This window comes from candidate division KSB1 bacterium (genome assembly GCA_016214895.1).
Classification (GTDB): Bacteria; Electryoneota; RPQS01; order RPQS01; family RPQS01; genus JACRMR01.
This window is the reverse complement of record JACRMR010000025.1, coordinates 115,343-220,698: the sequence shown is the minus strand read 5'-3', so window position 1 is coordinate 220,698 and position 105,356 is coordinate 115,343. Positions and strand designations below refer to the sequence as shown.

Genomic DNA, 105,356 nt, shown 5'->3' with positions numbered 1-105,356 from the left:
CGCGGTGGAGACCACGGTCGAAGCCACGCCGAGCCTGAACGCCGCCGTGATCACGGAGTACGCGCTCGCGCAGAACTTCCCGAATCCGTTCAATCCGTCCACGAGCATTGTGTTCGACATGGTGGACGCCGGGTTCGTGAGCTTGAAGGTTTACAACACGCTGGGCCAGGAAGTGGCGGCGGTGGTGAATGGCAGCATGGAAGCTGGCCGTCACGTCGTGACGTTCGACGCGGCGAATCTGCCCAGCGGCATGTACCTGTACCGCCTCGAGACCAACGGCTTCAGCGCGCAGCACAAGATGTTGCTGATGAAGTAATTCCCTTGGTGAGTTGACGTCGGCGAACCCGTCGTCAACCGCTAAGTTCCGAGGGCACGGCCGAAATGGCCGTGCCCTTTTGTTATTGCTTGAGTAATTGCAGGTTAAGCCACCCCGGGGAGCGGAAGGTGACCGACAGGCTGCGATTCCGGGTGTGAAAACACGGCTTGACTTTGGCAGGGTTCCGGAGTATCTCCTAAACAGGGGCATAAGTCCAGAACCTCGTCGGTCTCGGCACAGGCCGTGGACGCCGAAACCACCTGACAGAGGGGCCTGAGGGCGACGAGACGATCTTCGAATACAGGAAGTTGTGCTGATGAAGTAGCGGGGTGGACGCTGGCGGCGCCAAACAACAAGCGGAGCGGGTCAGTGCCCGCTCCGCTTTCTGTTTTGACATGCCAATGGCCTGAATCGAGGGATACTACCTCACGCGGAGGAATCTCAACGCATCGGGGAAGCGCCGGGCCCAGGCGGACTCGTGATGCCGGCCCGGGAGGTCAATGACCAGATGGACATCAGCACCCTTGACGGACAGCAGCTTGGCCATGCGCTCGGTGGCCGCGACGAGCCGCCGGGAGCGCGCGCGCAATCCGGGAAACTCGTCACCGCCGCAATCGAGATAGATGCGCTGTCCCGCGAGCTCACGCAACTCCGCATGCTCGAAGATCTTTCCGCCGGCAAACAGCAAACTGGAGCTCATGGCTCCGACGAGGCCAAACACGTCGGGACGAGTCAACCCGGCATAGACCGAGATGAGTCCGCCCATCGACGATCCCAAGATTCCGGTGGCGGACGCGTCAGGGCGAGTGCGAAACGCGGTGTTGACGGCGGGAATCACGGTATCGACCATGAAGCTCAGGTAGCGGTCACCATCGCCGCCGGCGTTTGCGAAGGCATCGTGCCACGGACTGTACTCGAACAGGCGGCGTCGGCCGGAGTTGGGAATGCCGACGATGATGAACTCGATTTGCTCTTCGACGGCCAGTCGCTCGCAGGATTCGTCGATCTGCCATTCCCCGGCATACGCAGTGACGGCGTCGAACAGGTTCTGACCGTCGTGCATGTAAATGACCGGGTAGCGGCGCTGCGAATCATGGCGGTAACTCGGCGGAAGATACACGAGCAGATCGCGGTAGTTGTCGAGTTGCGGCGAGTAGATGTCCTTCAAAGTGCGGACATCGCCGGTGACAGTATGGCGCGGCAGAAACGCGGCCGCCGCCGGATTCAGGTCGTTCCATGATTCGATGGTAAGGACCACGGGCTCATCGACTTCGTCGGCCATCCACTGGTGATCCGGCGCCGGCGTCCCGTCGAGGTTGCATTCGGCGGTCTCCCACGAGCCACGCGTGATCTTGAACTTAGTCTCCGCCGTATCCAATGGAATCACGAGCCGAAACGCGGTGTTACCCGTCGGACTGAGGCGATAGCTCGGATTTGAAGGGTGCCACGCGTTGAAGTCGCCGCACGCGAACAGTTGGGCGTCGGCGGGCGTCCCGCGCGGGACTTCGACGTGCAGCACAAGTTGACGGCGTGCGGGATTGCAGGGCGGATCAATCATGAGTGAATGTAAGCTCACGGCACCCTCGCGGGTGCCGTTGGTGTAGTTGTGATTTCGAGGCGCCCTGTCCGGGTCAGGTTGCCGACTTCAAGCCGAGCCGATTGCCTTCAGTCTGGGCCCAATATTCGAGAATGCCGCGGTAGTGCGCGGTGAACTCGTCGTGTTCATGCGCGGGAAAGGAGCGCCGAATCCGCTCGACCAAGACCGCATCCCACTCGGGGCCGGTGAAATACTCCAGCGCGGCCTCATCAACGTGCGCAAGATGTTTGGCGCAGAATTCTTCGAACTTGTCTGTCTCGAAATAGTCACGTTCGAGCTGATTGTACTGTTTAACCTTTTCACTAAAGGCGATGTCCCGGTCGGCGATCTTGAAGTATTCACGCATGTTCATGTCGAGCCGCATCTTGCGGTTCGTGGCCGCGCAGAAGACCGTCCAACGAATGAGCGCTTTGATGGCCCACGGGAAGTAGTAGTGCAGGCTGATCAACGATGTGTCGGGCGTGGCATTCGCATAGTCGATGGGGTAGGCGACGCCCTTTTTGATCAAGGCTTCACACGAATTGTATTCCCAACCGAAGCAGGCGTTGATGAGACGCGTGAGATCGGTGACGTACCGGCCTTCGCTCTGGGTGAGGAATTTGTGATCGATGACGTATCGCTTATGCAGCGGCTGCGACGGGTCGTACTTCATGGCGATGACCTGCGGCCCGCAACCGAGACAACGTACGAACACATCGAAATCCTTGACTCCCGCCTGCACATGCATGGTCTCTTCGCCGGACGCGTCGTAAGCGCGGTGCAATTCCTCGCTGTTGTTGCAGCGGACGACGCCGCGCCAGCCGCCGCCGTTGTAGGGTTTCAGGAAGACGGGATAGCCGCCGACCGCCTGGGCAACATCGTCAAGCTTGAACATGCGGTGGTAGTTCTCGGCGGTGACTCGCGCGCGCTCGTCGCCGGGCGGGAGTTGCTTCTGCGGGACGAGCCAGGTCTCGGGGATTTTGTACCCCAGGCGGATCATCACGCAGTAGGCGGAATGTTTCTCCATCGCCTGAAATGTGAACGGGTTATTCACGAGATACGTGTCGTGCATCAGGCAGGCTTTCTTCTGCCATTCGCGCACGGTCATATGCCAATAGCCGAGGCGATCGATGATCAAGTCGTGCTTTACCGGCTGCCGCAGATTGAACGGCTCGATGGAAAGCCGCTCGGTCTCGAATTGAATGCGTTGTTTAGCGACCGGAAGCGAGAGCTTGAGTCGTTTCAGCACCGTTTCGTAGGCGAGCGGCCACGAATACTCGTTGCCGAGCAACAGGCCGATGCGTTTGGTGATAACGGCGGGGGCGGCGGCGGGCTTGGCACGTTTCGCCGCGGCTGGTGATTTCTGACTCTCCGCCGGCTTCGCGGCTTTCGCGGATTTCTTGGGTGGCATGGTCACTCCGAATGCTGATCGCCGGTGTTACAATACGGCACGAAATGCGAAGGCAAGAGCTCACTCCATCACGGAAACATAATGCCGAATCATCGCGCGCCAAGTGGGCCAGTCGTGCGGCCACTCGTGTCCCCAGAGGCTGAGGTGATGGGAAATGGCTTTGGCATCGAGCAGCCGGGACATCTCGATGGTGCCATCGATGCAGTTGCCTTCCCACGCGCCTTGTCCGACGACCAACGCGATCTTGATGCGGCGAATTTGCTCCAGCGTAGTGTGGTCATGGATGCCGGGCAAGTAGTCTTTCGGCGAATTGAAATAGACTTCGTCATCATAATAGCCGAACACCCGCTCGCGGACATCGTAGTTGCCGGACATGGCGATGACGTGACTGAACTCGTGGGGAAACTTCAGCGCGAAGTTCAGGGCATGGTAAGCGCCGAAGCTCACGCCCGTGCCGGCCATTTGCACAGCGGACGACTGGCAGTGCTGGCGGACGAACGGAACGACCTCGTTGATAATGTAGCTCTGATAGTCGTTGTGCCGCCGCGCGCGCCAGCTCGGATGCACATCGTAGTTGAACCAGCTCTCCCAATCGTTCCCGTCGGGGCAGAAGACCTTGATCTTCCCGGCGTCAATAAACGGAGCGAGCGTCTCGATCATGCTGAAGTCTTCGTACTCAAAATAGCGGCCGCGCGCGCTGGGGAAGACGAGCAATGGCCGGCCGTAATGGCCGTAGAGCAGCAGGTCCATTTCCCGGCCCAGCGATGGGCTATACCACTGGTGATGTTCGCGGTGCATAATGATGAATCGAACGACGAAAGGTGAAGACGGAGAATACCGCCGCCAATTCCGGGTGGGTATCGTGCGTCAACTGAGCGGGACTCGCAGGTCGCGTACGGCGGCGCGGGCTTGTTGCCGAAATCGGAATCCGCCGAGCGGGGACTGTGTCCCCGCTGGAATTGACGGCAGTCAAACTCCGTTGTGCTTCAATCGGCATCAAATGCCTCAGATTCCGGCCGCGCGCGGACGCCCGGCTCGGCGAGCGCCATTCAGCAACAAGCCCGCGCGGCGCTACTGCACGCTGCTCTGCCATTCGGCGACGAGGCTCTCGACGACTCCTTCGAGCGAGCCGGATTTCTCGAAAGCTTTACGCTGGCGGGAGTAACTCCCATCGCGATTCAGCATGAGCTCGATTCGCTCAAGCTCGCCGGTGGAATCTTGTGTTGCGGCGAATGGACGCAAGGTTGCGAGCAGTTCGCGGATGTCATCGCGGAACGGGCGCGTTTGGCCGTGATCGTCATAGATCACGTCGCCGTCGAGTCCGTAGCGCGCGGCGCGCCACTTGTTTTCCTTGATGCTCCAGTATTTGTGAATCGGCAGCTCATCGCCGAGGTCATACAGGTGATCGAGCCAGACGACGAGGGCCTGGATCATGGCGGTGATTGCGAGTACGTCCTCGAAATCAGGAGTTCCGTCGCAGACGCGGATTTCGATCGTGCCGAAGCCGGGATGCGGCCTGACATCCCACCAGATTTCGCGGATGGATTTGATCGCACCGGCTGTAATCAGAGTGCGCATGAAGCGTTGGAATTCGGCCCAGTTCAACATGCGGTGGGGCAGGCCGGCGGTCGGCATAACTTCGAAGATCTTCACGCGGCAGGAGGCGAGTCCCGTATCTTCACCGGCGAAATAGGGTGACGCGCAGGAGAGCGCGAGCAGATGGGGGAGAAAGGTGGTGATCGCATTCAGAAATGCAATGGCTTTCTCGCCGGACGCCACGCCGACGTGAACATGCAGGCCCATAATCATCGCACGGCGGACCGGCCACTGCATGCGGTGCACGAATTCCTGATAGCGCTCGTTTTTGGTGATGCGCTGTTCGCCCCAAGTGGCGGTGGGATGGGTGCCGACAAAGGTGGTGGTATAGCCGATTTTCTCCGCAACCCGCTGCACTTCTTTGATTTTGGGCAGCATGTCGGCGCGAACTTCCTGCACGGTCCGGCACGGCTTGGAGATGACCTCGATGATAGTCTCAAGCAGCTCCGGCTTGGCGTAATGGGAGTCGGGGAAGTGCTCCAGAATCGCGGGCGCGGCGTTGACCATTCGCCAGGACTTGGGATCGACGAGGGCCAATTCACACTCGACACCGATGGTCGGTTCAGGCGAGCCATGGAAGACGATGCTCATCAGTCGAACGGGGTTTAGCTGCCGTGAGGCGGGTGAATCCGGGCCCGGCCCGCGCCCGCGGGCCGTACGGGAAGCGGCGAGGACCTTGCAAGTGTCTCACCTTGAAAATAAAGACAATCCCTCAATAAAACAAGCCTCGCCGAGAAACTCGACGAGGCTCTTCCCTCAAACCAAGGAGATTGGACCACAACACACCAGGGCCACGCCCCGGCTACTCACGCATCATTTACTTGAGCAGCAACATCTTTTTCTGGTCAGTGAATCCACTGGCTTCGAGGCGATAGAAATACAGGCCCGACGGCAAGTTGGATCCGCTGAATTGCACGGAGTGATTACCGCGGGGCAGGGAACTGTTGAGGAGCGTGGCGACCAACCGGCCGCTGATGTCAAAGACGGTCAAGTGAACGGTCCCGGCTTCCGCGAGGTCGAAGCGAATGCGGGTCTCCGGGTTAAACGGGTTCGGGAAGTTCTGGGCCAGTGCGTAGCCCTCTGCCACCGCGCCCGCGTGGGGGGTCACGCTTTCACTGGCGATCTCGGCGCGCGCGCCGCCGGTCTCGACGGAGAACAGCCGATAGGTGTAGCTCACGCCGTTTAGGAGTTCGCCGTCGGTCCAACTGTACTGGTGCCCGCTGGCGGAGTTCCCCTGGCCGGCCACTGAGGCCATGACGACATTATCGCGCTCGATTTCAAAGCGGTCGTTGTTGCTTTCGGACCGTGTGCTCCAATTCAGCGTGACCTGGCCGTCACCTGCGACGGCATCGAAGGCGCCAAGTTCAACGGACAGGACGCGCTCGAAGCTGACGCAGATGCAGCCATCGCCGCGGATCTCCAGCCAGAACCAGCCATCGGTCCAATTCCAGTTACCGCCGAAGAACTCTTCAATGTAGGTGGCCGGGTAGCAGTTGACGAGACACGGATTCGTAGCGCCCAGACAGCCCAGCCGTTTCTGTACGACGGGGAACTGGCCTTCGGGAATGCCCCAGATGCGGATGCGGGAGCTGGATTCAGGGCAGAGCTGGATGCACTGCGCCGTGCCGAAATCTCCGGGGAAGTTGAACACAGCATCGCTGGGGTCGCAGAGCAGTTGTCCGCGAATCTCTCCGCCCGGAAAGGCTGAGGAGTGGATATTCACATAGAGGCTGTCGTGATAGAGTCGGCTCATGTCCTCGGCGGGAATCCCCCAGGCGCCGGCAATCAGGCCGGCCGGGGCACTGAATCCGTGGCGGACCGGACCGGCAACACCTGCGGGAGCGGTATGAATGTGAGAAACGGTGTAGCTTCCGATCAAGCCGCTGTACGAACCGGAATAGTAAAGCGTATCACAGTCAGCACTTACGGTGGCTTCGAAGATCCCACTCGCCGGGCTGGCATTCGGAGGTGCTTCCTGCAAGCCATCGAGGATCGCGAGCCATCCGTGATCGTAAGCATACGCGGCGGTGGCGACGATGGAAATGGCCAACACCATCATAATCTTTAGCTTAGTCGTCATGCGAAACTCCTTCGGGTTGCTGTTGCTGCTGGTCAGAGACTGGCGTGGGGTTGCCGAGGGGTGTATCCCGCTCTAATCGCTAATCGGACAAATATTATCCTATTCAGCTTATAGCAAATATATTGCGTGGAAGACGCATCCGCAATAGACCCAGCGAAAGTGTCGGTAATTTATTAAATCGTCCACATCAGATTTTACAACAGGTTGCAAAAAGAGACAGGACCACTAAGGGGTCCTGTCCTCGAAGAATGCCTCTGTCCCGCCGCTGAATCAGGGATCAGATGCCGAACGGATTCACGGGTTTGCCGGTGACGCCCATCAGCACGGATTTGGTTTCGAGGTAAGCGTCCATGGTCTCCAATGCCATCTCCCGGCCGTGTCCGGACTGCTTGTACCCACCGAAGGGGAGGCCGGGAAGGGCGGTGTTCGGAGTGTTGATCGTGACGATCCCGGACTTGATGGCGCGCACGAACTTGGTCGCGCGAACGAGGTTCTGCGTCCATAGGGTCGCGGCGAGTCCGAAGTCAACGCCGTTGGCCATCGTGATGGCTTCGTCGTCGGACTTGAATTTGGAAATCACGACGACCGGGCCGAAGATTTCTTCCTGAATGCAGCGCGCGGAATGCGGCAAATCGGTGATGACGGTGGGCGCGAAGAAATTGCCGCGTGCGAGCGGGCCGTCGGCAAGTCGTTGGCCGCCCGTTAGAATCGTGCCGCCTTGCGCGATCGCCGAGGCCACAAACGACTCCATCACCGCCAGGCGCTCGGGGTGCACGAGCGCGCCGACATGCGTATGCTTGTCGAGCGGATCGCCGACGCGCAATTTTTTCGCGGCTTCGACGAACTTCTCCACGAAGGCGTCATAGAGGGACTCATGGACGTAGATGCGGCTGCGGGCCTCGCAAGATTGTCCGGCGCCATAGAAGATTGAAAACAGCGAGCCGAGGACTGCATCGTCGAACACGCAATCTTCGAGTACGATGGCGGGGGACTTGCCGCCCAGTTCGAGCGTGAGCCGCTTCATGGAATTGGCGGCTTGTTTGGCGATGCTCTTGCCCGTGGCGGTGCCGCCCGTGAAGGAGATCTTGTCCACCAGTGGATGCGCGACGAGCGCGGCTCCCGCTTCGGGACCCGTGCCGTTAATCAGGTTAACGGTACCTTCGGGGATGCCGGCTTCGTGCAGAATCTCGACTAAGGCCTTGGCGGTGACGGGCGTCCACTCGGCGGGCTTCAGCACAACGGTGCAGCCGGCGGCCAGCGCGGGCGCGAGTTTCCATGCCGCCAGCATCAAGGGATAATTCCACGGGGTGATCGCGCCGACGACGCCGACCGGCTCTTTGAGCGTATAGCCGAAGTATGCCCCATGCAGCGGCGGGACACTGCCGCCGGCTTTGGTTGCCGCTCCGGCGAAGAATTCGAAGTCCTCGATGGCCTGACGAATTTCGCCGACGACGTGGGCGGCGACCTTGCCGTTGTTGCGGCTTTCGGCGAGGCTCAACTCCTCGACGCGGGACTCGAGCAACTGCGCGGCCTTGAAGAGTATTTTTGTGCGCTGTGAAGGAGCGGAGCGTCCCCACTTGCCGTCAAGCGCGGCACGTGCGGATTTGACCGCGAGCTCCACATCCGCGGAATCGGAGCGCGCGGACTCGCCGAGCGATTCGTTCAGCGCGGGATTGATGATCGGCAACGTCCGGCCGGATTGCGCGGGGACGTGTTTACCGTTGATGATGTTGGAGTAGAAGAGGTCGGACATGGGGGGGGAGCTATTGCCAGTGAAGCAGAATGGTCGTGCGTATCGTATGAGCAGTGTTCTCAACCACAGCAGAGGATTGATATCCATCTCCCTCTACAATACTGCTGATCGAAAATGTAACGCTCCCCATTGCGTCATTTTCTCCGATGGGATCATAATCCCAAAGATCAACTCTGTAGCCGAGAGTCCATCCTGTAATCGAGCGAGGTGGAGTTACTGTCCAGCCGACCGGAAGACTCGTCGGTGCCAGATTGTCGTAGTAGGTGCTGGTCCAAATACTAGAACCTGCCTGAGACAAATTCAAAAACAAGTCAGGCCCGTCGGTTAAGTCCCATCCAGCACCGCCACCGTCGCTGAATGGCATTGCCTGCACATTTATGCCGGTAAGCGAGACCGTCCCCGGTGTTATTTCAAGAGCTTGACGGGCAGTGTCAGTTCTGCTCGTTGAAGATTGCACAGCGACCAGTGTGACAACATAACTTCCAAAAGTGCTGAAGCTCAGTTGAGGACTCGATTGGATAGAGGATCGTCCGTCGCCGAAGTCCCATTGAAATTGATCGGCGTTCAAAGAAGCATTGTTGAATGTCAATGTTGCCGGCGTAACCAGAGCCCCTGACACGGAAAAGACGGCATCGGGGCCGGGCGTCCCCGGATCGTCCGAGCTATCGCTTCCACAGCCGATCAGACACAAAACCGAAATTGTGCTCAAGAACACTGTGCTCAACTTCATTGACGATTCTCCTTCTTATGTGATCTGCGGTCCCGGGAATGAAGCAGCGGGGCACGTGAAGAATGCGGACACGGACCGCCGCCAGCAAGACATTTAACTATTGACGACCGGCGCACCGCTTTCCCACTCGCTTCTTAGCAGGGAGAAGATCACGCGGTCGTGCCAGACGCCTTTAATCAGCAGGGTTTCGCGGAGGACGCCTTCGCGGGCAAAGCCGCTGCGGTGGAGGGTGCGCATCGCTCCGGTATTGAAGGCTCCGGTCATGGCCTCGAGGCGATGCGCGCCGCGTTCAATGAAGAGGAATTCCCGCAGCGCGTGCAGTGTTTCGGAGCCGTAGCCCTTTCCGCGCAACTCCGCGGGACCGATCAGCCCGCCGACTTGATAGACATCGGGACTGTCGGGACCGGTGCGCTGCACGAGCATCCAGGTGCCTTCGCCGATCGGGCGACCATCGGCCTTCAGTTCGAGGATGTAAACCCCGGCATATTCCAGCTCTGCATCGGTGTCGAGCCACAAGCCGAATTCCTCGGCGAATAGATCGGGGTGCGCGGTGTTAAACTGCAAGCCGTCGTAGAGGGCCGACGTCTCGGGATGCGAGTACCAGTTGTAGAGCAGCGGGATATCATCTGCTGTGGCCGGGCGGAGTCGCAGCCGCTCCGTTTCGAGGATCTTACCACTCATCGTCGCTGCCCTCAAATTGCACGTACACATCGCCGTCGCGAAGCTCGACCGGGAAGACTTTCAGGAAGGCGATGCCCGGCGTCGGCTTGGTGGCCTTGCCGGTGCGCAGGTCGAAGCAGTAGTGATGCGCGAGACAGGTCACGGTTTCGCCGTCGAGCGCGGCCTTGCTCATTTGCTCGAAGGCATGCGGGCAGCGACCCTCGGTGGCATGCACTGCGTCGCCACTGCGGAACAGTGCGATTTCGCTGTTGTCCAATTCGACGGTGACTGCTTCGCCGTCGGGGATTTCTGTCAGAGCGCACACGCGGCGGAAGGGGACGCTCATTCCCAGACGCGACGACCGGGCTTCTTCGGCGAGCCGTTGTACTTGAAGCCGGGCAGCTCGGGATCCGGCTCCGGCTCGGGCGCGTGCTCGGGTTGCGCGGTGTGAAAATCGAGATCTTTCTTCGCGTTCAGTTCGGCGAGCAATTTGTCGGTGTCGAAGATTGCGTGCCAATGTGCGGCCTTCTCGAGCGGGGCATTCATCGCGACGACGGTCGAGGGGACCAGATGCAGACACCATTCGTCGAAGACGGAGATCAGGCCGGGATTGTGCTTCAGGATTTCCGCGAGCGGAGTCTCCCGGGTGAATTGGATATTGGACATGGCGCTCATCCGGCGACGGCTGCATCCATCGGCAGCTTGGACCAATCGGACGGCTCACTCCACACCGGCTTGCGCAGTCCGGCCTCGGCCGTAACTCCGTAAACCTCATCGGCGAAAGTAAGGCGCACGACGTGGTTGTCGCGCATCTTCAAACCGTACTTGATGTATTGCTTGCAGCGCGGCGAATTCGGCCGGCCGAAGATGTTCATGACGCGCGGGAACCAGCGGTCGAGGGCCTCCTGCGTCGCGTCCTTGTGCTTGGGGCTGCGGCCGAGCCGCTTCAGCCAATAGTCGCCGTGGGCGATGTGCATCTCTTCTTCCTTCATGATGCCTTCCATCACGGCGCGCCACGGACCATAGGAGCTGTCCACGGCATCCTGCAATTGGTGCCCGGCGCCGCGATCCATCAGCACGTTGAACATGATGAAGTCATACCACGTGTTGATCGGATAGTAGAAGATATTCACACGCGCGTCGGTGGCCGCGCGCGTGGCGCCGAGTTCGATTTCGTCGCCCACGCGCAGCGTATAGTCGAATTGCTTGACGCGCTCCTCGACATCAACTCCGAGATCTTCGAGCAGTTGATACATCACGCGGGCATGGCGAACTTCGTCATGCGCGATCGCGGACACGGTCAGCATCTCCTTGGTCGAGACGGCCTTCATGATCCACGGGACGTAGCCGAAGGCCCCGGCCAGTTCCGAGTCGGCCTGCATGAGCATCAAGTTGACGAGGTTCTCTTTGTAGCTTTCGCTCATCTCCTCGGGCGAATTGATCGTTTCGCCGCGCGCGACTTTCTCGAGCACTTTGCGCTCTTTCTCTTCGCTACTCATGGGGTCGCATCTCCTGTGGTGTGGTCGTGGAAGTCAGTGGCAGATTCCGGCCGGGTTGCGGAAGCCTTAACCCGGCTCGGCGGCGCCATCAGCGGCCTTTGAAAACGGGCTTGCGTTTTTCATTGAAGGCGGCGACGCCTTCGCGGTAGTCTTCAGAGTTGCCGAGGATCTCCTGCAGATACGCCTCGTACTCCAGGGCTTCGTCGAGGGACATGTGCGAAGCCCGGTTGAGCGCGCGCTTGATGACGCCGACCGCTTTCGTGGGCGCGGCGGCGTACTTTTCCGCGACCGCGCGCGCGCGCGTCATGAGCTGATCAGCCGGCACGACCTCCTCGACGAGCTTGAGTGTGAGCGCCTCGGCAGCTTCGACCTTGCGGCCCGAAGTGCACAAGTCGAACGCGCGATGATAGCCGACCATGCGCGGGAGGAACCAGGTCGAGCCGGAATCGGGAACGAGGCCGATATTGATGAAGACTTCGATCAGCGACGCGGTATCGGCGGCGATGCGCACGTCGCAGGCGAGCACGAAGCTCATTCCCGCTCCTGCCGCGACGCCGTTCAGCGCGCAGATGATCGGCTTCTCCAGATTCCGCATCCGCTGAATGTTGGGATTGTAATTCTTGCGCAGCGAATCGGACAGCTTGCGATTCGGACTATCCTTGACATCCTTCAAGTCCTGACCGCTGCAGAAGGCTTTGCCCGCGCCGGTCAGAATCACGGCGCGCACGTCAACATCCTTGGCAGCCGCCTTGAACGCGTCGCCGAGCTCGCGGTGCATGACCTCATTGAACGCGTTGAAGCGGTCAGGCCGGTTCAGCGTGATCGTGAGGACGGAATTGGATGTTTCGTAGAGGAGGGTTTCGTACACGGTCATGTGCGGTCGGATGTGCCGGCCGGTGGCGTGGCGAGCGTGCGTGCGGTCACCAGCAGAAACGCGGCGAGCGGGCGTACCTTAAGCAGATGCAGAATCGAATCATAAAGCAGGAAGACCAGAAACAGCGGCAGGAAAAACGCAAAGTAGAAGGCCTGATACCAACTTGTTCGCACGTCGATGTGTTCAAATCCGCGTCGTATGAGGATTCGCGCCAGTGCGGAAGGGTAGCAGCGATCATAGACAGCCGGAAAGCCGCAAATCCCCCGGCTGTCTTCCCAGAAGAAATGCAGAGCGCCCTTGGCAAAGCGCATGGGCAACGCCTGATTTACGAGGGCGAACAGCGCGAACTTGTTGGGGAGGAAGTGGATGAACATGCCGCCGGGTTTGAGCACGCGCGCCGCCTCCGCGCAAAAGCGCTCGACGTCTTCCAAATGCTCGAGCACACTGCGCGATACAACGGCGTCCACCGAATGGTCCGTGAACGGCAGTCGCTTCGTCACATCGGCAACGATGCGCTCATGCAGCGCGGTGTTCTCCGCCATTTCCTCGTCAGAAATATCGACTCCGATAACGCGGACCCCCGCGCCCGGCACAACGGACTCGGCAAACGGGCAGGATCTCCCTGCGCCCACGTCCACGATGGTGATATCACGCTGCTGGGCAAGCCACTCGCCCACAACGCGCGGATACTCGAAGTAGAGATGCGAGCGGCGCAACACGGTGGCGTCGCCGATAGCGTTCGACCAGCGGCGGTTGAGCGCGAAGAATGAGCTAAGGCCGGACATTGTACTGCGCCCGCTCCCTATTTCCCCGTAAATTCGGCTGTGCGCTTGTCCATAAACGCAGCCATGCCCTCTTTCTGATCCTCAGTGTTGAAGAGCAGATAGAAATTCTTGCGCTCGAACTCCAGGCCGTCGAGCAGGAAGCTCTCGTAAACTTTCAGAACCGCCTCTTTCGCGAGGCGGACGGCGACGGGGGCCATCTGCGCGATTTCTGTGGCGAGCTTCTGCGCCTCGCTCAGATAGACCTCGACGGGGACGACGCGATTGACAAGTCCGGCGGCGTGCGCTTCGTCCGCTGAAATCGAACGGCCCGTGAGTACCATTTCCATGGCGCGCTGTTTACCGATCGCGCGTGTCAGCCGCTGCGTTCCGCCCGCGCCGGGCATCACACCAAGCTTGATTTCCGGCTGACCGAACTGCGCGGATTCTGAGGCGATAATCATATCACAGTGCATCGCGAGTTCGCAGCCGCCGCCGAGACAAAATCCGGAAACCGCGGCGATCAATGGCTTCTTGAACTTGCGGATGCGATCCCACTTGGCGAATTGGTCGCGCATGAGCATCGTGGTGGAATCCGCGCCCGCCATTTCGGTGATGTCCGCGCCGGCAGCGAACGCACGCTCGTTGCCGGTCAGCACGACGCAGCGAACGGATTCGTCGGACTCGAGTTCCGCGAGCAGCGCGACCAGCTCGTCCATCAGCGCGAGATTGAGCGCATTGAGCTGCTTCGGTCGATTGAGGGCGAGCGTGGCGACAAAGCCGTCGCGGGTTTGCAAGAGGTGTTGAAGCTTAGTCATCGGAAATCAGCTTCCGGTTAACCGCGGCGTAATCGGGCTTGCGCTTCTCGTTGAAGGCCTTGATCGCCTCCTGCGTCTCCGGCGAATTGGCATGGACGGCCAGCCAGTCGCGCGCATGGCCGACCGTGAGTCCCCATGAGAAGTCGCGCCAGAAATTGAGCTGCTGCTTCAGATAGCGCGTGACATCGGGCAGTTTGTTCTCAAGCTTTGTTGCCATGCGATCCACAGCGATGTCGAGTTGCGCGCGCGGGACGACTTCGTTCAAGAGGCCCCAGTCCAGCGCCTTGGCAGCCGGAATCTCCTCGCACAAATAGAGGATTTCGCGGGCGCGGCGGTCACCGACGATCAGCGGCAGCCACTGCGTCGCGCCGCCTGCGGCGACGCTGCCATGCGCGGCGCCGACCTGACGGATGTAGATATCATCGCAGGCAATAGCGAGATCGCAGCTCATGTTGAACTCGTTGCCGCCGCCGACGACGATGCCGTTCAGACGAGCAATGGTCGGCTTGCCGATGTTGCGAAGCCGCTCATGCGCTTCGATGAACGCGCCCATCCATTTCCAGTAATCCTGCGGTCGTGCAAAGAACTGCTGTTGCTCGCTCAAATCCGCGCCGGTGCAAAATGCCTTGTCGCCCGCACCGGTGAGAATCAGCACGCGCACGGCGTCATCATAGGCGGCGTCTTCGAAGGCCGCGCTCATTTCCTTGAGCATCGCGAAGTTGAAACAATTGAAGACCTGCGGTCGATTCAATGTGACCGTCGCGCGCGCCCCCTGCTTGGAATAGAGAATGTGTCGAAAGTCAAAACTGGAGGCGGGCTTGGCTTTGAAACTTGCGTTCATACCGACACCCCCCTCTGATCCCCAACTGAAAGGGGGGATGGGCGAGCGCAGAAATCGAGCTTGTCCATCAGACCGTCTCGGCGGTGTAGAATTCGATAATGTCGGCGGCGAAGCTCATCAGATTGGCTCCGGCGGCGGCATTCTCGGCGGATTTCATGGCGGCTTTGAAGCTCTCCTTGTCGGCGAACTTCAGAGTAGCCATCTGATAGAACTTGGTCGGACCATCCTTGCCGGGCCAGAACTTGACGACTTCCATTCCCGCGAGGTGCGGAATCTGCTTTGCAAGCGGCACGTGCGTGTCCCAGTAGGCACGCTCGAACGCTTCCGGATCGGCGGGTTGTCGATAGAGTACGACGAAATGAACCATGAGGAATCTGGGGGATTAGGCGTTATGCGCAGCGGGAGCGGCCTGCACCGGCGCGGCCTTCGCGGTCCGGTGAATCTCTTGGACTCTGGTTTTGGCCAGTATCACCTGGTGCACCTCGCCGTTTGCAATCAGACGGTCGCCATGCAGGATCTCGTAACTCGCCGCGAGGTGATGCGCGCGGCAACGCGTGGCGGTGACGATGATGTCGATTTCCTGACCGGCCAGCGCGGGCGAGTGATGATGAATCGTCAAGCCGGAGCCGATCCCCTCTTCGTCCGGTTCGAGGAACGGTTCGAGCATCAATCGCGCGGCAAGTTCGGCATGATGCGCGGCGGTATAGGTCGAGTAGAAAGGATGAATCCGTTTGCCGCCGAGGTCCACGGTCATTTTGGGATGAATGACGATGTGCAGTTTGGTCTGCAGACCGGGATGAAGTCCGGGTTTCACGCGGGGAGTCTCGTTAGTTCAGTGGTGAATTCTCGTTCGACGGCGGCGGAGAATTGCGCGAGGGAAGGCGCATAGCCGTGTTCGGCGAGTGAAGTGACGAATTCGGAATGCGGACGATTTCGGCGGTAATCGGGCGTGCGCGGCGGAAACAGCAGATAGCGTTCCATGAGTTCCGTGGATCCGCCGGCATTGATGATCGCATGGTAGAAGACGCGTTCTCGATTGCGATAGAGCGCGGTTCCGGCGAGCTTTCGATCGCGCAGCGCGATGTCGGAGATCCCGCGAAAGGCAAGCTCACGAACGCCAAGCGACTCGAGGGATCGAATCAACAGCCGCGCGAACCGAGCGAAGTATTCCGCGGAGGGGAGCTGGTCCGTCGTATACAGCCCGAACGAGGCGACGAACATCAACGGGGTGAGCAGTACCGCGCAGCCGCCCGTGGGCCGCTGATAGAGGGGGACAGCATCTGCGGCTGCGGCGTCGCCGCACACTTCGGCCTCCAGGTGGGAACCGCGGCCGATCACGACGCAAGTGTGCGGCGGTTGCCACACGAGGCATCTCGCAGCCTGAACCGACTCCAGCAGCAACTCAGCGTCCGGCAGGTCATACGCCAACACCGGCGCGGATGCGGTCGTCTGCGTCGTCGCTGATCCCATCTCAGATGTGAAGCGGTTTGCCCATGGCCTTGAAGCCCGCTTCCATGATCGACTCGCTGACGGTCGGATGCGGATGCACGACGGCGTACAGGTCATCGAGCGTAGCTTCGAGATTGACACCGAGAGCCACTTCGGAGATCAGGTCGGTAGCGCGCGCGGCGACGATGTGGACGCCGAGCACTTCGCCGTATTTCTCATCGGCGAGCATCTTCACGAATCCTTCGGTATTGCCCTCGACCAGAGCCTTGCTGTTGACCTGCATCGGAAACTCGCCCTTCATGTAGGGAATATTCCGCTCGGCCAACTGCTCCTCGGTCAGACCGACGGAGGCAATTTCCGGATCGGTGTAGATGTTGATCGGGATCTTCGCGTCATTGATTCGAACCGGTTTGCCGAGCAGGTGGCTGACGGCAACGCCGGCGTGCGCGGAGGCATGCTGAGCGTAATGCGTGCCGGTTACGTCGCCGATGGCATAAACGTGCGGCTGATTGGTCTGCCGGAACTCGTTAACGTTGACAAAACCCTCGTCGGTCAGCTCAATCACCATGCCGTTCAGCTTCGGCAAGACCGCGGCGCGCGTAGCACAGTTCAGCACGATGTCACATTCGATAAGCTCCTCGCCGATCTTCACTCCGTGCTGTGCCATGGTCGGCATGGGCGATTCGAGCAGGACGCGGATTCCGAGTTTCCGAAAGCGCTCGAGCAGGTAATTGGAGAGCGCGGGATCGATGCCGGGAATCAGTTTGGACTGCGAGGCAACCACGGTGACCTGTTTGCCGATCAGCCGGAGCAGACTGGCCATTTCGCAAGCCACGGTGCGGCCGCCGATCACGACGATGCGGTCAGGAATGTCGGCGCGGGCGTAGAAGTCGTCGATTTCCACGACGAAGTCGTCGGGCAAGTTCGCGGCGAAGCGCTTGCGATCGGGCCGTGAGCCGGTGGCGAGAATGAGTTTCTGGAAACCGTAGCTGTTACCGGCGACCGAAATTTGATTGGCACCGCTGACTTCCGCTTCGCCGCTGATCACCTCGACGCCGTTCTTCTTCATCAAGAATTCGACACCCTTGACGAGCTTGGTCACGATCTTGTCCTTCTCGGCGACGGCCTTCTTCCAGCTAAACTTCAGCGCGGCATTGTCGATGCCTTCAATGCCGAAGCCCGCGGCCTGCGCTTGGATGCGCGCGAAGAACTTGGCGGACTCCATCAGGCGGCGCGACGGGATGCAACCCCAATTGAGGCAACAGCCACCAATGCGGGCCTTCTCGACGAGCGCGGTCTTGAGTCCGGACTGTCCGGCGCGAATTGCGGCGACATAGCCGCCGGGGCCGCTGCCGATAATGATAACGTCGTAGGTTTTCATGACGAATTACTGCATTAACATACCGACCGGATCGGCCAGCGACGCCATGATGTCCTTGATGAAGCGCGCGGCATCACCGCCATCGACAATACGATGGTCGAAGGACAGCGAGAGCGGTTGGACGTGCCCGACGACAACCTCGTCTTGAGCATTGACCACCGGGGTCTTGAGGATTCGCCCAACACCGAGAATCGCCACTTCCGGGAAGTTGATGACGGGCACGCCGTGCGTGCCGGTAATCGCGCCGTAGTTGGTGATCGTAAACGTGCCCTCGCGGATTTCGTCGAGCGCGAGCTTGCGGGCGCGGGCACGATCGGCGAGGTCCTGGATCGTCTGCGCGAGGTTAACGATACTGCGCCGGTCGGCATCGCGAATCACGGGGACGATCAGGCCGTCCGGCGTGTCCACCGCGAGCCCGATATTCACATAGTGGTGATAGAGCACGCGGTTGTTTTCGAGATCGAGCCGGCAATTCAGTTTCTTATGTTGCGCGAGGGCCATCGCCACGGCCTTGACAATGAACGGCATGTAGGACAGCTTGACGCCCTGCGCGGCGAACTGATCTTTCTTTTCATTGCGGAGCGCGACCAGTCGCGAGACCTCAACTTCTTCGAAGGCGGTGGCGTGCGGCGCGGTGTACTTGCTCTGCGCCATGCGCGCGGCGACGGTCTTGCGCAGTTGTGAGAGCTCTTCGACCGAAGTGCGCTCGCCGGGTTTTACCGGCGTACTGAGGATCTTTGGTGCCGTGTAGGCGGGCGCGACCGGCGGTTTGCCGCGAAGCTCGTGGGCGCGCTGGATATCTTCCTTCATGATGCGGCCGCCCGGGCCGGTGCCGCGAATCTGGGTGATGTCGAGGCCGAGTTCGCGGGCGATGCGGCGAGCGACGGGAGTCGCGGCGATGCGGCCGCCGTTAGCGTGCGTGGCGGGCAGCGCAGTTTCCTCCATGCCCTCGCCGGTCGCCGGCAAGTAGTCGTCGGTGGTCGCAACTTCGATTTGCCCGACCACGCCGAACCCCGTTTCCTCGACGGGTTCGTCCTTGCCCTTGGCCACCGCGGCTTGCGGCGGCGCGGCGGCAGTGGGGTCAGTCAGCGGTTCCCCGGCGCCCGCGATCAGGGCGATGATCTGACCGACGTGAATAATCTGATTCACGGCGCCATAGGTTGCGGCAATCACGCCGGTCTTGGGGATCGGGATGTCGGTGACGACCTTGTCGGTCTCGACCTTCATCAGCGGATCGCCTTCCTTGACCTGATCGCCCGGCTTGACATACCACTCCAGCAGCTTGCCTTCGTGAATGCCTTCGCCGATATCGGGGAACTTGAATTCGAGTGCCATGGGAACTATGAAAGATGAACTATGAACTATGAAGCAGACGCTGAATTCGTCAGCCGTCGCTTCACTTTCTTCTGGATCGCGGTCAGGATCGCAATCAACTCGTCTGTCTCTTGTACGAGCAGTCTCAGTTTAGCGGCGCTGACGATTTTGCAATCAACAAGGAGTTCCAGCCAGTAAGACGTCTCGTCAAGTTCTTGCAACGCCCCTTGCAGCTTGTTGACATAGTCGGCAGTCGACTTTGCACGCACTGCCTCGCGGTTATGCGCACCAACCGAAGTTCCCGACCGCAACACCTGCGAGCCAATTACCTGCGCGGGCTTTGCCGGAGGAAGTGCTGAAAACAGCTTGACGATCCGAACACTAAAGCTCTTGGTACGAACACGAAGGTCAGCACCACCGTCTGCTTCAGACTTCATAGTTCATACGTCATACTTCTATACCGGGTAACTCATTACTTTCTTCACCGCGAACACTACCCGTTCCGGCGGGAAGAAATAGAGATCCTCGTTTCTGGGGAGCGGCGGAACGGTGTCGTTGCCGCAGAGACGGGCGGGCGGAGCTTCCAGATACTCGAAGGCCTGCTCGTTCACCCGCGCGATAATCTCGGCCCCCGCACCAAAAGACTTCGCGGCTTCGTGCACAACGAGCAACCGGCCGGTCTTCTTGACGGATTCGACGATCGTCGCGGTGTCCAGCGGGTAGATCGTTCGCAAGTCAACAAGTTCGACCGAATAGCCTTCCTTACTGAGCGGTTCAATTGCCTGCTGGCAAGTGCGGATCATCGCACCGTAAGCGACGACGGTGATGTGTTTACCTTCCTGCACAATCTTCGCCTTGCCGATGGCGATACGATAGAGACCGTCGGGCACATCCTGCTTGATCGCGCGGTAAATGCGTTTGGGCTCGAGGAACATCACGGGGTCGTCGTCTTCAATCGCGGCGATCAGCAGGCCTTTGGCGTCGTAGGGAGTGGAGGGCATGACGACCTTGAGTCCCGCGATATGGCCGTAGATCGATTCATTGGAATCGGAGTGGAGTTCCAGCGCTCGCACGCCGCCGCCATTGGGCCAGCGCACGACAATGGGCAGCGGACGCTGACCGCGAGTGCGATAGCGGAACCGCGCGATGTGCGAGGTGATCTGGTTCATGGCCGGGTGTACAAAGCCGTCGAACTGCATTTCGATGACTGGCCGCAGGCCGTTGATGGCCATGCCGACGGCGGTTCCCGCGATGGACGACTCCGCGAGCGGGGCGTCGAAGACGCGATGCGCGCCGAATTTCTTTTGGAGGCCCTCCGTCGCGCGAAACACGCCGCCCTCGACACCGACGTCTTCACCGTACACGATCACATGGGGATCGTCGGCCAGCTTAAGCGCGATGGCGTTGTTGATCGCCTGAATCATGGTCATGACCGCCATGCTTACTTCCCCTCCTTCCAGGCGAGGAACTGTTTAAGGTCGGCGAGCTGTTCACGCAGCTCGGGACAGAGGTCTTTGTAAACGTGTGTCATGATCTCTTCGGGCGAACTGGCCTGATGGTGCTCGACGACCCTCACGGCCGCCTCGATTTGCTGCTCGCACTCAGTCCTCCACGCCGCTTCCTGCTTGTCGTTCCAGAGCTTCTTCGATTGGAGGTACTGCTTGACGCGGGCAATCGGATCGCGCGGCTTCCAGACTTCCTCTTCGGTCTTATCACGATATTTGGTCGGGTCGTCGGAGGTGGTATGCGCACCCATCCGATAGGTTTCCGCTTCGATCAGGACCGGTCCGTTTCCGGCGCGCGCCCAGGCGACGGCATCACTCGTGGCGCGATAGACGGCGAACAAGTCATTGCCATCAACCTGAATCCCGGGCATGCCATACGCGATAGCTTTCTGCGCGATCGTCTTCGATTTGGTCTGACTCGTGCGCGGGTAGGAAATCGCGTATTGATTATTGTTGCAGAAGAAGATGACGGGGCAGCTGAAGACCGCGGCCCAATTCATGGCTTCGTGGAAGTCGCCTTCGCTGGTCGCGCCGTCGCCGAAATAGACGATCGCGACTTCGGAGCCGCCTTTGTACTTGATGGCATGCGCGATGCCCGCGGCATGCAGACATTGCGATGCGATCGGCACGCTCTGCGGCAGTACGCGCATGCCGTCGGGAAAGACGTTTCCGGCTTCACTCCCCGCGCAGAGCAGGTACCAGCGATCGAGCGGCACCCCGTGCATGAGTTGCGCGCCGAGCTCGCGATAGGCCTGGACGAGCCAATCGGTGCGTTCAATGGCCATCGCGCTCCCGACGGCGCACGCCTCTTGCCCGATATTCGGCGGCAAGGTGTAGAGCCGACCTTGTCGCTGCAAGCTCACGGCGCGGAGATCGGACGTGCGGGCCAGCAGCATGATCTTGTAGGCATGGATCAGCCGTTCGTCATCGACCTGCGGAAACCACTTCGGATTGATAATCTCGCCGTGTGGGCCAACAATTTCGAGCTTCTTGCCGGCGAGCGGGTCAAAGCTCTCCCACAGGGTGGCCGTGGAGTTGCCACCCTTTGGATTGCGCTCGCCGGTAAGTTGAGCAGAGTTCTGGGACGCTGGTACACTCATGAAAAGACCCTGTGAATGCTGGGCGGGGCCATCGGTAATCTTACTGAATCTATCAATATAGCAATTTCCGTGGGGCGAGAAAAGCACCGCTGGCGTGGTTAGGCATGTCACAGTATGTGCTAAACGCATTATTATTATATCGTTAGACGTTGATACAGTATCGCCAGAGCCATCGTCGTGCCTCTCAGAGCCCCCGTCTTGTCCACAGCGCCATTGAAGGATCCTTCACCGATGTCACAGCGTCATATCCACCACTGGCGATTTTGAAAATTTCCGGAGCGGAGATTGACTCGAGTGGCGAATCGATCTATCTTCAGAGCAGGGAAAGAATTCAATCTGAACGAACGCGCACACATGAGGTTGTTGAGCATGAAGATACATGGTCGCACTTTGTTAAACGCGCACACGGTACTGATGCTGAGCGCAACCTTGCTGTCCGTGGACAGTGCCTCTGCCCTGCGAACAAACCGCGTGGCGAGCGGATTGCAGCGCCCGCTGTTCGTTTGCGCGCCTCCCGGCGACTCGACGCGCCTCTTCATCGTCGAGCAATGGACGGCCAGCATAAAGATTCTGAATTTGCAAACCAATGCGATTAACCCTACGCCTTTCATTGACTTAAATTCTGTGACCGTGGGCAGTGGTAACGAACGCGGTTTGCTTGGCATGGCCTGGGATCCGGACTGGCCAGACTCGAACTACTTTTATGTTCACTACAACAACAACGCGGGCAATTCCGTGATTGCTCGGTACACTGTCTCGGCCAACCCGGACCTCGCCGATTCATCCAGCGGAGTCCTCATCCTCACCGTGATTCAGCCGTCTGGCGGGAGTTTTCAGAATCACAAGGGAGGCATGATCGCGTTTTCGCCGCTGGATGGGTTCCTCTACATCGGCATGGGAGACGGCGGCAGCGGCGGCGATCCGGGCAATCGCGCGCAGTCCGACACGACGCGCTTGGGCAAGTTTCTGCGGCTCGATGTTCGCCCACTGCCTTATACAATACCGGTATCGAATCCGTGGGCAACGGACACGAATTTCGTGAAGCGCGAATTCTGGTGCAAGGGCGTGCGCAATCCGTGGCGCTGGAGTTTCGATCGCGTGACCGGAGATATGTATGTCGGCGACGTAGGGCAAGGCGCGCGCGAAGAGGTCGATATCGAAACGGCAGTTGCACCGGGCGGTCGGAACTACGGGTGGCGTTGCATGGAAGGCTTCCTTTGTACGGGCTCCTCGGGATGCACGTGCAACGATCCCGCGTTGACACTGCCGGTGCTCGACTACCCGCATACGCCGCACTGCTCGATTACGGGAGGGTATGTGTATCGCGGTTGCCGGATTCCTGAACTCTATGGCCGGTATGTCTATGCTGACTACTGCTCGGATTCCATCTGGACATTTCTCTACACGGGTGGCACCGTCACGGAGCGCATGAATCGCACGGTCGATCTGGCTCCGGATAGCGCCAGGGTTATCGGCGACATCAGTTCATTCGGCGAGGACGGCAGCGGAGAGCTCTACCTTTGCGATCTCGCCGGCGGCGAGGTGTTCAAGATCATGCCGGACACTCTGGCGGACTGCAACGGCAACGGCTGCGCGGACGCCTTGGACATCCTGCTGGGGCGCAGTGCTGACGTCAACGGCAACGAGATCCCCGATGAGTGCGATTGTATCGCGATTCCGGCGGACGATGTCGTGATCAACGCGGTGGCCGATTCCGGGCAGGTGCGCATCAGCTGGCTGGCCGCGCCGGGCACGAACGAGCGCTATCGTGTGTATCGCAGCGTCGAACTGGACGCATCGTTTCCCGCGGCGTGGACGCTGATCGCGGACAACGTAGTACCGACGATACCGCCTGCTTCAACCACTGCGACGGACACGATTGGAGCCTCCGCCGAAGTTCGATTCTATGTGGTCACGTCGCTCTGCCCGTGATCGTGTAGTGGCTCTCGCCGGGGCAAAGCGGGAGCGCATTTGCCGGCTGCCCGGCGGAGCGCGATGTTGTTAGAGGACCTTCTGTTCCGTGAGTCGTGCGCCACGGAGTACTCCGGAAGCTGGATAATCATACAAGAGATAACACGAGAGGCGACCGCGCGGTCGCCTCTGGTATGATCAGCCTGCAAAATCGTGTTATCGCGCGGCGGGACCGCCCCAGATTCCCAACGCTGCCGGTGTGCCATCCGCATTTGTGAACAGCGTATCGCCGGCCGTGAGCGCGGGCGAATCGGGTAGCAGCCGGAAGTCAACGGTGTCCGCGAACATCGGATCAGCGACGAGAAATGCGGAGGCATCGTGCCCGAGCACGTTTCCCGCCGCGTTACTCCACAGCAAGTTGTTCCGCACGACCCACGCTCCGCTCGTGTCACTTTCCTGGTTCATGAACCCGACGCAAGGGCAGACCCATTGCTTGCGCCAGCCGTTCCCTGCCGAGATATTGTTGACGATGCGTCCGCGCGCGCCGTGGTTCCAGATGGCGATTCCACAGTTGCCGTTTTGCACGACAGTATTCTGTTCGGCAATCATCGTGCTTTCGCCGGACGCGATCAGCCCCCAGCCGAGGTTGTCGCGGATCAGGTTGTTGCGCGCGATCACCGTGGAAGTTCCGAACGAGCCGAGGCCTTTCCAGTAGTGCGAGATGCGATTGCGCAGACATGTTGCCGTGGCGTCCCACGTCACGCCGATCCCTGCGCCGCGCCCGGAGTCGATGACGCAATCGCTAATCATCGCCGTGGCGCCGCGATAGAGCGCAATGCCGTCCCAACTGTTGTCGATGATCCGGCACTGCGTAATCCAGGCTTCGCTGCCTTCGCGGATCATGATTCCCCCGATACCGACAATGGTGGAATCGAAGTAGTGCGTGTTTCCGCGCAGCGTGCAGCGGTGGATCTTCGCCGTGCTGTGTTTGATGACGATGGCGGCGTCCGTGGCGCTGCCGTCGCGGTCACGCGCACCGCCCGTAACCGTCAAATTCTCGATCACGATTCCGCGTGCGTTGAGTAAGAACAGGCCGTAACCGGCATTCGCAACCAGCACGGTCGAGCCGTCGGGCGCTCCCTGTACGCGGAGCGGTTTGTCCGCGATGCGGAATCCGACGGTAGCCTGAACGCGCGTGCGGTGCTCCCGGCAATTGCCGCAGGTTTCCTCGGAATAGGGCTGCGGACTCGCCTCGTAGCGACCCGGGGCAATCACGAGCGTGTCCCCCGCTCCCGCGGAATCAAAGGCGGATTGCAGGTCCTGATCGACGTGTAGCACGGCGGCTGCCGCCATAGCCGACACGCAGAGTAGAGTTACGAGCGTCTTCATGCCGGAGAATCTACGGCGGTTTTGGCGAAAACGCAAGTCGAATCGAGCCACAACCGGCCGGCGGTTTCAGCGATCCGGTGGGACGCCGGCGCACCGGTTCGGCAGTTTGGCCGACTGCCTCGGTCGGTCAGCCGACCATCGCTTCGACCTCGCTATCCGTCGGTTGATCTTGCAATCCTTCCCAACGGGCGAAGATGCGCTGCAGCTGGCGCCGCGAAAGTCCCAGGATTTCGGCGGTCTTGGACTTGTTCCCTCCGCACGAATCGAGGATCGTATTCACCAGTTCATATTCGAATGCGCGCATCGCATGCCGGTGGTGCACCGGATACTTGTTCCGCGAAATCTGAACCAACTCCAGAAGCTCATGCATATTGTCCCCGTTAGTATGCCATTGCTAAGGCAAATCAAGTTCGGATGTGAGGCCGTTGCGCGGTTGGCGATTCAGCGGACGATGCGCAGCCCGGCGTTAGTCAAAGCGGTCTCGAGCGCGGAGCGGTGCCCGAGGTTCGTCCAACGAATGGCTTGCCATCGCGCGCCGAGTTCGACGTCGGCGAGACCAAAGAGGCGCTGCCAAAACGAGGAATAGACGCGAACGTATTCGATGCGGTCCACATCCCAGGTTCGAATTTGCTTGCCCCAACGCATCAAATGGGAACGGACCTCAGTCAATCGTCGATTGGTAATCCGGTACGCTGTGGGAGCGACGAAGAATCGCAACGGCGACGCCCACGGGCTCACGCGGCCCTCCCATAGTAACACCTCAGGCTCGCTCCAGATCGTAGTTGGCTCAGGCATGCCGCGTCACCTCCTTGCAGAGCCAATCTACAAAACCCGTCGCGAGTCGGGCCATCCATTCATTTCCATATATTATATAAGGTTACAGGTCTGACATCGGGACCGCCGGGAGCTTTTCCGGTGAATGGAGGCACACTCAATGTCGCTTGTACTTGTTCAGATAGTAGCGGAGTTTGTCCCGGTTGAGTCCGGACACTTGTTCCATCCGGGTCCAGTCGCCCGCGCCGATTCTGAGCAGGTCGGAGTAGTACAGCTCTTCGATCTGTGTCATATAACTGGCGAACGGCGGGAGCCCAAGTCCGAGCGCCAGCCGTCCGGGCGCTCGCAATGCCGCTTCGATGTCTTCCGCGTACACCTTCGTGCGACCGAGGCCGTAGAGGCGGCCGAGCAGTTCGCGGAGTTCATCGAGATTCCCGGGCCAGGCGTAGGACTCCAGGGCCAGCCGGGCGCCTGTATCTAATTCTATTGGCCGCAATCCCGTTTCATACCCCAGCGTCTCAATCAGATAGTCGCAGAGATCCCGGAAGTCCTCGGCGGAGGCCAGGATTCGTTCGTGCACGGACGGAATCCGGATTTCGCTGTCGGCCACATACTCGGCAAGGTCTTTACGCAGAATGTCGCGCCGGAGCGCAACCTTGATCCCGCATTCCGTGGACGCGATCAGTCGTACCGCATCGGCGGATCGGACTTGTTCAAGTAGTTCGCCCTGGATGTCCACCGGAACCGCATCGATATGGTCAAGAAACAGCGTGCCTTCGACGGCGGACTCGATCTTGCCGACGAGCCGGCTGCGGGGAGCCGAAGTGTGGTCTCGTGAACCGAACAGTTCACTCGACAGTGAATCGGCTGAAGCGCCGCGACAAGTGACGACGACAAAGTCGCCCCGCAGCGACGGACGCATGAGTTGACAGATGGTCTCGGCGAGCTGCTTCTTTTCGGTGCCGGCGGGTCCGGTGAGGGTAACGGGACGGCGGTGTCGCGCGGCGGCGCGGATCTCCTGCCAGAGGGCGATCATCAGCGGACTGTTTCCGAAGATGCCGCGTTTACGCAGGAGATCGCGTTCGCGCCGCCGGCGCTTCTCGTAACGTGACACGGTGCGTTCGAGCACGGCCAGCAGAATCTCGGGCACGTCCTTCTTGTCCAGGAAATCATCGGCACCGCCCTTGACGGCGGCGACCACGACTTGATAATTGGACTTGTCGGAAATGAAGATGACGGGCAACTCCGGCAGCGTCGCCTGCAACCAGCGCAAGATCGCGAGCCCGTTGAGGGATGATGCGCGCAGCTCGTTATCCAACAACACCGCGTCAAAGTCGTGGGCCCGCACGGCCTCTTCCAGACCCTCGGATCCGGTCAGCGTCGTGACCTGGAACCCGGATCGGTCGAGAATGCGCAGCCGCACTTGGGCCTTGTCAAGTTCATCTTCGATGTACAGAATGTGTGGCATGGCGTTGGTGGTGGTGGTCAAATGCGCGGAAATCGCAGGTGAAATATCGTGCCGTGTCCCCTCTCGCTCTCGATCCAGATTTCGCCGTCGTGGTCGAGGACCGTCTTGTGAACAAACGCCAAGCCGAAGCCGGTGCCTCCAACTTCCGCGCGGGTGGTAAACCCGAGCTTGAAGACGTGCTCCAGATTTTCCGGGGCGATTCCCTCACCGTTATCGCTGAAATCAAGGTGAACCCAAGTCTTCGTGCCGGACGAGCGGGACGTCTCGGTCATGGAATAGACTCTGACCGTGATCTGAGGCTTGCGATCCCTTAGGCCGGCCAAAGCCTTCATCCCGTTATCCAACAGCATTTCCAGCAGGACCTGCAGCTGTCCGGCGTCCGCATCCACCAGCTGGATACCGGGTTCGATATCTAATTCGATCCATGAGGCTCGCGAGGTACCATTGCGCGAGCCTAATTCCGTGCGAACGAAAGCGGCGAGGTCAACGGCGTGCCGCGTCAGCAGCTCGGCGTTCACGTACTTGCGAATCGAGCGGATAGTATCGGTGAGTCGGCGCTTGAGCTGCTCAAAATCGGCCCGGGTTGAAATGATTTCTCCGAGCAAGTCAACCGTGACACTCTTCGACTGATACTCGAGTTCAGACAGTCTGTCTCCGAATTCTTGAAGCGGGGCACCTTGTTGGTGTCCGATGTGCCGCACCACGGCCATGAGTTCGGCGAGTCGGCGCGCTTTCGCATCGGCTTCGCGCTTCTGTTCCTGAATCCGGCGGTACTGAAATCCGACGAGTGTGATGATCAGCGCGGTGACGAGGCCGATCGCGATCCAGGCCAGGCCCCACACGATTCGCCGCATCCACCACCGGGCGTAGTCGGGATTGTGTTCGTAGTGCGTCAGGCTGACTCCCCGATCGTCCGCCAGCCAGAGCACGGCGCGGTCGGCGCTGACGAACTGCTCGTGATACTGGCTGACATGGACCGGCGATTGCGCGACCACTCGGAACGACGAATCGAGCACGAAAGTTGTGCTTTGATGCGAGCGCGCGATCAACTCGCAACCGCCGTCGAGATTGAGGTCGGTCTGCGCCACAATCGCGAGATAGGGTCCGACGGCAGACACGAAGGCGCCGCTTTCGGAATGAACGGCCATCTCCGATTCATTGTGGTAAACCAGGAAACCCGAAACGCTGTCCCGCCGCACAAATCTCGGTGTGAGGGCATACCCGCCGCCGATGCCGGAGAAGACCGTTGAATCCAGCGTCGCGCCGCTGCGCGGATCGAGTCGATAGAGCGTATTGGGCGGACCGCTGGTCACCCCCGAAGTCCGCAGCGCGAGCAGTCCGCATTCTCCCCCGGCTGTGCGCGTGAATTTCGCGGTGATGCCGGGGAAAGGCGGAGGCCAGCTGCGGCGCCACAACTGCCTTCCGGCTCCATCGAGTAGTGCCAGAAAGCAGCTATCATCGGAGCAGCCCTGATACCGAGCGCCATTAGTTGGAGCATAGCTTCCGATCAGGATTTCGGGAGCGCCGTCGCGATCGACATCGCAGGTATCCGGATCCCCGGGTGGCGCCGCGGTCCAATACGACCACAACTCGCCTCCGGTTCGTGCATCGAGCGCAATCAGGCCGCGTGGCTGCAATCCGTATGCGGATCGCACGCAACAGATCAGTCGCGTGGGCAGACCATTCGACGCGGGTAAGATTTGACAGGACGTGACTCCGGCGTCCCAGACGTGCTGGCCGCGGAGTTCCGGCGGTTGGAGGAGATCGTGCCTCCACAACTCGACCAGACCCGGCCATTTCCAGCACACAAGCCCGGACGAGTCGCGAGCGCCGTACGCGACGAGGATGTCGTCGATACCGTCCCCGTCGGCGTCAGCCTGAGTAAGCCGCTCGATCGGTAACCTGGCGTTGCGGACGAGCACGACCGCCCCGCTGGTATCGTGCCATTCGAGATAGGTAAGCCAGCGGCCTTCTGCAATTTGGTATTCGCTGGTCCACGTGACGCCGTATTTCGCGCTATCGGGGTGAGGTTGAAACAGGCCGATCTGCACCTTCACAGTGGTCGAATTCTCCCATCGGCGGACTCCCTCAAACCGATACGGCAGCGGCCGGGGCTCCCAGCGCAACGCAACGAGGCTGATCGTCGTGATCAGCCAGAGGGCCAAGAAGGCTCGGAACGGAAACGGCAGGTCGGGAGGCATCAGGCCGGAATTGCTTCACAATCATCAGACGACACCTGTAATTTAGCACGCGGAGAGCAGAGATTCCAGTGCAGCGCAAAGAAATCCAAATTCGAGGCCGACACGAGTGCGACCAAAGTGTCGCAGTCGGCAAGCGGACGCGGCCTGCCCTGGCGGGCAGGGTGACACCAAAATGGCCGGTAACTGTATAATCCCATACACAGGATACACACCATTGCTCGTGATTATCATCTAATGCACCAAAGTCGCGAGCCGGGGCGAATCTGGCGAATCCCGCAAAACAAACTGCCGCCCCCTTTCGGGAGCGGCGGCAAGCTGGATGGCCTCGCGGCAAGTCAAGGTCGTTGGCGCTCAGGCGAGGCGCCGACGGAACCTCAGAATCGCGGTGGAGAACGTGATAACTCCAAGTGCGGCGAGGGGCAACAGGTTTGGCAGGACGTCTGAGAACTGTGCGCCCTTGAGAAAGATGGCGCGCAGGATGGCCATGAAATAGCGCATCGGATTAGCATAAGTCAGGTACTGAATCCACTTGGGCATGTTCTCGATCGGGTAGAAGAACCCGCTGGTGAGGATGCCGAAGACCAGGAAGAACCAGACGGTGAACATAGCCTGCTGCTGCGTGTGGGAAACCGTCGAGGCGAGCAGACCCCCGCCCAATGTTACGAGCAGGTAACAAAGCGAGCAGAAGGCGAGCAACGAAACCGAGCCGACAAAGGGCAGGTCGAACCACCACACGGCAACCGTCGCGGCGATAGCCAGTTCGAGGTAAGCCAGAATCGTGAACGGGATCAGCTTTCCCGCGATCATCTGTCCGGGCCGCAGCGGGCTGACGAGCAGTTGCTCCAGCGTTCCGATCTCCTGTTCGCGAACAATCGCCATACCGGTCAACATCGCGGAGATGACGGTCAGCAGGAGGGCCACGATCCCGGGGATCATGTAATATCGGCTCACCAACTCCGGATTGTAGAAGAAGCGGGTCAGGGGTTCAATCCGCCGGAGGCCATTGGCGAGTCGCGGACTGGAGTCACGGATTTCCACGAGTTTCCGCAGGGACTCCTGGCGTAATATTCCTTCGGCGTAGCCGACCGCGCGTCCCGCGCTGGAGGAATTCTGGCCATCGACGACGATGCCGATTGTCGCATGCCGAGCCGTCAGCAGATCCCGGGCGTAATTGACCGGGATATTGATCCCGATATCGGCGGCGCCGCTACTGAGGAGCACCTCCAGCTCGTCACTGCTCTTGACCACGGCCCGTTGCTCGAACAGATCACTGGTCAGGAACGCTGACGCAAGCTCGCGGCTTTCCTGCGTGCAGTCCTGATCGAGCACGGCCAGCCGGACGTTTCGCAGGTCGGTGGTCAAGGCGTACGCCAGCACGAGCAACTGAATGGTCGGCATGACAAACACGATACGCTTCATCTGTGGGTCGCGCCGGAACTGGATGAACTCCTTGCGCACGAAGAAGAGAATGGGTCTGAGGCTCTTCATCACTCGATTCGGGCGTTGAACTTGCGCGCGGCGAGTGTCAGCAGCAAGACACACATCACCAGCAGCACGCCGGCCTGAACCGGAAACCAGGCATCTCCTTTGAGCATGATCCCGCGAATGATTTCAAGATAGTAGGTCGCCGGCATGACGTGGCAGATGTATTGCAGCGGCAGCGGCATGCTGCGAATCGGAAAGATAAAGCCGGAGAGCATGATCGAAGGGAGCATCGTGGCCAGCAGCGCGACCATCATGGCGACCTGCTGCGAATTCGTAATGGCGGATATGACGAGTCCGATGCCGAGCGCAACGCCGAGGTAAATGATACTATAAGCCGCCAGCACGAGCCAGGATCCCTGCATCGGCACGCCGAAGACAGTGCGGCCGATCATGATCACGAGGGCGGCATCCACGGACGCGATGAGCAGGTAGGGCAGGACCTTGCCGATGATGACCTGCGGCGCGCGGATCGGTGTGGTCAAGATCTGTTCGAGCGTGCCGTTTTCCTTTTCGCGAGTGATCGCGATGCTGGTCAGCAACGCGCAAATCATGATCAGGACCACCGCGACGAGACCGGGGACGACGAAGTGCGCGCTGACGAGTTCCGGATTGAAGAAGATTCGCGGGCGCGGCTCGATCGGCATCGCCCCCACGCCCAGCCGCTCGATCGCCAACTCACGATTGGCCCGGGCAATCAGCGCGTTGAGGTAGTTGTCAACGGTGGCGGCAGTCGTGCCGTCGGCGCCGTCAATCATGACTTGAATTCGGGTGACCGCGTCGGTCGCGATCGACGCGGCATAGCCGTTCGGCAGCACGACGACGGCGTGATAGAGGCCGCGGCGAAAGGCGGGTTCGATCTCGTCGCGCGAGCGGAGTTCTCCGACCACCACGATGAATTCGCCCGCGGTCATCTGCCGCACGAAGTCCCGACTCTGAGCCGTGTGGTCGAGGTCGATCACCGCCACTCGCAGTCGCTTCATCTCCATGTCGATCGCATAACCATACAAGACGACCATCATGAGCGGCATCAGGATGGCGACGGCAAGACTCCGCGGATCGCGCAGGATGTGCAGAAACTCCTTGCGGGCGATGGCCCAAACGCGTTTCACGAGTCACTCCGCGCGGACGGCTCGACCAGCGCCAGAAATACCTGCTGCATGGAATCCGCACCGAGTTGTCGTTTCAATTCACGCGGCGCGTCCAGCGCAATGATTTTGCCGCGGTCCATGATGGAGACACGGCCGCAGTACTCGGCCTCATCCATGTAATGAGTGGTGACGAAGATCGTGGAACCGGCGTCGGCCAGCTCATAGATCAGGTTCCAGAATTCGCGGCGGGCGACGGGGTCAACGCCTCCGGTGGGTTCGTCGAGAAAGACGATTCGCGGCCGGTGCAGCGTCGCGCAGCCCAGCGCCAGTCGTTGTTTGTAGCCGAGCGGCAGCGATCCCGTCAACATGTTGCGCTGGGATTCGAGCCCCAGCCGCGCATAGAGTGCCGCGCTGCGCTCGCGAATCTCGGGCATCGTCAGCCCGTAGATGCCCCCATAGAACGTCAGGTTCTCCGCCACGGTCAAATCGGCGTAGAGCGAAAACTTCTGGCTCATGTAGCCGATCCGGCGCTTGATTTGATTGGTCTGTGACGAGATCGCGAGACCGTCAACCCACCCCTCACCCGCGGAGGGCAGGAGCAGTCCGCAGAGCATGCGGATTGCCGTCGTCTTGCCCGCGCCGTTGGCGCCGAGGAATCCGAAGATTTCGCCTTGGCGAACATCCAGATTGATCGCATCGACGGCCACGAATTTGCCGAAGCTGCGGGTCAAATGACGCGCGCGTACGGCGATTCCCTCCAGGCTGCCGTGACGCTCGTCAGGGACAAGAGTAGCCGGTGCGTGCGTCATGCCGCGTCGCTCGCGCCACTCATCAAGGAGACGAAAGTATCTTCAATGGTCGGTTCCACGGTTTCCAGCTCGATGTCCAGATCCGCCAGTAGGTCGCGGACGATCTGCTCCTGCTCGGCGGATTGATGGACGACGTGCAGGCGGTCGCCGAAGCGATTGACGGAGACGGCGGATGCCAACGACGTCAACTTGCGCCGCGCGCGATCGAGGTCCTCACCTCGCACCTCGATCAGCCGCTGTCGAAACAGGCGCGGGACGTCAGCCGGAGCGCCGAGGCCCAGCACTCTGCCGCGATGCATGAGCGCTACGCGGTCACAGAGTCCGGCTTCATCCATATATGGCGTACTGACCAGCAGCGCTTTGCCCTCGGTCGCGAGGTCGCGCAGAATTGTCCAGAATTCCTGCCGGCTGACCGGATCAACTCCGGTCGTCGGTTCGTCAAGAATCAGCACTTCCGGAGTGTGAATCAGCGTACACGACAGCGCGAGCTTCTGCTTCATGCCGCCGGACAGTTTGCCCGCGCGCCGATGGCGAAACGGGCCCAGCCGGCTGAATTGCATGAGTCGTTCCTCGCGTTGAATTCGCTCGCGGGCCGGGACATCGTAAAGATCCGCGAAGAAACGCAGATTCTCGGCGACGGTGAGATCCGCGTACAAGCTGAATCGCTGCGGCATGTAGCCGAGATGATGCTTGATCTTGCGCGCTTCACTCACGCAATCGTAACCGAACACGCGAACCTCGCCCGCGTCGGGCAGCAGTAACGCGCAGGCGATTCGCATGGCGGTGGTCTTGCCCGCGCCGTCGGGCCCGATCAGACCGAAGATCTCGCCCGGTTGCACCGCGAACTCAAGACCGTCAACGGCGACCGTTTCGCCGTAGGACTTGCGGAGTTGCCGGAAGCGGATGTAGCCGAGATGGCGGGCGTCCGCGGCGGACCCTTCCTCCTGGGGGTTCACAGTTTCACTTCGGCCGGCATGCCGATATGCAGTTTGCCGTCGGGATTGGCGATCCGCAGCTTAATCGCATACACGAGCTGCGTTCGCGCGGAGCGGGTCTGCGCGTTCTTGGGCGTGAACTCCGCTTCGGAACTGATCCACGCGATTTCACCGCGCAGCGATGCGCCGTCGAGCGCATCGACCAACACGTCGAGTTGTTGGCCGATCTTGACCCGTGCGAGATCCAGTTCCCCGAGAAAGACGCGCAGTTCGAGCTGCGACAGGTCCGCGATTCGCATCAGGGTAACTCCGGGCGCGGCCATTTCGCCCGGTTCGATTGTCCGCATCAGAACCGTACCGGAAGCCGGGGCGAGCACGACTCCGTCCTTCATCTGCCGGTCGAGCACCGCAAGTGTCGATTGCAGCTTAAGTGCTTCGGCTTCGATTGCGGCGATTTGGTGAGCGGCCCCCGAAACTTGGGACATCGCCACGGCTCGTTTCGTTTCCGCTTCGTCAACCTGTTGTCGCGTAACCGATCCCTGTTCGAGCAATGCGCGCAGGCGATTATAGGTGAGTTCCGCCAGGTCCAAGCCATGTTGAGCCTGCGACCGCGCATCGCGAGCCACGAGCTTTTGTGCGGCCAGCGTCCGGCCATTGGACTCCGTCTGCGCGCGTTGCAACGACAGCAACTCCGTGTCGATGACGACCAGCGTATCGCCTGCCCGCACCGGATCACCGAGTTTCGCCCGCACTTGCAGGACGCGCCCCGCCAGCAGCGAAGCGACGTCGATCTCCGTCGCTTCCAGTGTGCCCGACGGATTCAGGACTGCTTCGCGTTTCCCGCAACCGGCCAGGCCGATCAGCGCCGCGAGTGCGACGAGTGAGATCCATCGCGAGGTAGTAGAGGAGAAGTTCTTCATGTCGATTTTGGTTCCACAAGGAGTGCGTGCTGAAGCAGCTTCGCGAACACCTCATGGCGTTCTTGCCAGGCGATTTCGGGGTCGCCGCTGTTTTCGCGGGGGATCAATTGAAAGAGCGGCCCCATAAACACGGAACTGTAGGCCAGTGAAATCACAAATTCACGCACGGCGTCCACGGGCAGGCTCCGCACTTCGCCGGATGCGACAGCCTCGTGGTACAGTGCCGCGAAGACTTGCGCGAACCCCTGCGGACCCAACTCCCCCAGCGAACGGACAACCTCTCGGACCTGCGGCGCGCCGTTGGCGATTTCGCGGCGCATGATCGCGGCCGTGGTGGGTGAGTCGCGCATCGCTTTCATGATCAACAGGGGGAATTGCATGAGTCGCTGCGCCGGAGGCAGCTCGGCTTGAATGCTGTCGGCGACCTGCTGAAACAGCTCGAGGATCATCCCGGCGATAGTCCGACGATAGAGCTGTTCTTTGCTGCCGAAGTAATAGTGGATCATGGCCAGATTCACTTCAGCGGCATCGGCGATTTCGCGGGTGGAAGTGGCTTCGAGGCCTTGCTCGGCGAACAGGCGGCGCGCCGCGCTCAGGATCCGGCCCCGTGGCGACCCCGGCTCCGGCGGTCGGAGGTGTTCCGGGATTCGGTTTAGAATTCGGTCAAAGCCGTCATCCGCACCGTTCCTGATCGCCGGATTTCTGTCTGCTTGATCGGCCAAACTCATTCAGATTATCGCTTTACGTAATAGATGCAGTCAGTCAACTGATTAAGTCAAACGATAATATAAGCACCGCGAACTGAAAAGTCAAGTCCCGGGGCAAAAAGCGAAGGGCACACCTTCCGGCATGCCCCTCGGCGTCTTCAAACGAAGCACCTTGCTAACAACTACCGGCGGATCGACCCATCGATCTGCACCGGAGTACTGCCCTCCGACCCGTCACTCTGGCCGACTACCGCGGTGACCGTGAAGAAGGTACTTCCGGACAGTGTAGCCAGATTCTCGATCACGAATTCGGACGACGTGGATTCGCCAATCAGCAGCTCCACCGCCGGAGCATACTCGACGTCGGAATTCGCGTAGATGCGATAGCCGCTGACCGGGATCGCGTTGCCGTTCACGTCCGTCGAAACCGGTGACCAGCGCAATTGCACCGCGACCTGATCCTTGTGCTCGCCGACCATAACGGTGTGAATCGTCAGGTCGTCGATGGCGGACGCGGCGATCTCACCGACCGTAGCGACGGAGATCTCTTCCGACCATTCGCCGACGTGCCCGGCCGCATCGATCGTCCGCATGCGGAAGTAATAGACGGTCGCGGGAGCGAGGCCTTCAATCGTCGTGTAGTAAGTATCCCGATTTGCGAGCGCCGGATCCTGCTTGGCATCCCACAGCGCGTCAAGCTCGGTGATGTCCGGGTGCGTGCCCAGATAGATCTCGTAATGCGACGCACTGATATCATTCGACGGCAGCCAGACGAGCTGAATCATCTCCGTCGTCGTCCAGCTTGACGGGGCGAAATTCTCGACCGGTTCCGGGGCCGTCAGATCGACGTTCACGCTCCAGTCGTCGGCGATGCCTGCGGTTTGCTCGTCACCGCTGTAGCCGATGTTGCCCCACTCGTCCGTGGCGCGCAATTCGTACCGCAATCCGGCGCCTTCGGTCGGGAAGGTCGCCGCAATCGACATGACCCCCTCTGGGTCCTGTCCGAGAATAACCGCCGGCTGCCAACCCTCGGCTTCCTCGTAACTGCCGTTGCCATCGAGGTCGGCCCGGATTTCGAGCGTCGATAGATCAACCGCGCTGGCGTCAATCACGCGAACCGGGATGACGACCTGCTCGGTGTTCCACCAACTGCCATGTTCGTCGGCGTGCGGGTTTTCCAGCAGCGGGCCGCTCTGTTCCGGCATCGCGCTGGCGCTCACGATCTCCGAGAAGTCCGACGCATTCCCGAACTGATCCCGCATGCGAACGGCGAAGAAGTACGGCAGATTCGGTTCCAATCCATTCACGGCGAAGAGTCCGCAGCCGATTTCGGCCAGTTCGAGATAGTCGTTCGAGCTCAGCAACGTGGCGTCACTGAGGTCCCCGTTCATCCCGTAGGCGAGGTCGTAACCCGCGAAGAAGATACTGCGGGCAGCATCCCACGACAGCGTAACGCTGCCATTCGAGTTGTCGGCGACCTCGAAGCCGGTAATCGTCGATGGTGCCGGGGCATCCGTGACGGTGCCGCAAATCCGGATGTCATCGATCGACCAGGCGGCAGGCTGCGAACAGCTGCCGGTGAATTTCCAGCGGAAGCGCGCACCGGTCGCGCCGTTGAAGACGACCGACAGGTGACGGCTCGCGATGATCGTATCGTTGCCGATCAAGGTCAACAGGTCGAACGGCCACGTATTGCCGCTGTCCAGTGACGCTTGCAGGTAGCCAAAGGCGCCCGGATTGTCCCGCATCTTGGAGACAAAGCTGATCGTAAGATCACTCGCTCCCGTCAAATCGAGAATCGGAGACACCAGATATTCGAGCGCGGCCACTGCCGTCCCTTGCAGAGAAGTTTGCGGAGCGAAGTTGCCGTCACCGAAGTTCTGAATGTGCCATGGATCGGTGGTCGAGCCGAGATGCTGGACGGTCCAGCCGGCGGGCAGATTGGCCGTCGCGAACGACTGTCCGAAAATCGCGGGCTGATCGACGGTTATGGTGACGTTCACCGAGGGCACGCTTTCGCCGCACTCGGCGGTGTACGCGGAAACCCAATAGACGTTATCCCCTCCCGGCGGGCTGTCGAAATACCAACTCACGTCGGCCGCCACCGTGTCGAGGGCTGCGCCATTGCGGTAGATGATGCTCCCCTCGGTATCCGGTGTCGGGTCCCAGGTTAGAATCACGAGGCCGCAATTGCTCTGATCGATGGCCAGGTTGGTGGGGGGCGGAGTGTTGCCCTGCCGTTGGCCGTTAACACTCGCGCTGGGGAGTCCCGCGCCGCAAGCATTGGACGCGGTGACTTGATAAGCATGCGGGGCGTTGTCGCCCGGATCGTCCACGTAGCTGTCCGTAGGGTGATTGACCGTGGCAATCGTCGCACCGTCCCGGGTGACGATGTAAGTCAACGCGCCGCTGGATAGCGACCAGTTGACTTCCAGAGTCGGACACCCGGCGAGGATGGTAACGGAGGCCGGAGCCGCCGGTCGCGGAGCAAGTCCGCCGGAAGCAGGCGCGGAACTCGCGCCTTCACCGCAGACGTTGTAGGCCACGATCGTATAACTGTAAGTGACACCGACTTGAGCCGTTCCGTCCGTGAACGTGAGCACATTCGCCGCCGTGCCTCCGATCCGAAGGCCATCGCGACGAATCTGGAACGAGTCTTCCTCGGCGATGTTCGACCAATCGACCACCACGGTTGCGCAGAGGTCGTTGGTCGCGGTCACCGTGCCAACGGGCGGCAGCGCACCTGATGTGCGTGTCCCGTTGTCGGGAGTAGAAGCCGGTCCAGCGCCGCATAGATTATACGCGACGACGGTGTAGGCATAGGTCACACCCACGGCAGCCGTAACATCCGCATAAGAAGTTGTGCCTCCGGAAACGGCGGCCAAACGTACAGCACTGCGGAAGACCACAAAGCTGTCGATACCGGCCTGCGCATTCCACGTGATCAGGACCTGCAGGCAGTTGTCATCGGAAGCAACGACGTTCGTGACCGGACCCGCCGGAGCGTGAAGGGAACCCTGCACTCCGTCGCTGATCGTTCCGTTACCACAGGTGTTGACGGCCTGGACCTGATAGGAATACACGGTTCCGGGCACGGCGGTCGCGTCCGCGAAGCGGACCACGTTTGCAGCGACGGTTCCAATCACTGTGCTGTTTCGCAGCACGCTGTACTGCGTCTCCCCGGCGACATCGGTCCAGGTCACGACCACGGAGTCACAGCGGGTCGCATTCGTCACCAGCACACCCACGACTTGCGGCGGCGTCGTGATCCGCGAACCCGCGTCGAACGCCGAGACTTCACTGGAGCCGCACTCGTTGTGTCCGACCACCCAGTAGCGGAACGTGACTCCGAACGTCGCGGTGTTGTCATCGAACGTCGTGTCATTGGCCGCATTGGTCCCGATGGTCTCCGGATTAGAGCCATCGTTGTTCGAGCGGACGATTCCGTACGAAGTCTCCGTGGCGACATCGTTCCAGACGACGTTCACGACGTTGCAGGTGTTGTCGCTGGCGGTCAATCCGGTCGGCGTGGCCGGAGCGCCGGCCGTGCGCGTCCCTTGATCTTGCCCGGCCTCACCCTGCCCGCAGGCATTGAATGCCGCAACTCCGTAGGTGTAAACGGTACCCGGAGTCGCGGCATTGTCCGTAAAGCTAACGGCGTCCGCACCAACCGCGCCGATTTGGTTTCCATTTCGGGTCACCACATAACCGGCCTCGCCGTTCACGTTAGTCCACGTGATGAGAACATTGAAACAACTCGTGTCCGTCGCGACCACGTTGGGAACCACCGGCGGAATACCCAGCCGGGTGCCGTTATCGGGCGTACTCTGATCACTCTCGCCGTCCACATTGAAGGCGGAAACGGTGTAGCTGTACGTGGCTCCAGAGGCCGCCGTATTGTCCGTGAAAATCGTGACGTCCGCGGCGGTCGAGCCCAGCAGCACGGCATCGCGATAGACATTGTAGCCCGTTTCATTCACGACGTTGTTCCACGTGACCACGATATTGTCACACAGATTGTCCGTGGCCTGAACGGTCGGCACCGGGGGCGGCCCGCTGCCGCACGATCCGTTGTCATGCACGGAGGCGTCGCCGTTTCCGCACGCGCCGCCGGTCCCATACACCCAATACTGCCGGACGACACCCTGTGTGCAATTGATGTCGGTGAAGGTGATAATGTTAGCTGCCACCGTGCCGATTTGCGCCGGGCCGGAGCCGTCCTGATTGGCGCGCCAGATGGAATATCCGGTCTCCCCGGTGATATCGCTCCAGTTGAGAATCACGGTGCTCGGCTGATCATCGGAGGCGCTGAAATTCGCGGGCGCCAATAGATCGAGATTGGAACCATTATCCGCTGCGGAAGGCGTTCCCTCTCCGCAGAGTACGTTCTTGCCGACAACCGTGTAGGCAGCGACACCCGCGGGAGCGCCCGTATGCCGCACCGAACGCGCACCGGGGACACCCTGCGCGACGATGGCGGCGACACGCACGCCATTGCGTTTGACCAGGAAGGAATCGACCCCCAGGTTTGTACCATAGCTAAACGAGACCACGACCGAATCGCAGAAATTGTCGCTGGCTGTCACCGCGGTCGGAATCGGCGGCTGCGGGGGGCGCGTACCGCCGTCGCTGATGCGCGAGGAGACGGACGAATCTGCCGGGTCTGTGCAGACTCGGCGTGCCTCGACTCCGTACAGATAAGTCTGGCCGGAAGCGGCGGTGCTGTCGCTGAAGGTGAAATCAGTGCCGCCGGCATAAGCAGTCGAACCGATTAGTATCCCGTCACGATACACGAGAAATGAGTCCACGCTTTGCACCGTGTCCGAGTAACTCCAATTCACGTCGATCAGCGAACAGAGGTTGTCGGTAGCCGACATCGCGGTCGGGGCCTGCGGCGCGGGGCAGCCGGCGCACGGCTGATCGATGCAAACCCAACCCGTCGTGTTGACTTCCTGAATGCCCGACGCCAACGTAAACGAGGCGCACTGCCAGTGAATCCCGCCGAAACACACGCGTAGAAAATAGACCGGCGGATTCGGAAGCTGGATGCACGAGTTAAACGTGTCCTCTGAGTAGAACATACCGCAGAGACCCAGTAACTCGTCACCATTCATGACGAGCGTGCTGCGATCGCAGTCATTGGCACTGTCGGGTGGCGTAACCCCGCAGATCGGCGGCGGCGGGTCGTCCGCGTCCGGTCCGTTATTATCGTTATCCCAGAAGATCTGGATCGGGGTCCCGTCCGGGATGCACACATCGCCGCCACAGGTCGTGGTTAGCGTGGTTTCAAGATTATAGATAATCGCGGCGAACGGCTGCGCCCAGGCAGCCACGCTGAACAGCAACAAGGATAGGCAAAGAAAGCAGATCTGCTTGATCATAGTCGTTTACTCCTTAGGCAGGACGGAGACCGGAATGTCCATTAACATGACTAAGGTACGGGATTTAGCTATAGGAGTCAAGTGAACTTAGGGCAATCTTTGGCAAACTGAGGTAGGCAGTTCCGCTTGCCCCTCGGTCTGGGGTCTCTGACCACACTTAATAGATAATTTTATAATAAGTTAGAGCAGGATTGTCGGGTCGGCGGCGTTCCCTTTCAAGCTCGGTCTCCGTCTTGCAGCATGCTCTCGGGCAAGGCCTGCTGCGACCCGTCTCATGTAGTGGTTTTGCCTCAGCATTGTCGCAAAAGACCACGCAAAGTCCATGAGGTCCTCCAAACAACTCGAAATTATTCCATGATGGTCTGCGTGCATGGTTAAACCTTTTGCCGACCGGGAGCCACTAATGTGTGGAAGCGTGACCAATCGACCGTTAGATCACTTCAATCCCGATAAGAGGAGAGTTACCTCATGAAAACGAATCAGATACGCTGGGCTCCAGTCCTGCTTGGCATCGCCGCGTTGGCGCTTGTCGGTTGCTCCGACAAGTCCACGGACGACGGCGACCAAAGCTCCGCGGAGACGGATGAGCAGGCGCTCATCGCCATGATGACCGAAGATGTGGAGCTGGACGATGTGGACTCCTGGGCCAGCGACGATACCGGCGGCGGGTCAACCGATGAGGTCATTTCGCCGCTTCGCTGGGCGCGGATTGGGCATCGGTCTCAGGTGGCCATCGTGGTGGAATTCAGCGGCGACACACTGGCGACGATCACCCGGACCCGGCAATGGAACGGTGTGCTTCGGTTAGTCACCGATACGACCGGCGGAGTGCCGACCGCGATCGAAAAGCCGATGTACAATACATGCGTGCGCAAGGCCCATGCGATACGCGTCGATCGGACGCGCTTCCCCCGGTTGAACTGGCGCATTACGGAGGTCACCCCGGAGACTCTGGAAAGCAGCACCCCGAATCCACACACCGTGTCTCCGATCCGGCTGCAAGTCATCGCCGCGAGCGATTCCGGGCCGGTCACGCTGCTCGACCTCACGGATCCGCTCAACACATACTTGAACCGCGAGACCGTACTGACCGTGAGTGCGGAACAAGAGCTGACAATCAAAGCTACCGCCAACCTCTCTGATCCGGCTTTCTCGGTCCTGCATCCCTTCGCTTACCGGGCGGGGCGTCTGGTTCGCCTCCCACTGCTGGATGACGGCGTGTCGCCGGACGAAGTCGCCGGAGATGGAGTCTATACGGGATCGTACCTCGCACCATCTCGACCGGGCTTATTTCATGCAGCGATTGACTTTATGGACTGGGAAACCATGTACGATTCAGAGGGACCCTATGACGCCGGCGGCTGGGCCTGCCCCTACCGCGTCATCGGCTAAGGACAGATCGCGGTTGCTCACTTCAAACAAACCGGACAGGCCAAGCGCCTGTCCGGTTTTCGCGTTTTCAGTAGAACATTAAACATCGTATTAATAAACAATTACATCAGGCGAAATCGTAGGTCGTGGAACAGAACGTCGAGTGGCGAGGTTATCGAGCCGGGAATGGCCATCCAACTCCCCGTCGGTTCATCGCCCGGACCTCGCCACAGCTCGCTCCTGGCGGTCAGCCAACTTGACTCGGGCGCTGGTTTTGGCTACATTATATATTCGTCAACTCATCCAATTTAGCGTCTAAGGTTTTGTAATCGAAAAGCTTGATCGAGTCCGTCCGTCGGATTGACCGCTTCAGGCTCACCAGTCATGTCCACGGAAACACGCAGTCATACTTACCTCGCCAACGCGGATCCCGGCGTCATTGAGGATATCTATCGTCAGTTTCTGGCGAACCCCGAGTCCATCGACCTGACTTGGCGGAAGTTTTTCGAAGGCTTCGACTTCGCGCGCTCGATGAACGGTGAGGTCGGTGGGTCCGCCGTGGCCTCGGAGAAATTCGTCAAGGAGTCGCGGGTGCTGGCGATGATCGAGGAGTATCGTGAGCGCGGGCACCTGTTCACGAAGACGAATCCGGTTCGCGAACGGCGGAAGTACGAAGACCCGCTCACGTTGGAACGGTTTGGACTCGGCGAGTCGGACTTGAACACCGTGTTTGAGGCCGGTCGCGAGGTCGGTCTGGGCCCGGCGCGGCTGCGTGACATCGTGCAACTGCTCGATGAGACGTATTGCCAGTCGGTCGCGGTTGAGTACATGTACATTCCGCACCCCAAGATGCGGGACTGGCTGCGGACGCGGATGGAATCGACGCGGAACCGGCGCAATTTTACGCGGGACGAACAATTGCAGATTCTCGACAACATCACGCGGACGGTGGTGCTCGAGAAGTTCATGCACAGCCGGTTTGTCGGTCAGAAGCGATTTTCTCTCGAAGGCGTGGACGCGTTCATTCCGGCGATGGACGCGATTGTCGAACTGGGTGCAAATCTGGGGATCGAAGAATTCGTGATCGGCATGGCCCATCGCGGACGCTTGACGATCCTGCCGAACATTCTGGGCAAGGAGCTCGATCACATCTTCGCGGAGTTCGAGGGCAAGAGTTACGCGGACAATGCCTTCGCGGGCGACGTTAAGTACCATCTTGGTCATGCGTGTGAACGCCTCACGCGCAGCGGCAAACGCGTGAAGTTGTCGGTTTGTCCCAACCCGTCGCATCTGGAGGCCGTGGACCCGATTGTCGAGGGCCTCGTTCGAGCCAAGCTGGACCATCGCTATGGCAGCGACCTGAAACGGATTGCGCCGATTGTCGTGCACGGCGACGCCTCGATCGCGGGTCAGGGCGTGATTTACGAGCTGCTTCAGATGTCCACGCTGGACGGGTACCGCACCGGCGGCACCGTGCACGTCGTGTTGAACAATCAGGTCGGTTTCACGACCAATTATCTGGACGCGCGGTCAAGTACGTATTGCACGGACGTCGCCAAAGTCACGCTGTCGCCGGTGTTTCATGTGAACGGCGATGACGTGGAAGCGGTGGTGTACACGGTTCAACTGGCGCTGGAATTCCGCCAGCAATTCAATCGTGACGTGTTCATCGACATCCTCGGTTATCGCAAGTACGGGCACAACGAAGGCGACGAACCGCGGTTCACGCAGCCGATCCTCTACAAGGCCATCGCCCGGCATCCGAACTTGCTGGAGATTTACTCGCGCAAGCTGATCGAGCGGGGCACCTTGACGGAGGTCGAGGCGCGCCGGCTGCAGAGCGATTTTCAGGATCTCTGTCAGCGCAAGTACGAACAGGCCAAACAGCAGCCCGCCGAACTGGAGCCATCCTTCACTGAGGAGGTCTGGCAGCATTACCGGCTGGCGACGGCGCCGGACTTCGTCGAATCTCCAATCACCGGCATTGAGTTAAAGACCGCGCGCAAGATCTCGGAAAAGCTCACCGACTTGCCCGCCGGAAAGGCCTTCTTTCAGAAGGTCGTGAAGATTCTCAGCGACCGGCGTCACCTGCTCGACGAACACAACAAGCTCGATTGGGCCATGGGCGAGTTATTGGCCTACGGCTCGCTCGTGAACGAAGGACGTCCGGTGCGAATCACGGGTCAGGATGTCGAGCGCGGGACATTTTCTCATCGCCACGCGATCCTGCGGATTGAAGATTCGGAAGAGGAGTATTGTCCGCTGCATCACGTCAGCGAGCAGCAGGCCTCGTTTCAAATCTACAATTCGCTGTTGTCGGAGATGGCCGTGTTGGGTTTTGAGTACGGCTTCGCGATGGCGATGCCGGAGGCCCTGACGGTCTGGGAGGCCCAGTTCGGCGATTTTGCCAACGGCGCGCAGATCATCATCGACCAATTCGTGATCGGCGGCGAGGTGAAATGGAAGCACCAGAACGGGCTGGTGATGTTGCTGCCGCACGGCGCGGAAGGGCAGGGTCCGGAGCACACGTCCGGCAGACCCGAGCGCTTTCTGCAGTTGGCCGCGGATCACAACATTCAAGTGGTAAACTGCTCGACGCCCGCCAATTTCTTTCACGCGTTGCGTCGTCAATTCGCGCGACCGTTCCGCAAGCCGCTGATCGTGCTTTCGCCGAAGAGCCTGCTGCGTCACCCGCTCTGCGTGAGTCCGCTGGAAGCCTTTGGACCGGGGACGCGCTTCCACGAGTTGATCGACGACGCGCCGGCGGATCCCAAGGCCGTGACTCGGCTGATCTTGACGTCCGGCAAGCTGTATTACCAGTTGCTCGAGCGCCGCGAGCGCGACAAACGCAAGGACGTGGCGCTGGTGCGTCTCGAGCAGTACTACCCGTTGCCGACCGAGCAGCTCGCGGCGATTTTGCAGAAATACAAGGCGGTGAAATCCACTCACTGGGTGCAGGAAGAGCCGGAAAATTTCGGCGCCTGGAGCTATCTGCGGCGCAAGCTGACCGATTATGACCTCGACGTCATCTGCCGCAAGGAATCCAGTTCGTCCGCCTCGGGATTTGTCGAACAACACGAGCGCGAGCAGGCGGAGTTGACGGACCGCGCCTTCAATTGATCCGTGCGGTGTGGCGTATTCGCGCACCTGAGTAACCGAAACAGAACACTGATGCCCTTGGATATCACGATCCCCAGCCCCGGCGAGTCCGTGACCGAAGTGACTATTTCGGCCTGGCTGAAGCGCGACGGGGACTTCGTTCGCCGGAACGAGGAGCTGTTCGAAATCGAGTCCGACAAGGCCACGCTTGGGGTCTCGGCCGAAGCGGACGGCAAGCTCCGCATCGTCATTCCGCAGGGACAGACCGTGCGAGTCGGTGCGGTCGCCGCGCAGCTGGACACCTCGGTGGTTCCCGATTCGACGGGGACCGCGCCGCCGGCGCCGGCCCCGCTGATCGCCGCGCCACCCGTGCCACCGGCAACCAAACCATCCGTCACAGCGGAGTCGTACGCGGAGGGTGTCCCGTCGCCGGCGGCGAGGAAGATTCTCGAAGAGCGCGGCCTGTCTCCCGCCGATGTGAACGGTTCGGGGCGCGGCGGCCGGGTCACGAAGGCCGACGCGCTGGATGCTCCGTCTAAACCTCTCACCGCGGCCCCGTTGGTCGCGGCGGCAACGCCCCCGGTCCCGCGGGCACAGACCCGCGCGGGTGAGCGCGGCGAACGTCGCCAACCGATGAGCAAGTTGCGGCAGACGGTCTCTGCGCGGCTCGTGGCGGCGAAGAACACGACGGCGATGCTCACGACCTTCAACGAGATCGACATGAGCAGGTGCCTGGCCGTGCGTAAGGAATACAAAGACAGGTTCAAGGAGCAGTACGGGATCGGCCTCGGCTTCATGTCGTTCTTCTCGCGCGCGGCGATTGCGGCGCTCCAGCAGTATCCTGCCGTGAACGCCTTCATCGACGGTGACGAGTTTGTCTTTCACGACTACATTGATCTGGGCATCGCGGTACAGGCGCCGAAGGGCTTAGTCGTCCCGGTCGTGCGTAACGCCGAGACTCTGAGTTTCGAGGACATCGAGCGCGAGATTGACCGGCTGGCCGCCCGCGCGCGGACGAACCAGTTGACGGTTGACGAAATGACCGGCGGCACATTTACGATTTCCAACGGCGGTGTGTTCGGCAACCTGATGTCCACGCCGATCCTGAATCCCCCGCAGAGCGGCATCCTCGGCATGCACAATATCGTTGATCGCCCCATCGCTTTGAACGGCGAAGTCGTCATCCGGCCGATGATGTACGTGGCGTTGTCCTATGATCATCGGGTGATCGACGGTCGCGAGTCCGTCGGGTTTCTCAAGCGGATCAAAGAGTTGATTGAAGATCCGATTCGGCTTCTGCTGAATATATAGCCGGTAGCGCCCACCTTGGTGGGCCAGTCCAATGATCGCTGCGAAGCCAGTATTCCCGGCGCCCCAGCATCCCGGCGGTTCAGCATCGCGGCGGCGCTTGTCTCCAAGTGCCCCATCGGAGTTCTTTTCGCGGCGGCACTTGTCTCCAAGTGCCCCATCGGGCCGAAAGCATCGCGGCAGCCCAGCATCTTGGCGGCACTTGTCTCCAAGCGCCCCATCGGGCCGAAAGCGTCCCGGCGGCCCACATCTTGGCGGCCCTTGTCTCCAAGTGCCCCATCGGAGTCCTTTTCGCGGCGGCACTTGTCTTCAAGTGCCCCTTCAGGAGCTCAGACCGAATCGCAGGCTCTCTCCGGCCCAAAGCCTCTCCTAAGTTCCTATGTTCAATAAAAACGTACAATATAATAAAATTTTCTCTTGACAACGGCGCTGCGATTCCGTATATTATGCAACTTGACCACTGATTCTCGGATCCCCGCGCCTGATGTACCCAAGCCGATCCCGCTTCCGCACTTTTGAGCCACTTTTTCGCACTCATTCCTTTGGGCTTATTCTTTACATATTCAATGTTTAGGTCCATTTCGTTTGGTCAAAAAAATAATCGAACCGACCCCGCTTTCGGCACATGACTTATGACATGACGGTAATCGGATCAGGCCCCGGCGGATACGTGGCCGCGATCCGTTGCGCGCAATTGGGTATGAAGACGGCGATCGTCGAACGTTACGCGGCACTCGGCGGCACCTGCTTGAACGTGGGTTGCATCCCGTCCAAAGCACTCTTGGACTCGACGGAGCTCTACCACAATGCGGTCGAGCATTTCAAGACGCACGGCATCGAGGCGACCGGCCTCAAGCTCAACTGGCCGCAACTGCTCGCGCGCAAGGAGAAGGTCCTGAAGGACTCTGTCGCGGGCATCGCCTATCTGATGAAGAAGCACAAGATCGACGTGTATGAGGGGCATGGCACGTTCCTGACGCCGACGTCGATCTCCGTGGCGAAGCGCGATGGTTCGGCACACGTATTGGCGACGTCCAAGACCATTATTGCGACGGGCTCGAAGCCAGTCAGCCTGCCGTTCGCGCCGCTGGACAAGAAGCGCCTGATCAGCTCCACGGAGGCGCTGTCGCTTTCGGAGATTCCGGGCGAATTGGTCATTATCGGTGCCGGCGTGATCGGTGTCGAACTGGGTTCCGTATTTGCGCGGGTCGGGACGAAGGTCCACATTGTCGAGCTGCTCGACGCAGTCATCCCGAACATGGACCGCACGATGGGCAAAGAGCTGCAGCGCTCGCTGACCAAACTGGGCGTCAAGTTCTATCTGGGTCACAAAGTGGTCAAGGCGTCGGCGGAGAAGAAGGGAGTCCGGGTCGATGTCACCGATCCCGACGGCCAGGCGCTGCAATTGAAAGCTGACTACGGTCTGGTGGCCGTGGGCCGACGTCCGTACACGGACAATTTGGGTCTGGCCGCGATTGGCGTTGTGATGGAGCGCGGATTTGTCAGGGTCAATGAGCGTCTCGAAACGAATGTCCCGGGCGTGTTCGCGATCGGTGACGTGATCGGCGGCAAGATGCTTGCGCATAAGGCCGAAGAAGAAGGCATCTTCGTTGCGGAACAGGCGGACGGTCAGAAGCCGCACCTCAACTATTCGACGATTCCCGACGTGGTTTACACCTGGCCCGAAGTGGCGAGTGTGGGCGCGACCGAGGAGGAGTTGCGGACGGCCGGTCGCGACTACAAGAGCGGCAGCTTCTCCTTCAAGGCGCTGGGCCGCGCCCGGGCTGCCAATGAAAGCGACGGCTTGATCAAGGTGCTGGCGGACAACCGCACGGACGAACTGCTCGGTGTTCACATGTTCGGCGCGCGCGCGGCCGACATGATCGCCGAGGCCGTCGTGGCGCTTGAGTTTCGTGCCAGCGCGGAGGACATTGCGCGGACATCCCATGCTCACCCCACATTCACCGAGGCAATTCGGGAAGCGTGCCTTGCAGCAACCGGGAATCGCGCGATTCACGCCTGACGCCCGGGTTGCGGACAGTGTCGAAGGCTGCGAGTTCAATTTCATCAAGGCTCGTGTCCCCGGCGAGAAATCGCGGCACATCGTAGAATTTGCTGCTCACGTGGGCGGGAGTCAGGTCGTTCCACCAGTGCCGGTTGAGTTCATGCCTTTCGATCACCGCCGGTAGCTCGGATGGGTTTGATATAGATCGACAGGGAAAGACGGGGTTCGCCTCCGGGATTTCTGGACGGCGAGGCGCTTGATCGCACAAAGCTCAGTATAACATTCGGTAAGGTAGTTTTCATCGGCCGGCCAACCCGGCGCCGTGGGCTTGAGTCACGCTGACAAAATCAGTATATTTTGGAAACGGATTCCTAACGGATTGGAAAGGTCCCTGTCATGAAAGACCCGCGTCATGTTGATTTGGCGAAAGTACTGGTTCATCATTCCCTCAAACTGAAGCCCGGCCAAAAGGTCCTCGTCGAGACGACGGACGTGGGTCCGGAATTCATCGGCACGCTGATCGACACGATATGCGCGGCGGGCGGTTTTCCGGTCCTGGAGCAGAAGATGGCGGCGACTCAGCGCGCGTTGTATCTGAACGCGACCGAAGCTCGCATGAAGTTCATCGGCGACTGCGAACTCGACCGGATGAAACGCGTGGATGCTTACATTGCGGTGCGCGGCGTCACGAACGCCAAGGAAATGACGGATGTTCCCGGCGAGCAGATGTCGCTCTATGAAACGCACTGGATGTATCCGGTTCACATGCTGGAGCGCATGAAGAAGCGCTGGGTGGTGCTGCGCTTCCCGTCGGGTCCATTGGCGCAACTCGCCCGCATGTCCACCGCAGCGTTTGAGGATTTCTACTACCGGGTTTGCGTCGGCGTGGATTGGGCGCAGGCGGATCGCGCGGTACAGCCGGCGGCGGCGTTCATGCGGAAGACGGATCGCGTGCACATTAAGGGCCCGGCGGACACCGATCTGAAGTTTTCGATCAAGAATATCGGAGTGACTCCGTGCTGCGGAGTCATGAACATTCCCGATCTTGAGCTGTTCACGGCTCCCGTGCGCGATTCGGTTGAGGGGGTTATTCATTATAATTGTCCGTCCACCTATCGCGGCTTCACGTTTGAGAACATCCGCCTGCGGTTCGAGCGGGGTAAGATCGTCGAGGCCACCGCCAACGATACGAAGCGCATCAACGAGGTCTTCAACACCGACGAGGGCGCGCGGTATGTCGGCGAGTTTTCGCTGGGCTTTCATCCGCACATCATGGATCCGATGGATGACATTCTGTTTGACGAAAAGATCAACGGATCGATGCATTTCACGCCGGGCAAGGCCTACGAGGCGGAGGCGGATAACGGCAATCGTTCGGCGATCCATTGGGATTTGGTGATGATACAGCGACCCGATTACGGCGGCGGCGAAATCTACTTCGACGACGTGCTGATCCGCAAGGACGGGCGCTTCGTCCACGAGGCGTTTCTGGGCATGAATCCGGAGAATTTGTCGCGGTAGTTGCGTTGACGGCAGCGGCCGGTTGCCGGAACTGCAAGGGGCAGGTCGATGTGACCTGCCCCGTTGCATATCGTGAATTTGCGATTCTGGCCTATCGGACGTTCGAGCTCAGCTTCATGGTTTGCTCACGGTCGCGGGCGGCTTTCAGCTCGCGGACGTCATCCGCAAGTAATTTGACTTGCGTTCGCAGCTCTTCGTTTTGTTTGATCAGTTCTTGAATCGCGGCCAACGCGATGCCGGCGGGATCATGCGTGGAGATTCCCAGCGAATCATCACCGACCTGGAAGAGCCGCCAGAAATCCTGCGCCATCGGTCCGATGTGCTCGATGGACGGATCTTGTGTCTTGTAGCTCCAGCGTTTGATGGGCAGCTCTTTCACGCGCTCCAACATGTCACGCGAGTCCACCAGCCGGATGTTCCGCTTCTTGGTCGAATCGGAAAGCGAACTCCAGGTACTTCCGCCGGCGGCCACCTGCAGTCCGTTGGTCGTGCCGGGACCGGTATGAAAGCGAAAGCCGCTGGTGGCACGGACGGTGAATGTATTTGCGCCGTTGGAGTTCAGCGTCTCGGTGGTATCGCACCAGACGAAGGCCCCGTCATCGTCGGCAATCGCGAGCTTCCCCGCCGCCAGCGAGTATCTGCCGCTCGCCGTGTTGCCGAATCCGCCGGGCACCGTCGCGTAGTTGTCGTTGGCGACATTCGAGTATCCGCCGCTGATAGTCGCGCCCCGACCTGACGCGGAGTTTCCGCTGCCGCCGCCCACGGCGGAAGACAGCCCGTTTGCGTTGTTCGAAATGCCGCCGCCGACCGTGGCGAATTCGCCCGCGGAGCTGATGCCGTTGTCATATCCGCCCGTAATCACGCCGCAGTCACCCGCATTCAGATTGGAATATCCACCGCCGACAAACGACGTATCTCCCGTGGCCGAGTTGTCGGACCCCCCGCAGATGGTTGCCAGGGTGTCCTGGGCCAGATTGGTGTAACCGCCGTGTACGCCGGTATAGAGCGACGAGGCGCCATTGCGGCGACCACCGCTGACTACGCTATAGCCGCCGGACGCATGATTGGAATCCACCGCGGCGGCGCCGCCGCCACCACCGACGGTGGCGCTCACTCCGCTGGCCTGATTGTAGAATCCGCCGGCAATCGTGGAGTTTGTTCCGCGCGCGCTGTTTCCGCGTCCTCCGCCGACGATGGATTCAATTCCGGTCGCGGAATTTCTGATCCCACCGTTGACAACGGAGTAGTTGCCGTTGGCGGCATTCGAGTCCGCCGCGGATGCGCCGCCGCCGCCGCCGACCGTGGAATACAGTCCGCGCGCTCGATTGTTGGCCCCCATGACCATGGCAAGCGTGCCCGGATTCAAATTGCTCGCGGCGCCGGAGTTGAAGCGGCCGGATACGGAGAGATCACTGGTGATGGTGCCCCCGGTTAGGCCGTCAACCGACGTGATCGGCGCACCGCCGCCACAGTTTTCAGCGACGTCAACGGACTGCCAGCAGCTCTGTCCTGCCGGGAGGAAGACTCCTTCGGTAAGCGCGGCATTGGAGTAGATGAAAGTCGTGTCGTTATCGCCGGGCGACACGGTCAGTCGATCATTGGCCGTGGTCGAGCCGTTGATCACGAGATTGCCCGTAATGGCTCCGCCCAGCGCGCCGTTCACGCTATTCACGCGAAACGCATACCCATTGCTGACGATTCGTTGGCGGGGAGTCGCTTCGAGATTCGCGCCGAGTTGGACGCCGAGATACAGGTCCGGTGAAGCGAATGCCGAGTCCGGCAGCGGATTGCCGGATCCCAACAGCGTGTGAAACAGTCCGGAGGTCACTGCTACCGCCGGCTGGGTCTCACTCCAAAGCGCGGCGCCACCGACCGCACTGTCGTATAGCGCAAAGGTCATGGACACGGTGGTGTCCAGTACGGAACCCGCAGTGTCTGTGACGGACCCTTGGTAGTTCAGCAGGGCGGGCACAGCACCGTACGCCGACAGCGACGCGATCGCGAGCAAGAGCAGGACAGAATGCTGGATTCGGCTCATCATATACTCCTGGAATTAGTCAACGTAATCATGCAGACCCGAGCTGTCCGTAGTGAGCGGGCGTAGTCAACCCACCGTTCACAATTTACCGACTCTGCAAGCGAAATGCAATCGAAGTGCAGGTCGCTTGCATTCCTGCCGTGTGTCAGTTAGATTCAGCCATGAACCGAGCGATATTCGTTTATGACGGGGCGTGCGCCTTCTGCATTCGCTGGGCGATACGTTGGCAGCGCTGGACGCGAGGCCGAGTGGACTTCGTGCCTTACCAGACCGCCGATGTCCTTGCGCTTGGGGTCGAAGCGGCAGAGTGCGCGCGCGAAGCGAAGCTCCGGTTGCCGACCGGTGAGCTATTGGGCGGCGCTGAAGCGGTGCTCGGCATGGTCGCCTGTCGCGGGGGGGTTCACGTTCATTGGATTCGGGTGTATCGCCGCTACCGGATTGCCGCGAGAATTGCAGATCGCGTCTATCGTTTCGTTGCCGCACAACGTAGGCTACTGTATCGCTGGACGCCGTAGTGCGGCGCACGACGTAAGTGCCTGTTGATGGTCCGCCACGCCTCTCCGCGACAATCCTGACCCACGCATGCCGTCTAAGTAAACGGTAAACATGGGTATGCGAGGCGGAGAGAGTTTCTGGCGAATCCGGCGTCCGCGTTGCAAGCGCGCCTCTTGAGTGCTAAATTCATGTTTACGCAATAATGCGGCTGTTCACGACCGCCTGCAAGCGGCTGTGGCGACAACGCACCGAACCACGGGAAGGATAAGTAAATGAAGTTTTCGCATCGGGAGTTTTTGTGGGTTTGGTTGGGCCTCGGAGTGCTCTACACGGTGGGATTGGCCGCCGAGTTCTCGCCGACGCTTGACAAAGAACTCAAGACCGCGGGTAAGAATGACTGGGTGAGCGCAGTGGTCATTCTGGAAAGCCCGATCGACATTCGGACGCTCGACAGCCGGCTGCATGATCAGCGCGCCCCACTGGCGCAACGTAACCGGGAGGTCCTCGCCGCGCTGAAGTATAACGCGGAATTGACTCAGCCGCCGTTCCAAGCCGAACTTGACGAGGCGAAGGGCAACGGCTTGGTGGTCGGGTACACGTCGTACTGGATTGAGAACTTGCTGGTCATCGAGGGCACGGCCGCTTACATCGAGTCTCTGCGGTCGCGCGGTGATATTCGTTACGTTTGTGAGAATTTCCGGCCCGAATTGATCGAGCCGATTCGGACACCGCTGAAGCCCGGCGAGTCGGTCCGGCCGCCGCGCAACCCGCTTGACACCATGACGCTGCCTCCGGGCATTATCGCCGTCGGCGCCTACCGCGTGAATACGGAACTGGGCATCACGGGCAACGGCGTGCTGGTCGCCAATCTCGATACGGGAGTGGATGGCAACCACGCGGCATTGGCCTCGCGCTGGCGTGGCTTATTCGCTCCGGCGGCGGAATGTTGGCGCGATGCGCTGGGCGGCGGCACGAGTTTTCCATCGGATGGCTACGGCCACGGCACGCACGTGATGGGCACCATGGCGGGGCGGGCAATTGTCGGCAGCGACACGCAATGGGTCGGTTGTGCTCCGGCGGCGCGCTGGATCGCGGACAACGCGATCAATCAAGGCGTGGGCGGCGGTTTTGACAACGACATCATCGATGCGTTTCAGTGGTTCGCGAATCCGGACGGCAATATCAACACCGTTGACGACGTGCCGGATGTGATTCAGAATTCCTGGGGTGTGAACACCGGTCTCGGATATGTGCAGTGCTTTGATTACTGGAATACCGTGATCTTGAACTGCGAGGCGGCGGGTCCGGTGGTGACGTGGAGCGCGGGTAACGAGAGCACGAGCGGCCTGCGCAGCCCGGCGATCTATTCCATCAATGACTATCAGATATTCTCGGTGGCCGCGGTGGATGCGGGAGATGCGACTCCGCCGTATCCGCTCGCGAGCTTTTCCAGCCAGGGTCCGACGCCGTGCACACCCGCGGTGCCAGATAATATCAAGCCGGAAATTGCGGCTCCGGGCGTTAACGTCTATTCGTCGGTGCCGGGCGGCGGTTATGACGGCACGTACAGCGGCACGTCGATGGCCGGTCCGCATGTTGCGGGCGTCGTTGCGCTGATGCGCGAGGCCTGTCCGGATTGCGATCACCAGACGATCAAGCAGGCCATCATGAGCACCGCGCTCGATCAGGGCGCGGTGGGCCAGGACAATCAGTACGGCTACGGTTTCATCGACGGCTATTTGGCCGTGCTGTCGGTCTCCAATCTTGGCCGCATCGCCGGAGTCGTCGTGGACGGTTCGAGTGCTCCGCTTTCGGGCGTGAAGGTCAAGAATGCGGCGGGCACGCAGGAGGCCACGACGGATGCGAGCGGGCAATATTATCTGCCGCTTCAGGCCGGAACCTATGCGATCGAATACTCGAAGTTCGGCTACCTCGCGCAGACGATTCCGGGTCTCACGGTGGTCACGGGTGACACGACGATCCAGAATATCACTTTGTTGACCGCACCTTCCGGGAACGTGTCGGGCACGGTAACGTCGTGTTTCGGCGGACCGGCGATCGGCGCAACGGTCGAAGTGCTGGGCACGCCGGTCACGCCCGCGACAACTAACGGTTCCGGCTTCTACTCGATCACGCTGCCGCAGGGCACGTACGATATGCGCGCTTCCGGTGGCGGCTGCGGGCAGGTCACGGTGACCGGAGTGGTCGTAGGAGCGAGCGCGAATCAGGACTTCACGTTGCCGACCGATCCCCGCTACAGTTGCAGTGAGCTCGATGCCGACCAATATTCGGCCTGCGAGGTTGGCGATGGCGGCGGTCCGGTTTACACGTGGTATGAGATCGCGCCGCTGGCAGGCGGGCCGGGCACGGCCTCCAGTCTGACGACGGACGATCAGTCGGCGAATTTCGCGTTGCCGATCACGTTCCGTTTTCACGGGACGAACTACTCGAGTGTGAACATCTGCACGAACGGGTTCGCGTCCTTCACTTCGACGGCGACGGCGTACATCAACGAGGGTCTCCCGTCGGCGAGTATCGGCGCGGCCCTCTGCCCGCTCTGGGATGATCTACTCCCCAGCGGCAGCACGCAGATCGCGACCTACTATCATGCCGGGGAGAGTGCGTTCATTATTGAGTGGTACAACATCGGCCATTACAGCGGCGGCGGAGTCGAGACTTTCCAAATCTGGCTCTTTGACGTTGGGCTGGGCGGCGGACCCGGCGGCAACAGCCGGGTCCTGATGCAGTACAGTGCCGTGGGCAATAGTGCGAGTGCCACAGTCGGTCAGGCCGGACTCTCAGTCGGAACGCAGTATCAGTTTGATGCGACACTCGACGCGAGTTCACAGGGCCTGGCGAACAACTGGTCGATTGCGTACGGGCAGTCGTGCGCCGGAGCGGCGGAGATCGACGGCTTGCCGCTGAGTGTGAGTGCGCTGGCGCCGCTGGGCGGCGGAGACACGGTGACCGTACAGGTCTGCAATCTGGGCACGTGTCCCCTCAGCTACTCGCTATCGTTTACGCAGACAACTCCGCTTTCGATTCCGGGATATGGTTACCTTCCGACGCTGAGTGCTCCGGCACCGGCAGAGCTGGAACCGCTCAGTAAGACCGATCCGGAACCGCGCGGTCGCGATCAGTTGGACAACACGGGCAGCGACGCGTTCGGCTACGTTTGGCTGGACACGGCGGAACCGGGTGGTCCGGCGTTCAATTGGTTCAACATTTCCGGCGTCGGCACGAACGCGAACATGGCCTACGACGACCGCTGTGTCCGGTTTGCCCTGCCCTTCAACTTCCTGTTCTACGGTGCGAGTTACGATTCGGTGTACATCTGCTCGAACGGCAACCTGCAGTTCACCGGACCGGATACGGCTTACGGCAATCGGACGATTCCGACGGCGGCGACTCCGAATTCCTTCATTGCGCCGTTCTGGGATGACATGGACCTCGAAACGCGCGGCGCCATCTACTACTATGATGATGCGGCGAACGGCCGGTTCATCGTGCAGTGGGACTCGGTGTATAAGTGGAGCGGGACCGGCCCGTTCTGGTTCCAGGTGATTGTCGAGCCGTGCGGGGATATCACGATCATGCACGAGCGCATGAACGGACTGCTCAACTCGGCCACGGTCGGCATCGAGAATCAGACCGGCACGGTGGGATCGCTCGTCGTGTACAACGGCACGTACATTACGAACAACAACGCGATCAAGTTCACGTATCCGGATACGCCGTGGCTGGCAAGCATCAGTCCGGCCTCCGGAACGGTATCGCCGTCCGCCTGTCAGACCGTGGAGCTGCATTTTTCGGCGATCTGCCTGCCGACCGGAGTGTACCAGGGCACGCTGACCGTTGGCAACAACGACGCTGACGAGAATCCGACGGTGATCCCGGTTCAGTTCACGGTCGGTCAACTTGATCCGCCGCAGCAGCTGACCTTGTTCTATCTGCCCGGAGCGAATCAGCTCCGCTTCAACTGGGTTGGCAGCGGCGCGCCGCAGTACAAGGTGCTGTCATCGACTTCGCCGGACGGGCCCTTTGACACCGTCATCGGAACGACGACCGGAACTCAGTTGGACGTTCCCTTTGCGGGAACTCAGCGATTGTTCTACGTGGTGGTGGCGACCGATGGTGCGGGCGCTTCTTCCCGTCCGAGTCTTCCGGCGGGCGGAACCATCCGGTAGCATCGCGTGGGCGCGGTGCATGCCGCGAACAGTCATGACGCGGGGCGGCTCGAAGGAGTCGCCCCGTTCTTGTTGGCGGCGTTTGGAAATTGACGGGGCGAGACGGAAACGGGCAACCCGCAAGGGCTGCCCGTTCGCACGAGTCGAAGGGGAAAGCTCCGAACTCAGTTCACGTTAAACTGTCCGATTTTCAGCCAGTGAATGTCACCGCGCATGTGGTACTGATGACGGGGGCCGGCATAGTTGTCGTTGTAGTGATGCGCGCCGATGGTCATGGCGTAGCCGTTGGTGATGCTTTGGTAGTTCTGCACACCCGCGGCGACCACTTCGCCGTTCAAGAGCAGCAACGAGTTGTTTCCGTTGATGACGGCGGTGACCAGGAACGGTACTCCAACCGGAACGGGCCGGTTCATCGGAGCCATCAACGTCTGCCAGCTATTCGTGTTGGTGTTCCAGACCTGGCACATCAGGCGCCCGAAGACATCGATGCGCACGCCGAAGCCCTCAAACCACTGAGCGTATCGATGGCAGGAGAAGATGTAGTATGAGCCGGTCTGAATCGTCGGCACGTGGTCAATCGAGACACAGGCGTCGAGCTGCAGCGGCTGGCCGTAAAACTCGGTGCTGTTTTCCACGGAGACATAGTCACCATACTCGAAGTGCAGGCAGCGGTGTCCGGACGGTCCGATGATCCAATCGGCGCCGTGATTCGTTCCATCGTTGTCCTGCGCGAAGTCTTCGACGAGGTCGCCCACACCTTCCTCGATCGGCCAGCAGGCGATATCGCTGGCGATCAGGTCCACGCTGGCGGCCTTGGCCTTGACATGGAACAACCGTGGTTCATCCGTACTTGGCAGCGCCGGCAGCAGGACCGAGGTCGTAAGCGAGAAGGCGATCGGCGCCCAGTTCTCTTCCTGATCCATGGCCGTCGAGGTGTAGATTTGGTAGAATTCCGCGCCGTCAACCGGCTCCCACACGAGTTCCATTTCGCCGGTTTCGGTCAGGTTCAGCACGGCGTTATTGATCGCGCCGGACACGGTGGTGTACACTTCAGGCTGCCCGCCGTTGCAATCCGCGCCATCGGGCAAGCAATCGTCGGGGAAGAAGCCGCCGCAGTTCTCGATGATCGTGGAGATGGCGTTGCCGGTGCCCTGTCCATCCCACTGCACTTCGACGTAGCTGCCGTGGGACGTGTTGGCATAGTCCAGCATGATGGGCACGATTTCCGGAGAATAGCCGGGGAACGTCGGGACATAGACGGCGGCGATGTGAATTCCCGCCGCATCGGCGTCCACGGCTCGCTGATGCGCATTGGCCACATCCGTGAGGTCGTGAGTGTCGTCACATCCGCCCGGCCGCGCGTCCGTGATCAGTACAGAGATTTTCGTGCATCCCGCGCGGAACGAGCCGTTCAGGTCGTTGACCATGCACTGACCGTCGTGCGTGATCGTCTCGCGTAAGGCTTCATCGGAAGCTTCGGGTTCTCCCGCGCCGCCGATGGCGATCAGCGCTCCGATCGCGGCTTGCGCAGCCGCCTGATCGAAGGTGAAATCCAGATTGGTGATGACATTGTCGCGGAACGAGAGCACCGCGAACTTGACGTCGCCGCCGCTGGCCGTGTTGGCCGTGGCCAGCACGTTGGGCAGTTCCGCCACCACGTTGGCAATCGCGCCGAACATCGAGCCGGTGACGTCAACGACGAGGGCCACGTCCATACAGTTGCAGTCACCCGGCAGGGGCAGGCAGGCCGGAACGTCCATCTGGATGAAATCGATAAAGAAGGATCCGCAATTGCTCGACTGCACGAACGCGCTCAGCGGAATCGTACCGCTGGAGCCGGAGGGCGTGATGTCAAGCGTAAAGACGACATCCACCGCGGCACCCGCGGGCAGGTCGCCGATCACTGCCGGGCTGCCGGTCACGGTCGCTGAGCCGCCCGTTCCTCCGCCCGCGCTGAGGTCAATCTGCACTCCGTTGCAGTCTCCGGGTCCCGGGTTGGTCACGTGCATCGTAAACACCGCCGGATTCGGCGACAACGCGCCGTCAACACAATGGAAATCCGGAAATGCGAAATCGACACTCACGTGTCCCGGGGGAGTCGTCGTCAGGCACAGACCCCAATTGAAGAGCGTACCGACGTCAACTCCGACGGCATCGGCCAACCGGAACGTCCAGTCACCGGACGCGTTCATGCCGTTGAATGCATTCAGATCGCTCGTGGCCGCACAGGCATGCCCGGCAAGGGACCCCGGCTGCACGCAGCCGTTAAAGTCGCACGAGCCGGATACCCACGGAATGCCGCTGTCGTCAAAGATCCATGTCTGCGGGCCGCAATCGACACCGCCGGCGCCTTGCGACGTCAACAGCACGGTCACGCCGTTATGCGTGATGTCCATCACGAGGTCGGGATAGAACGTGTGCGTCAGGTTGACGATCACATTGACATCCACGACATTGCCGGCGCCCGGCGGGACACTGATGGTATGCGAGATCTGCCCCACCGCTACGCAGAAATCCGGTCCAAGATTATCGTCGATCGGCAGGTTGATATCGCCGGAGTTGAAGAGATTGTCTCCCAGAACCGGGCAGTCGCAGAGCAGCGGCGGCGGCAGGAGGGCGAGATTCAAACAGACCGACCAGTTGAGCAGCGTGCCGACGTCGATGCCGACATGATCCGCGACCCGCAGCGTCCAGTCACCACCGGGGGCCTGCCCGTCAAACGCAGAAAGCGCGGAATTGCCGCACGCGGAAGGATCCTGAGGAAAGAAGCATCCGGTGAATCCGCAGTCGGGGCTTCCCGGAGCCGGCAGCGGCCCGCCCTCGTCGTCAAACGTGGTCCCGACCAAGTTGTCGCAGCTGTTCCCGCCGCGCTGCCACAGGCCGACCGTCACGCCATCGTGGATGATCTCGATCACAAGATCGGACACGAATGTGTGATTGAGATTAATGGTGATATTCGCGTCGAGGACAAAGGCAAAGGGGACGTCGGGAACCGTGATCGTACTGCTGATGCCGTCGCTGGCGTCGCAACTACCGTCTCCCGTGTTATCGGTGATTGCCAGATTCACATCGCCGGAAGCATAGGAATCGCCGACACAGTCACACCCGTCGGCATCAAGTCCTTCGCGATCGCCGGAATGTCGGGCGGCCTGATGTTCATTGTAGATCCGGATCGCTTCAAGTTCCGCGGGGGTGAGGAACTCGCCCTGATCGAGCCGCTTCTGCAGCGGGGCCACCTGCGAGAACTCGGCGCGGTCGGCGAAGGTGCCGTAACGCGCCTGATGCCGCTCGATCTTCTCATACACGCGCGGCCGATCCAGATTGGTCGGCGTCGCCACGGCCGTGGCCTGACCCGTCGCCGTGTTGATGACGAACAGGTCCGTACGCGTGACCGCCACGAGCTGATTCAGCGTGGCATCGAATCGCAGCTCAATGATTCTGAGTGATTCACCGAGATCGTTGACCGCGTTCAGCCGCGACACCGTCCGGAAGTTCTGATCGAGGAGTTCGATGGTGGAACTCATCGGCTCACAAAAATACCGTGCGCCATCGGGGGCGATCACGGTTTTCTGGACGATCTGGTTCGGATTTCGGACCGAACCTTGCTCGACCGGTGTCGCCATCACGACGGACACCGCGAGCAGAAACACGAGCAACACCGACCGGCGAACAATTGCCGCCGTACATACCCTTGGACAACCAATCATGTCTGGCCTCCCTTTCATGACAAAATCTTGCGATTCCTAATCACCCGCGCAATGCCACGGCGGAGCAGGGCCGCCGCAGCGATGCTATGACAGTTCGTATAAAGTTAAGCGCTGGGGCGATGATTGTCAAGGGGAATGATGAAATTCAAGATAAAGGCGGGACGACTACTGACCCGGTCCGGGACTGCACGTGTAAAGTTGCGACGTTCCGCCACATGGCAGACTAATTCACGATCTTGCGAGGCCTTAAAATAAACAGCCGGACGTGGGTCCGGCTGTACACTCATGATACGATAGTCTGGATTAGCGAATTCCGATGACGCGATAATACCTCGCGGGAGGCATGAGTTCCGGGGTCGGGAAGGCAAACGTGGTGTCCGCCTGCGTCGTGACGGAGTCCCAATCGACCAGATTGGTGCTGGTTTCCACCCGATACGCGGTGGCGTAAGGCACCGGGTGCCAGAGCACCCTCAGAGTATCCGTGGCGGACGACGCCACGACTTCCGGACTGATCGGCGGACCGGAATAGGTGGAGTCAGTCAGCACGACCGGGTAAACCATGGAATGCACAGCGGGAAACGCGGATGATTCGAGCCGGATCGTCGCGGAATCGGTGGCCGGCGTGGTCACCAGCCAGGACTCGCCGCCGTCATCGTTCAGGAGTGCGAACAGCGTTTCCGCCGGAGCCGCATCGCGAGTCAGAATCAGCCTCAGGGGTCCTACAGATCCGGTCGTGGACCACGAGTAAGTCATCGTGTCACCCAAGGCAAACGAATCTCCGGCGACCGGAGCATGCAGTAAGATCGAGAGCGGCTCAACAATCGTAACGGGTGTGACATCGTCGTACACGGTGGGATTGGCCGTGGATTCGATCCTGAATCGGCAGTTTGCCGCCTCGGGTCCACTGACGACCCAATCCTCCCCGCCATCGTTCGCGGCGGCCGCGAACAGGGTCTCCGCGGGCGCCGCATCGCGGCTCAGCAGAATTCGCACGGCTGGAATTGTGCCGGTGCTCGTCCAACCGATCGTGACGAGTTCGCCGGTTGTCAGAATGTCGTCCGGGTCCGGCTCGTGAAGCATGAGTGTCGGCGCGGGATTGATCGCGAATGCCGAGTCACTGGTATCGAACACGATGGTATCCACGGCGGCCTGCACGCGAATTCTGCAGATGGCGTTATCGGGTCCCGTCACTGCCCAGGCCTCGCTCCCATCGTTCACGACACTGTCGAGAATGGTCACCCAGGGACCCGCGCCGCGTTGCAAGAGGACATCGACACGCGAGTAGGTCGCGGTCGCAAACCACTGCACCTCCATGAGCTCCCCGATCGCATAGGCTTCGCCGCCGTTGGGCGCACTGACCATCACGGTGTTTAATGGACTATACGGATGACCCAGATCATCCAGCACCACAGCGTAGGTGAACAACATCGGAATTTGGATCTCATTGGGGAACGTCCGGACGGCGCTGTCGATCGGACAACCTTCACGCGTGGCCGGGTAATCCAGCGTGAGCTTTCGGGAGTTATAGTAGGCGGTGGACTGGGCGGGAGTTGCCCCGTTCCAGACCCGCAGGTAGAACTTGCTGCCCGGTTGCACGGCGGGCTGGGGGCCGTGATTGTCGCTCTGCACGAGCATGGCTTCCGGTGAGTAAAATGTTCCCGGATAGTGCGTGAACGACTCCGGGTTCATGGCGAACTCTGCGCCGGGGTTCATCGCGGCTTGGTCATCACCGCCGGGAGAGCCATCCGCGTTGGGTAGATCGATGACGCGATTTGCCCCGGCCAGAATCACTTGAACCAAGTCACCTTCGCCCAGATCGGGATGGGGATAGATAAAGCCGGTATAGGTTTGATTGGATTGCAGGCAGCCCAGATTGTGCAGGGTGACATAGCAGTAGGTTGCCGCACCCGCCTTTGCTGCGAACGCGAGTCCGATCACCACCAGCGCGATCCATCGAATCGCCGGACGTTCGATTTTGGATTTTGGATTTTGGTATTTCGGCGTCATGGCTGCCCCGGCGCATAAGTCCAGTCAAACGTCGCGGGGAACACCGTTTGAATGATGAGCGGATGGCCCACATAGAGCGAGTCGAGCGGCCCGATCCAGCCATCCGTCGAATCGCAGCGCGCGATTTTCCGTGTCACCATGTCGATAATAAGGTCTCCGCCGGCGCGCATGTTCTGAGTTTTGTGGAAACCGTAGGTAATCAAGCCGACCGCCTCGACCGGTTTATTTCCGGCCATGCGCGGACCGATCGCTCGCCACTCTCCTTCGGGCATCGGTGAAATGTAGGTTACGCTGTCCACCGGGTACCCGGTGAGGACAATCTCGCGTTGCTCATGCCGATTCAGGATCATGAACGCGCGCTTGTTGCGCAGGAGATTCAGGGTCCCGTTCCACACCCCGCCGCTGCGGTAGGCATAACCGCCGGCCGTGACATCAATGACGCGGTCCGCCGTGGCACTGGTGCCTTCGACAAGCTGGGTGGTCAGGATATGTTTGACGCTATCGGTCGGCGACCCGTTCTGGTAGGGATGATAGCTTACCGCGAAGGGGGTGTAAGTCGGTGCGCCGGTCGTTCCCGCGGCGATCGTGAAGTCGTAGTTTTGCAGCGGTCCCGGCTGAGCCTGGACCCACCGCATCGTGGCGACGAGCACGGCCGTGGAGATCAGCACGCAAAACCATGGGTTTCTGGGTCTCGGATTCATCTGGGTCAGTAAATCAGCTTCGTGCAACGGTACATCATACGCCTCAATATACGCTCCGACTACAACACTTCGCAATAGGCAATGTGGATCACTATTCATGGAGATCGCGGACCATTTGGCCGAGTAACGGGCAGGAGGATTTGCGAGTCCGATCCGGGGGCAGCTCCGGTGCCTCTTGTATTTCGGTTGCGTCGGCGGTCGCGACAACTTGCCCGGAGTTGCGGTTGACGAAGTGATGTAGAAGTGCGGAGCCGATCACCAGCGACCGGATGCTCAACAAGTTGAAAGGCAGGGGAACCGTACAAGCTTCGATGGGACATCTGTTTGTGCGGTGTGTGCATATAGCGATGTATAGAACATGGAATTCCCGGTTCGATTTGCGCTCGTGAAGTGGATTCGAGCGGAGCAAGCGCAGAGAAGGCTTGCCGTGGCGGGCTGCGTCATATTTGGACGGGTGGGGTCTTAATATTGCGAAACTTAGGAGGTGCCTCTCCTGTTTATAGCAGTCCGTATGGAAGTTCAAGGATAGCGCGAGTTTGGAGTAATGTGGAGGAATTTGCACCGGGGGATTTGGGTAGTGCGAACCGTTGACAATTACATGCGATAAGGGTATATTGGTACCTGTCAAGCATCATGGCCCCATGATATAGACGAGCACTATGGCCTTAATTTTACTGACCCTAAGTGCAGTATCGCCGGATAATTGGGGAGTTTTGCCGGGTGAAAGTTGATCTAAGTTGATCATATTGATATCGGCAGAAGTGAGTCATGGTAAGGCTGACAGTGTTCGTCTGATCCTTGGATAATCCTGTCAAACAGAGATGCCCAATCGCCGAAAAACAGGTCAATGGCGGTGGCTGGTCGCGCTGATTTTCATCGTGGCTGGGGTGGGTAGCGCGCAGGTCAGACTGGATGTGAGTGATGCTCAGGTAGTGCTCGGCTCATTCTGTGCCGAGGATCATACCCAGGATTTGATCACGCTTGGGTCCACGGATTTTCGGTTCACGCTCGATCAGCAATGGCGTCTGGTGGGGCGGCTGAATGAGCCGGTGCGGCGGATTGACGATGGGTTGGAATTGCCGATGGATCGGGCGCGGTCGCTGTTCCCGGATGTCAGCGACGAGTTTGTCGGTTTCCAGTGGTTTCAGGTAGAGTATGGGCCGGGCAGCGCTGAAGAGCAGACGTGGACGTTCGGGTGGGACGTTTTGCAGCAGCGGCTTGTGGACTATCTTGATCCTGCCGATCCGCCCGGAGTCTATCGGGCGTTCCTTGACTTTGCACTGGAGAATCGCGAGACGGGGCAGCTGGTATCAGATCCGGTGGCCGTGCTCTTTGAATTTGAGGTCCTGCCGTGGGTTGAACTCACGTTGCCGTTCGCGTGGATCTTTCTGGAAGTTTCTGATCCCCATTCCGACGTTTACAGCGAGTTGTTTCCCGTCCACGTGCGCAGCAATGCACCGTGGTCGATGAGTCTGACGTGGGTCGGGGAGTTGATCGACGACGAATCCGGTGACCAGCTGAGCCACAGCGTGATGTCCTGGGTTGTCGAGACCGGGGCGGATTGGGAAAGTTTGTGTCCGGTGTTGGCGGAGGTCTGCCTGGAACCCACCGTGCTTGCGCGAGGTGAGGGTCCCGAGCCGTTCGGGCTGGTGGAAGTCGATGTTCCGGTGCTGTTTCAGTGCGCGGAGTTGGGCATGCGCAGCATGGGGAATTTTGGCGCGCAGGTGGCGGTGGATGTGAGTGTGGAGTTGGGTGTACGGCAGTAGGCCGGCTCGATTTCCGAGGACGAATTTGATTTTGACACGTTTGAGATAACCGAATTGGAAGGTTAACGTACGCTTTACGGTCGGCACGGAAAATCCGATCGAAAACCGATTGTGCGTTAAACGACGCTAACTTGAGGAGGATTGAGAAAATGCTGGCTCGCTTCATTACTCTCGTTGCTGTTGCCCTGTTCGCTTTCGCCGGTATGGCGATGGCCGACACGCAGGGCCATGCGATTGCGCATGTGTATGTGACCGTGAATCCGAACATCTCCGTTGATGTTCTGACCCCGAATGTTGACCTGTCCACGATTCAGACTGGCCAGATCAACGGCTACTTGACGTTCCGCTGCGATGCGAACGTTGAGCAGGCTGCCTTCTGCGTTGGCGTCACCCATCTTTATAAGGGTGATGATCCGACGGACCCCATGGTTCTGCCGATCCCTGTGGACCGGGAGTGGGGTGTCTGGATTCAGCCGACCGATGCCAACCCGCTGCAGGGTGGCGACGCTATCGCCGACTACACGGAGCCCTTCGAAGTTTGGGGTTTCCTGGGTTGGATGACCGAGTACATCGTGTTCGAATCCAGCCAGCCGGGCTACTTCAGCCAGGATGTCTATGTGAATCCGTGCTGGTTCCAGGCGGACCCCGAGAAGCCGCAAGGCGAATACTCGGGCTTTGTGGCCTTCTGGGCTTACATCGGCGACCTGTAATTCTTACGCAGCCTGGTTGCCCTCTTGCGAGGGCAGCCAGGCCTGACTGGACTGTTTGTAACGCGGGTTCCTCCGTGCCGACCGTAAAGCGCTGCGAACAAGCCAAACGATTTCGGTTGTGTCTTCCGCAGCCGGGTACCTGTAAAAGCGAGCCCGGCTGCATCGTCTCTAAGCGGGAGCTACTCTAATGCGGTCTCGAACTTCTGTGGCGTTACTGAGCCTTGTCGCGGCGTTCTGCTGCGGTCAGGCGCTGTTCGCGGCGATGCGCGTGACTCCGGCGGTCGTTGAACTGACGATCGCGGATGGTCGTGCTTCGGGTGCCTTCACGCTGAACAATTCCGCGGACGAGACGATTCGCGTCCGCGCTACGCCCGTGCATTTTCGGGTGGACTCGACCGGCAAGTTGGCTCCGGCGAAGTTGGATTCAACCTCGCTCGGCCGCTGGTTAAAGATCAACCCGCAGGAATTTACCGTCGGGTCGAAACAGGATCGTCAGATTCGGTTCGCCGTGGTGGCGCCGCCCAACCTACCGGACGGTTCCTATTGGGGCGGCATCGAGTTTCGTCCGGTTCAAGCCGCGGATACCTCCAGCAAGTCGCAGATTCACGCGGTGACCGCGATTCTGGTTCCGATTCTCGCGGACCAGGGCAAGCCCGAACATCGCTGGGACCTCGTTCAGGATTCGGTTCGCACGGAGATCACGCATCAGGGGGTGTACGTGCGCACGTTGCTTCGCAATATCGGCAACGGCCGCATCCCGCAGCGCGGACACTACACGGTCAAAGACGCCACGGGCAAGCTGGTGGAGGAGGGCGATACGCCGCGGTTATCGCTCTTTCCGCATTCTGAGCGTTATTTCGCGACTCAGATATCGGAGAAAGTGCCACCCGGCGCTTACGATTTTTCGATTGTCTATACTTCGGAGCGCGACGAAAAGAGTACCTTGACCGGCCATGCGAAAGTTGAAGTTCCCGACGCACTACCCGAGCCACCTCCACCGCCCGAGCAGCACACGAAGTAGCGAAAGCGCAGGGTCGGATCCCGTGATGCCAACTCCCGTCGTTGCGGCAGGCGCCAGCAGGCGCCGCCCGACCGCGGGAGTTTTGTTGTTTGCGGTGTTCGCTTGCGACATGCTCCTTCGTGTAGGCCTCGCTGTGGCGCAACCGCCGGTCTCGACGACGATTGTCGGCCTGCAGATTCAGGGCGGGAAGGTTTACGAGCGTACTGTCGCTACCGATTTCGACATGTTGCAGCCGGATGACACGACGCGGCTGATTCCGCTGTTGCACCTACTCGACTTGCTGGGCGTCCCCACGACGGAAACGGGGGACACGCTCCAGTTTGTGAGCGGAAAGGGTGAGCACTTCGGGATCATCATCTCGCAGCGGACGGTCAGCAAGGCGGGCCAGACCGCACGGCCGCTCGAGATGGTCTATGGGGTCAGCGACCTGACCGGCGAGCGCGATGTGTTTGTGGCGATCAGCGAAGTGGACTCCCTGCTCAACATCAAACTCAAGTGGCGCGAGGAGAATTACGCACTTGAGGGCTCGAGCACGAGCGTGTATCCGGCCTGGAAGCTGGCGAGCTCGGGCGGCGGCGCGGACAAGAAGTCGCTCGACAAGCTGCCGGAAATTGGAGCCGATTTGCCGCTGGTGGAACCCAGTGGGCCGTCCCAACTGGGCGACCCGCGGCTCCACATGCTGCAGCCCGGCATTCGCGCCACTCAGTCAAACAACGATGATTTGCGCTTGCAGAAAACGCTGAGCGGGTGGGGCCGGCTGGCGGGGGGGCGTTATGAAGCGCGGCTGCGTCAACAGGCCAACGAGCTGTCGTCGGCGCTGACCATGGACCGCGTCTCGCTGACGCATCGGCTTGGTGACCTGGAAACGTCGCTCGGCGACGTCCAATTTGGTTTGAGCGATCTCGTCTATCCGGCGTCCTCGGCCATGGGGGTGAGCGTCACGGGACTCCTCGGCCTTACCGAGCGCGAGCGGCAGGACGATCGCAGCGATTTCGGGCGGCAGGAGGTCTTTCCCACGCGCGAAACCGTTCGCGGGCAGGCGCTGCTGGGGAGCAAGGTCGAACTTTACGTGAACGACCGCTACGCCGGGGAGCAGGTTGCAACCGAGCAGCGTTGGGCGCGAACCGGCTACGGCGCGTACGAATTCCTCGATGTTCGCTCCACCCGTGATCGACAGACGGATTTTCGCGTAGTCATCACGGAACCCGACGGCACGGTGAAGGAGCGCTATCGCGACGCGGTCGGTACGACAGCGTTACTGCGTCGTGGACAGACGTTAATCAACGCGGTCGGCGGACAACGCCGCCTGACGACCGGGGAATTCTGGAACACACAGGGCGCGGTCTATGGCGGACGATTGCTCTATGGAATTACTCCATTCTGGACGCTGGGCCTCACGGGCGGCTATCAAGACCGTCATGCCTACCTGTTCGACCTCGACCAAGCAGCCACGACGTCGCGCAGCGGCCTCGCGCCCCGCGAAAGCGAACACGAGGGCGTCGAGTCGCGGATCCGCTTTTTCAAGCGCGACCTGTTGCAGGTGTCGGTGGCTCAGACCCGCGGGCGATACGATTCGAACTATGAATCGCGCAGCGCGGGCGATACGACCGTGGTGCCCTGGATTCCGTTCTCGTCGGTGCCGTGGGGGGAACGCCAGTTGGCTCTGCGCGCGAGCTTCGACGCGTACTTCGGCCAATGGCTCAAACTTCGGCCGCTCGTTTTTCACTACGACTCGTCGTATTTTGACGGGTCGAATACGGACGTTGCCGATCGTCGCGGCTATGCGCTGACGACGCGTTTTCAGATTTCGCGCGGCATGCGCGTGACGCTGACCCACGGCGAACTCTGGGACAATGCGGGCGAGCAGGCGGACACTACAACTCGCCAGTGGTGGAGTCATGCTGATTTTCCGCTGCCGGTGCTGGTGCGCGGCACCGCGCTCCGTTTTTCCGGCGACCGTCTGGAAACCAGAACCGAGCTGAAGCCGTGGCTGGGCGTTCGGGACACAAACCTCAAGCCTCGCTATCTGGCGCGTCTGGATCTGATGTCCACGTCGCTGCGCATTGTGGAACTTTCCGCCGCGGCCTCGCTGGGTGAGGAGCTGCAGAAGCGCGACGAGACGGATTTGATGCGCGGCTTCAACTTGCCGAACTCGGTATCGTCCAATCGCCCCGGCTGGAATGCGCAGGCTTCGCGCAAGCTCTTGAAGAACGGTCAGATCTCGCTCAATCATACCAAATCGGAATTTCGCGAGCGGTCGCAGCTATCGCACATCTTGCGGGCATCCGACACCAGTCACTTGACCTGGCGTTACGATGTTGGGTACGACTGGCAGAGTGAGGAGTGGTTCACTCAGCTTCAGCCGGAATGGTATTTCGATCGCACGGGTACCAGTCGCATCACGGGGATCGCGCGAAACCTTACCGGCGAATGGGTGTTTTCGCTCGGCCTGAAGTTCGAGCCGATCCTGAGTTTTGTCGGCGGCGCGCCGTTCCTGATTCCGAATTCCAAGCTCAATCCGACCAGCGGCGGGATCAAGGGACGGGTCTATCTGGATCAAAACGGTAATGGCCTGCGGGATCATCGCGAGCCCGGCGTTCCCGGTGTCGAGGTGGTGACGGACGGCGGTCGCCGCGCGGTGAGCGGCAAGCATGGGGAGTTCCTGCTCAGCGGCATGTCGTCCAAGCGCAAGCTCCGTGTGGTGCTCGATCCCAAGAAGTTGCCGGTGGATTACACGGCGGCGGGCGGACAGCAGTGGGTGGATGTGGAACCGGGCTCGATTTCGCCCTCACGGCTGGCGGTCACGAAGCTGGGATCCATCTCCGGCACGCTGCTGGGCAAGGATCCATCGGACACGACGCGGATGACCGGCGTGGCCGGCGTGCGCGTCATCGCCAAGGACACGCTTGGCGCGCTCAAGCAGGAATCGATCACGTATGACGACGGGACGTTCTATCTTGGCGAATTGCGGCCGGGTAAGTACATTCTGGACGTCGATCGCGCCACGATCGGCCTTCCTGTGTACCGCGGTGGTTTCCCGGTAGGCCCGGTGACGGTGGTTGACGACGGGGAGCAGGGGCTGGATGTAGCCGGCGTGGAAATGTACCTGATGTATGTTGGTCTGCCACCGCCGGAGAGTGCGCCCCAAAAGTAGCTTTAAGCGGCGGGCGCGGCCCGCCGCTTTCGTATCTGCCACCGCTGCAACAAAGGGGTGAAACCCTCGGTCCCACAGATATCAGGTATAGCCTAACTGGAGGACACAAAGTTGATACATTATCTCGGAATCGCGTTGGCGATTGCCGGCTTCAGCACCCTTGCGGCCCATGCCGAACCCGTGGCCGGCAACGTGACGGGAAGGTGGACTCATGCTCAAAGCCCCTACGTGGTGACCGGTGATCTGCTGGTGCCGCGCGGGGAGCGACTCGAAATCGAGTCGCGCGTTGAGATCGTGTTCACCGGACACTACAAGTTCGTGGTCGAGGGGGCGCTCGTTGTGGACGGGTCGAAACCGGAATACAAGGAAGAAGACGATCATCACGTGGTCTTCAAGGCCAGCGCCGCGGCCACTGAGGGCTGGGCGGGGATTCGCTTCTTGAAAGCAGGGGCCGGCTGCAAGCTGAAGAACGTGGTGATCAGCGGCGGAAACGCGCAAGGCGAAGCGCCGGACAATCAGGGCGGAGCGGTTTACTGCGACCACACCGAGCTGGAGATTGTGAATGCTGCATTCGAAGAAAATCGTGCCAGCGGCGCGGGCGCCGCGGTGGCCGTCGTCGGCGGCGAAGTCGATCTAACGAACGTCGCCTTCACGGAGAATAGCTGTCCCGGTACGGGCGGCACGGTTTTCGTCAGTGGCGGCGCGGTGGAGTTGACGAATGCCGCCTTGTCTGAGAATCGCGGCGTCGGGCTTTCGTTGGAAGACCACGCGACCGCCGATCTCACGAATTTCGCGCTGACGGATCAGCAGGGCGAGCACGGCTGGGGGATTTGGTGTTCCGCGAGCAAGATCGACTTGACCAATGCGGCGGTTTCGGACAATTCGCAAGGCGGCATCAAGCTCATCGATAATTCCCGCGCGAAACTCACGACCACGGCGGTCTCCGGGAAGAATGCCCTCGATTCCGACGCGACGTCGCAGTTGACTTCCACGTTGTCCGCCATCTCCGACGACTAAACCAATTCCGCCCGCGCCGGAAGCGCGCCATGGGCTGCAAGAAACAACGGGCAGACCGCCATGGTCTGCCCGTTGTGTTGGAGTGAACGGGACGTTCGTCACGGTTTCGCGAAGTATTCCGCCAGCAAATCGCGAGCCTTCGCATCCCACGCTCGCGCGATGACATACGTTGAGTTCTCCGTGTCATAGATCCACGTTGGCACGTCCGTCGCGGCCTCCTTGCGCAGTCTGGTTGCCAGCTCATTGGCTTCGGCATCGCGGCCCAGTTGTCGCAGCACCCATGCCTTCCGCACGGCGGCCAGCCGCGGGGATTCGGGCTTCAACAGCGCACGCTCAAAGCTCTCCAGAGCCGTTGTCAATTTCCCGTCTTCCTTCGCGAGCAATCCGCGCGCCATCATTACGGTTGCGTCCTCCGGCTTGATCAATTCGGCCTCCGCGACTTGCTCACGAGCCTCCTCGACACGATTCGTGGCGATCAGGTACTCGGCATAGTCGCATCTCAAGGCCGTGATTCCGGTGCGCTCGGCCAGCGCCGCCCGGAACAGGCTATCCGCGCGGGGATCATTGCGGAGGGCCGACGCCATCCCCCACAGCGCGCTGTAGTCGGTCGGCTGGCGATCCAGCACATACTGGTAGGCATTGCGCGCCTCCGCATGCCGTCCGGCCATCACCAACGTTCCGCCCAGCGTCTGCATCAAGTCCTTGCGTTCCGTCGTATCCACGAGCGTCAGCCCGCGCGCGAGCAGCTCCACGCACTCCGGCTCGCTGTTGGCCTTGCTCATGTACAGCGCACTTTCCAGTTGCGCATAAGAGCGCGCTTTGCCCGGAAAGCGCCGGGCCAGCGTGTCGGCGAAGGCGACGGCGAGGTCGTCTTCATCGCGCAGCGAATTCAGGTGGGACAGTGCGGCCAACACGACCTCCGCATGCGGATCGCGTTTCTGCGCGAGCCCCGCGAAGTTCGCCGCGCGCTCGAGCTCTGCGCGCTCGATAGCGTCATCACACGCGTTGATCAACCCGACGGGCCAACAGGCATCAAGATTCGGTGCCGTGAGATAGTCCTCAACCAATCGCACGAGCGCGGTATCCATGGTGAGGAGCCGTTCCCGCACGATCTCCCGCGTATCATAGTTGTCACGGCGGGGTGAGTGGTAGGCGTTCGCGCCTTCCGCAAAGTACTCCCACACGCTTGACGCTTGATACCTGCTCAAGAATGTGCGAACACCGGCATCGTCGCGCTTGCGCGTGGCCTGCCACAAGTCATCGAGCCGCTTCAGGTCGGCCGACGGAAACGTTCCGTGCACCTGATGGGTCAGCTCGTGCAGCACCGTATTGTAGTTACTGAAGATTGAGCGCTCCACGTCTTCAATTCCGGTGACGGTCGTAAAGCCGCCGCATCCGCGCACGTCGTCCCACAGCCGCGTGTCGTAGCCGACGCGCTGGTCTTTCATCGTCTCCATGTTCGGGCATTCCGACAGTTTTTCGTGCAGCGGCTTGATGTAGTGATGTTCGCCGCACTCCACCAGCAGCGGAATATACAACTTCCACGGTTCGACCGCCAGCGCCACCTGCTTCCGGTGACGTTCCGAGAGCCGGCTCCAGTTCAACACGTATTCATCGATGCGCGGGACCCGCGTCGTCGCCTTCGCCTCGAACACGCGCTCGTCCTCCGCGCGGTGCACATTCACCAGCATACGCCGTCCTTCGAGCGCTTTCGCCAGGCCGTTGCGGGCGCGTCCGTAAGCCGGGACGAGGCGCAACGCTTCCCGAAACTTCGCTTCGGCGTCGTCGTAGTCTCGGGTGGTCCAGGCCGCCGACCCTGCGCGCACAAGTTCCGCGGCCTCCGGGAGCATCGATCCGGCGGAGTCGGCAATCTGCGAGTAGTTCAGCCGCGAATAGCCGTTGCCGAGAAAGTACTGGGCACCCTCGTGCCACGGATTCCAGCGGATCGCTTCAGCGAGCAGGTCGATGGCATCCGAGGTCTGTCCGAGTTGAATGAGCACGAGCGCCGTCTGGAACATGACCTCGGCATCAAGGTGTTCAGCATCGAACAGAGTCGTCAGACTGTCGCGACACTCCGCATAGCGGTTCAATTTGTACAGCACTCTGGCGCCGATAACTTGCGCGGTCGCTCGTTCGGGCGCGTGGCGAGCGGCTCGTAACGCCCACGTCGCATAAGTCAGCGCGGAGTCGTATTCCAGGGTTCGCAATTTCAGTTCCGCGCGGGCGGCAATGCGCACCGGGTCGCTCTTAGCTGTGATGTCGAGTGTCCCGCGATCAACGGTCGCCAGATCCTCTTGGATGAACATCCAGCGGTAGCGCAGTGCCAGGGAGTACGGCGTATCGGACACGCGCAGTCGCAGCACCGGCAGTTGCGGGATTTCACTGAACCGATAGTGATCCAGCGTGTATTGCAGTTCGATCCAGCGCGCCGCGTCCGGGCTTTCGATACGGAAGGCCGCGGCATCCGCGCTGTTGGGGTCGAACTGTCCAATGCGGAGCTGCGCGCGCGTGCGCTCGTCAAGCGGTCTGTTCAACTCCGTTGAACGGCTGAGCAGAGTCGCGTGCGCCGACTGTGCACGCATGAGCAGTTCGTTGCCGAACGTGCCACGAGCAAGGGCGAAGGTCAGCATCAGAATCATGAAGTGTCGCGACATCAGGAGGATTCGGGTTGGTTTGGTTCGTGTGGAGCCGAGTGTACACGCCTCATGAAAAAGGTATCAATCTTCGCCGTAAATGTCAACAAATGTGGATAACTCTGACTTTGGGAAGGATTTGGAGGGCGGAGGAGAGCTGAGGAGAGGATTGGAGGTGGGGGGGAGCCTTGACTCCGCGCCAGAATTTTTGTATCTTAGGTCATTGAATTGGTGAGAACTACGAACCGAGCTTCCTCATGTTCACGGCCCGGACCTATCGCAGCGCAGATTCTTGGTGGTGGCACCGCCCGCCCGTGGGTACTGCCGCTGCGTGACGATTTCTGATCGTCCAGTATTGTAGCCCCACGCCACCACTGCGTGGGTCTTTTGTTTGGCGGAGGCGGTTGGCCATCCGCCCGAATATTCATTTGTTCAGTCACGCCAATGCCCGACGCTCGCCACAATATCCGGGAACTCGCCTCCGACCTGTTGACGCCGGTCGGGGCACTGCTGCGGCTGCGCGCGGCCGGGGAGCATCCGTTCCTGCTGGAGAGCGCGGCGGGCGGTGAGCGATTCGGTCGCTATTCGATTCTGGGGGTCGATCCCTCCGGAATTCTCTCGGCGCACGCACCGGGCCGCGCCGAATTCAATTCCGGATCGGGTAATCGAACGGGGTCGCTGACCGATTTGCTGCGTGGCTTCGTGACCAATGGGACGGCGGTATCATCGCATCTGCCATTCGTGGGCGGCCTGGTCGGAGCCATCGGGTTTGATTTTGTCCGCGAGATCGAGCGCTTCGACGAGCGCGGCCGGTCACCGCGGCCGCTGGCCTGGCTGGGCGACTATCGGCACGTCGTGGTGTTTGATCATTTGCGGCAACTTGCCCTGCTCGTCGGGGATGCGGACGACGCGACTGCTGCGAAACGACTCGACGATCTCTCGCGCATCCTACACTCCGCTTTGCCGAAGCCCAGACCTGGATTTCGGGTTGGTGCGTGCCGGTCCAACTTCTCGCCGTCCGATTTTTGTGAAGCGGTGGCATCGTTGAAACGGCACATCGTTGCCGGAGACATTTTTCAAGGGGTGCTGTCGCAGCGCTTCACGCGGGAATTGGACGGCGATCCGTTTGACCTTTATCGCGCGCTGCGGCGGGTGAATCCCTCGCCGTACATGTTCTACCACGAGACGCCGGTCGGGGTGTTCATCGGCGCGTCGCCGGAGCTGTTAGTCGGTGTGAATCGGCGAACGGCGCGCCTGCTCCCGATCGCCGGCACTCGCCCGCGAGGCCTGGATGAGGCCGAAGACCTCCGGCACGAAAAGTCGTTGACCGCGGACCCTAAGGAGCGCGCCGAGCACATGATGCTCGTGGATCTGGCCCGCAATGATCTCGGTCGTGTCGCGGAGTACGGTACGGTGAGCGTCGATGAATCGGCAGCCATTCACCGTTTCAGCCACGTCATGCACATGGTTTCCCGTGTTTCCGCGAAGCTGCGACCGGGCCTGAACGCGGTGGATGCGCTATTGGCGTCCTTCCCGGCCGGAACCGTCAGCGGAGCGCCCAAAGTCCGCGCGCTGGAACTTATTTTCGAGCACGAGCCGACGCCCCGTGATTTCTACGCGGGCGCCGCCGGATTTCTTGACGGCGATGGCAACGCCGAGTTCTGCATCACCCTGCGCACGGCAATCGCTCACGAGGGCCGGTTGATCTATCAGGCCGGTGCCGGAATTGTAGCCGACAGCGTGCCGCAGACGGAATACGAAGAGACCATCCACAAAGCGGGGGCCATTGATCGCGCGATCGCCCTCGCCACCGACTCATGATTTTCGTGCTCGACAATTACGATTCTTTCACGTACAATCTTGTGCAGGCCGTCGGCAAGCTGGGTGCGCAAGTGGTGGTGCGCCGCAACGACGCGATCACGCCGGACGCGCTGCTCGCGCTCGACCCGGATGGAGTGATCCTGTCGCCGGGTCCCGGGCGGCCTGAAGATGCCGGCAATATGCCTGAGATTCTGGCCGCCGTGGCGGGCAGGATTCCGCTGCTTGGAGTATGCCTCGGCCACCAGATGATCGGTCTGCACTTCGGCGGCGAGGTGGTTGCCGCCGGAATGCTCGTGCACGGCAAAGCGGCCAAGGTCTTCCACGATAACCGCACCATCTACCGCGGGCTTAGCGACCCGTTCGCCGCCGGACGGTATCACTCTCTGGCCGTGCGCGAGTCGTCGCTGCCCGCTTGTCTTGAGATCTCGGCGCGGGCCGAAGACGGCGAAGTCATGGGCCTCCGTCACCGGGAACTGCCGATTGAGGGTGTGCAGTTTCATCCGGAATCGGTGTTGACACCGGAGGGCGAGAAGGTCATCGCGAACTTTCTTGGCTGGGTGGCAACCTTGCGCAAGATCACATGTTGAAACAGCAGATTCAGAAACTCGTCTCCGGTTCGCCCCTGACGTACGGGGAATCCCGTAGTGCCATGGAGAGCATGCTCGCGGGTGACACCAGCCCGGTGCAGATCGCCGCCTTTCTCACGGCTTTGCGGCAGAATGGTGAGACGGTGCAGGAGCTTTCCGGAATGCTGGAAATCATGCGCGAACGCATGGTGGTCGTCCACGGGTATAGTGACCGCGCCATCGATCTCTGCGGGACGGGTGGCGATGGCAGCGGCAGCTTCAATCTTTCCACGGCGGCGGCGATTGTGGCCGCGGCGGGCGGCGTGGTGATCGCCAAGCACGCCGGACGCGCGGCGTCTTCGCGTTCCGGCAGCGTGGAATTCGCGCAGGCGTTGGGTCTGCCCGTGCGGGATGATCCGCGGGACGTACAACGGCTATTGAACGATCACGGCTTCGCCATGCTGTTCGCGGGGCATTTTCATGCCGCGGCCCGGCACGTCGCGCCGGTTCGCAAAGAACTGGGAATCCGTACCGTGTTTAACCTGTTGGGGCCGCTCGCCAATCCGGCGCGTGTCAAACGCCAGCTGGTCGGCGTGTACTCCGAACAGTGGTTGACCCCGCTGCTCGATGCGCTCTTGTCCACGGGTTCCGCGCACGTGATGGTCGTGCACGGCGAGGGCGGCCTCGATGAGCTTAGCGCGGCGGGGCAGACGGTGATCGCGGAAGGAACGTCGGCCTATCGTCGAACTTACACGGTGACGCCGTCACAAATCGGAGTTCGTCTGACCAGCCCGGCCGCCATTGCGGGCGGCACGCCGGAAGAGAATGCCGCGCACTTCCTGCGCTTGTGCGAGCAACAGGAGCCGGACCTTGCAGAGTGGGTGATTGCCAACGCCGCGCCGGCATTCTACCTCAGTGACAAGGTGGCGACGTTAGCCGAGGGCGCGAGCCGCGCCCGCTCGGTCATCGCGAGCGGCACGCTCGCCGCGTTTGTTCGGCGGCTTCAGTCAGGCGTGCCATGAACGCGCTGGCCGAGATCTACGCGCGTCGGCGCGCCGCGCTCACGACGCAGCTGGCTGCGGAGCCGCTTGCCACGCTTCGTGCTCGCGCCGCCGACCTGCCACCGACTCGCGGCTTGGAACACGCACTTCGCGCGCGCGACTCCATCGCGGTGATCGCGGAGATCAAGTACGCGTCGCCGAGCGCAGGCGTAATTCGCCGGAGTGAATCAGTCGCCGAAATCGCCGCCGACTACTCGACGAACGGGGCGGCGGCGCTCTCGATCCTGACGGAGCCGGAGTTCTTCAGCGGCGCGCTCGCGAATCTTGGCGCGGCGCGCAATGCAGTCTCGCTGCCGCTGCTGCGCAAGGACTTTCTGTTTGATCCCTATCAGATTTTCGAATCCCGCGTCGCCGGAGCCGATGCAATTCTGTTGATTGCAGCCATGCTCGAGCGCTCCTTGCTCGCGGACTTGACGGCGCTGGCGCGCGAACTGACGCTCGACATCCTGCTCGAAATCCATGATGAGGCAGACTTCCGCAAGTGCGAGGGCATCGGCCCGGTGATCTGGGGCGTCAATCATCGCGATCTGCGATCGCTGAAGATCGATCTTGAGACATCCGGAACGCTGTCGCGCTTATTGCCGCCAGACTCGACGCGTGTCGCCGAAAGCGGCATCTCACGTCCTGCGCATTTGTTGACGATGACGGAGCGCGGATTTCACGCGGTGCTCGTCGGCACGTCCTTGATGCAAGCGCCGGTGCCCGGTCGCGCACTGGCGGAATTGCTTGGCCGAGCTTGAGATGTCCGCGTTGTGGCTAAAGTTCTGCGGGATCGTCCGCGCCGAGGATCTCGACACGGCGGTTTCGCTCGGAGTCGATGCCGTCGGAATTATCGCCGTGCCGCATACTCCGCGCGCGGTGTCCCTCGCCGAGGCCGCGCTGCTGGGCGACAGGCCGCGCGGTTCGAGCAAGTTGGTCGTCGTGTTTCAAGATTCCGATCCGGGGTTCATCCGCGAATATATTTCCGCCGCTCGCCCGGACCTCCTGCAATTCCACGGCAGGGAATCGTCCGGATTTGCTGAGTCGTTTTCCATTCCGTATATTAAGGCCGTCCGCGGTGAGGATTCCGCGTCATTCGTGTTGCTTGCCGCTCACGCGAATTCATGGGCGATCCTGATTGACAATCCGGCCGGCGCGGACCAATTAACGTCGAGATTGGCCTCGGATCCGCAGTTGGCGGGTCGTCGTCTGGTTTTGGCCGGCGGCTTGAACGTCTCGGATCTTTCGGACCGAGTCGCCAGGCTTCGACCGTTTGGAGTAGATGTATCACGAGGGATCGAGGGGTCGCCTCGCATGAAATCAGAGCAGAAGATGATTGAGTTTGTCCATGCCGCTCGCGCAATCAAAGTTGACTGATTACCCATGGCCGGACGAGCGCGGCTATTTCGGCGCGTACGGCGGCCGTTACATCCCGGAGACGCTGCTTGCGCCCTGCGCCGAGCTGGCCGCGGCGTATGCGCGAATCCGCGTGGATCCGGATTTTCAGGGAGAGCTCGCCGATCACTTGAGGCAGTTCGCCGGACGTCCGACGCCGCTGTACCTCGCGGAGCGCCTCGCCGACCGTCACGGCTACCCGGTTTACCTGAAGCGCGAAGACTTATTGCACACCGGCGCGCACAAGATCAACAACGCGTTGGGGCAGATTCTGCTCGCCATCCGCCTTGGCAAGACCCGCATCATCGCCGAGACCGGCGCCGGTCAGCATGGCGTCGCCACAGCCACGGTCTGCGCGCGTTTCGGATTGCAGTGCGTGGTGTACATGGGCGTGAAAGACATGGAGCGGCAAGCGCCGAATGTGGGTCGCATGCGCCTGCTCGGAGCGGAAGTGCGTCCGGTGGACAGTGGAACGCAGACGTTGAAAGACGCCACCAGCGAGGCGATTCGCGACTGGGTAACCAATGTACGCGACACGTTCTATCTGATCGGCAGCGTTGTCGGCCCGCATCCGTATCCGCTAATGGTCCGCGATTTTCAACGCGTAATCGGACTGGAAACGCGCGCGGACCTGCTTCGCCTGAAGCTGCGCCCGTCACAACTGGTGGCCTGTGTCGGCGGCGGCAGCAACGCCATCGGCTTCTTCCATGAGTTCCTGGCCGATGAAGTTGAACTGATCGGCATCGAGGCGGGCGGCGAGGGCGACGATTCGCCGCGCCATGCGGCGGCGATTACGCGCGGCCAACCCGGCGTGCTGCACGGGTCGCGCAGTTACATTCTGCAGGACGACGACGGCCAGATTGTCGAAGCCCATTCGATTTCCGCCGGGTTGGACTATCCGGGCGTCGGTCCGGAGCACAGCTTTATGCATGACGCCGGACGCGTCCGGTACGAACGTGTCAGCGATGCGGAAGCGCTCGCGGCCGCGAGCCGTTTGGCGAAACTCGAAGGCATCGTTCCGGCCTTGGAATCGGCTCATGCACTCGCCTGGTTAGAGCGCCTGCCGCGCGACCGCGTCAACGGCGCGGTCATTGTCTGTTTGTCTGGACGCGGCGATAAGGACTTGCAAACTTACTTGAAGCATGTCTGACCTCGCATCTCTCTGCATTCATGCTCGCGAGCGCGGTGCCAAACTGCTCTCGATCTACCTGACCGCGGGCTACCCCGACTTGTCTGCGACCGTAGAATTGGCCCGCGCGATCTTTGACGCGGGCGCGGATTTCATGGAGTTGGGGATTCCGTTTTCCGATCCCATCGCCGACGGCCCGGTAATTCAGCGCGCGGCGACAGCGGCGCTGGCGGCCGGGACCAAGCTCGATCATGTCTTCGCCATGGCGCAAGCGATCTCGGCGCTCGGACCCATCGTGCTGATGGGCTACTACAACTCGGTTCTGGGGCGCGGCGCAACGAGTTTCCTGGCGTCGGCCCGGACGGCCGGAGTGCATGGGCTCATTCTGCCGGACTTACTGTGGGATGCCGAACCGGAGTTTCACGATCTGGCGTTGCAACACGGACTGCCGCTGATTCCCTTCGTCGCGCCGACCACCGGCGACGAACGCATGCGCGCGCTGAACGAGACTCAAGTTCCGTTTGTTTACGCAGTATCGGTTACGGGAGTGACGGGATCGCGCGGCACGGTGCCGGCGGAGGTCAGCGAGTATCTCTTACGCGTTCGATCAGCCGTGTCCCAGCCCGTGATGGTCGGCTTTGGGGTTTCGAACGGCGATACCGCGCGCCAACTTGCGGAACACGCGGACGGCGTGATCGTGGGCAGTGCGATCATTCGCCGGATCGACGAATCCCGCACGCGCGGTCAGGCGATTCCGGCGGTGTCCGCCTTGGTGCGGGAACTCAAACTGGCGATTTCGCGGAGTTGATGATGATTCCGCGCCGAACAGGAGTAGGGCCATGTTGGTGATTATGAAGCGCGATGCAACGGACGAACAGATTAGTTCCGTCATCGCTTCAATTGAGAGTCTGGGTTACCAGGCGCATTCCATTCCCGGGGCGACGCGTACGGCAATCGGGGTGACAGGCAACAACGGACCGATCGGCCGCGAAGTGCTCGAATCGCTGCCGGGCGTGATTCAGGCGATTCGGGTGACGCGTCCCTACAAGCTGGTGTCTCGCGAAGTGAAACCCGAGGACACGGTGATCGAAGTGGGAGGCGTGCGGATCGGGGGTCCGGAATTGGTATTGATCGCCGGACCGTGTTCCGTGGAATCGCGGGCGCAGATCATGCAGTCCGCCGCATTCGCCCGCGCCGCCGGCGCCCGGATTCTGCGCGGCGGCGCGTTCAAGCCTCGCACGTCGCCCTATGCGTTTCAAGGTCTCGGCGAAGCCGCGCTGAAATTGCTTGCCGAGGCGCGTCAGGAAACAGGACTGCCCGTGGTCAGTGAAGTGCTGGATTCGGAGAGCATTGAGCTGGCGCGGAAGTACGTTGACATGCTTCAAATCGGGGCGCGCAATATGCAGAACTATGTCCTGCTCAAGCAAGCGGCGCGGACGATGAAGCCGATCTTGTTGAAGCGCGGCCCGGCGGCCACGCTCGAAGAGTTGCTGAATGCCGCCGAGTACATTCTCGCGGAAGGCAACTATCAGGTCGTGCTCTGCGAGCGCGGCATTCGCGGATTTTCTGATTTCGCGCGCAACACGCTCGATCTCACGATCGTTCCCGTCGTGAAAGAACTTTCGCACCTGCCGATTATCACGGATCCGTCGCATGGCACCGGCAAACGCAATCTGGTCATTCCCCTGGCGCTGGCCTCGGTCGCGGTCGGCGCGGACGGTCTGATCATTGAAATGCACCCTGACCCCGACCACGCGTTTTCGGATGGCTATCAATCGCTCTATCCCCAGCAACTGTCAACGTTGGCCCGTGAAATGGAGCAGATCGCCCCGGTCGTAGGCAGGGGGTTCGCCGTTCGTCCTGCGGGCTAAGCCGGTACCGCACGCCTGCATGTGGAGAGGCCTCGACTCAGGTTGAGGCCTCTTCTCTCGCCCCTGCGCCGAGGCCACCTCTCGGCAAATGATCGGCTAATCATAATATGAACAATGCCTTGCAGCGTGCGGAGAGCGACACATCCGGCACACGCTGCGCAGACGAATTGCGGTTCTCTTGCCTGATACCGCCCGAGCACGTTGCATTTCAATCACCGAATCATAGATTACGGAACATTAGTGGTCCGGGCAGGGCCGGCCATGCGGACGACGGCGACGGGCCCTACCCCTGAGGTGGCGAATCTCATAATATCGAGGGACGGACGATGCGTAAACGTAGCGTGATTTGGATCGCGCTGGCAGCATGCCTGTTGCTGCTGGTTTTGGGAGTTGTGGCGGGCGAAAAGGGGAAGGCCGTGCTGGTGAAGCCGCAGGGTTCGTCCTCGATGCTGATGCCGAACCAACAATCGGTTGATCCGACGCTGATCGATCGGATGGTTCAGTTGAAGAACGAGTTTGTAGCTTCGTTCTCGGGCCTCGCCGGCGGTGCTGAGGAAACGGGTATCGAAGGCATGAAGTCTGATCCGCCGTCTGACGAGGCGAACAAGCGGTTCGAGGCGGAGTGGGCCGAGGCGCAGGCTAAACAGATGATCCTCGATCAAGTGGAAGCTGAAGCCGCTGCCGCAGTCGAAGTCGAACCGTGGGCGGATGCCAAAGCCGCGCTTGATCGCGAGGCGGCGGGCGGAGCTCTGAGTCCGGCCGACAAGGCCTTGATAGCGGAATACGAGAATATCGAGTTCGCCGGTCGTGAAGGCGGCCACGGCGATCCGCTCGATGATAACGGCGGTACGACGTTTACGTGGGTGGGTGCGCCGGTCACGCGCATTCCGGTCAGCGGCACGGGCGGCACCTCGGCGGATACTGTGCACATTCCGTTGACGGTGTCGGGGATCGGCACGTACATCGTGGATGTCGAAGTGCAGATCGACTCGCTGCTGCACACGTATGACAGCGATCTGGACATCTTCCTGACCTCCCCGGCGGGCACCAGACTCGAATTGTCAACCGACAACGGCAGTACCGGCGACAACATGATTCGCACACGCTTTGACGACGACGCGGCCGCTTTGATCACGACCGGCGTTGCCCCGATGACGGGTTCCTACCGGCCCGAGGTGGCGCTGACTGCATTTGATACACAGGATCCGAACGGCGTCTGGACGCTGACGATCTATGACGATTTGGGTGGCGATACCGGTGGCGTCTTCCAGTGGAGCATTCAGATTCTGACCGCAAATTTGTCGAATCTGCACGACTTCGCCTGCACCACGATCCTCGCACCGGTCCCCGGTAACTATCCATCGGGCGCCACGCTCGCGGTGACGGCCCGCGCGGTGAACTTCGGCACGACCACGGAGCCGGGCACGCTCAACTACAGCTTTAACGGCGGCGCTACGGTTACCGAGGTGACACAGTCCCTCGCCCAACTGGGCACGGAGGATCACCCGTTCACGCCTCAGATCACTCTCCCGGCTCTGGACGGTCCGTACGTCCTCACCGTCTGGACTGAGGTGGCTGGTGATGCCGATGCACCCAACGACACGTCGCGCGTCACTGTCACCGTAAGAAACGGAACGGACTGTGGTGCGCCGGTGCTGTTGGCGGGCGCTTCCGGCACGCAGCTCTATAACAACTGCGGTGCGGGCGACAACCTGCCGGGGCAGCCCTGCGGCGCGTCCGGTCAGGACATGATATTCCGGATGGTCGTACCCGCCGGCAACTGGGCCTCGATCTGGCAGCCTTCCAATTCCATCGATAGTCGCCACACGGCGCGGTGGGGTGGCGCGTGCCCGGGAACGAATCTGTTGCATTGTGTGGACTCGCCGGATGAAGCCCGTTGGGTCTGGTACAACGGTACCGGTGCGACGGAAACGCTTTACCTGACCGTCGGCCTCTGGTCGCTGACGGCGACGTGCGGCAACTTCAACCTGAATTGGGACAACCAGCCGTGTGTTGCGGCCACCGTTCCCTTCACGGAGAATTTCGACACTGCGGTTCCGGTGGCTTTGCCGACCTGCTGGTCCTTCGAGAATGTGAATGCGATCACACCGATCTGGGAATCTTACGCAACGACGCCGCGTTCCGCGCCGAACAGCGCCAGCATCAGTGGCACGGCCAGTTCGAACAACGACTGGCTCTTCACCAAGCCGATCACTCTAACCGGCGGCATCACCTATCTGCTCGAATACTGGCGGCGTGCGGCGTCGATCACCTCTTATGATTCGGTCGAGGTGTTCTATGGAACGACGAATCAGTCGTCGGCGATGACGAATGTGATCCATGTGGCGGATACCGTGAAGACCACGGCGTATGCCCTGAAAGCCGCGACCTTCACTCCGGCGGTCTCCGGCGACTATGTCATCGGCTGGCACAACATCTCCCGTTTCAGCGGCAGCCGTTTGCGCATCGATGACATCGCGTTGACCCTTGCGGGTGGCTGCACGGCCCCGACGGTAACCGTCAATAGTGCTGTCGGAATCGGGCAGGTGACGCTGGCGGCGTCAGTAACCGGAGGCTCCGGCGGTGCGGTAGAATATCAGTGGTTTACCGGCACCGGCTGTGAAGAAGTGAATCGCATCGTCGGCCAGCGCGCCGCCGGCTACACCACGACTTCCAGCGGCGTCTTTTCCTGCCGCGCGTGGATTCTCGATTCGCTCAACTGCGCGACGTGCGATTCCGCCGAAGCGACGGTAACACCGCCGCCTCCGGGTGATAATTGCTCCATCGCGGTCACGCTGACGGGCGTACGCGACAGTCTGGTGAGTGTCAGCAATTGCGGCTACAGCGACCAGACGCCGGGTCAGTCTTGTGGATACTCGAAGGAGGATATGGTTTACTCCATGTCGGTGCCGGCCGGAAACGTCGCCAGCATCTGGCAATCGTTGAACGCTCTCGACAGCCGCCATAGTTTGCGCTGGGGCGGAGTCTGTCCGGGCGACAACCTTGTCGGTTGTATCGACGATCCCGACTACACCCAGTACTACTGGACGAACAACACGGGCTTGACGCAAACGGTTTACTATGTAATCGGCGGTTACAGCACGACAACGCCTTGCGGGACGTACACGCTGCAATGGCTGAATCAGGCTTGCACTGTGCAGTCCATACCGTACGCTGACAATTTCGATGACGTTCCTTCGCCGTTGCTGCCGTTCTGCTGGAATTCGGAGAACGCCGATGCCCTCACACCGGTTTGGGCCACTTACACGACGTCTCCGCGTTCGTCGCCGAATAGCGCGTCACTGGCGGGCTCGGCCACAGGCAACAACGACTGGCTGTTTTCCGAGGCGTTGGATCTCACCGGCGGCACAAGCTACACGCTTGAGTATTACCGCCGCGCGGCTTCAGTGACCAACTATGATTCGCTCGAAGTGAAGTTTGGCAACGCCCCGAACTCGGCGGCCATGACCACGGCGATTTCCGCACCGGAGACGTTGCAGGTTACCACGTACACGTTGGCGACGGGCACGTTTACTCCGGCCCTGTCCGGCACCTACTACGTGGGCTGGCACGGCATGTCCCGCTTCGCCAGCGCGCGCCTGTACATCGACGACGTGTTTATCTACCCGACCGGCGCCTGCGGGGCACCGACAGTGACGGTGAATAGCGTTGCTGCCATCGGTAGCGTAACCCTGACGGCCAATGCGGCGGGTGGATATGGCGGCGTTCTCGCCTACCAGTGGTACACGGGCGATCTCTGCCAGGCTGGCAACGAGATCCTGGGCGCCAACAGCAACACCTATCAAACCGTGACGTCCGGCGTCTTCTCCGTGAAGGCGTGGCGTGCGGATCCCGACGTGTGTGCGGCCTGTGACTCGGCCGAGGCAACGATCCTGCCGATTCCGCAAGGCGATCAGTGCAACAACCCGCTGATTCTCCCTGCCCCGGCACCCAATGACTCGTCGATCATCTCCGGTAGTACGACCGGATGGTCTGCGGATTGTTCCGACAGCTGCAACAGCACCATCGCGCGCTCTTCCGGACCCGATGCGTTTGTCCAGATCACGCTGACGGAATGCCGTCGGTTGGCGTTCGCGCTGGACAACGGGACCGTGGGCAGCGGTGATATGTACATTGCTGTTTACGCAGCTGGGTCTTGCTGCACGAATACCATTCTCTGCAACGACGACATATCCGCCTTCACAGTGGTATATTGGGAAGTAGCCGGTCAGCGTGGCTCGAGCCTCAATTCGTTTGTGGCCGGATCGCTGGAACCGGGTACATACATTGTGCGCGTCGGCTACTATGGCAGCTCGTCGGGCGCCTGGCGCCTGCGTGTATTCGACAATGGTGCCTGTCCGTGCAACGTGGCCTGCGAAGGCGGTGATATCGCGGAACCGGCGGAAAATCGTTTCGATCCGACATTCCCGACCACGGATCCCGACGGCGGCTGCAACAACACGGTGCCGGTATTCCTGACGCCCTCCTGCGGGCAGAGCTACTGCGGCGTGTTGTTCGACTACCTCGCGGCGGGAACCACGACGATTCGGGCTTACTACCGTGACACCGACTGGTATCAGTTCACCTTGGCGTCGGACCAGATCGTCACGCTGCAGTTGGCCACGGAAGATGTTCCGTTGACCTCGGTCCTCTATTCCGGTGCGGCTTGCGGCAGTCTGGTCGCGCTGGGCGCGGACTCCACGACCGCGTGCGATACGCTGGTCTTCAGCGACACGTTGACGACGGGCACGTACACCGCGGCCGTGGCGGCGCGGTATTTCACGGGCAACCCCAGCCCGTTGACGTATCGAGCGACACTGACTTGCGCGAGTCTCTGCGCCCCGGACACCGTGGTTGACTTCCGGATGCGGTTTGCCAATATAGATGCCGATCCGGTGATCAACGACCTCGTGTTCATGTGGGATCCGGATCCGTTGTTTGCGGGTACATACACGATCTGGGCGAACACGACGCTGGATCCGGTCTTCCCGGGAACATGGACCTCGATGGCAACCGGAATTCCGGCTCCGTCCGGACCCAATGTAATTGCGTACGTGTACGATGATGGTGCGGCTTTCGTCGGACCGCGACGATATTTCCTGGTGACGGGAACGTGTCCGTAGTCGCGAATCCACTCTAAACAGAAGGCGGGCGGGTCATTTGACCCGCCCGCTTCTCTGATACCTGCTCGCGAATTGAGTTAGAAGAAGATCGTCCACAGGGCGACCACGACCAGGACCAGAATCGTTGACGCGATCAGGTTCCATCGCCGCCGCGTGCCGTCAACCGCCCCGCTGCGCAATTCATGGCGTGCCGTGTGTCTGAACGTCAGCCCGCGCACGCTCTCCATCGCCGGTGGGCGGGTGATCAGGCTGACAACCGCCAGCATCGTCGTGCAGATGACAAACAGCAGTATCGCAAAGTGCAGGAAGTTGATCTCCGCCAGCCAACGTAGCGGCTCGAAACCGATTCCGCTCTGCTTGTTCACAATCTCCGCAACGAATCGCACGGCACCCAGCACCAGCCCGGTCAGCAGCGCGGCGATGGCGCCGGCTCCGTTCGCCCGCGGCCAAAACACTCCGAGCAGGAACACGGCGGCAATCGGCGGACTGATATACGCCTGCACGCTCTGCATGTAGATATAGAGCTGCGCCGACAACATCTTGATAAACGGCACCCACAGGATTCCGAGCAGCACGAGCACACCGGTGGCGACGCGTCCGAAATGCACTAACTCGCGGTCGCTCGCGTGCGGCCGCAATTTCTGATAGACATCGATCGTGAGCAAGGTCGAGCTGCTATTGAAACACGCTGCCAGTGATGACATCAGCGCGGCCAGCAGTCCGGCGACCACCAGCCCTTGCATCCCCACCGGCAGCAGCCGCGCAACCAGCGCCGGGTACGCCTGATCGCCGCTGATATCCGGGTACAGCGCGCGCGCGATAATTCCGGGCAGCACGAGAATGAACACCGGCAGAATCTTCAGAAACCCCGCAAACACGGTCGCGCTCTGCGCGGTGTCGATGTTCTTCGCGCTGAGCACTCGCTGCACGATGTACTGATCCGTGCACCAGTACCAGATGCCCAGAATTGGCGCACCGAAAAGGATTCCCGTCCACGGAAAGTCGGGATCGCTCATCGGTCTGAACATCGAAAAGAAATCCGCGGGCACCGCCTGCCGCAATTGCGACCATCCTCCGATTTCGACCAGTCCCATCACGGTCAGGACCGCGGCGCCTCCGATCAGCACGAACGTCTGCATCAATTCGGTGTAGATCACCGCCTTCAGTCCGCCCGCGATCGTGTACACCCCGGTCAGTACCACCAGCACGATGGAAGAGGTGTACACGTCCCAGCCCGTGAGCTGATTCAATAACAACGAGCCCGCCAGCAACGTAACGGAGACTTTCGTCAGTACGTACGCCAGCACGGAGACCGAGGTCAAGTACCAGCGGCTTGCGCTGTTGTACCGCCGCTCCAGAAACTCCGGCATCGTGAACACTTTGGAGCGCAGATAGAACGGCGCGAACACCCAACCCAGAATCAGCACGATGATACAGGCCAGCCATTCGAAGTGCCCGACGGCCAAGCCGGTCGCGGCTCCGGATCCGGCGAGGCCGACGAAATGCTCGCTCGAAATATTGGTGGCGAACAGCGACGCGCCCACGGCCACCCAGCCGACGTTGCGTCCCGCCAAAAAATAGTCGGCGGAGGTCCGCCCCCGCCGCGAAAAATAGAATCCGATTCCAAACACCACCGCAAAGTAGAGCGCAATAATTGCCAGATCAAGACCGCCGATGTTCATGGTCATGATGAACCTCAGAGTTTCGAGACGCGGGGATTATCTTCTCACGGTCAATGAATCAAATTCGAACTCGGACGGCCAGCGAACCGTCAGTTCATGGCGGTCCGCGCTGAACAGGTAGTTAGTCATGGGCTGGCCGTTGACGAGCACCTCCGCAGGCGCCGTCGCCAGGTCCTTCAGGATCAAAACCAGTCGCCGCGGCTGCGGCCGGTATTGGTCATGGTGAAGGATGCGCTGCACGGAGACCACCGCGTCGGAGCACCAACTCGCGTACGCCGTTGTCCGGTAGTCGCCGTCGGCAGAGCTGAAGCTGATTCCGTCGTCTTCATACAACTCCGACGTGTCGGGCCGCGTGGCCGGAAAGATTGTCGTCGTCAGCTCCCGAATCGGGTGCTCGTCGGAAAACTGCACGGAGTCGCGCATGAATACGCATCCTCCCTCACGCAGGAACATCGGCAGCCGTTCGAGCGGCGTATCGATCACCAGCTCCTGCTCGCCCTCGTACACGCGCGGCGTCTCCCATTCCAGCCAGCGGCCTTCCGGCAGGTAAATCCTCTGGAGTTTGGTTCCGACTCGCGTAACGGGCGCGACGAGCACGTCGTCGCCCCAGTAGAATTGATGTTGGTATGCCCAGTCAAATGCGCGTGGATCGTCCTGATGATTCCAGAATAACGGCCGCCACACCGGCACGCCGGTTGCACTCGCGTCATGAAACGCGGTGTACAGGTAGGGCATCAGTCGATAGCGCAAGGTTAGATACTTGCGCGCGATGTCCTCGACATATTCTCCGAACGACCATGGCTCTTGCGCGTCTTTTCCGTGATGCGCATGGGTCCGACTGAGTGGCGACAGCGCGCCAATTTGCATCCACCGCGCGTACAGCTCTTGTGACGGCGAGCCGCCCATGAATCCGCCGATATCCGTTCCGACAAACGGCACGCCCGACATCCCCTCGCCGAGCATCATTCGAATCCCCAGCTCGAGATGCTCTTCGCTTGACACGTTGTCACCCGTCCACACGGCAGAGTACCGCTGGATTCCCGCGAACGCGGCGCGCGTCAGGATGAACGGTCGCTCATTTGGATGTGTCTTCTTCAAGCCCGCATAAGTCGCCTCGGCCATCAGATAGCCGTAGCGATTGTGCGTCCGCTTGTGACTCGCGCGCAGGCCGTCGTCGTCGAACATCGTCTCCAGCGGAAAAGCCTGCCCCCATACCGCCGGCTCATTCATGTCGTTCCAAAATCCGCGCACACCCTGATCACGCCACTGACCGGCCAGCCCACCCCACCATTCCCGGGTGGCCTCGCGTGAGAAATCCGGAAAATACGAGCGCCCCGGCCAAACATCGCCCGTGTACACCTCTCCGTCGGGATAGCGCACGAAGTGATTCCGGGCCAGACCCTCGCGCGCGACCGAGTAGTTCGAATCCGCTTTCACTCCCGGATCCACGATCGTCACGACTTTGAATCCGCTCTGGTCCAGTGCTTGCAGCATCGGCTTGGGCCGCGCGAACCATTCCGGATGCCAGGTGAACACGCGATAACCGTCCATGTGATGAATATCAAGATAGATCACATCGGCGGGAATCCTCTTCTCGCGAAACGTGCGCGCGAGGTTGAGCACCTCGCTGTCGGGATAATAGCTCCAGCGGCATTGCTGATAGCCGAGGGCCCACAACGGCGGCATCGGCATGTGTCCCGTCAAATCGGTGTAGCCGGACAGCACCTCGGCGAAGCCCGGTCCGGCCACGAAGAAGTAGTCCATCACACCGTCATCCGCCGCGAACGACAAGTAGCGATGGTTCCCCGCGCCCAAATTGAATCGTGAGCGAAAGCTGTTGTTGAAATAGACGCCGTAGGCCCGGCCTTCACGCAGACCGACATAGAACGGAATGGACTCGTAGAGCGGATCCGTGTCTCTCGTGTATCCCGGAATATCGCTATTCCACATCGTCCATTCGCGGCCGCGTTTGTCCAACTCGCCCGTTTTCAAACCCAGGCCGTAGAATCGCTCGTCGGCTCCGATTTCTTTCCAACACCGCACTTCGGATCCGTCCCAGCCGATTCCGAATCCCGAATCGTCGTTCTGCAGCAGATTGCCGTTCGCATCGGCGATCGTGATTCGACACGGCAACAGCTGCACGATGACCCGGAGCTTGCGACTGGCGAGCAGGATTCCGCCTTCAACCACGGAATGCTTCGCCGTCACGCCCTGCGCGGGGAGCTGCACAATGCCGGCCAGCGGCGCCACGTCATGGTCTGCCCGCGTCAGCCACACGCGCAGGATATCGTCTCGCACAAATCGCAGATGCAGCACGTGTCCGCTGGTGACGGTGAGATCCGCGCCGTCAACGAGCAACTGCTGTTCGAGCACATTTCCGAGGAACTCGTAATTGGCCCAGGCCGGTACCGTCAGCAGCATCAGGGCAAGGGCGAGGCGTCGTAACATAGTGGGGGGGGGGGCAGGAGCGCGGCGGCGGCAGCTTACTGGAACGTCAGCGTCACCGTCGCTCCGCTGTTAATGGTGAGGTTCTTGCGCTCGTAGGGCTGCCCATTCACGGTCGTTTCCACGACGTAGGTGCCCGCGAGCAGCCGGTAGGTAAACGGCGCGGTCAACACCTCGCATCCCGCTCCGATGCGGATGTCCGGTGTTACCGGCGAAATCTTCACTTTAGTTCCGGCCGGAATTCTGCCGTTGACTTGCAGCGTGCCGCTCGCCAAATTCACGATCTTCACATCGTCAAGCGGCGCGTTGACCACGATCTCCTTGCTTAACGGACACCCGGGATTACCTTCGGCCTCGATCCGGATCGTTCGCCTGCCCGGCGAAACCGCGGTCCAGAGCGGATCGCCCGCCAGCAGATAACCGACCTGCCTGTCGTCCACGAACAGCGTCGCATTTCGGTCCGCCTGAATCCCCAAATTCCCCGCATTCCCCGGATGGCCGGAGGGTGCCGGCGCCGGGTTCGCTGCCGCTCCCGGCTTCAAGAGCACAGGCAACTCACGCGGCTTCGCATTCACGGGTTCACGTTTCGCCGTCCTGACTTCATTGCGCACGGACCCCTCCTCGGTTTCCACGGAGTCGTCCGGAGTGCCGCGCATCAAGGGAGTCGAGTCAACGCCGCCGGTCGCACCTGCCGGATCTACAGCCGGGGTCGTGACCGAATCTCCCGGCTTGCCAGCCGCCGCCGAATCTCCCGGCAGTGTCGTGATCGGAAATGAGGCCAGTTCGACGGCCTGCGGCCGAAGGAATAGCACCCACACCCCCGCCGCGATGGCAGCGGTCACGACCACGGCGAGCAGCCACGGGGTAATGCCCGCCTTGCGTCGTTCGTGCGGCGCCGCGATCGGCGCCGGTTCCGGCCGTCGCGTCGGTTTCGTAGCGGACTCGAGTCCCGGCGGCGATGTGTGCTCGCGTGGCAACTGAACCGTAACCGTCGACGCACCGTCGCGCGACTGCTGAAAGCGCTCGAATTCCTGTTGCAAGTTCGCCGATGGAAAGGCCTCGCCGGCCAGCTGCTTCAGCTCCTCATGCGCGCGCCTTTCATCATAGCCGACGCTCCGGGCGTACGGGTCAAGCTGGTCAATGAACGCGCGCGCCGTCTCCGTTCGTTCGAGCGGCGCCAGCTTCAGTGCGCTTTCGATGGGCGCATGCAGCTCGCGCGGAATGTCGTGAGCGACAAAATATTCCGGCAACTCAAACCGCCGCGCGCGCACCCGATCCATCAGCTCGTATTCGTTCGTGGTCTTGCCATACACCGACTCCCCGGTCAACAAGTCCAGGAACACGACCGCGAGCGAATAGATATCCGAGCGCGCATCGAGCTGTTCCGGTGAATGAATCTGTTCCGGCGACATATATTGCGGTCGGCCTTTGATCACGCCGCCCATGGTTTCCGGCCGTACGAGACCGGCCACGCGTGCGATGCCAAAGTCGATCAGCTTCACCGCGCCCTGTCGCGAGATCATGAAGTTCGATGGTGCGACGTCGCGATGCACGAGATGCAGTGGTGCGCCCGTGGTCGGATCGGCCCGCAGGTGCGCGTAGTGCAGCGCCTTACCGACTTGTCGCGTAATGTAGATCAGCGTCCGCGGCGTCAGCTTTCGCCCGCGCTCCTTCAGCCAGAGCTGCAAGTTGCGCAGATCGCCGCCGTCGATGAACTCCATGATCATGAATACCCGCCCGCGCGACCGCTTCAGCGTGTACAACCGGCAGATTCCCGGATGATCCAATCGCGCGATGAGCTGTGCCTCGGCCTGAAACGCCGCGAGCGCCGATTCCTGCCGCAGCAGTTCAGGGTGAATCTCCTTGAGCGCGACGGGCAGGTGCAGGTTTTCATCCCACCCCGCATACACAATTCCAAAGCCTCCGGCTTTGATCTCGCGCAGCACGGCGAACTGGTCGTCGAGGGAGAAGGGTAAGGCCACAGTCATAGCCGAATGTAACAATTATCCCCCGGTTTGTCAAACAAACATGGACCCGTTCGTTCTCCAAGGGTCAGACCGGGCGGTACCCGCTGTCCGCGTTGGAATCTTTCATGTCGGAGGATAGGCCTCCCAACGCCACGGAAAATCCAAAACAGCGAGCAACACAGTATATGTAAACATGTATATTAATTAGGCTTACGCAAGACCGGCGCATGTGTTCAGATGTGTTATATTGTATTTTGTCACAGCCACGGCATCTCTAATCCTGTTGCTCCCAATATATCCCATGTGCCTCCGCATCGCGATCGCCTTCCTAGTTTCCCTTTGGACTCTGACCGGCTGCTCTTCCGATTCCGGGACCACAGACACGGTGAACCGTCCACCCGTGATCGAATCACTTACGGTCAGCGCGGACACGATCTACCAATCACAGCAGACCACACTCTCGTGTATCGCGTCCGATCCCGACGGCGACTCCCTTGCCTATCGCTGGTTCTCTGCCGACGGCAGCTTCAACCCGCAAGCCACTCGACCGTTCGTGAATTGGCGATACGCGGGCACGTTGGCCTCACGCGATACAGTAAGTCGTACCGTCCACTTGACAGTAATCGCGAACGGCGATTCCGTTTCTGCCAATACTCAGCCGATCATCATCTTCAACGGTGACCTCTGGAACGACACCGGTGAACCGTTCATTGATGAGTGGGACGACGGCGGGTACAATGGGCAATGGGACCCAGGCGAGGTCTTTTTCGATCTGCCAACGTCATACAACGGTCCGTTCGCGCCGCGCCTTCTTGTATCGTTGAACAACCGTTACGACCCGCCCAACGGTTACTTCGACGAGTTCGAACTGTTCACGTACTTTCCCTCATCCGACAGCACACCCGATCCACGCTTTCCGGTCCTCTATTCATGGGAAGAGGTGAGATACGGAATCCGCAATTTCGGGTCAGAATGGATAAACCTCGGCCAGGATTCTACGGGCACCGCCGTGTACATGCACTGGATAGATGTCCGGTCAACGTGGATCGACCGTCGGCACGACGGAGTATTCAACATGCCGATCCAGTGATACCTTCGAAGATCGGTGGCACTGGACAAAGCCACGCACAGCAAGCCCCCGGCCATTTCGACCGGGGGCATTTTGTTCGTCGGGTCTCCCCCCACATCCTGCGGGGGGGCAGGGGGGCAAAAGTCTGGCGCGCTACTCTACTCCAAATCGCAGGTGATCCGCATACAGTCCATGTCCCCGAAGAATGGATATTCGATGGGATAAGTACTGTGACGATATCCGGCGCCGATGATCAGCGGTGCACCGTTGTTGTCGGAAATCAGATCAAGCCGCCCGGCGGCCACGATTCGTCCGTCGATGATCAGTGCAGAGTTGGTCCCGTTGACGACAACGCACACACAGCTCCATTCGCCCACCGGCACCGAGTAGTACGTCGGATCGCCCGCGGTCGGCCACGGACTTCTCAGCACCATCCAGTCGCCGTAGCCGCCGTTTAGACTGCGATTCCATACGAAAGCGGCAAGCTGATTGTGATACACGCGCGTGCCGTTCGGCAACGTAATGTATGCCGGCTCGATGCGCACGGCAAACCCGCCGTGCAGCGCGTCAAAGCTGTTGTTCGAGATCAGATAGAATGGCCCCGTCTCTTCCGTCGGTTCCTGGGACAGTCTGATGCGCGTCCAAATTTGAAACTCGCTTTCATAGAACGCGTTGTCATTCACGACCTCCAAATGAGATGCGCAGCGGTTCTCGAACTCGCCGACATAGCCCGGGAAATGCAAGGATCCGGTACTGTGGTAGCAATCGGGATCCGCTTCGAGTCCCCACGGGGGTGGACACGGTTCCACTCGCGTCGCGTCATGCCCGTGACCGGTCTGATCGAACGTCGCGCCGCCGCCGTTTTCGTTCATTTCCCAGCGCGCGCAATCCGAGTTGAGCACCGCCGGCCGCGACGTGAGGCCGTGCGCGGCCACCTGATAGAACCGTCGCGCTTGCAGCAGACTTACCGCCGTCGTGTCGGTCCACTCGCTCACGGGAGCCAGCACGGTCGTAACCATTTCCATCGGATCCAGCGGGTCATCGAACGAGCCGCGATAGACCTGATAGTACTGGGCGTTCGGCACATCGGCCCACGCCAGATGCAGCAACCGGTCGGACCCGAACTGCGCGACAAGCTCAATGCCGCCCTGCGGCGACAGCATCACCGGCTCGAATAACGTGACCTGCGGCGCCTCACACAGGTAGCAGCACTCATCGTTCGAACACTGCAACCGGTAGTCTTCGACTTCGCCGTCCAGTCGCGGACTGCCGATCGGATCGACATCATCGTCCGCGGTAAACGGCGTCGTTGAGAGACGGAGGCGGATGTGCAGCGCGCCGTTCGGGATCGCATTCTGAACGTGTGCGACGAGGAAATTCAACCCGGCGGTTACTACTTCATTGGTCACAAACCACTCGCTGACCGAAGAACCGTCCGCACAGGTCAGCAGATCATGGAACGATCCGTTGCCGTCCATGTCAATCCAGCCCGAGACGAACATCGGCTGACCGCGATAATTCGGTCCGGTCGTGACCGTCACGCCGAACGAGACCTCGTTGCAATTGCCCCACACCTGCGTCTCGCACTCCGCCAGGAATCCGTCGTCGGAATCGTCACCATCGACCGTCGCGTACGGCAAGTCTTCGGCCGTAATCGTCGCCCCCAGCCAGCACACGCCGCTGAGCAGATGGGCGGGTCCACCGCTGAGCCGGTCACGTGTAGAGTAGGGCGGTGTCGGCAGATCGCCGAGGTCCGCACGATCCGGCAGCCTGACGTAGGTCGTGCATGGTGTGCTGGCCGAGAAGCCGCACGAATTTGTGACGTCGAATCGATAGACAATCTGCCCCGCGTTTTGCAGGCAATCCGCCTGATCGAGCTCTACACACCAGAAACCGTTGCCCTGATCGACGGGACTCCGTGGCCCGGAACACTCGCCGTTCGGGAACACAAGTTGAACGGCCTGAATGCCGAACGGGTCACTGATCTCAGCGCACACCGTGAACGAGTCACCCGGATCAACCGAGTCGGCATTCGCCGTCGCGCATTGTACCACCGGATAGACCGGATTCACGAGCACAGTCCACCAGCCGTCGGTCACGCTGCACTCGCACTGGTCCGTGGCCACGATCCGATAGCGCAAATTGCAAGTCGCGTTGGGCCGCGCCGCCGGAAGCTGCAAACAGTAGGTCTGCCCGACTGGAATCAGCGAACTCGAATCCGCGTACGAACCGTCCTCGCATTCCCAGAACAACATCGCCGTAGATAGGTCGCCTCCCGCATCCGTGATGTTCGCGCAAATCGTCACCGGCGAACACGCGTCAACGGCAGTGACCGGCGTGTGCACCACGACCGGGCAATGCGGGACCGCCTGAATCGGGAACCACTCCGTGATCGCCGTCGCGCCGCAGGCGTTTACCGCCTGAACCATGTAGCGAATCTCGCAGCTCGGGCGAATGTCGATCAGCGACGGCGGAATGTCCGCGCAGTAGTCGCCGCCCGCCACTGCCGCCGGAATTCTTAAGGTATCCGGTCCGCAAGTGAACGAACCGACGACGCTGGTGATCGCACTGAACGTGTCAACAATCGTCGCGCAGACAGTACCGCCGAAACAGTCCTGTCTCTGCGTCAGCGGAGTATGTATGATGTGTGGCGGGCGCTGTCCGAGTGTAATCAAATGCACGCCGTCCGTCCGCTCGCAACCGCAACTGTCGCGGGACACGATCCGATACTCCAGCGTGCAGGTAGCGTCGGGGCGGTTCGCCGGAATCGTCGCGCAATAGCCTGCTGCGCCCGCCGGCATCGGCAGCGAAACCGAATTGCTCTCGTCCCCGGCACACCACCAGTCCAAGGTCACGGTGGATAGATCGTTGAGCGAATCTGCGACGTCCGCGCAGATCTCAATCGCCGCGCACGCATACGCGGTCGCAACGGGAACGTGGGTAATCACGGGACAGTGTGGCAGGACCTCAATGGCGTACCACTCGGTCACACTCACGGCACCGCACAGATTGGTCGCCCGCATCCGATAGTAAATCTCGCAGCTCGGACGAATATCCACTAATTCCTGCGGCAGGATCGCGCAATATACTCCCGGTACGAGCTGCGGCGTCATGGGCACGGTGATCGTGTCGCCGCCCGCGCAATAGAACGAACTCATCACACTGGCAAGCCCGGACTGTCCCGCGCCGATCAGCGCGCAAATCTGCGCGTTTCCGCAGTCCGGCCGGGAGGTTATCAGCGTATGCTCAATCGTCGGCGGTGTCACCTGAATCCGGATCGTGTCCGGAGCGGTAAGCGTGACACAGCCGCACGCATCCGTCGCGCGAATGCGGTATGCGATATCGCAGGTGGCGTCGGGTCGTGTCGCCGGGATCACCGCGCACCATTCGCCCAGCGGCGTGAACTCCATCGGCAGCGTAGCCGAATCTTCCGCCCCGCTGCAACGATAGTCGAGCAAGACGCCGTTCAAGTCGCCGCCCGCGTCAAACACGCTGCTGGCGCAGACGGTGATGTCCTGACACCCCTGGGCGGCGAGCACCGGAGTGTAGCTGATTACCGGACAGTGTGGAGTAATTCCGATTTCATACCAGATAGTCTCGGCGGTAAGTCCGCAGCTGTTGATCGCACTGATCTGATAGTGCACGACACAGCTCGGCCGAATGTCGATCAAGGCCTGCGGAATCTGAACGCAATAAACGCCCGGCACGAGGTCCTCGATCATCGGCACATGCAGCGTATCGCCAGCATCGCAGAAGAAATGCGCCGTTGCGGTTGCATGGCCCATTCCTGCGCCGATCAGCGCACAAATGCTCGTGTTCTGACAGTCATAACGCGCGCTCACCGGGGTGTGTGTGATCGTCGGTGGCAGCGTGCTGACTTCGATCGTCAGCAGTCCGGTTGACGTGTCGCAGCCGCAGGCATCGCCGGCGCGAATCTGATATTCCAGATTGCAATATCCGTTCGGTCGCCCGGCCGGAATCGTCGCGCACCAGCCCTCCGGCGGAATCAGCACCAGCGGGAGCGTCGTGAACGTCGTGTCGCCTGCGCAGCGATAGTCAACCACCGCGCTATCCAGATCTGCTGCGGCATCCGCGAGTCCGGCGCAAATCCGAATCTCGCTGCAACCCCCGGCGCTCGTAATCGGTATGTGCTCAATCTGCGGACAATGTGGCACGACGGCGATCGGATACCAGCCAACCTCCGACGACACGCCGCAGAAATTCGTCGCCCGGATTCGGTAGTTCACCACACAACCGGGCCGGATATCGACCAGGGATTGCGGGAGGTTCGCGCAGAACAGTCCCGGCGTCAGCTGCGCCGTCAGCGGGACGGTAATCGTGTCGCCGCTCGGACAGTAGAACGAGATCTCCTGTGCCGCCAACGTGCCTTGTCCGGCGCCGATCAGCGCGCAGATGTCCACGTTCTGGCAGTCAAAGCGCTGCTCGACCGGCGTGTGCGTGATCGTCGGCGGTGTGGTGGTGACCGTCACGAAATGCACGCCATTCGTCGTACTGCAGCCACACGAGTCTTGCGCCCGGATCTGATACTCCAGATTGCAAGTTGGATTCGCCCGCTCGCCCGGAATCGTGCCACACCAGCCGACCAATGGCACCAACACCAGCGGAACCGTGCTGAAGTCCGCCTCGCCGGCACAGCGGTAATCGAGTAGCACGCTCGAAACATCGCCCACCGCATCATTCACGGCGATACACAGCGGTATCGCCGCACAGGCCTCGACGGTTCGCAGCGTATCGTGAACAATCTCCGGGCAGTGCGGTGCGATCGCGACCGCGTACCAGCCCACTGCGCTGTCCACGCCGCAGTCATTGACCGCTTGGATGCGGTAGCTCACCACGCAGCTTGGCCGAATATCGACCAATGGCTGCGGAATCGTGGCGCAAAAAACTCCCGGCGCGAGCTGCGGCACCATCGGCACGGTAATCGTATCGGTTCCCGGGCAGGCAAATGAGATATCGTGCGCGATCAGGCTCCCCTGTCCCGCGCCGATCCATGCACAGAGCTCAACAGTCCTGCAGTCGAACCGTGTTTCCACGGGCGTGTGGGTAATCGTCGGCGTCGTCGTCGTCAACGCAACCGGATGCGGACCGTTCGTCGCGCCGCATCCGCATTCGTCCTCGGCGCGAATCTGGTATTCGATGTCACACGTCGGATTCGTTCGCGGGTACGGAATCGTGCCGCACCACCCGACGAGCGGGACGAAGACCAGCGGGACCGTCGCGAACGTTTCGTCGCCCGCGCAGCGATAGTCCAGGACTACAGCGGCCACGTCCCCCACTTCATCTTCGACGCCCACGCAGAGCGAAATGGCGGCACAAGCGCTCGCTGTTCGCAGCGTGTCATGCACAATCACCGGACAGTGCGGCGCGATCCCGATCGGGTACCAGCCCGTGCTGGCGCCCGCGCCACAGCTGTTGACCGCGCTGATTTGATAGTCGATCACGCACGACGGCTGAATCTCAACCAGACTCTGCGGGATCGTCGCGCAGTACGTATTCGGCGGAAGCACTTGCGGCGTCAGCGGCACGCTCAGCGTATCGCCGCCCGGACAAACAAACGAAATCAGGGCCGCGGCCAGGCCGCCCTGCCCGGCATCAATCACCGCGCAAATCTCCACGGTTCGGCAATCGAATCGCGTCGGCACCGGCGTATGCACGATCTCCGGCGGAGTCGTCGTGACCGCAATCGTGTGCGTTCCATTGGTCGTGGTGCAGCCACAGGCGTCCGTCGCGCGAACCTGATATTCCAGATTGCACATCGGATTCGGGCGATCACCGGGCAGCGTCACGCACCACCCCGCGAACGGAACGATGGCCATCGGCAGGCTCGCGAACGTCGTGTCTCCCACACAACGGTAATCCAGAAACACGCCGCTCACGTCGTCTTTGGCGTCCGTCACGTTCGCGCAAAATGTAATCGGCGCACAGCCCGCGGCGGCTCGCACGGTGTCCATCACGATCTGCGGACAATGCTGAACCCACGGCGTCGTATGCCAGCCGGAGAAGCCCGCATATCCGCAGGCATCGCGCGCTTCGATCACATAGCGCACGTCGCACGTCGCGTTCACGAACTCCGCCGGTAAGGTGGCGCAAAATACCGTCGGTATCAGCGGTTGCGGCAGCATGGCGGCGATCACCGTATCGGTATCGCAGACCCACGTGGCGAACCAGGCCGCCACGTCGTTGCGCATGTCAGTGGCCGTCGCGCAGACGGCGAACGAATCGCAGGCAAATCGTTCCGTCACCGGGTTATGCTCGACAATCGGGAAGTGCGGGGTCGGCGTGCGACAGGTGGCGCAACTCGCCGTCAGGCCCTGATCATCGAGCGTGGTGGCCCGTACGCACAAACTGTCGAAACCGAGTCTGCTCGCCGGCACGGTGAAGCTCCACGGCGGTGCTCCCACCGGAGTAAAACAGGTATCGAACCCCTGCTGCGGAATGCCCCAGCAGATGTCCGTGGAAATCAGCGTTCCGTCATTCTCCCACGCGTTCACGCTGACCGTCATCTCCTCACACGCAAATCGCGGCGGAATATCGCAGGTAACGTAGGGCGGCTCGTCCACGCAAATTTGTGCCGTGTCGCACGGGAAGTAGATACTCATGCCGTACGGGTTGATCATGGACACATAGAATTGCACGAACGGGCCGATCGCCGAATCCGCGGGAACGGTTCCGCACCAGCTCCCCGGATGCAGCGGATCGGGTTCCATTGCGGTCGGGAAGAAGCTGTCCTGTCCCGCCCGGCGATAAAGCAGGTACGCCAGCCCGCCCGGATACGGATTGCCCTCCTGCAGCATCGTGGCGCAGATCGGCAGCGCGGCATAGGCTGGACGGCACGGGCCTTCCATCAGCTCGAGTGTCTCCGGCGACCAGGCGAACGTCGGACAGGTGTGCAGGCTGAACGTATCGACATCAGACGCAGTCTCGCCGAGATTCGTGACCTCGGCGTACAAGTTGTGAACCAGTCCGTTCTCACAGCACAACGGTGAATCGTAACACAGGAAGTAGGTGGAGAACAGATTGAACCGCACCACACCCCACAGGTCAAGAAAGTCATTCTGGATCGGGACGGTCGCCCCGCGCGACGCAATCGCCAGCGGCGCAAAGTGATCATAGCCGCTCAGGCAGCCGCCCTGCACCAGGGTATCGCAACGACCGCTCTGCGGACAACGATCGTAGCAGTCGCACATCGAGTTGTAATTACACCAGCTCAAGAACTTCGCGCCGTAGGCCGTCATTTCCGTGCGGAGCAGGTTCACATTGATGAACGGCAGCGTGCGACACGAGTCGTTGTTTTCGTCCGCGACCAGAATAATGAACCGCTCGGAGTTCGGTCGCCAGGCCGTCATTCTCAGTGCCGCCAGGATCGCCTGGTAAGCCGGTTCCTGGCCGCCGGACATCAGCACCTGCGTCAACGTGTCCAGGCGCTGCCGGAATCGGTTCGCCGTGTAGAGTTCGGCGGTATTCTCATGAATCGGGCTGCCCGGAAATCGCGTGTATCCCGGCGGTGTATTCAGGCTGCCCGAGTTGCTTTGGCCGTATCGCACGAGGCCGAATTTCGCGTCGATCGGCGTCGGCAATGAGTCCACGAGACCCTCAATCGTCGAATCGACGCGCAAGATCAGCGCGTCCATGGACCGCGACAAGTCCATGACGAACACCATATCAACCGGCCGGGTTTCATTCGCGAAACAGTAGGAGAGCAGGGCCATCTCGCGGCCATCCTCGCGGAGCGTGAACGCCGTAATCGGGAGGTTCAGCACAGCCGTATCGCTGCGTGCGACCTGCGCGCGAAGTTTCATTCGGGGAAACGAGTCCGTCTCCACTGCGGTGATAGTGATACCTAATGCGCGCTGCGGGTCCAGGGGCTGCGCGATTCCGCTGCGGCCCAGAGCCAACCCGCCGAGCACCATGCACAAGATCAACTTGAAGACTCTCATTGGAAACTCCTTGACAAACTTAACCGCCCGCGCGAACCCGTGCAACGACCCGCCACCATCAGGCATTTGCGGCGCCCCGCGCACGTGTGAGCCATGAACTTGCTCGGCACGAAACGCCAATTCACATGAATATACAGGACCGTATGCCGAGAGTCAATACGTTCTATCCGCCGGTTTGAACGAACGACAAGCGTAAACTCAAGAAAAACAGCGGTACTGACCCTGCACGATCGGTGGAACTTCCTTCCAGTTCTAAAGTTAAGCGGAGGTTCCGTTCGGCGCCCGGACGCCCCCGAAATCGAGACCTGAAAATCCGGGAGGCGCGCAGCGCTCGTGTGCGGCAACACGCCCCGCGAGTGCCACATTTTTGCGGTCAACCTCCGCGATATTCGATCCGTACAAATGTTACAGCTACTGCAATGTCAGATGTAATAACGCAGAGTGGACTTGATTGTCCACTTCGGGGTTCGTAAATTAGTCTCAAGCGACATTCTTCGTTTCGGAGACAGCATGCGACGCTTCGGACTCGGTCATATCTGCCTGCTCTTCGCGGGTCTAACGATCGGCGCCTATGCCGATCCCGGCGACACCACGGTTGTCCCGACCTTTGTGGAGGAATACCAGAACTGGGCGGACGCTCACGTCGGCACCTTCGCCTTTCCCTCGCTCGAGTTGGAGTTCAATCAGGCCTGGCTGCATATCGAACTCGGCTGCCCGTCGGCGCCGGGTGATTGCGACCCGTGGGACCGCACGGCAAATCTCAGCGTTCGCCGTCCCCGCGGCGATGAGACGGAGCATATCGAGCTCGCGCGCTACATTACTCCCTACGACATTACCGGCGGCAATCGGCCGGGCACTTGCGGCTGGGATTATGAGATGCTCGAGTACCTCCCGCTGCTCCACGACAGCGTTACTCTGTCGAGCTACATCGAGAGCTACATCGGCGGCAACATGGGCTGGCTGGTGACGGCGACCTTCTATTTTGTCGAGGGTGACTTGCCGATGCGCCCCTATCAGGTCGAGAATGCCTGGGCGGTCGGCTACCTCGGGATCGGCAATCCCGCGGATCCGCCCGAAAGTCGTCTTCCGGCGGCGGCGATCCAGACTCATGAGTACACGACGGCGGTCACCGTGCGGGTGGTAACGACCGGTCACGGTCAGGGGAACACGATGAATGCCGCTGAGTTCTCCCGCCTCGCGCACGGGGTGTGGGTTAACGATCAGTATTTTGAGCACATGCTTTGGCGCGCCGACTGCAATTCCAACCCGTGCAGTCCGCAGGGCGGAACCTGGCAATTCGCGCGCGCGGGTTGGTGTCCCGGTTCCAAGGTCTCGCCCTGGGACAATTCCGGTATCGCGTTCACCTCGGGTACGCCGTTGCAGATTCAATATGTGATCGAGGACTATGAGAACTTCTGTCGTCCCGACAATCCGGATTGCGTGAGTGGTCAAACCTGCACCGACTGCAACTACAACTCAACGGGTCACACCGCACCCAACTACAACACGGTCGGCCAGGTCATGCTCTGGCGCGCGTCCGGCACCGGTGCCGCGCCGCGCGCGTTGCCCGCGCCCGCGGCCTTCCGGCTCGATCAGAATTATCCGAATCCGTTCAATGCTTCGACCACGCTGCGTTTCAATCTGCCCGGGGAGGGCTGGACTCGCCTGCTGATTTACGATCTAACCGGTCGGCTGGTCGCGGTTCCCATGGATCAGCGGCTCAGCGCGGGCGAGCATGGCGTCAGCGTCGATGCGTCGGCACTGGCTAACGGGTTATACATCTATCGGATAGAGTTTGGTGGGAAGTCCCTTTCGCGGAAGCTCATCGTTCTGAAATGAGGCACGGTGGCTGCGGAGGCATGCCATTCGGCCGTGCCTCGACACCCCCGTCCGAACCCGCTTTCGTCCGGGATTCCCGACCCCGCGGCAGCACCGTAAATCTTTGCAATGCAAAGAGAAGCGAGATTTTTTTGCATCTTGTCGGATTCATAGGATTTTCAGTGCTTTGTACGTATATTTGACTACTCGGAATATTCGCAACTCTATGCGACACTTACGTCCGGGGACATTCGCAGGCCTGTGTCACGGGAGGATTTCGGTTGGATTCCTTTTCGGCTTGGCGAGCAAAAGTAGGTGACAGAACAGGGGTGCGTCCCCAAGCTGGTGAAGGGTTGGAAGATGTTGAACATTTATGTCGGTAACCTCGCGTATGGTTTGACCGAAGATGAACTGCGTGGCGCCTTTGAGCAGTACGGTGCCGTGGACAAGGTCAGCCTGATCATCGACAAGATGACCGGCCGCTCGCGCGGTTTCGGGTTCGTCGAGATGACAAACGAAGACGAAGCGCGCAATGCGATCGCCAGTCTGCATGACGTCGATCTGAAGGGTCGCAAGCTCTTGGTTCGCGAAGCCGAGCCCCGCGCCCCGCGCGGCGAGCGTCGCGAACGTTCGCGCTGGTAAGCAATCTTTCGCCGAGCGGGGACGGTGTCCCCGCCGGGACGTAAAGCCGAATCATAGGGGCAGATGGCATCGCCCGCTATGATGCGCACACGGAAGTATTGAAACGGGCGATCCCTCGGGGTCGCCCGCTCTGCTCTCCCCCCCGTTCACGGGGGGGGCCTCGGTGCCTTCGCCGAGCCGGGCGTCCTCGCCCGGCCGGAATCCGGCTCATCCTTCGGCTACAGCGTCCGAGAACTGGTGGGCACCGCCGTGCCTCCGATCCTGAATGGTTGCGAACGCCGCGAATAGTGATTCACGATGTTCAATCGCACGTAACTCGGCCATCAGCCATGTCTCAGGTTTGCTTGCAGATCCGGAGTCCGTGTGCTACATTTGCGTATGCTCGGTCTTAGAATCAACCGGAGAAAGTCATGAGCACTTGTCGCATGTTATGTCTAATAGGGGCGGTGGTGATCTATCTGATGCCGGCATTGGCTCAGATCACGATTCACGTTGCCGACCTGGCGCCGATCGGGACTCAAGCCGAATACCATGTACAGGATACCGCGTCGTTCTCGGTCGGCTCCTCCGGCGCGAATCGAGTTTGGACCTTCGAGGACTACGATTGGGACCAGGTGGGTACGGTCACGTCGATGGCACCCGAACAGACGCCCTACGGCTACCTCTTTCCGGATGCCAACGCGGCAATCCAGTTCGGGGAAATGTACATCTACAATGAGCAGCTTCCGGTCGGAGTCTATCGGATTGGAGTTGCCAGTGCGACCGACACCGCGATCTATTCTCAATACCCGGTCGAACTCGTGCTCCCGTTGACATATCAGGCCAGTTGGACGTCGGTAGCGCGCTGGGCGGACTATGCTCCGGGGTGGCAGCGCATGGATTCCACGCAGTTCACGATTGATGGATGGGGAACGCTCGAAACACCGTACTTCTCGGGCCCCGTATTGAGGAAGTTCATGCACCGCTGGTCCACGTTTGGACAGATTGGCCAACCACCGCAATGGTCGGCTGAAAATGTCGGTTATCACTGGGTCTCACAGACCGGGTTTCCCATGGCTGAGGTATGGTCACGCGACGGCGTGCTCGATCCGAACTTCACGCAGGGATTGCTCGGAATGTCCTCGATCATAACTGCCGCCGATCCGCCTCGCGGTCCGGTCGCGCGCACCTTTGCCGTACGCCAGAACTACCCGAATCCCTTCAATCCCGAGACGCGGATTCCGGTCGATCTGGAGCGCGCGGGATTGACGCAGCTGAAGATCTACGATCAGCTCGGCCGGCTAACCTACTCCCGGGAGATCGAACTGCCCGCCGGTTCGAACGAATTGATCATCAACAGCTCGTCGTGGTCCGCCGGC

Annotated in this window: 71 protein-coding genes (1 of these 71 cut by a window edge); 27 read left to right on the top strand and 44 right to left on the bottom strand. The window is 60.7% G+C overall.

Annotated elements, in window-relative coordinates; translation table 11 throughout:
- The coding region (locus HZB60_12955; GenBank protein MBI5060676.1) for a T9SS type A sorting domain-containing protein at positions 1–316 on the top strand (316 nt) is incomplete at its 5' end.
- 421 nt (positions 317–737) lie between these two features.
- Here HZB60_12955 and HZB60_12950 read toward each other — a convergent pair.
- The 23 genes from HZB60_12950 to pdhA form a co-directional block, all read right to left on the bottom strand.
- Entirely contained in the window at positions 738–1,598 is an 861-nt protein-coding gene (locus tag HZB60_12950; protein MBI5060675.1) for an alpha/beta hydrolase, read from the bottom strand.
- A 349-nt stretch (positions 1,599–1,947) separates the two neighbouring features.
- Entirely contained in the window at positions 1,948–3,204 is a 1,257-nt protein-coding gene (locus HZB60_12945) for a hypothetical protein (protein ID MBI5060674.1), read from the bottom strand.
- Positions 3,205–3,363: 159 nt separating this feature from the next.
- Positions 3,364–4,101, bottom strand: coding sequence for an esterase family protein (locus HZB60_12940; GenBank protein ID MBI5060673.1), 738 nt, complete (start codon positions 4,099–4,101; stop codon positions 3,364–3,366).
- A gap of 273 nt (positions 4,102–4,374) precedes the next feature.
- Entirely contained in the window at positions 4,375–5,490 is a 1,116-nt protein-coding gene (locus HZB60_12935; GenBank protein MBI5060672.1) for a glutamate--cysteine ligase, read from the bottom strand.
- 226 nt (positions 5,491–5,716) lie between these two features.
- Positions 5,717–6,979, bottom strand: a complete 1,263-nt coding sequence (locus HZB60_12930) for a CHRD domain-containing protein (protein ID MBI5060671.1) — start codon at positions 6,977–6,979, stop codon at positions 5,717–5,719.
- A 277-nt stretch (positions 6,980–7,256) separates the two neighbouring features.
- Positions 7,257–8,732: an aldehyde dehydrogenase gene (locus tag HZB60_12925; GenBank protein MBI5060670.1), complete on the bottom strand. Its 1,476-nt coding sequence runs from the start codon at positions 8,730–8,732 to the stop codon at positions 7,257–7,259.
- Between the two features lie 10 nt (positions 8,733–8,742).
- Positions 8,743–9,462: a PKD domain-containing protein gene (locus HZB60_12920; GenBank protein MBI5060669.1), complete on the bottom strand. Its 720-nt coding sequence runs from the start codon at positions 9,460–9,462 to the stop codon at positions 8,743–8,745.
- Positions 9,463–9,555: 93 nt separating this feature from the next.
- Positions 9,556–10,143, bottom strand: coding sequence for a GNAT family N-acetyltransferase (locus tag HZB60_12915; GenBank protein ID MBI5060668.1), 588 nt, complete (start codon positions 10,141–10,143; stop codon positions 9,556–9,558).
- Complete coding sequence (locus HZB60_12910) at positions 10,133–10,468, bottom strand: Rieske 2Fe-2S domain-containing protein (GenBank protein MBI5060667.1); 336 nt, start codon at positions 10,466–10,468, stop codon at positions 10,133–10,135. Before HZB60_12910 ends, HZB60_12915 begins: the two co-directional genes overlap by 11 nt.
- Complete coding sequence (locus HZB60_12905) at positions 10,465–10,788, bottom strand: hypothetical protein (GenBank protein ID MBI5060666.1); 324 nt, start codon at positions 10,786–10,788, stop codon at positions 10,465–10,467. The genes HZB60_12910 and HZB60_12905 overlap by 4 nt, the downstream gene beginning before the upstream one ends.
- A gap of 5 nt (positions 10,789–10,793) precedes the next feature.
- Entirely contained in the window at positions 10,794–11,621 is an 828-nt protein-coding gene (locus tag HZB60_12900) for a phenylacetate-CoA oxygenase subunit PaaI (protein ID MBI5060665.1), read from the bottom strand.
- Between the two features lie 88 nt (positions 11,622–11,709).
- Positions 11,710–12,489 carry an enoyl-CoA hydratase/isomerase family protein gene (locus HZB60_12895; protein ID MBI5060664.1) on the bottom strand — a complete coding sequence of 260 codons (780 nt, stop codon included), beginning with the start codon at positions 12,487–12,489 and terminating at the stop codon, positions 11,710–11,712.
- Between the two features lie 2 nt (positions 12,490–12,491).
- On the bottom strand, positions 12,492–13,280 hold the full coding sequence (locus HZB60_12890; GenBank protein MBI5060663.1) for a class I SAM-dependent methyltransferase: 789 nt from the start codon (positions 13,278–13,280) through the stop codon (positions 12,492–12,494).
- A gap of 17 nt (positions 13,281–13,297) precedes the next feature.
- Positions 13,298–14,074, bottom strand: a complete 777-nt coding sequence (locus tag HZB60_12885; GenBank protein MBI5060662.1) for an enoyl-CoA hydratase/isomerase family protein — start codon at positions 14,072–14,074, stop codon at positions 13,298–13,300.
- Positions 14,067–14,915, bottom strand: coding sequence for an enoyl-CoA hydratase/isomerase family protein (locus HZB60_12880; protein MBI5060661.1), 849 nt, complete (start codon positions 14,913–14,915; stop codon positions 14,067–14,069). Before HZB60_12880 ends, HZB60_12885 begins: the two co-directional genes overlap by 8 nt.
- A gap of 67 nt (positions 14,916–14,982) precedes the next feature.
- Positions 14,983–15,282: an EthD family reductase gene (locus HZB60_12875; protein ID MBI5060660.1), complete on the bottom strand. Its 300-nt coding sequence runs from the start codon at positions 15,280–15,282 to the stop codon at positions 14,983–14,985.
- A 15-nt stretch (positions 15,283–15,297) separates the two neighbouring features.
- On the bottom strand, positions 15,298–15,729 hold the full coding sequence (locus tag HZB60_12870) for a thioesterase (GenBank protein MBI5060659.1): 432 nt from the start codon (positions 15,727–15,729) through the stop codon (positions 15,298–15,300).
- A complete protein-coding gene (locus HZB60_12865) occupies positions 15,726–16,385 on the bottom strand; it encodes a hypothetical protein (GenBank protein MBI5060658.1) in 660 nt (219 codons plus the stop codon). Before HZB60_12865 ends, HZB60_12870 begins: the two co-directional genes overlap by 4 nt.
- Before the next feature lies 1 nt (position 16,386).
- Positions 16,387–17,745 carry a dihydrolipoyl dehydrogenase gene (gene lpdA, locus HZB60_12860; protein ID MBI5060657.1) on the bottom strand — a complete coding sequence of 453 codons (1,359 nt, stop codon included), beginning with the start codon at positions 17,743–17,745 and terminating at the stop codon, positions 16,387–16,389.
- 6 nt (positions 17,746–17,751) lie between these two features.
- Positions 17,752–19,080 carry a 2-oxo acid dehydrogenase subunit E2 gene (locus HZB60_12855; protein ID MBI5060656.1) on the bottom strand — a complete coding sequence of 443 codons (1,329 nt, stop codon included), beginning with the start codon at positions 19,078–19,080 and terminating at the stop codon, positions 17,752–17,754.
- A 26-nt stretch (positions 19,081–19,106) separates the two neighbouring features.
- The gene (locus HZB60_12850) at positions 19,107–19,496 is read right to left on the bottom strand and encodes a four helix bundle protein (protein MBI5060655.1); all 390 of its coding nucleotides are present in this window, start codon (positions 19,494–19,496) and stop codon (positions 19,107–19,109) included.
- A gap of 18 nt (positions 19,497–19,514) precedes the next feature.
- A complete protein-coding gene (locus tag HZB60_12845) occupies positions 19,515–20,498 on the bottom strand; it encodes an alpha-ketoacid dehydrogenase subunit beta (GenBank protein MBI5060654.1) in 984 nt (327 codons plus the stop codon).
- A gap of 2 nt (positions 20,499–20,500) precedes the next feature.
- The gene (pdhA, locus tag HZB60_12840; GenBank protein ID MBI5060653.1) at positions 20,501–21,664 is read right to left on the bottom strand and encodes a pyruvate dehydrogenase (acetyl-transferring) E1 component subunit alpha; all 1,164 of its coding nucleotides are present in this window, start codon (positions 21,662–21,664) and stop codon (positions 20,501–20,503) included.
- A 369-nt stretch (positions 21,665–22,033) separates the two neighbouring features.
- On the opposite strand from pdhA, the gene HZB60_12835 reads away from it, so the two are divergent.
- Complete coding sequence (locus tag HZB60_12835; protein ID MBI5060652.1) at positions 22,034–23,596, top strand: PQQ-dependent sugar dehydrogenase; 1,563 nt, start codon at positions 22,034–22,036, stop codon at positions 23,594–23,596.
- Between the two features lie 195 nt (positions 23,597–23,791).
- On the opposite strand, the gene HZB60_12830 is transcribed toward HZB60_12835, so the two are convergent.
- From HZB60_12830 to HZB60_12775, 12 genes are all read right to left on the bottom strand, one after another.
- Positions 23,792–24,964 carry a right-handed parallel beta-helix repeat-containing protein gene (locus HZB60_12830; GenBank protein ID MBI5060651.1) on the bottom strand — a complete coding sequence of 391 codons (1,173 nt, stop codon included), beginning with the start codon at positions 24,962–24,964 and terminating at the stop codon, positions 23,792–23,794.
- Positions 24,965–25,091: 127 nt separating this feature from the next.
- On the bottom strand, positions 25,092–25,334 hold the full coding sequence (locus HZB60_12825) for a helix-turn-helix domain-containing protein (GenBank protein ID MBI5060650.1): 243 nt from the start codon (positions 25,332–25,334) through the stop codon (positions 25,092–25,094).
- Between the two features lie 71 nt (positions 25,335–25,405).
- Positions 25,406–25,759, bottom strand: a complete 354-nt coding sequence (locus tag HZB60_12820) for a PH domain-containing protein (protein MBI5060649.1) — start codon at positions 25,757–25,759, stop codon at positions 25,406–25,408.
- A gap of 136 nt (positions 25,760–25,895) precedes the next feature.
- The gene (locus HZB60_12815) at positions 25,896–27,206 is read right to left on the bottom strand and encodes a sigma-54-dependent Fis family transcriptional regulator (protein ID MBI5060648.1); all 1,311 of its coding nucleotides are present in this window, start codon (positions 27,204–27,206) and stop codon (positions 25,896–25,898) included.
- 17 nt (positions 27,207–27,223) lie between these two features.
- A complete protein-coding gene (locus tag HZB60_12810) occupies positions 27,224–29,407 on the bottom strand; it encodes a HAMP domain-containing histidine kinase (GenBank protein MBI5060647.1) in 2,184 nt (727 codons plus the stop codon).
- A 351-nt stretch (positions 29,408–29,758) separates the two neighbouring features.
- Positions 29,759–30,895: an ABC transporter permease gene (locus HZB60_12805; GenBank protein ID MBI5060646.1), complete on the bottom strand. Its 1,137-nt coding sequence runs from the start codon at positions 30,893–30,895 to the stop codon at positions 29,759–29,761.
- Positions 30,895–32,001 (bottom strand): ABC transporter permease, encoded by a 1,107-nt coding sequence (locus HZB60_12800; protein ID MBI5060645.1) that lies wholly within the window; start codon positions 31,999–32,001, stop codon positions 30,895–30,897. Before HZB60_12800 ends, HZB60_12805 begins: the two co-directional genes overlap by 1 nt.
- On the bottom strand, positions 31,998–32,789 hold the full coding sequence (locus HZB60_12795; protein ID MBI5060644.1) for an ABC transporter ATP-binding protein: 792 nt from the start codon (positions 32,787–32,789) through the stop codon (positions 31,998–32,000). The genes HZB60_12800 and HZB60_12795 overlap by 4 nt, the downstream gene beginning before the upstream one ends.
- Positions 32,786–33,694, bottom strand: a complete 909-nt coding sequence (locus HZB60_12790) for an ABC transporter ATP-binding protein (protein MBI5060643.1) — start codon at positions 33,692–33,694, stop codon at positions 32,786–32,788. The genes HZB60_12795 and HZB60_12790 overlap by 4 nt, the downstream gene beginning before the upstream one ends.
- A 47-nt stretch (positions 33,695–33,741) precedes the next feature.
- Positions 33,742–34,644, bottom strand: a complete 903-nt coding sequence (locus HZB60_12785; GenBank protein MBI5060642.1) for an efflux RND transporter periplasmic adaptor subunit — start codon at positions 34,642–34,644, stop codon at positions 33,742–33,744.
- Positions 34,641–35,372, bottom strand: coding sequence for a TetR/AcrR family transcriptional regulator (locus HZB60_12780; protein ID MBI5060641.1), 732 nt, complete (start codon positions 35,370–35,372; stop codon positions 34,641–34,643). Before HZB60_12780 ends, HZB60_12785 begins: the two co-directional genes overlap by 4 nt.
- Before the next feature lie 161 nt (positions 35,373–35,533).
- The gene (locus HZB60_12775; protein ID MBI5060640.1) at positions 35,534–40,732 is read right to left on the bottom strand and encodes a hypothetical protein; all 5,199 of its coding nucleotides are present in this window, start codon (positions 40,730–40,732) and stop codon (positions 35,534–35,536) included.
- A gap of 468 nt (positions 40,733–41,200) precedes the next feature.
- Between HZB60_12775 and HZB60_12770 the strand changes: the two genes are divergently transcribed.
- The 5 genes from HZB60_12770 (at position 41,201) to HZB60_12750 (ending at position 50,036) form a co-directional block, all read left to right on the top strand.
- On the top strand, positions 41,201–42,124 hold the full coding sequence (locus HZB60_12770) for a hypothetical protein (GenBank protein ID MBI5060639.1): 924 nt from the start codon (positions 41,201–41,203) through the stop codon (positions 42,122–42,124).
- Between the two features lie 363 nt (positions 42,125–42,487).
- Complete coding sequence (locus HZB60_12765) at positions 42,488–45,223, top strand: 2-oxoglutarate dehydrogenase E1 component (GenBank protein MBI5060638.1); 2,736 nt, start codon at positions 42,488–42,490, stop codon at positions 45,221–45,223.
- A 51-nt stretch (positions 45,224–45,274) separates the two neighbouring features.
- The gene (gene odhB, locus HZB60_12760; protein ID MBI5060637.1) at positions 45,275–46,513 is read left to right on the top strand and encodes a 2-oxoglutarate dehydrogenase complex dihydrolipoyllysine-residue succinyltransferase; all 1,239 of its coding nucleotides are present in this window, start codon (positions 45,275–45,277) and stop codon (positions 46,511–46,513) included.
- 622 nt (positions 46,514–47,135) lie between these two features.
- A complete protein-coding gene (gene lpdA / locus HZB60_12755) occupies positions 47,136–48,533 on the top strand; it encodes a dihydrolipoyl dehydrogenase (protein ID MBI5060636.1) in 1,398 nt (465 codons plus the stop codon).
- A gap of 378 nt (positions 48,534–48,911) precedes the next feature.
- Positions 48,912–50,036: an aminopeptidase gene (locus HZB60_12750; GenBank protein ID MBI5060635.1), complete on the top strand. Its 1,125-nt coding sequence runs from the start codon at positions 48,912–48,914 to the stop codon at positions 50,034–50,036.
- 91 nt (positions 50,037–50,127) lie between these two features.
- On the opposite strand, the gene HZB60_12745 is transcribed toward HZB60_12750, so the two are convergent.
- Positions 50,128–52,074 carry a tail fiber domain-containing protein gene (locus HZB60_12745; protein MBI5060634.1) on the bottom strand — a complete coding sequence of 649 codons (1,947 nt, stop codon included), beginning with the start codon at positions 52,072–52,074 and terminating at the stop codon, positions 50,128–50,130.
- 161 nt (positions 52,075–52,235) lie between these two features.
- Here HZB60_12745 and HZB60_12740 point away from each other — a divergent pair, with 161 nt between their 5' ends.
- Together HZB60_12740 and HZB60_12735 are read left to right on the top strand one after the other, a co-directional pair.
- The gene (locus HZB60_12740; protein MBI5060633.1) at positions 52,236–52,589 is read left to right on the top strand and encodes a DUF393 domain-containing protein; all 354 of its coding nucleotides are present in this window, start codon (positions 52,236–52,238) and stop codon (positions 52,587–52,589) included.
- Positions 52,590–52,841: 252 nt separating this feature from the next.
- Entirely contained in the window at positions 52,842–56,756 is a 3,915-nt protein-coding gene (locus HZB60_12735) for a S8 family serine peptidase (GenBank protein MBI5060632.1), read from the top strand.
- Positions 56,757–56,920: 164 nt separating this feature from the next.
- Here the strand turns inward: HZB60_12735 and HZB60_12730 are convergent, their stop codons facing one another.
- The 3 genes from HZB60_12730 to HZB60_12720 form a co-directional block, all read right to left on the bottom strand.
- Positions 56,921–60,463: a proprotein convertase P-domain-containing protein gene (locus HZB60_12730; protein ID MBI5060631.1), complete on the bottom strand. Its 3,543-nt coding sequence runs from the start codon at positions 60,461–60,463 to the stop codon at positions 56,921–56,923.
- Between the two features lie 303 nt (positions 60,464–60,766).
- Positions 60,767–62,470, bottom strand: a complete 1,704-nt coding sequence (locus HZB60_12725) for a hypothetical protein (GenBank protein MBI5060630.1) — start codon at positions 62,468–62,470, stop codon at positions 60,767–60,769.
- Positions 62,467–63,171, bottom strand: a complete 705-nt coding sequence (locus tag HZB60_12720; GenBank protein MBI5060629.1) for a hypothetical protein — start codon at positions 63,169–63,171, stop codon at positions 62,467–62,469. The genes HZB60_12725 and HZB60_12720 overlap by 4 nt, the downstream gene beginning before the upstream one ends.
- Before the next feature lie 821 nt (positions 63,172–63,992).
- Here HZB60_12720 and HZB60_12715 point away from each other — a divergent pair.
- The 5 genes from HZB60_12715 (at position 63,993) to HZB60_12695 (ending at position 70,839) form a co-directional block, all read left to right on the top strand.
- Positions 63,993–64,937 carry a hypothetical protein gene (locus HZB60_12715; GenBank protein ID MBI5060628.1) on the top strand — a complete coding sequence of 315 codons (945 nt, stop codon included), beginning with the start codon at positions 63,993–63,995 and terminating at the stop codon, positions 64,935–64,937.
- 149 nt (positions 64,938–65,086) lie between these two features.
- On the top strand, positions 65,087–65,647 hold the full coding sequence (locus tag HZB60_12710; GenBank protein ID MBI5060627.1) for a hypothetical protein: 561 nt from the start codon (positions 65,087–65,089) through the stop codon (positions 65,645–65,647).
- Between the two features lie 187 nt (positions 65,648–65,834).
- Positions 65,835–66,668 carry a hypothetical protein gene (locus HZB60_12705; protein MBI5060626.1) on the top strand — a complete coding sequence of 278 codons (834 nt, stop codon included), beginning with the start codon at positions 65,835–65,837 and terminating at the stop codon, positions 66,666–66,668.
- A gap of 25 nt (positions 66,669–66,693) precedes the next feature.
- Positions 66,694–69,822 carry a hypothetical protein gene (locus tag HZB60_12700; GenBank protein ID MBI5060625.1) on the top strand — a complete coding sequence of 1,043 codons (3,129 nt, stop codon included), beginning with the start codon at positions 66,694–66,696 and terminating at the stop codon, positions 69,820–69,822.
- Positions 69,823–69,933: 111 nt separating this feature from the next.
- Positions 69,934–70,839 carry a right-handed parallel beta-helix repeat-containing protein gene (locus tag HZB60_12695; GenBank protein ID MBI5060624.1) on the top strand — a complete coding sequence of 302 codons (906 nt, stop codon included), beginning with the start codon at positions 69,934–69,936 and terminating at the stop codon, positions 70,837–70,839.
- Positions 70,840–70,937: 98 nt separating this feature from the next.
- On the opposite strand, the gene HZB60_12690 is transcribed toward HZB60_12695, so the two are convergent.
- Complete coding sequence (locus HZB60_12690; GenBank protein ID MBI5060623.1) at positions 70,938–73,493, bottom strand: tetratricopeptide repeat protein; 2,556 nt, start codon at positions 73,491–73,493, stop codon at positions 70,938–70,940.
- 423 nt (positions 73,494–73,916) lie between these two features.
- Here HZB60_12690 and HZB60_12685 point away from each other — a divergent pair, with 423 nt between their 5' ends.
- From HZB60_12685 to HZB60_12645, 9 genes are all read left to right on the top strand, one after another.
- Positions 73,917–75,293, top strand: coding sequence for an anthranilate synthase component I family protein (locus HZB60_12685; protein ID MBI5060622.1), 1,377 nt, complete (start codon positions 73,917–73,919; stop codon positions 75,291–75,293).
- On the top strand, positions 75,290–75,880 hold the full coding sequence (locus tag HZB60_12680) for an aminodeoxychorismate/anthranilate synthase component II (GenBank protein ID MBI5060621.1): 591 nt from the start codon (positions 75,290–75,292) through the stop codon (positions 75,878–75,880). The genes HZB60_12685 and HZB60_12680 overlap by 4 nt, the downstream gene beginning before the upstream one ends.
- Entirely contained in the window at positions 75,874–76,881 is a 1,008-nt protein-coding gene (trpD, locus tag HZB60_12675) for an anthranilate phosphoribosyltransferase (GenBank protein ID MBI5060620.1), read from the top strand. The genes HZB60_12680 and trpD overlap by 7 nt, the downstream gene beginning before the upstream one ends.
- A complete protein-coding gene (trpC, locus tag HZB60_12670; GenBank protein MBI5060619.1) occupies positions 76,878–77,660 on the top strand; it encodes an indole-3-glycerol phosphate synthase TrpC in 783 nt (260 codons plus the stop codon). Before trpD ends, trpC begins: the two co-directional genes overlap by 4 nt.
- A 1-nt stretch (position 77,661) precedes the next feature.
- Entirely contained in the window at positions 77,662–78,276 is a 615-nt protein-coding gene (locus tag HZB60_12665) for a phosphoribosylanthranilate isomerase (GenBank protein MBI5060618.1), read from the top strand.
- Positions 78,248–79,444 (top strand): tryptophan synthase subunit beta, encoded by a 1,197-nt coding sequence (trpB, locus tag HZB60_12660; protein ID MBI5060617.1) that lies wholly within the window; start codon positions 78,248–78,250, stop codon positions 79,442–79,444. The genes HZB60_12665 and trpB overlap by 29 nt, the downstream gene beginning before the upstream one ends.
- Positions 79,437–80,231 (top strand): tryptophan synthase subunit alpha, encoded by a 795-nt coding sequence (locus HZB60_12655; protein ID MBI5060616.1) that lies wholly within the window; start codon positions 79,437–79,439, stop codon positions 80,229–80,231. The genes trpB and HZB60_12655 overlap by 8 nt, the downstream gene beginning before the upstream one ends.
- A gap of 31 nt (positions 80,232–80,262) precedes the next feature.
- Positions 80,263–81,294, top strand: coding sequence for a 3-deoxy-7-phosphoheptulonate synthase (gene aroF, locus HZB60_12650; GenBank protein ID MBI5060615.1), 1,032 nt, complete (start codon positions 80,263–80,265; stop codon positions 81,292–81,294).
- Positions 81,295–81,620: 326 nt separating this feature from the next.
- Positions 81,621–86,417, top strand: coding sequence for a proprotein convertase P-domain-containing protein (locus HZB60_12645; protein MBI5060614.1), 4,797 nt, complete (start codon positions 81,621–81,623; stop codon positions 86,415–86,417).
- Between the two features lie 77 nt (positions 86,418–86,494).
- Here HZB60_12645 and HZB60_12640 read toward each other — a convergent pair whose 3' ends face one another.
- The 3 genes from HZB60_12640 to HZB60_12630 are packed head-to-tail and all read right to left on the bottom strand — an operon-like array spanning position 86,495 to position 92,526.
- A complete protein-coding gene (locus tag HZB60_12640; GenBank protein ID MBI5060613.1) occupies positions 86,495–88,105 on the bottom strand; it encodes a sodium/solute symporter in 1,611 nt (536 codons plus the stop codon).
- A 30-nt stretch (positions 88,106–88,135) separates the two neighbouring features.
- Positions 88,136–90,547 carry a DUF4968 domain-containing protein gene (locus HZB60_12635; GenBank protein ID MBI5060612.1) on the bottom strand — a complete coding sequence of 804 codons (2,412 nt, stop codon included), beginning with the start codon at positions 90,545–90,547 and terminating at the stop codon, positions 88,136–88,138.
- 35 nt (positions 90,548–90,582) lie between these two features.
- Positions 90,583–92,526, bottom strand: a complete 1,944-nt coding sequence (locus HZB60_12630; protein ID MBI5060611.1) for a serine/threonine protein kinase — start codon at positions 92,524–92,526, stop codon at positions 90,583–90,585.
- Positions 92,527–92,911: 385 nt separating this feature from the next.
- Between HZB60_12630 and HZB60_12625 the strand changes: the two genes are divergently transcribed.
- Entirely contained in the window at positions 92,912–93,601 is a 690-nt protein-coding gene (locus HZB60_12625) for a hypothetical protein (GenBank protein MBI5060610.1), read from the top strand.
- A gap of 137 nt (positions 93,602–93,738) precedes the next feature.
- Here the strand turns inward: HZB60_12625 and HZB60_12620 are convergent, their stop codons facing one another.
- Positions 93,739–101,538: a hypothetical protein gene (locus tag HZB60_12620; protein ID MBI5060609.1), complete on the bottom strand. Its 7,800-nt coding sequence runs from the start codon at positions 101,536–101,538 to the stop codon at positions 93,739–93,741.
- Between the two features lie 510 nt (positions 101,539–102,048).
- Here HZB60_12620 and HZB60_12615 point away from each other — a divergent pair.
- The 3 genes from HZB60_12615 to HZB60_12605 form a co-directional block, all read left to right on the top strand.
- The gene (locus tag HZB60_12615) at positions 102,049–103,377 is read left to right on the top strand and encodes a T9SS type A sorting domain-containing protein (protein MBI5060608.1); all 1,329 of its coding nucleotides are present in this window, start codon (positions 102,049–102,051) and stop codon (positions 103,375–103,377) included.
- A gap of 342 nt (positions 103,378–103,719) precedes the next feature.
- On the top strand, positions 103,720–103,998 hold the full coding sequence (locus HZB60_12610; protein ID MBI5060607.1) for an RNA-binding protein: 279 nt from the start codon (positions 103,720–103,722) through the stop codon (positions 103,996–103,998).
- A 410-nt stretch (positions 103,999–104,408) separates the two neighbouring features.
- Positions 104,409–105,356, top strand: the 5' portion of a protein-coding gene (locus HZB60_12605) for a T9SS type A sorting domain-containing protein (GenBank protein MBI5060606.1). Its footprint extends 66 nt past the window's final position; 948 of the gene's 1,014 nt are visible here — the first part of the coding sequence; it begins with the start codon at positions 104,409–104,411; its stop codon lies off the right edge, out of view.

Bases quoted from the DNA above. Each gene is read 5' to 3' on its own strand.
- HZB60_12730 (MBI5060631.1), bottom strand. From the start codon at position 60,463: ATGATTGGTTGTCCAAGGGTATGTACGGCGGCAATTGTTCGCCGGTCG.
- HZB60_12710 (MBI5060627.1), top strand. From the start codon at position 65,087: ATGCTGGCTCGCTTCATTACTCTCGTTGCTGTTGCCCTGTTCGCTTTC.
- HZB60_12885 (MBI5060662.1), bottom strand. From the start codon at position 14,074: ATGACTAAGCTTCAACACCTCTTGCAAACCCGCGACGGCTTTGTCGCC.
- HZB60_12855 (MBI5060656.1), bottom strand. From the start codon at position 19,080: ATGGCACTCGAATTCAAGTTCCCCGATATCGGCGAAGGCATTCACGAA.
- HZB60_12620 (MBI5060609.1), bottom strand. From the start codon at position 101,538: ATGAGAGTCTTCAAGTTGATCTTGTGCATGGTGCTCGGCGGGTTGGCT.
- HZB60_12880 (MBI5060661.1), bottom strand. From the start codon at position 14,915: ATGAACGCAAGTTTCAAAGCCAAGCCCGCCTCCAGTTTTGACTTTCGA.
- HZB60_12615 (MBI5060608.1), top strand. From the start codon at position 102,049: ATGCGACGCTTCGGACTCGGTCATATCTGCCTGCTCTTCGCGGGTCTA.
- HZB60_12725 (MBI5060630.1), bottom strand. From the start codon at position 62,470: ATGACGCCGAAATACCAAAATCCAAAATCCAAAATCGAACGTCCGGCG.
- HZB60_12915 (MBI5060668.1), bottom strand. From the start codon at position 10,143: ATGAGTGGTAAGATCCTCGAAACGGAGCGGCTGCGACTCCGCCCGGCC.
- HZB60_12815 (MBI5060648.1), bottom strand. From the start codon at position 27,206: ATGCCACACATTCTGTACATCGAAGATGAACTTGACAAGGCCCAAGTG.
- HZB60_12950 (MBI5060675.1), bottom strand. From the start codon at position 1,598: ATGGCCGACGAAGTCGATGAGCCCGTGGTCCTTACCATCGAATCATGG.
- HZB60_12920 (MBI5060669.1), bottom strand. From the start codon at position 9,462: ATGAAGTTGAGCACAGTGTTCTTGAGCACAATTTCGGTTTTGTGTCTG.
- lpdA (MBI5060636.1), top strand. From the start codon at position 47,136: ATGACTTATGACATGACGGTAATCGGATCAGGCCCCGGCGGATACGTG.
- HZB60_12930 (MBI5060671.1), bottom strand. From the start codon at position 6,979: ATGACGACTAAGCTAAAGATTATGATGGTGTTGGCCATTTCCATCGTC.
- HZB60_12810 (MBI5060647.1), bottom strand. From the start codon at position 29,407: ATGCCTCCCGACCTGCCGTTTCCGTTCCGAGCCTTCTTGGCCCTCTGG.
- HZB60_12640 (MBI5060613.1), bottom strand. From the start codon at position 88,105: ATGACCATGAACATCGGCGGTCTTGATCTGGCAATTATTGCGCTCTAC.
- HZB60_12645 (MBI5060614.1), top strand. From the start codon at position 81,621: ATGCGTAAACGTAGCGTGATTTGGATCGCGCTGGCAGCATGCCTGTTG.
- HZB60_12900 (MBI5060665.1), bottom strand. From the start codon at position 11,621: ATGAGTAGCGAAGAGAAAGAGCGCAAAGTGCTCGAGAAAGTCGCGCGC.
- HZB60_12735 (MBI5060632.1), top strand. From the start codon at position 52,842: ATGAAGTTTTCGCATCGGGAGTTTTTGTGGGTTTGGTTGGGCCTCGGA.
- HZB60_12705 (MBI5060626.1), top strand. From the start codon at position 65,835: ATGCGGTCTCGAACTTCTGTGGCGTTACTGAGCCTTGTCGCGGCGTTC.
- HZB60_12825 (MBI5060650.1), bottom strand. From the start codon at position 25,334: ATGCATGAGCTTCTGGAGTTGGTTCAGATTTCGCGGAACAAGTATCCG.
- HZB60_12685 (MBI5060622.1), top strand. From the start codon at position 73,917: ATGCCCGACGCTCGCCACAATATCCGGGAACTCGCCTCCGACCTGTTG.
- HZB60_12770 (MBI5060639.1), top strand. From the start codon at position 41,201: ATGAAAACGAATCAGATACGCTGGGCTCCAGTCCTGCTTGGCATCGCC.
- HZB60_12850 (MBI5060655.1), bottom strand. From the start codon at position 19,496: ATGAAGTCTGAAGCAGACGGTGGTGCTGACCTTCGTGTTCGTACCAAG.
- HZB60_12830 (MBI5060651.1), bottom strand. From the start codon at position 24,964: ATGAAGACGCTCGTAACTCTACTCTGCGTGTCGGCTATGGCGGCAGCC.
- HZB60_12845 (MBI5060654.1), bottom strand. From the start codon at position 20,498: ATGGCGGTCATGACCATGATTCAGGCGATCAACAACGCCATCGCGCTT.
- HZB60_12715 (MBI5060628.1), top strand. From the start codon at position 63,993: ATGCCCAATCGCCGAAAAACAGGTCAATGGCGGTGGCTGGTCGCGCTG.
- HZB60_12775 (MBI5060640.1), bottom strand. From the start codon at position 40,732: ATGATCAAGCAGATCTGCTTTCTTTGCCTATCCTTGTTGCTGTTCAGC.
- HZB60_12875 (MBI5060660.1), bottom strand. From the start codon at position 15,282: ATGGTTCATTTCGTCGTACTCTATCGACAACCCGCCGATCCGGAAGCG.
- HZB60_12780 (MBI5060641.1), bottom strand. From the start codon at position 35,372: ATGAGTTTGGCCGATCAAGCAGACAGAAATCCGGCGATCAGGAACGGT.
- HZB60_12740 (MBI5060633.1), top strand. From the start codon at position 52,236: ATGAACCGAGCGATATTCGTTTATGACGGGGCGTGCGCCTTCTGCATT.
- HZB60_12820 (MBI5060649.1), bottom strand. From the start codon at position 25,759: ATGCCTGAGCCAACTACGATCTGGAGCGAGCCTGAGGTGTTACTATGG.
- odhB (MBI5060637.1), top strand. From the start codon at position 45,275: ATGCCCTTGGATATCACGATCCCCAGCCCCGGCGAGTCCGTGACCGAA.
- trpB (MBI5060617.1), top strand. From the start codon at position 78,248: ATGCCGCTCGCGCAATCAAAGTTGACTGATTACCCATGGCCGGACGAG.
- HZB60_12690 (MBI5060623.1), bottom strand. From the start codon at position 73,493: ATGTCGCGACACTTCATGATTCTGATGCTGACCTTCGCCCTTGCTCGT.
- HZB60_12680 (MBI5060621.1), top strand. From the start codon at position 75,290: ATGATTTTCGTGCTCGACAATTACGATTCTTTCACGTACAATCTTGTG.
- aroF (MBI5060615.1), top strand. From the start codon at position 80,263: ATGTTGGTGATTATGAAGCGCGATGCAACGGACGAACAGATTAGTTCC.
- HZB60_12665 (MBI5060618.1), top strand. From the start codon at position 77,662: ATGTCCGCGTTGTGGCTAAAGTTCTGCGGGATCGTCCGCGCCGAGGAT.
- HZB60_12765 (MBI5060638.1), top strand. From the start codon at position 42,488: ATGTCCACGGAAACACGCAGTCATACTTACCTCGCCAACGCGGATCCC.
- HZB60_12655 (MBI5060616.1), top strand. From the start codon at position 79,437: ATGTCTGACCTCGCATCTCTCTGCATTCATGCTCGCGAGCGCGGTGCC.
- HZB60_12635 (MBI5060612.1), bottom strand. From the start codon at position 90,547: ATGTTACGACGCCTCGCCCTTGCCCTGATGCTGCTGACGGTACCGGCC.
- HZB60_12865 (MBI5060658.1), bottom strand. From the start codon at position 16,385: ATGGGATCAGCGACGACGCAGACGACCGCATCCGCGCCGGTGTTGGCG.
- trpC (MBI5060619.1), top strand. From the start codon at position 76,878: ATGAACGCGCTGGCCGAGATCTACGCGCGTCGGCGCGCCGCGCTCACG.
- HZB60_12935 (MBI5060672.1), bottom strand. From the start codon at position 5,490: ATGAGCATCGTCTTCCATGGCTCGCCTGAACCGACCATCGGTGTCGAG.
- HZB60_12890 (MBI5060663.1), bottom strand. From the start codon at position 13,280: ATGTCCGGCCTTAGCTCATTCTTCGCGCTCAACCGCCGCTGGTCGAAC.
- HZB60_12795 (MBI5060644.1), bottom strand. From the start codon at position 32,789: ATGACGCACGCACCGGCTACTCTTGTCCCTGACGAGCGTCACGGCAGC.
- HZB60_12785 (MBI5060642.1), bottom strand. From the start codon at position 34,644: ATGAAGAACTTCTCCTCTACTACCTCGCGATGGATCTCACTCGTCGCA.
- HZB60_12720 (MBI5060629.1), bottom strand. From the start codon at position 63,171: ATGAATCCGAGACCCAGAAACCCATGGTTTTGCGTGCTGATCTCCACG.
- HZB60_12750 (MBI5060635.1), top strand. From the start codon at position 48,912: ATGAAAGACCCGCGTCATGTTGATTTGGCGAAAGTACTGGTTCATCAT.
- HZB60_12745 (MBI5060634.1), bottom strand. From the start codon at position 52,074: ATGAGCCGAATCCAGCATTCTGTCCTGCTCTTGCTCGCGATCGCGTCG.
- HZB60_12905 (MBI5060666.1), bottom strand. From the start codon at position 10,788: ATGTCCAATATCCAATTCACCCGGGAGACTCCGCTCGCGGAAATCCTG.
- trpD (MBI5060620.1), top strand. From the start codon at position 75,874: ATGTTGAAACAGCAGATTCAGAAACTCGTCTCCGGTTCGCCCCTGACG.
- HZB60_12805 (MBI5060646.1), bottom strand. From the start codon at position 30,895: ATGAAGAGCCTCAGACCCATTCTCTTCTTCGTGCGCAAGGAGTTCATC.
- lpdA (MBI5060657.1), bottom strand. From the start codon at position 17,745: ATGAAAACCTACGACGTTATCATTATCGGCAGCGGCCCCGGCGGCTAT.
- HZB60_12910 (MBI5060667.1), bottom strand. From the start codon at position 10,468: ATGAGCGTCCCCTTCCGCCGCGTGTGCGCTCTGACAGAAATCCCCGAC.
- HZB60_12925 (MBI5060670.1), bottom strand. From the start codon at position 8,732: ATGTCCGACCTCTTCTACTCCAACATCATCAACGGTAAACACGTCCCC.
- pdhA (MBI5060653.1), bottom strand. From the start codon at position 21,664: ATGAGTGTACCAGCGTCCCAGAACTCTGCTCAACTTACCGGCGAGCGC.
- HZB60_12700 (MBI5060625.1), top strand. From the start codon at position 66,694: ATGCCAACTCCCGTCGTTGCGGCAGGCGCCAGCAGGCGCCGCCCGACC.
- HZB60_12835 (MBI5060652.1), top strand. From the start codon at position 22,034: ATGAAGATACATGGTCGCACTTTGTTAAACGCGCACACGGTACTGATG.
- HZB60_12940 (MBI5060673.1), bottom strand. From the start codon at position 4,101: ATGCACCGCGAACATCACCAGTGGTATAGCCCATCGCTGGGCCGGGAA.